Origin of the sequence: Mesorhizobium sp. M0664 (assembly GCF_040320565.1) — a bacterium.
GTDB lineage: Bacteria > Pseudomonadota > Alphaproteobacteria > Rhizobiales > Rhizobiaceae > Mesorhizobium.
Window position 1 is genome coordinate 1 of the sequence record NZ_JAMYPW010000006.1, and the last position, 111,076, is coordinate 111,076.

At 63.5% G+C, this 111,076-nt stretch carries 111 protein-coding genes, 1 tRNA gene, 1 pseudogene and 1 riboswitch (1 of these 114 cut by a window edge); of the genes and pseudogenes, 62 read left to right on the forward strand and 51 right to left on the reverse strand.

The features are described 5' to 3' along the window. Nucleotides 1–102 precede the first annotated feature (102 nt). From NKI39_RS09930 to NKI39_RS09950, 5 genes are all read right to left on the reverse strand, one after another. Nucleotides 103–375, reverse strand: a complete 273-nt coding sequence (locus NKI39_RS09930; protein WP_352451194.1) for a sulfurtransferase TusA family protein — start codon at nt 373–375, stop codon at nt 103–105. 5 nt (nt 376–380) lie between these two features. After that, nucleotides 381–1,706, reverse strand: coding sequence for a L,D-transpeptidase family protein (locus NKI39_RS09935; RefSeq protein WP_352831732.1), 1,326 nt, complete (start codon nt 1,704–1,706; stop codon nt 381–383). Between the two features lie 210 nt (nt 1,707–1,916). Then, nucleotides 1,917–2,867, reverse strand: a complete 951-nt coding sequence (locus NKI39_RS09940; RefSeq protein ID WP_352471457.1) for an acetyl-CoA carboxylase carboxyltransferase subunit alpha — start codon at nt 2,865–2,867, stop codon at nt 1,917–1,919. Between the two features lie 99 nt (nt 2,868–2,966). Further along, nucleotides 2,967–3,884: a site-specific tyrosine recombinase XerD gene (locus tag NKI39_RS09945; RefSeq protein WP_352831620.1), complete on the reverse strand. Its 918-nt coding sequence runs from the start codon at nt 3,882–3,884 to the stop codon at nt 2,967–2,969. After that, nucleotides 3,881–4,030 (reverse strand): hypothetical protein, encoded by a 150-nt coding sequence (locus tag NKI39_RS09950; RefSeq protein WP_023677884.1) that lies wholly within the window; start codon nt 4,028–4,030, stop codon nt 3,881–3,883. Before NKI39_RS09950 ends, NKI39_RS09945 begins: the two co-directional genes overlap by 4 nt. Before the next feature lie 158 nt (nt 4,031–4,188). Between NKI39_RS09950 and NKI39_RS09955 the strand changes: the two genes are divergently transcribed. From NKI39_RS09955 to NKI39_RS09970, 4 genes are read left to right on the forward strand one after another with little or no spacing between them, the layout of a single operon-like run. Next, entirely contained in the window at nt 4,189–4,791 is a 603-nt protein-coding gene (locus NKI39_RS09955; RefSeq protein ID WP_352831622.1) for a shikimate kinase, read from the forward strand. Beyond that, complete coding sequence (aroB, locus tag NKI39_RS09960; protein WP_352831624.1) at nt 4,788–5,930, forward strand: 3-dehydroquinate synthase; 1,143 nt, start codon at nt 4,788–4,790, stop codon at nt 5,928–5,930. Before NKI39_RS09955 ends, aroB begins: the two co-directional genes overlap by 4 nt. Beyond that, nucleotides 5,927–6,823 carry an HlyC/CorC family transporter gene (locus NKI39_RS09965; protein ID WP_352471453.1) on the forward strand — a complete coding sequence of 299 codons (897 nt, stop codon included), beginning with the start codon at nt 5,927–5,929 and terminating at the stop codon, nt 6,821–6,823. Before aroB ends, NKI39_RS09965 begins: the two co-directional genes overlap by 4 nt. Before the next feature lie 40 nt (nt 6,824–6,863). Continuing rightward, entirely contained in the window at nt 6,864–7,673 is an 810-nt protein-coding gene (locus tag NKI39_RS09970) for an alpha/beta hydrolase (RefSeq protein WP_352471492.1), read from the forward strand. Between the two features lie 2 nt (nt 7,674–7,675). Here the strand turns inward: NKI39_RS09970 and NKI39_RS09975 are convergent, their stop codons facing one another. After that, complete coding sequence (locus tag NKI39_RS09975) at nt 7,676–7,978, reverse strand: BolA family protein (RefSeq protein ID WP_352471452.1); 303 nt, start codon at nt 7,976–7,978, stop codon at nt 7,676–7,678. A gap of 133 nt (nt 7,979–8,111) precedes the next feature. Here NKI39_RS09975 and NKI39_RS09980 point away from each other — a divergent pair, with 133 nt between their 5' ends. The 6 genes from NKI39_RS09980 to NKI39_RS10005 all read left to right on the forward strand — a co-directional run bounded on the left by NKI39_RS09980 (nt 8,112) and on the right by NKI39_RS10005 (nt 13,807). Next, nucleotides 8,112–8,741 carry a J domain-containing protein gene (locus NKI39_RS09980; protein WP_036238769.1) on the forward strand — a complete coding sequence of 210 codons (630 nt, stop codon included), beginning with the start codon at nt 8,112–8,114 and terminating at the stop codon, nt 8,739–8,741. A gap of 123 nt (nt 8,742–8,864) precedes the next feature. Beyond that, complete coding sequence (gene cobS / locus NKI39_RS09985) at nt 8,865–9,851, forward strand: cobaltochelatase subunit CobS (protein WP_352451201.1); 987 nt, start codon at nt 8,865–8,867, stop codon at nt 9,849–9,851. Nucleotides 9,852–9,862: 11 nt separating this feature from the next. Then, a complete protein-coding gene (cobT, locus tag NKI39_RS09990) occupies nt 9,863–11,761 on the forward strand; it encodes a cobaltochelatase subunit CobT (protein ID WP_352816737.1) in 1,899 nt (632 codons plus the stop codon). Next, complete coding sequence (locus tag NKI39_RS09995) at nt 11,758–12,783, forward strand: esterase-like activity of phytase family protein (protein WP_352831627.1); 1,026 nt, start codon at nt 11,758–11,760, stop codon at nt 12,781–12,783. The genes cobT and NKI39_RS09995 overlap by 4 nt, the downstream gene beginning before the upstream one ends. A 176-nt stretch (nt 12,784–12,959) precedes the next feature. Beyond that, nucleotides 12,960–13,328, forward strand: coding sequence for an ArsR/SmtB family transcription factor (locus tag NKI39_RS10000; RefSeq protein ID WP_352831734.1), 369 nt, complete (start codon nt 12,960–12,962; stop codon nt 13,326–13,328). Further along, the gene (locus NKI39_RS10005; protein WP_352831629.1) at nt 13,325–13,807 is read left to right on the forward strand and encodes an SRPBCC family protein; all 483 of its coding nucleotides are present in this window, start codon (nt 13,325–13,327) and stop codon (nt 13,805–13,807) included. Before NKI39_RS10000 ends, NKI39_RS10005 begins: the two co-directional genes overlap by 4 nt. Before the next feature lie 60 nt (nt 13,808–13,867). Here the strand turns inward: NKI39_RS10005 and NKI39_RS10010 are convergent, their stop codons facing one another. The 3 genes from NKI39_RS10010 to rpmB all read right to left on the reverse strand — a co-directional run bounded on the left by NKI39_RS10010 (nt 13,868) and on the right by rpmB (nt 15,677). Then, a complete protein-coding gene (locus tag NKI39_RS10010) occupies nt 13,868–14,542 on the reverse strand; it encodes a spermidine synthase (RefSeq protein ID WP_352831631.1) in 675 nt (224 codons plus the stop codon). Between the two features lie 76 nt (nt 14,543–14,618). Next, on the reverse strand, nt 14,619–15,299 hold the full coding sequence (locus NKI39_RS10015) for a queuosine precursor transporter (protein WP_352505074.1): 681 nt from the start codon (nt 15,297–15,299) through the stop codon (nt 14,619–14,621). An 81-nt stretch (nt 15,300–15,380) separates the two neighbouring features. After that, on the reverse strand, nt 15,381–15,677 hold the full coding sequence (gene rpmB / locus NKI39_RS10020; RefSeq protein ID WP_352505075.1) for a 50S ribosomal protein L28: 297 nt from the start codon (nt 15,675–15,677) through the stop codon (nt 15,381–15,383). Between the two features lie 612 nt (nt 15,678–16,289). Between rpmB and NKI39_RS10025 the strand changes: the two genes are divergently transcribed. Genes NKI39_RS10025 through NKI39_RS10035 form a run of 3 tightly spaced genes read left to right on the forward strand, consistent with a single transcriptional unit; the run spans nt 16,290 to nt 18,679 of the window. After that, nucleotides 16,290–17,081, forward strand: a complete 792-nt coding sequence (locus tag NKI39_RS10025) for a DUF3108 domain-containing protein (protein WP_352831633.1) — start codon at nt 16,290–16,292, stop codon at nt 17,079–17,081. 42 nt (nt 17,082–17,123) lie between these two features. Next, nucleotides 17,124–18,011, forward strand: a complete 888-nt coding sequence (gene yddG, locus NKI39_RS10030) for an aromatic amino acid exporter YddG (protein WP_352831635.1) — start codon at nt 17,124–17,126, stop codon at nt 18,009–18,011. Further along, the gene (locus tag NKI39_RS10035; protein WP_352831637.1) at nt 18,011–18,679 is read left to right on the forward strand and encodes a lysoplasmalogenase family protein; all 669 of its coding nucleotides are present in this window, start codon (nt 18,011–18,013) and stop codon (nt 18,677–18,679) included. The genes yddG and NKI39_RS10035 overlap by 1 nt, the downstream gene beginning before the upstream one ends. On the opposite strand, the gene NKI39_RS10040 is transcribed toward NKI39_RS10035, so the two are convergent. After that, on the reverse strand, nt 18,676–19,113 hold the full coding sequence (locus tag NKI39_RS10040) for a cupin domain-containing protein (RefSeq protein WP_352831639.1): 438 nt from the start codon (nt 19,111–19,113) through the stop codon (nt 18,676–18,678). The two genes, NKI39_RS10035 and NKI39_RS10040, sit on opposite strands and share 4 nt — an antisense overlap. A 21-nt stretch (nt 19,114–19,134) precedes the next feature. Next, nucleotides 19,135–19,902, reverse strand: coding sequence for a hydroxyacylglutathione hydrolase (gene gloB, locus NKI39_RS10045; RefSeq protein ID WP_352831641.1), 768 nt, complete (start codon nt 19,900–19,902; stop codon nt 19,135–19,137). A gap of 98 nt (nt 19,903–20,000) precedes the next feature. On the opposite strand from gloB, the gene NKI39_RS10050 reads away from it, so the two are divergent. The 3 genes from NKI39_RS10050 (at nt 20,001) to NKI39_RS10060 (ending at nt 23,721) form a co-directional block, all read left to right on the forward strand. Further along, nucleotides 20,001–20,783 (forward strand): class I SAM-dependent methyltransferase, encoded by a 783-nt coding sequence (locus tag NKI39_RS10050; RefSeq protein WP_023677904.1) that lies wholly within the window; start codon nt 20,001–20,003, stop codon nt 20,781–20,783. Nucleotides 20,784–21,005: 222 nt separating this feature from the next. Next, nucleotides 21,006–22,838 (forward strand): ABC transporter ATP-binding protein/permease, encoded by a 1,833-nt coding sequence (locus NKI39_RS10055; protein WP_352768121.1) that lies wholly within the window; start codon nt 21,006–21,008, stop codon nt 22,836–22,838. Nucleotides 22,839–22,914: 76 nt separating this feature from the next. Beyond that, entirely contained in the window at nt 22,915–23,721 is an 807-nt protein-coding gene (locus tag NKI39_RS10060; RefSeq protein ID WP_352616064.1) for a DUF1194 domain-containing protein, read from the forward strand. A gap of 18 nt (nt 23,722–23,739) precedes the next feature. On the opposite strand, the gene NKI39_RS10065 is transcribed toward NKI39_RS10060, so the two are convergent. Both NKI39_RS10065 and NKI39_RS10070 read right to left on the reverse strand, forming a co-directional pair. Then, nucleotides 23,740–24,765, reverse strand: a complete 1,026-nt coding sequence (locus NKI39_RS10065) for an RNA polymerase subunit sigma-70 (RefSeq protein ID WP_352831644.1) — start codon at nt 24,763–24,765, stop codon at nt 23,740–23,742. Between the two features lie 42 nt (nt 24,766–24,807). Next, nucleotides 24,808–25,554 carry an SDR family NAD(P)-dependent oxidoreductase gene (locus NKI39_RS10070; protein WP_352683094.1) on the reverse strand — a complete coding sequence of 249 codons (747 nt, stop codon included), beginning with the start codon at nt 25,552–25,554 and terminating at the stop codon, nt 24,808–24,810. A 235-nt stretch (nt 25,555–25,789) separates the two neighbouring features. Here NKI39_RS10070 and NKI39_RS10075 point away from each other — a divergent pair, with 235 nt between their 5' ends. Next, nucleotides 25,790–26,110 (forward strand): DUF1330 domain-containing protein, encoded by a 321-nt coding sequence (locus NKI39_RS10075; RefSeq protein ID WP_352540204.1) that lies wholly within the window; start codon nt 25,790–25,792, stop codon nt 26,108–26,110. 85 nt (nt 26,111–26,195) lie between these two features. On the opposite strand, the gene NKI39_RS10080 is transcribed toward NKI39_RS10075, so the two are convergent. Continuing rightward, a complete protein-coding gene (locus NKI39_RS10080) occupies nt 26,196–26,402 on the reverse strand; it encodes a hypothetical protein (RefSeq protein WP_352483502.1) in 207 nt (68 codons plus the stop codon). Here NKI39_RS10080 and NKI39_RS10085 point away from each other — a divergent pair. Then, the gene (locus NKI39_RS10085; RefSeq protein WP_352616055.1) at nt 26,401–26,622 is read left to right on the forward strand and encodes a hypothetical protein; all 222 of its coding nucleotides are present in this window, start codon (nt 26,401–26,403) and stop codon (nt 26,620–26,622) included. The genes NKI39_RS10080 and NKI39_RS10085 overlap by 2 nt on opposite strands. A 51-nt stretch (nt 26,623–26,673) precedes the next feature. Here the strand turns inward: NKI39_RS10085 and metW are convergent, their stop codons facing one another. Together metW and metX are read right to left on the reverse strand one after the other, a co-directional pair. Further along, nucleotides 26,674–27,288, reverse strand: coding sequence for a methionine biosynthesis protein MetW (gene metW, locus NKI39_RS10090; protein WP_352471435.1), 615 nt, complete (start codon nt 27,286–27,288; stop codon nt 26,674–26,676). Nucleotides 27,289–27,403: 115 nt separating this feature from the next. Continuing rightward, complete coding sequence (gene metX, locus NKI39_RS10095; protein WP_292661143.1) at nt 27,404–28,573, reverse strand: homoserine O-acetyltransferase MetX; 1,170 nt, start codon at nt 28,571–28,573, stop codon at nt 27,404–27,406. A 75-nt stretch (nt 28,574–28,648) separates the two neighbouring features. Then, a riboswitch (SAM riboswitch) is annotated at nt 28,649–28,726 on the reverse strand. A 138-nt stretch (nt 28,727–28,864) separates the two neighbouring features. Here metX and hisC point away from each other — a divergent pair. Continuing rightward, the gene (gene hisC, locus NKI39_RS10100; RefSeq protein ID WP_352831646.1) at nt 28,865–29,974 is read left to right on the forward strand and encodes a histidinol-phosphate transaminase; all 1,110 of its coding nucleotides are present in this window, start codon (nt 28,865–28,867) and stop codon (nt 29,972–29,974) included. 6 nt (nt 29,975–29,980) lie between these two features. Continuing rightward, entirely contained in the window at nt 29,981–30,916 is a 936-nt protein-coding gene (locus NKI39_RS10105) for a prephenate/arogenate dehydrogenase family protein (RefSeq protein ID WP_352471433.1), read from the forward strand. Nucleotides 30,917–31,049: 133 nt separating this feature from the next. Here the strand turns inward: NKI39_RS10105 and NKI39_RS10110 are convergent, their stop codons facing one another. Continuing rightward, the gene (locus NKI39_RS10110; RefSeq protein ID WP_352452468.1) at nt 31,050–32,051 is read right to left on the reverse strand and encodes a DUF2125 domain-containing protein; all 1,002 of its coding nucleotides are present in this window, start codon (nt 32,049–32,051) and stop codon (nt 31,050–31,052) included. Nucleotides 32,052–32,165: 114 nt separating this feature from the next. Here NKI39_RS10110 and NKI39_RS10115 point away from each other — a divergent pair, with 114 nt between their 5' ends. Then, complete coding sequence (locus NKI39_RS10115; RefSeq protein WP_352616048.1) at nt 32,166–32,699, forward strand: gamma-glutamylcyclotransferase; 534 nt, start codon at nt 32,166–32,168, stop codon at nt 32,697–32,699. Between the two features lie 44 nt (nt 32,700–32,743). Here NKI39_RS10115 and NKI39_RS10120 read toward each other — a convergent pair whose 3' ends face one another. Beyond that, a complete protein-coding gene (locus NKI39_RS10120; RefSeq protein WP_352831648.1) occupies nt 32,744–33,724 on the reverse strand; it encodes a quinone oxidoreductase family protein in 981 nt (326 codons plus the stop codon). A 346-nt stretch (nt 33,725–34,070) separates the two neighbouring features. Here NKI39_RS10120 and NKI39_RS10125 point away from each other — a divergent pair, with 346 nt between their 5' ends. Together NKI39_RS10125 and NKI39_RS10130 are read left to right on the forward strand one after the other, a co-directional pair. Beyond that, nucleotides 34,071–35,018: an aldo/keto reductase gene (locus tag NKI39_RS10125; RefSeq protein ID WP_352831650.1), complete on the forward strand. Its 948-nt coding sequence runs from the start codon at nt 34,071–34,073 to the stop codon at nt 35,016–35,018. A gap of 78 nt (nt 35,019–35,096) precedes the next feature. Further along, entirely contained in the window at nt 35,097–35,717 is a 621-nt protein-coding gene (locus NKI39_RS10130; RefSeq protein ID WP_352831652.1) for a LysE family translocator, read from the forward strand. A 27-nt stretch (nt 35,718–35,744) separates the two neighbouring features. Here the strand turns inward: NKI39_RS10130 and NKI39_RS10135 are convergent, their stop codons facing one another. Both NKI39_RS10135 and NKI39_RS10140 read right to left on the reverse strand, forming a co-directional pair. Continuing rightward, nucleotides 35,745–36,545 (reverse strand): lysophospholipid acyltransferase family protein, encoded by an 801-nt coding sequence (locus tag NKI39_RS10135; RefSeq protein ID WP_352831654.1) that lies wholly within the window; start codon nt 36,543–36,545, stop codon nt 35,745–35,747. Between the two features lie 106 nt (nt 36,546–36,651). Then, nucleotides 36,652–37,560: a LysR family transcriptional regulator gene (locus NKI39_RS10140; protein WP_352831656.1), complete on the reverse strand. Its 909-nt coding sequence runs from the start codon at nt 37,558–37,560 to the stop codon at nt 36,652–36,654. A gap of 132 nt (nt 37,561–37,692) precedes the next feature. Between NKI39_RS10140 and NKI39_RS10145 the strand changes: the two genes are divergently transcribed. Continuing rightward, nucleotides 37,693–38,313 carry a pyridoxamine 5'-phosphate oxidase family protein gene (locus NKI39_RS10145; protein WP_352471424.1) on the forward strand — a complete coding sequence of 207 codons (621 nt, stop codon included), beginning with the start codon at nt 37,693–37,695 and terminating at the stop codon, nt 38,311–38,313. A 29-nt stretch (nt 38,314–38,342) separates the two neighbouring features. Here the strand turns inward: NKI39_RS10145 and NKI39_RS10150 are convergent, their stop codons facing one another. From NKI39_RS10150 to ftsE, 3 genes are all read right to left on the reverse strand, one after another. Beyond that, nucleotides 38,343–38,930: a YdcF family protein gene (locus tag NKI39_RS10150; RefSeq protein WP_502898558.1), complete on the reverse strand. Its 588-nt coding sequence runs from the start codon at nt 38,928–38,930 to the stop codon at nt 38,343–38,345. A gap of 262 nt (nt 38,931–39,192) precedes the next feature. Next, nucleotides 39,193–40,176: a cell division protein FtsX gene (locus NKI39_RS10155; protein WP_352820110.1), complete on the reverse strand. Its 984-nt coding sequence runs from the start codon at nt 40,174–40,176 to the stop codon at nt 39,193–39,195. Next, nucleotides 40,169–40,828 carry a cell division ATP-binding protein FtsE gene (gene ftsE, locus NKI39_RS10160; RefSeq protein ID WP_023677923.1) on the reverse strand — a complete coding sequence of 220 codons (660 nt, stop codon included), beginning with the start codon at nt 40,826–40,828 and terminating at the stop codon, nt 40,169–40,171. The genes NKI39_RS10155 and ftsE overlap by 8 nt, the downstream gene beginning before the upstream one ends. A gap of 236 nt (nt 40,829–41,064) precedes the next feature. On the opposite strand from ftsE, the gene NKI39_RS10165 reads away from it, so the two are divergent. The 3 genes from NKI39_RS10165 to NKI39_RS10175 all read left to right on the forward strand — a co-directional run bounded on the left by NKI39_RS10165 (nt 41,065) and on the right by NKI39_RS10175 (nt 42,643). Continuing rightward, nucleotides 41,065–41,355, forward strand: coding sequence for a hypothetical protein (locus NKI39_RS10165; RefSeq protein WP_352683073.1), 291 nt, complete (start codon nt 41,065–41,067; stop codon nt 41,353–41,355). 182 nt (nt 41,356–41,537) lie between these two features. Beyond that, a complete protein-coding gene (gene hpt / locus NKI39_RS10170) occupies nt 41,538–42,080 on the forward strand; it encodes a hypoxanthine phosphoribosyltransferase (protein ID WP_352616025.1) in 543 nt (180 codons plus the stop codon). Between the two features lie 191 nt (nt 42,081–42,271). Continuing rightward, nucleotides 42,272–42,643 (forward strand): response regulator, encoded by a 372-nt coding sequence (locus NKI39_RS10175; protein WP_352540192.1) that lies wholly within the window; start codon nt 42,272–42,274, stop codon nt 42,641–42,643. A gap of 18 nt (nt 42,644–42,661) precedes the next feature. Here the strand turns inward: NKI39_RS10175 and NKI39_RS10180 are convergent, their stop codons facing one another. After that, nucleotides 42,662–43,612, reverse strand: a complete 951-nt coding sequence (locus NKI39_RS10180) for a DMT family transporter (protein ID WP_352831660.1) — start codon at nt 43,610–43,612, stop codon at nt 42,662–42,664. A 223-nt stretch (nt 43,613–43,835) separates the two neighbouring features. Between NKI39_RS10180 and NKI39_RS10185 the strand changes: the two genes are divergently transcribed. Next, a complete protein-coding gene (locus tag NKI39_RS10185; protein WP_352831662.1) occupies nt 43,836–44,693 on the forward strand; it encodes a LysR substrate-binding domain-containing protein in 858 nt (285 codons plus the stop codon). 72 nt (nt 44,694–44,765) lie between these two features. Here the strand turns inward: NKI39_RS10185 and NKI39_RS10190 are convergent, their stop codons facing one another. Then, the gene (locus NKI39_RS10190) at nt 44,766–47,381 is read right to left on the reverse strand and encodes a TIGR02302 family protein (protein WP_352683070.1); all 2,616 of its coding nucleotides are present in this window, start codon (nt 47,379–47,381) and stop codon (nt 44,766–44,768) included. A gap of 212 nt (nt 47,382–47,593) precedes the next feature. Further along, nucleotides 47,594–48,535 (reverse strand): threonine/serine dehydratase, encoded by a 942-nt coding sequence (locus NKI39_RS10195; protein ID WP_352540190.1) that lies wholly within the window; start codon nt 48,533–48,535, stop codon nt 47,594–47,596. Between the two features lie 50 nt (nt 48,536–48,585). Between NKI39_RS10195 and NKI39_RS10200 the strand changes: the two genes are divergently transcribed. After that, complete coding sequence (locus tag NKI39_RS10200) at nt 48,586–48,888, forward strand: ArsR/SmtB family transcription factor (protein WP_352471409.1); 303 nt, start codon at nt 48,586–48,588, stop codon at nt 48,886–48,888. A gap of 10 nt (nt 48,889–48,898) precedes the next feature. Here NKI39_RS10200 and lysA read toward each other — a convergent pair whose 3' ends face one another. From lysA to argH, 3 genes are all read right to left on the reverse strand, one after another. After that, the gene (gene lysA / locus NKI39_RS10205) at nt 48,899–50,167 is read right to left on the reverse strand and encodes a diaminopimelate decarboxylase (protein ID WP_352831663.1); all 1,269 of its coding nucleotides are present in this window, start codon (nt 50,165–50,167) and stop codon (nt 48,899–48,901) included. A gap of 15 nt (nt 50,168–50,182) precedes the next feature. After that, nucleotides 50,183–50,389 carry a hypothetical protein gene (locus NKI39_RS10210; protein WP_352831665.1) on the reverse strand — a complete coding sequence of 69 codons (207 nt, stop codon included), beginning with the start codon at nt 50,387–50,389 and terminating at the stop codon, nt 50,183–50,185. Nucleotides 50,390–50,460: 71 nt separating this feature from the next. After that, nucleotides 50,461–51,861 (reverse strand): argininosuccinate lyase, encoded by a 1,401-nt coding sequence (gene argH, locus NKI39_RS10215; protein WP_352540187.1) that lies wholly within the window; start codon nt 51,859–51,861, stop codon nt 50,461–50,463. Nucleotides 51,862–51,896: 35 nt separating this feature from the next. On the opposite strand from argH, the gene tlpA reads away from it, so the two are divergent. Next, on the forward strand, nt 51,897–52,580 hold the full coding sequence (tlpA, locus tag NKI39_RS10220) for a thiol:disulfide interchange protein TlpA (RefSeq protein ID WP_023677933.1): 684 nt from the start codon (nt 51,897–51,899) through the stop codon (nt 52,578–52,580). A gap of 2 nt (nt 52,581–52,582) precedes the next feature. Here tlpA and NKI39_RS10225 read toward each other — a convergent pair. Next, nucleotides 52,583–55,014 (reverse strand): annotated as a pseudogene (locus NKI39_RS10225) (bifunctional diguanylate cyclase/phosphodiesterase). A 297-nt stretch (nt 55,015–55,311) separates the two neighbouring features. Here NKI39_RS10225 and ugpB point away from each other — a divergent pair. The 4 genes from ugpB to ugpC all read left to right on the forward strand — a co-directional run bounded on the left by ugpB (nt 55,312) and on the right by ugpC (nt 59,520). Next, complete coding sequence (ugpB, locus tag NKI39_RS10230; protein ID WP_352489428.1) at nt 55,312–56,622, forward strand: sn-glycerol-3-phosphate ABC transporter substrate-binding protein UgpB; 1,311 nt, start codon at nt 55,312–55,314, stop codon at nt 56,620–56,622. Nucleotides 56,623–56,703: 81 nt separating this feature from the next. Next, a complete protein-coding gene (gene ugpA, locus NKI39_RS10235) occupies nt 56,704–57,588 on the forward strand; it encodes a sn-glycerol-3-phosphate ABC transporter permease UgpA (protein WP_352678081.1) in 885 nt (294 codons plus the stop codon). 8 nt (nt 57,589–57,596) lie between these two features. Then, nucleotides 57,597–58,445 (forward strand): sn-glycerol-3-phosphate ABC transporter permease UgpE, encoded by an 849-nt coding sequence (gene ugpE / locus NKI39_RS10240; protein WP_352540185.1) that lies wholly within the window; start codon nt 57,597–57,599, stop codon nt 58,443–58,445. 7 nt (nt 58,446–58,452) lie between these two features. Then, nucleotides 58,453–59,520, forward strand: a complete 1,068-nt coding sequence (gene ugpC / locus NKI39_RS10245) for a sn-glycerol-3-phosphate ABC transporter ATP-binding protein UgpC (protein WP_352831667.1) — start codon at nt 58,453–58,455, stop codon at nt 59,518–59,520. A gap of 22 nt (nt 59,521–59,542) precedes the next feature. Here ugpC and NKI39_RS10250 read toward each other — a convergent pair whose 3' ends face one another. The 3 genes from NKI39_RS10250 to NKI39_RS10260 all read right to left on the reverse strand — a co-directional run bounded on the left by NKI39_RS10250 (nt 59,543) and on the right by NKI39_RS10260 (nt 63,382). Next, nucleotides 59,543–60,625, reverse strand: coding sequence for an ABC transporter ATP-binding protein (locus NKI39_RS10250; protein ID WP_352615997.1), 1,083 nt, complete (start codon nt 60,623–60,625; stop codon nt 59,543–59,545). Beyond that, nucleotides 60,622–62,205 (reverse strand): ABC transporter permease, encoded by a 1,584-nt coding sequence (locus NKI39_RS10255; protein ID WP_352831669.1) that lies wholly within the window; start codon nt 62,203–62,205, stop codon nt 60,622–60,624. Before NKI39_RS10255 ends, NKI39_RS10250 begins: the two co-directional genes overlap by 4 nt. 169 nt (nt 62,206–62,374) lie before the next feature. Continuing rightward, nucleotides 62,375–63,382: an iron ABC transporter substrate-binding protein gene (locus tag NKI39_RS10260; protein ID WP_352831736.1), complete on the reverse strand. Its 1,008-nt coding sequence runs from the start codon at nt 63,380–63,382 to the stop codon at nt 62,375–62,377. Nucleotides 63,383–63,584: 202 nt separating this feature from the next. Between NKI39_RS10260 and NKI39_RS10265 the strand changes: the two genes are divergently transcribed. Further along, on the forward strand, nt 63,585–64,127 hold the full coding sequence (locus NKI39_RS10265; protein ID WP_023677943.1) for a sigma-70 family RNA polymerase sigma factor: 543 nt from the start codon (nt 63,585–63,587) through the stop codon (nt 64,125–64,127). A 1-nt stretch (nt 64,128) separates the two neighbouring features. Further along, a complete protein-coding gene (locus NKI39_RS10270) occupies nt 64,129–64,767 on the forward strand; it encodes an NrsF family protein (RefSeq protein ID WP_352831671.1) in 639 nt (212 codons plus the stop codon). An 8-nt stretch (nt 64,768–64,775) separates the two neighbouring features. On the opposite strand, the gene NKI39_RS10275 is transcribed toward NKI39_RS10270, so the two are convergent. From NKI39_RS10275 to NKI39_RS10305, 7 genes are all read right to left on the reverse strand, one after another. Beyond that, nucleotides 64,776–65,654: a 3-hydroxybutyryl-CoA dehydrogenase gene (locus NKI39_RS10275; protein ID WP_023677945.1), complete on the reverse strand. Its 879-nt coding sequence runs from the start codon at nt 65,652–65,654 to the stop codon at nt 64,776–64,778. A 114-nt stretch (nt 65,655–65,768) separates the two neighbouring features. Next, a complete protein-coding gene (locus NKI39_RS10280) occupies nt 65,769–66,698 on the reverse strand; it encodes an electron transfer flavoprotein subunit alpha/FixB family protein (protein WP_352831673.1) in 930 nt (309 codons plus the stop codon). 154 nt (nt 66,699–66,852) lie between these two features. Continuing rightward, nucleotides 66,853–67,602, reverse strand: a complete 750-nt coding sequence (locus tag NKI39_RS10285; RefSeq protein WP_352831675.1) for an electron transfer flavoprotein subunit beta/FixA family protein — start codon at nt 67,600–67,602, stop codon at nt 66,853–66,855. A gap of 208 nt (nt 67,603–67,810) precedes the next feature. Then, on the reverse strand, nt 67,811–68,614 hold the full coding sequence (locus tag NKI39_RS10290) for a rhomboid family intramembrane serine protease (RefSeq protein ID WP_352831677.1): 804 nt from the start codon (nt 68,612–68,614) through the stop codon (nt 67,811–67,813). A 25-nt stretch (nt 68,615–68,639) separates the two neighbouring features. Next, nucleotides 68,640–69,221, reverse strand: a complete 582-nt coding sequence (locus NKI39_RS10295) for a cob(I)yrinic acid a,c-diamide adenosyltransferase (protein WP_352540181.1) — start codon at nt 69,219–69,221, stop codon at nt 68,640–68,642. A gap of 25 nt (nt 69,222–69,246) precedes the next feature. Beyond that, nucleotides 69,247–69,438 (reverse strand): twin transmembrane helix small protein, encoded by a 192-nt coding sequence (locus NKI39_RS10300; protein ID WP_023677950.1) that lies wholly within the window; start codon nt 69,436–69,438, stop codon nt 69,247–69,249. Between the two features lie 23 nt (nt 69,439–69,461). Beyond that, nucleotides 69,462–70,328: an SDR family oxidoreductase gene (locus tag NKI39_RS10305; protein WP_352831679.1), complete on the reverse strand. Its 867-nt coding sequence runs from the start codon at nt 70,326–70,328 to the stop codon at nt 69,462–69,464. Nucleotides 70,329–70,385: 57 nt separating this feature from the next. Here NKI39_RS10305 and NKI39_RS10310 point away from each other — a divergent pair, with 57 nt between their 5' ends. Next, nucleotides 70,386–71,240 (forward strand): YihY/virulence factor BrkB family protein, encoded by an 855-nt coding sequence (locus tag NKI39_RS10310; protein WP_292656768.1) that lies wholly within the window; start codon nt 70,386–70,388, stop codon nt 71,238–71,240. On the opposite strand, the gene NKI39_RS10315 is transcribed toward NKI39_RS10310, so the two are convergent. Both NKI39_RS10315 and gluQRS read right to left on the reverse strand, forming a co-directional pair. Further along, nucleotides 71,207–72,097, reverse strand: coding sequence for a DMT family transporter (locus tag NKI39_RS10315; RefSeq protein WP_352831681.1), 891 nt, complete (start codon nt 72,095–72,097; stop codon nt 71,207–71,209). The two genes, NKI39_RS10310 and NKI39_RS10315, sit on opposite strands and share 34 nt — an antisense overlap. A 127-nt stretch (nt 72,098–72,224) precedes the next feature. Continuing rightward, on the reverse strand, nt 72,225–73,100 hold the full coding sequence (gene gluQRS, locus NKI39_RS10320) for a tRNA glutamyl-Q(34) synthetase GluQRS (protein WP_352768048.1): 876 nt from the start codon (nt 73,098–73,100) through the stop codon (nt 72,225–72,227). Between the two features lie 122 nt (nt 73,101–73,222). Between gluQRS and NKI39_RS10325 the strand changes: the two genes are divergently transcribed. Continuing rightward, nucleotides 73,223–73,864, forward strand: coding sequence for a DNA-3-methyladenine glycosylase family protein (locus NKI39_RS10325; protein ID WP_352471385.1), 642 nt, complete (start codon nt 73,223–73,225; stop codon nt 73,862–73,864). A gap of 129 nt (nt 73,865–73,993) precedes the next feature. Further along, a complete protein-coding gene (locus NKI39_RS10330; protein ID WP_023677956.1) occupies nt 73,994–74,551 on the forward strand; it encodes an HNH endonuclease in 558 nt (185 codons plus the stop codon). A 151-nt stretch (nt 74,552–74,702) separates the two neighbouring features. Here NKI39_RS10330 and NKI39_RS10335 read toward each other — a convergent pair whose 3' ends face one another. Both NKI39_RS10335 and NKI39_RS10340 read right to left on the reverse strand, forming a co-directional pair. After that, on the reverse strand, nt 74,703–75,221 hold the full coding sequence (locus NKI39_RS10335) for a disulfide bond formation protein B (RefSeq protein ID WP_352471383.1): 519 nt from the start codon (nt 75,219–75,221) through the stop codon (nt 74,703–74,705). Nucleotides 75,222–75,250: 29 nt separating this feature from the next. Next, the gene (locus tag NKI39_RS10340; protein ID WP_352471381.1) at nt 75,251–75,838 is read right to left on the reverse strand and encodes a YqaA family protein; all 588 of its coding nucleotides are present in this window, start codon (nt 75,836–75,838) and stop codon (nt 75,251–75,253) included. Between the two features lie 456 nt (nt 75,839–76,294). On the opposite strand from NKI39_RS10340, the gene NKI39_RS10345 reads away from it, so the two are divergent. The 9 genes from NKI39_RS10345 (at nt 76,295) to NKI39_RS10385 (ending at nt 85,997) form a co-directional block, all read left to right on the forward strand. Further along, nucleotides 76,295–76,379 (forward strand) — tRNA-Leu (locus NKI39_RS10345). Nucleotides 76,380–77,022: 643 nt separating this feature from the next. Next, nucleotides 77,023–78,462, forward strand: a complete 1,440-nt coding sequence (locus NKI39_RS10350; RefSeq protein ID WP_352831683.1) for an NAD(P)-binding domain-containing protein — start codon at nt 77,023–77,025, stop codon at nt 78,460–78,462. A 24-nt stretch (nt 78,463–78,486) separates the two neighbouring features. After that, entirely contained in the window at nt 78,487–79,662 is a 1,176-nt protein-coding gene (locus NKI39_RS10355; RefSeq protein WP_352540175.1) for an acyl-CoA dehydrogenase family protein, read from the forward strand. A gap of 13 nt (nt 79,663–79,675) precedes the next feature. After that, entirely contained in the window at nt 79,676–81,031 is a 1,356-nt protein-coding gene (locus NKI39_RS10360) for an LLM class flavin-dependent oxidoreductase (protein ID WP_352471376.1), read from the forward strand. Between the two features lie 7 nt (nt 81,032–81,038). Next, complete coding sequence (locus NKI39_RS10365; protein WP_352616979.1) at nt 81,039–81,380, forward strand: DUF3088 domain-containing protein; 342 nt, start codon at nt 81,039–81,041, stop codon at nt 81,378–81,380. A gap of 4 nt (nt 81,381–81,384) precedes the next feature. Further along, nucleotides 81,385–82,566: an acyl-CoA dehydrogenase family protein gene (locus tag NKI39_RS10370; RefSeq protein ID WP_352616976.1), complete on the forward strand. Its 1,182-nt coding sequence runs from the start codon at nt 81,385–81,387 to the stop codon at nt 82,564–82,566. Next, a complete protein-coding gene (locus NKI39_RS10375) occupies nt 82,563–83,918 on the forward strand; it encodes an LLM class flavin-dependent oxidoreductase (RefSeq protein WP_352683050.1) in 1,356 nt (451 codons plus the stop codon). Before NKI39_RS10370 ends, NKI39_RS10375 begins: the two co-directional genes overlap by 4 nt. Before the next feature lie 73 nt (nt 83,919–83,991). After that, complete coding sequence (locus tag NKI39_RS10380; protein ID WP_352831685.1) at nt 83,992–85,068, forward strand: LLM class flavin-dependent oxidoreductase; 1,077 nt, start codon at nt 83,992–83,994, stop codon at nt 85,066–85,068. Nucleotides 85,069–85,136: 68 nt separating this feature from the next. Continuing rightward, nucleotides 85,137–85,997 (forward strand): NADPH-dependent oxidoreductase, encoded by an 861-nt coding sequence (locus NKI39_RS10385; protein WP_352831687.1) that lies wholly within the window; start codon nt 85,137–85,139, stop codon nt 85,995–85,997. A gap of 31 nt (nt 85,998–86,028) precedes the next feature. Here NKI39_RS10385 and gcvA read toward each other — a convergent pair whose 3' ends face one another. Further along, nucleotides 86,029–87,039 (reverse strand): transcriptional regulator GcvA, encoded by a 1,011-nt coding sequence (gcvA, locus tag NKI39_RS10390; protein ID WP_352471368.1) that lies wholly within the window; start codon nt 87,037–87,039, stop codon nt 86,029–86,031. A 342-nt stretch (nt 87,040–87,381) separates the two neighbouring features. On the opposite strand from gcvA, the gene NKI39_RS10395 reads away from it, so the two are divergent. Together NKI39_RS10395 and NKI39_RS10400 are read left to right on the forward strand one after the other, a co-directional pair. After that, nucleotides 87,382–88,977: an ABC transporter substrate-binding protein gene (locus NKI39_RS10395; RefSeq protein ID WP_352831688.1), complete on the forward strand. Its 1,596-nt coding sequence runs from the start codon at nt 87,382–87,384 to the stop codon at nt 88,975–88,977. Nucleotides 88,978–89,071: 94 nt separating this feature from the next. Then, entirely contained in the window at nt 89,072–90,667 is a 1,596-nt protein-coding gene (locus NKI39_RS10400) for an ABC transporter substrate-binding protein (protein ID WP_352820129.1), read from the forward strand. Nucleotides 90,668–90,747: 80 nt separating this feature from the next. On the opposite strand, the gene NKI39_RS10405 is transcribed toward NKI39_RS10400, so the two are convergent. Continuing rightward, nucleotides 90,748–92,187 (reverse strand): FAD/NAD(P)-binding protein, encoded by a 1,440-nt coding sequence (locus NKI39_RS10405; protein WP_352831690.1) that lies wholly within the window; start codon nt 92,185–92,187, stop codon nt 90,748–90,750. A 181-nt stretch (nt 92,188–92,368) separates the two neighbouring features. Between NKI39_RS10405 and NKI39_RS10410 the strand changes: the two genes are divergently transcribed. Together NKI39_RS10410 and NKI39_RS10415 are read left to right on the forward strand one after the other, a co-directional pair. Then, nucleotides 92,369–93,730, forward strand: coding sequence for an LLM class flavin-dependent oxidoreductase (locus tag NKI39_RS10410; RefSeq protein WP_352616995.1), 1,362 nt, complete (start codon nt 92,369–92,371; stop codon nt 93,728–93,730). Beyond that, nucleotides 93,727–94,818, forward strand: a complete 1,092-nt coding sequence (locus tag NKI39_RS10415) for a rhodanese-like domain-containing protein (RefSeq protein WP_352616960.1) — start codon at nt 93,727–93,729, stop codon at nt 94,816–94,818. The genes NKI39_RS10410 and NKI39_RS10415 overlap by 4 nt, the downstream gene beginning before the upstream one ends. 36 nt (nt 94,819–94,854) lie before the next feature. Here the strand turns inward: NKI39_RS10415 and NKI39_RS10420 are convergent, their stop codons facing one another. The 5 genes from NKI39_RS10420 to NKI39_RS10440 are packed head-to-tail and all read right to left on the reverse strand — an operon-like array spanning nt 94,855 to nt 101,260. Next, on the reverse strand, nt 94,855–96,117 hold the full coding sequence (locus tag NKI39_RS10420) for an FAD-dependent oxidoreductase (protein WP_352616956.1): 1,263 nt from the start codon (nt 96,115–96,117) through the stop codon (nt 94,855–94,857). A 5-nt stretch (nt 96,118–96,122) separates the two neighbouring features. Beyond that, nucleotides 96,123–97,340: an acyl-CoA dehydrogenase family protein gene (locus NKI39_RS10425; RefSeq protein ID WP_352820148.1), complete on the reverse strand. Its 1,218-nt coding sequence runs from the start codon at nt 97,338–97,340 to the stop codon at nt 96,123–96,125. Nucleotides 97,341–97,358: 18 nt separating this feature from the next. Then, a complete protein-coding gene (locus tag NKI39_RS10430; protein ID WP_352820131.1) occupies nt 97,359–98,396 on the reverse strand; it encodes an ABC transporter substrate-binding protein in 1,038 nt (345 codons plus the stop codon). Between the two features lie 9 nt (nt 98,397–98,405). Beyond that, nucleotides 98,406–99,590 (reverse strand): LLM class flavin-dependent oxidoreductase, encoded by a 1,185-nt coding sequence (locus NKI39_RS10435; protein WP_352471360.1) that lies wholly within the window; start codon nt 99,588–99,590, stop codon nt 98,406–98,408. 59 nt (nt 99,591–99,649) lie between these two features. After that, the gene (locus tag NKI39_RS10440) at nt 99,650–101,260 is read right to left on the reverse strand and encodes an ABC transporter substrate-binding protein (protein WP_352540160.1); all 1,611 of its coding nucleotides are present in this window, start codon (nt 101,258–101,260) and stop codon (nt 99,650–99,652) included. A 314-nt stretch (nt 101,261–101,574) separates the two neighbouring features. On the opposite strand from NKI39_RS10440, the gene NKI39_RS10445 reads away from it, so the two are divergent. From NKI39_RS10445 to ssuD, 10 genes are all read left to right on the forward strand, one after another. Further along, nucleotides 101,575–102,561 (forward strand): ABC transporter permease, encoded by a 987-nt coding sequence (locus tag NKI39_RS10445; RefSeq protein WP_352449708.1) that lies wholly within the window; start codon nt 101,575–101,577, stop codon nt 102,559–102,561. Further along, nucleotides 102,561–103,559, forward strand: a complete 999-nt coding sequence (locus tag NKI39_RS10450) for an ABC transporter permease (RefSeq protein WP_352471358.1) — start codon at nt 102,561–102,563, stop codon at nt 103,557–103,559. Before NKI39_RS10445 ends, NKI39_RS10450 begins: the two co-directional genes overlap by 1 nt. Before the next feature lie 2 nt (nt 103,560–103,561). After that, nucleotides 103,562–104,560 carry an ABC transporter ATP-binding protein gene (locus NKI39_RS10455; RefSeq protein WP_352471356.1) on the forward strand — a complete coding sequence of 333 codons (999 nt, stop codon included), beginning with the start codon at nt 103,562–103,564 and terminating at the stop codon, nt 104,558–104,560. Continuing rightward, complete coding sequence (locus NKI39_RS10460) at nt 104,538–105,485, forward strand: ABC transporter ATP-binding protein (protein WP_352471355.1); 948 nt, start codon at nt 104,538–104,540, stop codon at nt 105,483–105,485. Before NKI39_RS10455 ends, NKI39_RS10460 begins: the two co-directional genes overlap by 23 nt. Before the next feature lie 19 nt (nt 105,486–105,504). Next, the gene (locus NKI39_RS10465) at nt 105,505–106,560 is read left to right on the forward strand and encodes an aldo/keto reductase (protein ID WP_352471354.1); all 1,056 of its coding nucleotides are present in this window, start codon (nt 105,505–105,507) and stop codon (nt 106,558–106,560) included. A 73-nt stretch (nt 106,561–106,633) separates the two neighbouring features. Next, entirely contained in the window at nt 106,634–107,224 is a 591-nt protein-coding gene (gene msuE / locus NKI39_RS10470; protein WP_352471353.1) for an FMN reductase, read from the forward strand. A gap of 254 nt (nt 107,225–107,478) precedes the next feature. Beyond that, nucleotides 107,479–108,486: a taurine ABC transporter substrate-binding protein gene (gene tauA, locus NKI39_RS10475; RefSeq protein WP_352471352.1), complete on the forward strand. Its 1,008-nt coding sequence runs from the start codon at nt 107,479–107,481 to the stop codon at nt 108,484–108,486. A 69-nt stretch (nt 108,487–108,555) separates the two neighbouring features. Beyond that, nucleotides 108,556–109,350, forward strand: a complete 795-nt coding sequence (locus tag NKI39_RS10480; protein ID WP_352471351.1) for a taurine ABC transporter ATP-binding protein — start codon at nt 108,556–108,558, stop codon at nt 109,348–109,350. Next, on the forward strand, nt 109,347–110,195 hold the full coding sequence (locus NKI39_RS10485; RefSeq protein ID WP_352542466.1) for an ABC transporter permease subunit: 849 nt from the start codon (nt 109,347–109,349) through the stop codon (nt 110,193–110,195). The genes NKI39_RS10480 and NKI39_RS10485 overlap by 4 nt, the downstream gene beginning before the upstream one ends. Before the next feature lie 42 nt (nt 110,196–110,237). After that, nucleotides 110,238–111,076 carry the 5' portion of an FMNH2-dependent alkanesulfonate monooxygenase gene (gene ssuD / locus NKI39_RS10490; protein ID WP_352831693.1) on the forward strand. Its footprint extends 310 nt past the window's final position, so the window shows 839 of its 1,149 coding nt (coding positions 1–839); its start codon is at nt 110,238–110,240; its stop codon lies beyond the right edge, outside the window.

Consider the following 111,076-nt stretch of genomic DNA (forward strand, 5'->3'; position numbering starts at 1 on the left):
GGCATCCCGAACCTCCCGGCGCAAAGCGCGCCAAACTGTTCGCGATGTCCTCGCACACCTGTTCGCGATGTCTCCGGTCCAAACAGGGGGGAGATTACGCGTTCAGCCGCCGCGCTCGACCAGGAAGCGGTGGCCGCCTGCCGCCGCCGCCGTTTCGACCAGTCGATGGCCGCTCTCGGCGCAGAAGGCGGGAATGTCGATGACGGCGAGCGGGTCGGTGGTTTCGAGCCACAGCCGGCTGCCCGGCTGCATTGCGGCCAGGCGCTTTTTTGCCTTGAGCACGGGCAACGGGCAGTTCAGGCCTTTGAGGTCGTAGACGGCGGCGGGGCTGGTTGAGGGCCTGTCTTCTTGGCCCCCATCTTCTTGCTCAAGCATGAAGTTCAGCCGCCAAACATGCCGAGCAGCTTTTTCTTCAACCTTGTCGCCGTGCTTTCGGCGTCCGCAGCCTGCGTTTCGACTGCCGGGGCGGCGTCCGATGGCGCTACGGTGGCGGTGGCGACAGGCATCTCTGCGGCGGTCTTGGCAGCTTCCTTTTCGGCTAGCGCCTGGGCTTTTGCAGCTTCCTTCTCGGCCAAGGCCTGTGCCTTGGCTGCCGCTTTCGCTGCCTTCGCCGCTTCTATCGCGGCAAGCCGCTGTTCCTCGGCCTTCTGCTTGGCAGCCTTTTCGGCGTCGAGCGCTGCCATCTTGCGGCCCGCCGGCGAATCGATGCGGCCCATGCGCGCCGTTTCGGCCACCGTGCCGTCCGGGTTGAGCGAGGGCGGCTCGATCGGAACGCGTTCGCCGCGCGCACGCCGCTTCGACCAGTCGGAAACGATGCTGGCTTCCTTGATCCCGGCGATGGTCGGCTTGGGTGCCGGCACGCTGGCCTTGATGGCGCCGTTGAAGGCCGCCTCATAGGTGCTTTGATAGGCGTTGATGGCGCTCTTCAGCGAATCGGGCTGGGTGGTCACAGGGCAAGGGCCGGTCGGATTGAAGGTCGAGCCGTCGGCCGCAACCTGGTTGAACACGTAGCGCTTCTCGCAGACGTCGACTTTCGGCGGCACCTTGGTGACCTCGAAATTGTCGTAGCCAACCTTCAGCATCTTCCAGAATTCGTAGTTCGGGTCGTTGCGATAGCGCGCCATGTTGGCGGCGGTCATGCGGAACGGAAAAGCCTGGATCTGGAACTCGGTCTGGCCGCCCTGGAAGGCGTCGCGGCCGAAAGCGTAGATCTGCTCGATCTGCGCGTCGGTCATCGAATAGCAGCCCGACGACGAGCAGGCGCCGTGGACCATCAGGTTGGAACCGGTGCGGCCATTGGCGCGGTCATAGGCGTTCGGGTAGCCGATATTGAAGGACAGGTGGTAATTCGACCGCGGGTTCATCTGTGCCGGGCGGACCGTGTAAAAGCCTTCCGGTGCCTGGCGGTCGCCTTCGGTGAATTTCGGGCCGAGCTTGCCCGACCATTTGCAGATGTCGTAGCTGGCGACCAGGTCGTAGCGGCCGTTGGTCTTGGCCTTCCAGATTTCGAGCTTGCCTTCTTCCTTGAAGATGCGCGCCATCACCGAGGAGGTGCGGATCATGCCCTTGGCTTTCATCTCGGCCAGGATCTTGTCCGGCAGCGGCTTGTTGGCTTGCGGCGCAAAATCCTTCATCGAAGCGTCATTGCAGCCGGCGACGCCGATCGCAGCGATCAGAACTCCGGTGCGGGCAAGCTTGGCAAACATGGATATGGCTATCGTCTTCATCTCTGCGCCGCGGATGCCGCAGCTGCTAAACCGACCGCTGACGGACCTTAAGCCCGTTAACCTTGAAAATTCCTTACCGCAAGCATGCGGCGCGTCCCCTTACGTTAAGCTCACTGAGCCGAATGCAGCGGCATTTTTGTGGCGAAACTGGTTCACGCCGCCACATTTCAGGCTGCGTGTCTGCGTTGGTTACAGATTGCGGCCCATCGCCAGGTATTTCTCGCGGCGATGCTCGCGGAAGTCGGTGTTGGCGCCGGAGAATTCCTTCATCGTCCTGGCGATGAGGTCGCCGGTGGCGGCGATCACCGTTTCGGGGGCGCGATGGGCACCGCCGAGCGGCTCGGCGATGATGGCGTCGATGATCTTCAGCTCCAGCAGGTCCTGCGCCGTGATCTTCATGTTGGTCGCAGCATCCTTGGACCGCGTGGTATCGCGCCACAGAATCGAGGCGGCGCCTTCCGGCGAGATCACCGAATAGATGGCGTGTTCGAGCATGTAGACGCGGTTGGCGGTGGCGATCGCTATGGCGCCGCCCGAGCCGCCTTCGCCGATCACCACCGAGATCGACGGCACCTTCAGGCCAAGGCAGGCCGAGGTCGAGCGGGCGATGGCTTCTGCCTGGCCGCGCTCTTCGGCGTTGACGCCGGGATAGGCGCCGGCCGTGTCGACCAGCGTCAGCAGCGGGATCTGGAAGCGGTCCGCGAGTTCCATCAGCCGCACCGCCTTGCGGTAGCCCTCCGGCCGCACCGAGCCGAAATTATGCTTCAGCCGGCTTGCCGTATCGGAACCCTTCTCCTGGCCGATGATCGCCACCGGCTCGCCACGGAAGCGGGCGAAGCCGCCGACGATCGCCTGGTCTTCGCCGAAATTGCGGTCGCCGGCAAGCGGCGTGAAATCGGTAAGCAGGCCCTTGATGTAGTCGATGCAATGCGGCCTGTCCGGATGGCGCGCCACCTGCACCTTCTGCCATGGCGTCAGCGCCTTGTAGGCGTCGCGCAGCGCATCGCGCGAGCGCTTCTCGAGACGGGCGATCTCATCGCCGACATCGACCGCCTCGCCGTTCTCGGCAAGCTTCTTCAGCTCAAGGATCTTGCCTTCGAGATCCTGCACAGGCTTTTCGAAATCGAGGTAATTGTACATTCTTGGGCGAACCGGCAAGTCGGAAGGCAATGACTGACGCAAGCCCGAAAATGCAGGCTGGGCGCGGTGGAGCGTCGTTCTCACATAGCGATATGACGCCTAGTCGGCAAGCGGATGATGATCGTTGACCAGACGCACCAGCCGCTCCTCCAGCACATGCGTGTAGATCTGCGTCGTTGAAATATCGGCATGGCCGAGCAGCTGCTGCACGGCCCTGAGATCGGCGCCGTTCTGCAGCAGATGGCTGGCGAAAGCATGGCGCAGCACATGCGGCGATATCTTCGCCGTGGCAATGCCGGCCCGCGCGGCAAGCGCTTTCAGCTCGCGGGCAAAGACCTGTCTCGAGAGATAGCCGCTGTCGGCGGCGGCCGGAAACAGGAACGGGCTGTCGGCAAAAGCCGGCACCGTTGCCCGTGCGGCAAGCCAGGTCCGCATCGCCGCGCGCGCCTTGGCCGACAGCGGCACCATGCGCTCCTTGTTGCCCTTGCCGCGCACCATGAAGAAGCGGTCGTCGCGCTGTGCCACCGTCACGGGAAGGCCGACCAGCTCCGAAACGCGCAAGCCGGTGGCGTAGAGCACCTCGACCAGTGCGTGCAGGCGCAGCGCCGCCAGCCTGTCGCCGTCATGCATGGAGGGGTCCATCGCCTCCTGCGCGGCGCGGTCGAGCAGCCGGCCGGTATCGGCCTCGCTCATCGTCTTAGGCAGCGGCCGGCCCTTCTTCGGACTGTCCAGCGTGCCGGTCGGATCGTCACCGCGCAGGCCTTCGGCGTAGAGGAACTTGAAGAACTGCCGGATCGCCGACAATTTGCGCGCCTGCGAGGTGGCGGCAAAGCCGCGCGCGGCGATGTCGTCGAGATAGGCACGGATGTCGGCGCTGGTGGCAGCGGCAAGCCCACCGCCGATCCCGGCGGAAGCGTCTTCGAGGTCGCGGCGATAGGAGGAAAGCGTGTTTTCGGCCGCGCCGCGCTCGGCGCTCATCATCTCCAGGAAGGCTTCGATGCGGGCGGCGCTGTTCATTTTTTGGGATTGAGCTTTTCTGGAGGGATACGCACGCTCATTTCCGCCTTCCTCGGCTCGACGAACATGACCAAGGCGAACATCGCGCCATAGACAATGCCGGCCAGAATCGCGAGCGTCACGACAAAGCGAAACAGTGTTGGCATTAATTTTCGCCCGTCGTCTTATTCTGCATTTCCAACCCTGTGCCCTTATGAGACGCCAATCCGGCCAATTCAAGGGTGAAGCCCATAGTCCCGGTTGCGCCGCGCTTGACGCAAACAGGCTTTTGATGTCGATACGCCGCCAAAGAGGCCCTAGAAGCATGAACGCGCTACCAGCAAATCCTCCGGGCGAGAGCCATGCCGCGCTGCTCGGCCGGCTGGGCGGCCGTTCCATCGTCTTTGTCGGGCTGATGGGCGCCGGCAAGACGGCGATCGGCCGCAAGGTGGCGGCGATGCTGGCACTGCCCTTCATCGACAGCGACCAGGAGATCGAAACTGTTTCGCGCATGAGCGTCCCGGACCTGTTCGAGCGCTATGGCGAGGCGGAGTTCCGGGCACTGGAGCAGCGCGTCATCCTGCGTGTGCTGGAGCACGGGCCGCAGGTGCTGTCGACCGGCGGCGGCGCCTTCATGAACGCGCAGACGCGCGAGGCGATCGCCAGCCATGGCGTTTCGGTTTGGCTGAAAGCCGAGATCGACCTGTTGATAGAGCGCGTTTCCAAGAAACAGAACCGGCCGCTGCTGAAAAGCGCCGATCCGCGCGCCGTGCTGGAACGGCTGATGGCGGAACGCTACCCGGTTTATGCCGCGGCCGATGTCATCGTGCCGACCCGCGACGACCGCAAGGAGATCATTGCCGCCGAAGTGGTGGACGCGCTGCGCGGCCATCTCGGCGTTGCCGATATTGACGAGGTGCGGTCGTGAGCGCTGATGCAACGGTCACTGTCGAAGTCGGGCTTGGCGAGCGTGCCTACGACATTTTGATCGGCCCCGGCCTGCTGTCACGCGCCGGCGCCGAGATCTCGCGCCGTCTGCCGGGAACGCGGGCGGCGGTCGTCACCGACGAAAACGTCGCTAGCGCGCATCTCGCAGCGCTTGCGGCCGGCCTGGCAAGCGGTGGCATCCAACATGCCGTCATCACGCTGCCGCCAGGCGAAAAGACCAAGAGCTTTGCGCATCTCGAGGAGGTGGTCGACGGCGTGCTGGCCGCCAAGCTGGAGCGCGGCGATGTCGTCATCGCGCTCGGCGGCGGCGTCATCGGCGACCTGGCCGGCTTCGCCGCCGGCATCGCGCGGCGCGGCATGAACTTTGTGCAGGTTCCGACCTCGCTGCTGGCGCAGGTCGATTCCTCCGTCGGCGGCAAGACCGGCATCAACAGCAAGCGCGGCAAGAACCTGGTCGGGGTATTCCACCAGCCGAAGCTGGTGCTGGCCGACACCGAAGTGCTCGACACGCTGCCGATCCGCGAGTTTCGCGCCGGCTATGCCGAACTGGCCAAATACGGGCTGATCGACCGGCCCGAGTTTTTCGCCTGGCTGGAAGAAAACTGGCGTCAAGTGTTTGCCGGCGGGCCGGAGCGGGCTGCGGCCATCGCCGAGGCCTGTCGTGCCAAGGCCGACGTCGTTGCCCGCGACGAGTTCGAGACCGGCGACCGCGCGTTGCTCAATCTCGGCCACACCTTCGGTCATGCGCTGGAGGCGGCGATCGGCTATGACGGCGCAAGGCTCGTGCATGGCGAGGGCGTCGCCATCGGCATGGCGCTGGCGCACCGCTTTTCGTCAAGGCTCAATTTGGCGAGCCCCGACGACGCGGCGCGTGTCGAGGCGCATCTTCGCGCCGTCGGTCTGCCCTGGCGGATGGCCGACATTCCAGGCGAACTGCCCGACGCCGAGACGCTGTTCTCCTTCATCACCCAGGACAAGAAGGTGTCGCGCGGCGCGCTGACCTTCATCCTGACGCGCGGCGTCGGCCAGGCCTTCATCGCCAGGGATGTGCCGGCCTCGGAAGTGCTGGCGTTCCTCCGGGAGAACCATCCGGGTCGGCAGGAAAGCCGGCCGGGATGAGCCAGGCCGGCTGGATCGCGGCTGCCGTGCTCGCCGGCCTCGGCGTGCTGGGCTTCGTCTTGCGCCGGCGCCTGCTCGCCGCCTTCGGCTACGAGCTGCAACGCATGGAGCCGCAGCGCTCTGCGCGCGAGGAACTGCGCGGCGCCGTCGACGATTTCCGCCGCGACGGCCAGGTGGTGCGCGAGGACCGCGCCCGCATCGGCGGCCTGTTCGACCTCGAGGAGCTCGAAGTGTCGGACGTCATGGTCCACCGCACCAATATGCGCTCGGTCAACGCCGACGACCCGCCCGAAGCGGTGGTTCGCGAGATCCTGCAGAGCCCGCACACCCGCATGCCGTTGTGGAAGGGTTCGCTCGACAACATTGTCGGCGTGCTGCACGCGAAGGATCTGCTGCGCGCGCTGAACGAGGTCGGCAACGATTTTTCCAGGATCGACGTGATGAAGATCGCGTCGAAACCGTGGTTCGTGCCCGACACCACGACGCTTCAGGAGCAGCTCAATGCCTTCCTGCGCCGCAAGGCGCATTTCGCCATCGTCGTCGACGAATATGGCGAGGTCGAAGGGCTGGTGACGCTGGAGGACATCATCGAGGAGATCGTCGGCGAGATCGCCGACGAGCACGACATCGACATCCAGGGCGTCAAGCAGGAGGCCGACGGCTCCGTCGTCGTCGACGGCACGGTGCCGATCCGCGACCTTAATCGGGCGCTCGACTGGAACCTGCCGGACGAGGAAGCCACCACCATCGCCGGCCTTGTCATCCACGAGGCGCAGTCGATCCCGGACGAAAAGCAGGCCTTTACGTTTCACGGCAAGCGCTTCGTCGTCATGAAGCGCGACAAGAACCGTATCGCGCGGCTGAGGATCAAGCCGGCGATGCTTGGAGAATGACAGTGCGCACCTTGTGGCAGCCGTGGGCAGTCAGGCGTTGATGAAGATCGATCGGCGAAGCCTGCTTCTGGCGTCGATGGCGGCGCTGCTGCCGGGACAGGCTGCGGCGGCATTGCGGCTGCGTTCGCCGTCGCCCGAAACCTTCGACTATGGGCCGGCCAAGCTCGACATTTATTCCCGCGACGGCGCAAGCGGCCTGCCGGTCGTCTTTTTCGTCCATGGCGGCGCCTGGCGAGTCGGCAACCGCGGCAACGTCAATGCCAAGCCGCAATTCCTGCTCGACAATGGCTTCGGCTTCGTCTCGATCGACTACCGGATGCTGCCCAAGGCCGACGTCGCCACCCAGGCGGCAGATGTCGAACTGGCCTATCGTTACGTCCGCGCCAACATCGCCAGGCATGGCGGCGATCCGGACCGGATCGTCGCCATGGGCCATTCGGCCGGCTGCCATCTCGTCGCATTGACCGGGCTGCGCGGCGGCCTGCCCGGCGTCGCGGCGCTGGTTCTCGACGACACCAGGGCCTACGATCTGGAGGCGCTGGCCAGAAGCGGCGGCATGGCAGGGGTCTATGCCCGCGCCTTTCCCGATCCGGCGCAGTGGCGCGCGCTGTCGCCTGTCACCTACGTCGAAGGCCGCAAGCACCCGCCGACCTTCATCGCCCATTCGCGCGCGAAAGCCCGCGCGGCGGATGCGCAGGCCTTCGCCGGGCGTCTGCGCGCCACCGGAACCAGGGTCACGCTGTTCGACGGCAGCGCCTATTCGCACATGTCGATCAATCGCGACTTCGGCACCGAGGGCGATGCATTGACCGCCGCGGTGATGGCTTTCCTGAGGGCGAGCTTCGGCTGAAATTACCAGCGGGTCTTTTCGCCGGGCGCCGCCGGCTCGATCGCCAGGGCGTGCACGCCGGATTTCAATTCCTCGGCCAGCAATGTGTTGACGGCGCGGTGACGTTCGACGCGGCTCATGCCGGCAAAGGCTGGCGCGACGATGCGGACGCGAAAATGCGTCTCGCCGGTGCCGTCGAAGGTGGCGTGATGGCCGGAATCCACATGATGATGCCCGGCATGGAGATGGCTTTCGTTGATGACGGCCAGCCGTTCCGGCGAAAACGCCTTTTTCAGCTTGTCTTCCATCGTTGCCTGTATGGACATCGCCGCTTCCCTTCACCACATCTATGTCATCGCACAAAATTCGCAATTCGCCGGTTTTATGCCGCGATTCAGCGGTTAGGGCGATCATCGCGAAAATGTCAATTCTTGTTTCGCATCCGCGAACAGCCCATAAATGGGTGAGATGAAGCCGTACCCAAAATATTTCGAGAAGATTCGCATCCGCCCGGAGAAGGACGCGGAGCTGAAGTCGCGTTCGCCGATCTGCCAGTGGGATGGCTGCAAGGAGGCCGGTACCCACCGTGCCCCGGTCGGACGGATGAAGGAAGGCGAGTATTTCCAGTTCTGCTTCGATCACGTGCGCGAGTACAACAAGGGCTTCAATTATTTCTCGGGCGTTCCCGATACCGAGATCGCCCGCTTCCAGAAGGAAGCCATGACCGGCCACCGGCCGACCTGGAAAATGGGCGTCAACGGTGCCTCGACACGCTCCTCGCCCGACTTCGCACAGGCGCGCTCCGGCCGCGCCGGCTACTACAATCGCATGCGCGATCCGTTCGACCTGTTCAAAGGCCCGAAGGACCCGCGCGAAGCACGCGAGCGCAAGGCCAAGCCGCTTGAGGCCAAGGCACTGGAAACGCTTGGCCTTGATACAAAGGCAACTGGCAAGGATATCAAGGCGCGCTATAAGGAACTTGTGAAACGCCACCACCCGGATGCGAATGGCGGCGACAGAGGTTCGGAAGACCGGTTCCGCGATGTGCTCCAGGCGTATCGCGTGCTCAAGCAGGCAGGTTTGTGCTGAGCGACCATACGGTTCGTGTCGCTTTCCAACTTTCATAAGGTTGGAAAAGGCTCTAAGACCGCCCCCGAACAAAATCGATTGCCGGCGAAACGCGGCGTTTCGCTTGTGGAGATGTTGATAGAGATGAACAAGGTCGATCGCGACATCGCCAACCTGCCCGACACCACGGTGTCGGTGAAGGAGACATTCGGCTTCGACTCCAAGATGGTGGTGCCGGCCTATGCGGTGACGAGCGAGCATGTCCCCGACATCGATCCGGACTACCTGTTCGACAAGAACACGACCATGGCGATCCTCGCCGGCTTTGCCTACAATCGCCGCGTCATGGTGTCGGGCTATCACGGCACCGGCAAGTCGACGCATATCGAGCAGGTCGCCGCCCGCCTCAACTGGCCTTGCGTGCGCGTCAACCTCGACAGCCATGTCAGCCGTATCGATCTCGTCGGCAAGGACGCCATCGTCGTCAAGGACGGGCTGCAGATCACCGAATTCCGCGATGGCATCCTGCCCTGGGCCTATCAGCACAATGTCGCGCTGTGCTTCGACGAGTACGATGCCGGCCGCCCGGACGTGATGTTCGTCATCCAGCGCGTGCTGGAATCGTCGGGCCGGCTGACGCTGCTCGACCAGAGCCGGGTCATCCGCCCGCACCCGGCCTTCCGGCTGTTTTCGACCGCCAACACGGTTGGGCTGGGCGACACCACCGGCCTCTACCACGGCACCCAGCAGATCAACCAGGCGCAGATGGACCGCTGGTCGATCGTTACCACGCTGAACTATTTGCCGCACGACAATGAAGTGAACATCGTGCTGGCCAAGGCCAAGCATTATCGCGACGGCAAGGGCAAGGAGATCGTCAACAAGATGGTCCGTGTCGCCGACATGACGCGCTCGGCCTTCATCAACGGCGATCTGTCGACGGTGATGAGCCCGCGCACGGTTATCACCTGGGCCGAGAATGCCGAAATCTTCGGCAATATCGGCATGGCGTTCCGGCTGACCTTCCTCAACAAATGCGACGAGCTGGAACGCTCGCTGGTGGCCGAGTTCTACCAACGCGCCTTTGGCGAAGATCTGCCGGAATCGGCGGCGAATGTGGTGCTGGGCTAAGCAGAGTCTCGATGGCGGGTCCGGGCGACAATACGCGAAACAAATCCAAGACCGGCGCTGAGAACGACAGCTTCAAGCGCGCCGTCACCGTCTGCATGCGCGCCATCGCCGGCGACAAGGATCTCGAGGTCGGTTTCGCCAAGGATCGGCCGGCGCTGGCCGGCAGCCGCGCCCGGCTGCCGGAACTGCCGAAGAAAGCGTCGAAGGCGGACATCGCCATCACCCGCGGGCTCGGCGATTCCATGGCGCTGAAGCGCGCCTGCCACGATTCGCGCATCCACACCAGGCTGGCCCCGGAAGGCAAACAGGCCCGCGCCATCTATGACGCGGTCGAGCAGGCCCGGGTGGAGGCGATCGGCAGCCGCGCCATGCAGGGCGTCGCCGACAATATCGGCTCGATGCTCGAGGACAAATACGCCAGGGCCAACCTCGTCGACGTCAAGGACAAGGCCGACGCGCCGATCGAGGAAGCGCTGGCGCTGATGGTGCGCGAAAAGCTGACCGGCCGCACTGTGCCGAAGAGCGGCGAACGGCTGGTCGATCTCTGGCGCCCCTGGGTCGAGGAAAAGGCCAGTGCCGACCTCGACGGGCTGTCGGCAAAGCTCGATGACCAGCAGGCGTTCGCCCGCGTCGTGCGCGAGATGCTCGCCTCCATGGAAATGGCCGAGGAGCTCGGCGATGACCAGGAGACGGAAGACTCCGAGGACAACGACGAAAACCAGCCGCAAGGCGAGGAGCAGAGCGAGGAGGGCGGCGAAGACGATTCCGGCTCCGAGCAGTCGCAATCCGAGGATACCGAGGCATCGTCGGACGACGAGCAATCGGCCGAGACGGAAGCCTCCGACGCCACCGCCGAGGATCTCTCCGACGATGACGACGCCGATGCGGAGACGCCGGGCGAGGCGCGCCGCAACGACAATCCCTTCACCAATCTGCCGAAAGAGATCGACTACAAGGTCTTCACGACCGCCTTCGACGAGACCGTAGGTGCGGAGGAACTGTGCGAGGAGGAGGAGCTCGACCGGCTGCGCGCCTTCCTCGACAAGCAGCTCGCCAACCTTTCCGGCGTCGTCGGGCGGCTGGCCAACCGGCTGCAGCGCCGCCTGATGGCGCAGCAGAACCGCTCCTGGGATTTCGACCTCGAAGAAGGCTATCTCGATCCGGCACGGCTGGTGCGCGTCGTCATCGACCCGATGCAGCCGCTGTCCTTCAAACAGGAGCGTGATACCAAATTCCGCGACACGGTGGTGTCGCTGGTGCTCGACAATTCGGGTTCGATGCGCGGCCGGCCGATCACCGTCGCCGCGACCTGCGCCGACATCCTGGCGCGCACGCTGGAACGCTGCGGCGTCTCGGTCGAAATCCTCGGCTTCACCACCCGCGCCTGGAAGGGCGGGCAGGCGCGCGAGAAATGGCTGAAGGAAGGCAAACCGCCGAACCCCGGCCGGCTCAACGATCTGCGCCACATCATCTACAAATCCGCCGACCACCCGTGGCGGCGGGCGCGCCGCAATCTCGGCCTGATGATGCGCGAGGGCCTGCTCAAGGAAAACATCGACGGCGAGGCGCTGCTGTGGGCGCACAACCGGCTGATCGCGCGGCCGGAGCAGCGCAAGATCCTGATGATGATCTCCGACGGCGCGCCGGTCGACGATTCGACGCTGTCGGTCAACCCCGGCAATTATCTCGAGCGGCATCTGCGGGCCATCATCGAACTCATCGAGACGCGCTCGCCGGTCGAGCTTTTGGCCATCGGCATCGGCCACGACGTCACCCGCTACTATCGCCGCGCCGTCACCATCGTCGATGCCGAAGAACTGGCCGGCGCCATGACCGAGCAGCTGGCCTCGCTGTTCGCCGAGGAAACCGTGCGCGACACGCGGCGCGGCGGCATGCGGCGCGCCGGATGATTTTTTCCCGCGGCGGCTTTTGGCAGAAGCTTTTGGCCGCCAGTGCGTTGTTAGGCATCAGTTTGGCGCCAGCTGTCGCTGCCGGCCCGGCCTCGGTCGAGCCGGCCGAAATCACGGCACGGCCGATCAGCGAATTCCACATCGGCCGGCCGGACAAACAGTTCGGGCCGCTCGAATTCATCGGCGGGCTCGAAATGACCTCGTCGACGCGCGATTTCGGCGCGCTGTCGGCACTTCGGTTCCTCGAGCCCGGCAGCGATTTCATCGGCGTCGCCGACACCGGCTTCTGGTTCTTCGGCACCCTCGTCCACGATGCCGAGAAGCGGCCTTCCGGCATCCAGAATTTTCGCATGCAGCAGATGGTCGATGCGGCCGGCCAGCCGATCGACGAGAAATGGGCGGTCGATGCCGAAGGCCTCGCGGTCAAGGACGGTATTGCCACGGTCGGTTTCGAGGGCGATCACCGTATCGCAGAGTTCAAGATCGATCCGGACGGCATGAAGGTGCCGTTCAGGCAATTGGACTTCCTGATCCCAGCCTGGGAACTTCGCCGCAATCGCGGCTTTGAGACCGTCACCCGCGCCAGTCCCACCGGGCAGCACGCGGGCGGACTGGTCGTGGTGTCGGAAAAGAGCCTCGACAAGGCCGGCAACATCTTTGCCGCGATCATCGAAGGGCCGCACAAGGGCGTCTTCACCGTCAAGCGCAATGGCGATTTCGACATCACCGACGGCGCCTTCGTGCCGGACGGCGACCTGTTGCTTCTGGAGCGCAGTTTTTCGATGGCCGGCGGCGTCAAGATGCGGCTGCGGCGCATCTATGGCGAAGGCGTCGAGAAGGGCGCCGTCGCCGACGGGCCGGTGCTGCTCGAAGCCGACATGGGCTACCAGATCGACAACATGGAAGCGCTCGACGTCTGGACCCGCGACGATGGCGCGCTGATCGTGTCGCTGATGTCCGATGACAACCACTCGATCCTGCAGCGCAATCTTTACCTGGAATTTGTGCTGCACGAGGATTGACGCGCGACAGGCCTGCTGGCTGACAGCATCGCTGGCATTTCCGCGCCGTTTTGCAGCGCAGGCAATTTCCCCTGGCAATGACCCGCGTCGCGGGTTTTCCAGCCGGCTCTCACCATCTGAAAAAATACTTTAGTCGTGACTTGACAATTTGTGTCATCGGCGAAATACTCAAGTCCATGCTTAAGTGTTCCGAGATCGACAGCATCCTGCGGGCTCTTGCCGAGCCGACGCGCCGGGCAATCCTGGAAAGGCTGAGCCGCGGGCCGGCCACCGTCAGCCAGTTGGCGGAGCCGTTCGGCATGACCTTCGCTGCCGTGCTCCAGCATCTCCAGGCGCTGGAAGCGTGCGGGCTGATCCGCAGCGAGAAGGTCGGACGCGTGCGCACCTGCCGGATCGAGCCCGGCGGGCTGGCCCCGCTCGCCGACTGGATCGCCGCGCGCCGTACACCGGCCGAACGCCAGCTCGACCGTCTCGGCCAGATCCTGGCGGAGACTGACCAACCGGACGCAACACTCCACGACCAGGAAAAGGACGACAAGAAATGAACCAGATTGCCCCCGTGAACGACCAGTCCGTCATCCATTCAAGCTTCACGATCGAGCGGACCTACCCGCAATCGCCCGAGAGCGTCTTCCTCGCCTTTGCCGACAAGGCGACGGTGCGGCGCTGGCGCGTCGAAGGCGACGGCTTCACCATCGCCGAATTCACCTTCGATTTCCGTGTCGGCGGCAGCGAGGTTTCGCGGTTCAGCTACCAGGGCGGCCCGGAGATCAGGCTCGATGCGCAGTTCCAGGACATCGTCCCTGACCGGCGCATCGTATTTTCATACCGGATGGCGGTCGGGGCGCAGCCGCTGTCGGCGTCGCTCACCACGGTCGAGCTTGCCCCTTCCGGCGAGGGCACCCGCCTGACCTATACCGAACAGGGTGCGTTCTTCGATGGCGTCGATTCAGCGCAAGGGCGCGAGGAGGGCACACGCGGGCTGCTGCAGGCGCTCGCCGCCGAGCTTCAGAAGGCGAAGTAGAGGTTCGCGGGTGTACCGGGCGGCGTCCACCAAGGCCCGCCCGGATTGCGAGGTGGTGGCCTATTGCCCCTTGGTCGCGAGCCAGACGATGTGACGGGCGCCGCGCTTGCCGTGAGCCCGCACCTTGACCTCCTCGACCGTGAAGCCGGCCTGCTTGAGCCTTCGGGTGAAACCTGCGTCAGGGCCCTGCGACCAGACCGCCAGCACACCGCCGGGCTTGAGAGCTGCTCTCGCGCTGATCAGGCCGGCTGCGCCGTAGAGCGCATCGTTGGCCTTGTAGACGATGCCCTCGGGGCCGTTGTCGACATCGAGCAGGATCGCGTCCCAGGCCGAAGCTTGCGATCGGATGAGCTGACCGACATCGGCCTCGCGAATGCCGACACGCCGGTCGTCAAGGCAACCGTCGAAAACTTCGGCCATCAGGCCGCGCGCCCACGCCACGACCGCCGGCACCAATTCGGCAACGGTGACCTGCGCATCGTCGCCGAGCTCGGCCAGCGCCGCGCGCAAGGTAAAGCCCATGCCGAGGCCGCCGATCAGGATGTTTGGGGTCCGGCGGCCGGCAATCCTTTGGCAGGACAGTTTCGCCAGCGCCTCTTCGGAACCGCTGAGCCGGCTGTTCATCAGCTCGTTGGCGCCAAGCATGATCGAGAATTCGCCGCCGCGCCGCTTCAGGCGGAGTTCCCGTCCGCCGTCAGGCGTTTTTGCCGAATCAAGCTGGACCCAAGGGATCATGCTCGATAGCCTTTGAGCATGATCTTGTCCGAAAACCGGTTCCCACTTTTCGCTAACGCGGACCTTTGGTTCGGGATCATGCTGCCAGTGCCGGTTGGCTCCAGCGGGCGGCAAGCAGCCGGTAGGGGATCAGCGCCACCACCGCTATGACCAGCTTGACGCCGAGATCGCCGAGCGCCCAGGAAATCCAGCGCATCGTCTCGACCGGCAGCACGCCCATCAGCGGCGCGGTTTCCAGCGCAAAGCCGTCGTTGGGCCCGGCGAAGGCGAACGCCGCCGCGAAGGCGACGGTGAAAAACACCACCGTATCGAAAACGGAGCCGACCAGCGTGCCGACGATCGGCGCGCGCCACCAGCTCTGCCGGCGCAGCCGGTTGAATACGGTGACGTCGAGCAACTGCGCGGTGAGGAAGGCGGCGCCCGAGGCAGCGGCAATGCGCACCAGCCGGTCGGCGGCGGTCTCGAATTCGATCAGGCCGTGGCGAAACAGCAGCGGTGGGATGACGATCGAGCAGATCACCGCTGTCATGAAGCCGACAAAGACGATCCTGCGCGCCACCGCCGGCCCATAGCGGCGGTTGGCGAGATCGGTGACCAGGAAGGAGAACGGATAGGTGAAGGCGCCCCAGGTCAGGATGTCGGCCAGCGACAGCCCGCCGATTGAACCTTGCATCGGGAACTGCACGAGGATGTTCGAGGCCACGACGACGAGCGCCATGGCCGCCACGAAGGGCAGGTACCGCGAGAGGAAAATCATTTTTTTATCCTGGGTAATGGAACCAGCGGAACGCGATCCGGAGTTCGGACCCCGCCCTGGAAGGCGCTGCCGCCGAAAAACTCAGGCGGCCGGCTGCTCGGCGATCTTCTTGGCGATCTGCTTCTTCAATAGGCGGGCGCGCTGCGACAATTCCTTGGCATCGGCCTTGGCCAGGAAGGCGTCGAGGCCGCCGCGATGCTCGACCGAACGCAATGCGTTGGCCGAAATGCGCAGGCGCACGTTCTGGTTCAGCGCTTCCGAGATCAGCGTCACATTGACGAGATTGGGCAGGAAGCGACGCTTGGTCTTGTTGTTGGCGTGGCTCACATTGTTGCCGGACATGACTGCCTTGGCAGTGAGTTCGCAGGTGCGGGACATGGTTCTAACCTTCGGTTCTCGGTCCTGGCCAAACATTCGACCCGCGCCGGGTGGCGCGCGGTTTCGGTCAGGCGGCCTTATGGAAAAAGTTGGCGTTCCATAGTTGCATTTCGCCGAGGCGTCAAGCTTGGGGTTGGTTAGTGCCAAGGGAATCAATCAAAAGATGACCGATGCCGGCGCTGCCCCTCATCCGCCTGCCGGCACCTTCCCCCGTATAGTGACGGGGAGAAGGGGCTGGGCCGCAGGCTCGGCGCTTTCTGCAACTCCGCAAATTGGCGAAACCGTTTGCAAGGCGACCTTCTCCCCGTCCCTATACGGGGAGAAGTGCCCGGCAGGGCGATGAGGGGCTGCGCAAACCTGTCGCGATTTTCCAGGTGGCCACATTTTGTTCTTGCTTTGTGCCGGCAGCTATGCTACTAATTTCGGTATGGTGCTAATTGGCTCCAACGACCCGCCCGTCGAGGCGGGTTTTTTATTTTGGCCGTCGACCAGCCCCACCGTCCCTGCCGACGCCGCCTTCACATTAAGGCCGGAATTCAGCCTATAAGCGGTCGCACAGGGACATGCCAGATCGGAGCCGCCCGTCTCCGGTCGACAATCAAGGACCCGCCCATGCCTCGTTCTTTCCTCCATGCCCTGGTCGTGCTGTTGGCCGTCGCGCCGCCGACAACGGCTTCGGCCGCTGAGCCGCAATCCTTCACGGGCGAGTATTCGGTGTCGTTCCTCGGCCTCTCCGTGGCCAAGGCGAAATTCTCCAGCCATTACGAGGGCGACACCTATTCGATCGAGGGCAGCGTTTCCGCCGCCGGGCTCGCCACTTTGTTCGACGATACGCGGGGCACGATCTCGTCGAAGGGCAAGATTTCGGGCAAGCAGTTGCAGCCGCAAGCGTTCCACGCCGACTACACGTCCGGCAAGAAGGCATCGATGATCGACATCCAGTTTGCCAACGGCGTCGTCACCTCGACCAAGGTCGTGCCTGAACCGAAGAAGCGCAATCCCGAGAATTGGATACCGCTGGCCGGCAGCCATCTCGTATCGGTCCTCGATCCGATGGCCGCCACCGTCATCCATGCCGACAGCCTCGACCAGGTCTGCGGGCGCACGGTGAAGCTCTATGACGGCGAAATGCGTGCCGATCTGAAACTGACCTACGAGTCCAAAGGGTCGATCTCGGTGGCCGGCTACAAGGGCGATACGGTCACCTGCAGGCTGGGCTTCGAGCCGGTGGCCGGTTACCGCAAGAACCGCAAGGCGCTGAACTACCTGAAGAAACGCAGCCGCATCATGGTGACGTTTGCACCGGTCGGCCAAAGCGGCGTATATGCGCCGATCCGCGCCACGGTCAGCACGCAAATCGGCCCGTTGACGATCAGCGCGGAGCGGTTCGAAGCAAACGAATAGGCGTGACGGTGCGCCGCCAACGATGGGCAGGGGGCGACCGGTATGGCGCGCGCAACACTGATCGGCTTCTCCGCGGTCGCCATGTGGGCGCTGCTGGCGCTGCTTACGGATGCTTCGGGCGCCGTGCCGCCGTTCCTGCTTTCGGCAATCACCTTTACGATCGGCACTTGCGTCGGGCTGGTTGCCCGGCTGTTCATGCCGGCAGCTGATGGCGCCGCGAAGATACCGCGCCAGGTTTGGGCGATCGGCATTGCCGGCCTGTTCGGCTACCACTTCTTCTATTTCACCGCGCTGCGCAATGCGCCGGCCGTCGAGGCCAGCCTGATCGCCTATCTGTGGCCGCTGCTGATCGTGCTGGGGTCGGCGCTGATGCCGGGCGAGCGGCTGGCCTGGAACCACGTCGCCGGCGCGCTGCTCGGCCTTGCCGGCACGGTCCTGATCGTCACCAAGGGCGGCGGGCTTGCCTTCGATGCGCGTTATGCCTTCGGCTATGCAATGGCCGGCGTCTGCGCGGTGCTGTGGTCGTCCTATTCGCTGTTGTCGCGGCGCTTCCCGTCGGTGCCGACCAGCATCGTCACCTGGTTCTGCGCCGCCACCGCGGCACTTTCGCTGGTCTGCCATCTGTTGCTGGAAGAAACGGTGCTGCCCAACGGCGCCGGCCAGTGGCTGGCCGTGCTCGGCCTCGGTCTGATGCCGGTGGGGGCGGCGTTCTATGCCTGGGACATCGGCGTCAAGCGCGGCAACATCCAGGTGCTGGGGGCGGCGAGCTATGCCGCGCCGCTGCTGTCCACCCTGGTGCTGATCACCGCCGGCTTCGCCGAGCCGTCATGGCGCATCCTCGCCGCCTGCGTGCTGATCACCGGCGGCGCGGCACTGGCGGCGAAATCGCTGTTGCTGCGCAAGAGGGCCGCGAGCGAGGCAAACGCGTGATGCCGTTTTCCGGCGGCATCGATGCCAATGCCAATGCGACGCTGCTGTTTTCGCTGGCGGCGGCGGTGATTTACGCGTTCAGCCTCGGCATGCCGCCGCGCCTTTCGCGGTCGGCGGCAAGGACATTGGCGGTGGCGATGCTGGCGGTGCTGGTCGCGCAGCAGGGCGGCCCATGGCTGCTCGTCGCCGCGCTGGGCGCCAGTGCCATCGGCGACGCCTTCCTGTCGCGCGACGGCGAGAAGGCATTTCTTGGCGGCACGGCCAGTTTTCTTACCGCGCATGTGCTTTACGTCGTGCTGTTCCTGCGCGCCGGCAGCGGCCTCGGGCTGCTCTCGGCCGAACCGTGGCGAGGAATTATTGCCCTAGCGATGGCCGTGTTGGCGCTGGCGATGGTTTTCGCGCTCTGGCGCCGCATCGGCCCGGCCTTGCGTTTGCCGATTGGCATCCATGTCGCGGCGTTGCTTGGCATGGGCATTGCGGCGCTCACCCTGAACAGCGTCTGGGTCATTGGCGGCATCGTCCTGCTCATGCTGTCCGACGGGCTGCACGCCGCGGAAAAGTTCCTGCTGCCCGCCATCTCGCCGCATCGCATTTGGGTGCGCCATGGGGTCTGGGCGCTGTATTACGTCGGCCAGCTGGCGATCACGCTGGGTTTGCTGCTGGGCTAAGGTGCCTTAGGCGTTCCCGGCTGCCAGCCTGGTTCGGCCAGTTCGAAGGCGGAGAAATCGAAACCCGGCGCCACGGTGCAGCCGACCAGGGTCCATTCGCCGAGGCTGCGCGCCGACTGCCACCAGCCCGCCGGCACGACGATCTGCGGCCGCTCGCCTGCGGCAAGCGCGGTACCGAGGATCTCCTCGATGACGGGACCGCCTTCTCGGTGTATCGACAGCGCCAGCGGCGCACCGTCATAGAAATGCCAGACCTCGGCCGCGTCCTTGACCCGGTGCCAGGCCGACAATTGGTCCTTCTCGAGGAGGAAATAGATCGCCGTCGAATGGCCGCGCGTGCCTGCCGCGCCGTCGCGAAAGGTCTCGGCATACCAGCCGCCTTCCGGATGCGGCTTCAGGCCGAGCAGGGCGATGATTTCGGCGGAACTGGTCATGACCCTAGCTCCTGGCGCCGCTCAGAAATTGTCCTTGCGCTTGCGGATCTCGGCGAACACTTCGGCGTCGGAGGCGTTCTCGAGGCCGAGATGCCTGCGGATCGCCGGATCGTGCCAGCGCAGGAACGGATTGGTCGACAGTTCCTCGCCGATGGTCGTCGGCAGCGTCGGTTTGCCGTCGGCGCGCAACGCCTCGACTTTCGCGGCGCGCTCTTTCAGCGCCGAATTGGTCGGGTCGACGGTCAGCGCGAAACGGGCGTTGGCCAGCGTATACTCATGGCCGCAATAGACGACCGTGTCGGCCGGCAGCGCCGCGAGCTTCTTCAGGGATTCGTACATCACCGGCGGCTTGCATTCGAGCAGCCGCCCGCAGCCGAGCGCAAACAGCGTGTCGGCGGCGAATGCCACTTTCGACGCCGGCAGATGATAGGTGACATGGCCGGCGGTATGGCCGGGTGTGGCGATGACCTCGATCCGCTCGTCGCCGAGATGGACCACCGAGCCTTGCTCGACAGTTTCGTCGATGCCGGGAATCTTTGCCTTTTCGGCTTCCGGCCCGACAATGCGCAGCTTGAAACGCTCCTTCAGCGCCAGATTGGCCTCGACATGGTCTAGATGGTGGTGAGTGGTCAGGATCATCGTCGGGGTCCAGCCCGTGCGCTTGATCGCCGCCAGGATGGGCGCCTCCTCGGGCGCATCGATGAGCGCCGTCTGGCCGCTTTTCGGGTCGTGCACCAGCACGCCGAAATTGTCGCTGCGGCACATGAATTGTTCGATCTCGACCGGCATCGCATCTCTCCCTTTATTGCCGCAGACATAGGGCGCCTGCCAGCCGATGTCATCTGCCTTTGTTGAACTTGGACTGCTTCGAAGCTACCGTTCCGCGCATGCATTCAGACATTGTCGATCTCCGTTCGTTTTATTCGACCACGCTCGGCCGCCTGGCCGAACGCTCGATCACCATGGCGCTGTCCTCGATATGGGCCGTCGTGCCCAACGAGCGGCTGGTCGGCCTCGGCTACACCTTGCCGTGGCTGGAGCGCTTCGGCAGCGATGCCGAGCGCGTCTTTGCCTTCATGCCGGCAACGCAGGGCGCGGTGGTCTGGCCGGCGACCGGGCCGACGGCGACTGCCCTGGTCTTCGACGAGGAACTGCCGCTGGTCGATTCCTGCATCGACCGCATGCTGCTCGTCCATTCGCTCGAACATGTCGAGAACCCGCGCGAGACGCTGAACGAGATCTGGCGGGTGCTGTCGCCGGCCGGCCGTGTCGTCATCGTCGTGCCCAACCGGCGCGGCGTCTGGGCACGCTTCGAGCATACGCCTTTCGGCAATGGCCGGCCGTTCTCGCGCGGCCAGCTGACCGAATTGCTGCGCGAAGCGAATTTCACGCCGGCGGCGTGGTCCGATGCGCTGTTCTTCCCGCCGTCGCCGCGACGTTTCATGATGCAGTTCCATAATGTGCTGGAACGCGCCGGCCGGCGCTTCTGGCCGATCTTTTCTGGCGTTATCGTTGTCGAGGCGCAGAAGCGGCTCTATCAAGGCGTGCCGGTTGCCCAGCGCGCGTCCCGCCGCGTCTTCGTGCCGGTTCTCTCGCCGCATGGCGCGCCGACGCTTGGCCGGGCTGTCGCGGGCCGGACGTCCGACACCGCCAGGATGACGCGTTCGTGATCCGACGCAGGCTTTTTCTCACCAAAAGCGCGTCGCATTAGACCGGCCTCGTACGACGCGCTTTAGGTTGTTGTTTTATGCATGTCGTTATCGCAAAACCGCTGCACACTTTTGCGCGACATGCATTGTCTGTCGCGGACGGGTTGGCTGCCGGATTGAAGGCATACGCGGTCGATTCTATGACCGGGTTTCAGCATCGCTTTCGAATGCAAGGATCCACTCATGGCTGATCTTCCGGATGTCGAGGCCAGCGCCCAGAAGCTTGCCACGTCGATCGAAGCCAGCAGCCTGCGTGAGCAGCTGGCAACAATCAAATTGGCACTGACCAGCTCGCCAGTGCGAAAACAATTGCTTTGGGCAGCGATCGGCATCGTCGCCGTCATCGTGGCGAGCTCGATCGGGCAGGTTCTGCTCAATCGCTGGAACCAGCCTTTCTACGACGCGCTTGCGCGGCGCGACATGCCGGCTTTCCTGCATCAGCTTCTGGTCTTTGCCGGCATCGCCGGCGGGCTTGTGGTGCTCAATGTCGGCCAGACCTGGCTCGACCAGATGCTCCGCCTGAAGCTGCGCGAGGCGCTGACGCTCGACCTGATCGACGAATGGATGCGGCCGGCGCGTGCCTTCCGGCTGACCCATGCCGGCGCCATCGGCGTCAATCCCGACCAGCGCCTGCAGCAGGATGCCGGGCATCTCTCCGATCTTTCCACCGGTCTTGGCATCGGCCTGCTGCAGTCCTGCATCCTGCTTGCCTCGTTCGTTGGGGTCCTGTGGTCGCTGTCTTCCGGCTTCGTCTTCCACATAGGCGGCCATTCGCTGGCCATACCCGGCTATATGGTCTGGGCGGCGATCCTTTATGCGGGCACCGCCTCCTGGTTGAGCTGGCTGGTCGGGCGACCGTTGATCCGCTTCAACAACGATCGCTATACGCGTGAAGCGGAGCTGCGCTCCTCGGTGGTTCGCGTCAACGAGAATGTCGATGCCATCGCGCTGGCGCATGGCGAGGCCGATGCCAGGCGCCGGCTCGAATTCGATCTCGGCATGGTGCTGGGCGCCATGCGGCGCATCTACAGCGCCCAGATCAATCTTTCCTGGGTTACCGACACCTATGGCTGGATCACTGTCGTCGCGCCGATCCTGGTCGCCTCACCGGTCTATTTCGCCGGCGATATCAGCTTTGGCGGCTTGATGATGGCAGTCGGCGCTTTCAACCAGGTCCATTCGTCGCTGCGCTGGTTCATCAACAATATCGGCGGCATCGCCGATTGGCGCGCTACGCTGATGCGGGTCGCCGACTTCCGCATCGCGCTTGCCGACACCGACGCGCTGCACCATACGGAAAGGCGCATTTCGTTCGGCGAAAACCCGGACGGCAGCCTGACCTTCGAGAAACTCGAGGTCGCCTCGCCGGAGGGATGCACCAAGCTTGCCGAGCCGCATGTCGAAATCCGCGCCGGCGACCGGGTCATGATCACCGGAGATCCGGGCGCCGGCAAGACGCTGTTCTTCCGGGCCATTGCCGGTCTGTGGCCATGGGGCAGCGGACGGATCGGCATGCCGGCCGGAGAAGCGCCGATCTTTGTTCCGCGTACCCCCTATTTCCCGCTCGGCAAGCTGCGCGAGGTGCTCAACCATTCAGACGGCGCGGCGGAGGCGAGCGATGCCGAGATCTCGGAGGTGCTGGCCGATGTCGGGCTGCAACGCCTGTCGTCCTCGCTCGATCGCTCGGCGCGCTGGGAGCGTGAGCTCAGCGACGACGAGCAGCGTCTGCTGGCCTTTGCCAGGCTGGCCTTGCGACGGCCGAAATGGGTGATCATCGACGAGGCGCTGGACGCGTTCGACGGCCCAACGCTGAGGCAAGTGCTGTCGATGCTGGAGAAGCGCCTTCCCGACGCCGCGATCCTCAATATCGGCCGCGGCCAGCACAATGCCCGCTTTTTCCGGCGGGCGTTGACCATCGTCAAGGATGCCGGCCAACCGCCACTCAAGCCGGCCCGTATCAGGGCAGGTGCCATCGAACCGCCCCCGGCGATCGCCTCGACCGGCCGAAAGAAATAGAAGGCAAGCTTTATTTCGCCGCGATCGCGGCGAAAAACTGTCGCGATCGTTTCAGATGGGAACGTTCCGATCGGCCATGCTTGACGCACTCGCCCTGCTCGCCTGCCTTGCCTGCACCCCGGCGGCACCTGCGGCCGCGCCGGCCAATGCAATTGCCGTCGATGTCGAGCTGGTGCTGGCCGTCGACATCTCGCAGTCGATGGATGAAAGGGAGTTTGCCCTGCAGCGCGCCGGCTATGTCGCGGCGCTGCGCCACCCCGACTTCATCAACGCCGTGCGTGCCGGTACCTTCGGCCGCATCGCCATCGCCTATTTCGAATGGGCCGGCACCATCCGCGACGATGCGGTCATTGCCTGGCAGGTCGTCGACAGCAAGGAGAGCGCCAACGCTTTCGCCGACAAGATCGCGGCCCGCCCGTTCAGGAGCTTTCGCGGCACCTCGATTTCCGGTGCTGTGGCTTTCGGCGCCGAGCTTTTCGACGGCACGGCCTTCACCGGCAAACGCCGCGTCATCGACGTCTCGGGGGACGGCCCAAACAACACCGGCTTGCCGGTCACAACGGCACGCGATGCGGCGCTGGCGAAGGGCATCGTCATCAACGGGCTGCCGATCCTGGTCAGCCCGTCACCCACCTTCAGCCATCTCGACCGGTACTATGCCGAATGCGTCACCGGCGGGCCGGGCTCGTTCGTGCTGCCGATCTATGCTGCTTCCGAATTCGCCACCGCCACTCGCCGCAAACTGATCCTCGAGGTCAGCGGCATCGAGTATCCCAAGGTGGATCCGAGGACGATCCGCATCGACGCACCGATCGACTGCCTGCAAGGTGAGCGCGACCGAAGGTTTTTCTCGGACCCCTATTTCCCGGAACTCGACCGATAAGGCTGGCCCAGGGGTAAGCTAGGCTGGTGGCAGGCCGAAGGCCGGGAACAGAGATGGCCCGAGCGGCCCTATGAAGATCGTCAAGGAAGCGATCCCGCCCTCGGCTGCGTCGAACACATGCAGGGAATGGGCCCGCCATTCAGGGCCATCGTGGCTGCGGGAATAAACCCCGACCGCCGGCTGGGCATTGGCGCGGGTGGCCAGCGTGCGGAAGCCGCCAAACCTCGGCCAGACGGTCTCGAAGAAACCGCGGATCGCTTCGCGGCCTTGATACCATTCACGCCAAGGCGGCATGGTGTAGATGGCGTCCTCACGCAGCAGCTCGATCAAGCTGTCGAGATTGGCGGCCTGCCAGGCCTGCATGTAGCGTTCGAGCAGCAGGCCTTCTTCGGGGCTGGGCCGTGATCGGCTGGCCGGCCGTCCCTGAGGATAGCGCGTCGCCAGCGTTGCGCGGGCCCGTTGCAACGCGCTGTTGATCGAAGCCGTCGATCCGCCCAGCAAACGCGCCGTCTCGACAGCCGACCATCCGAGGACGTCGGCAAGCAGCAGCGCGGCGCGCTGCCTGGGCGGCAGATCCTGGATCGCCGCGACGAAGGCGAGCTGGACGGCCTCGCGGCTCTCGTAACGGGCTTCCGGACCTGGCTCGCTGCTGGCAACGTCTGGAAGCTCGGCGTCGGGGTAGGGCTCCAGCCAGGCGATGTCGGCTACGGGCCCGCCTATGGCCGCCCCGTGCGAGGGCTGCCGTCCGGGTTCCCGGAGAATGCGACGCGCCCTCGACCTCGCCTTGATGGCGTTGAGGCAACCGTTGGTCGCGATCATGTAGAGCCAACCGCGAACCGAACCTCGCCCGTCGAACTCCGATCTTGCGCGCCAGGCGCGAAGCAACGTGTCCTGGACGAGGTCGTCGGCCTCGTGCAGCGAACCCATCATGCGATAACAATGCAGCTTGAGCTCGCGGCGATGCGCGGCCGTGACCTTCTCGAAGGCCAGCCGATCGAGGATCGGCTGGCGTGATGGTTCCAGAGGTGGTTGAGCGTCTGTCATGTGGCTTGTGCGGTTACGAGCGAGCGTTGCATTACGCGCCCCTCAGGCGGCCGGGGCAAGCCCGCTACCGCTCACCATGAAGGAACTGCCTTGCGGCTGGCCGGTGGCGAGTGCGACCACCGCCCGTCCGACATCGGCCGGCGTTTGCATGTCGGTCATGGCGGCGATGAAGTCCGCCGGCTGGATGCCCATATAGGCCGCTATGCTGTCGACGCCGGCTTTGCCCACGCCGGTTTCCGGCATGATGCGCATCGGCGCGAGCGCCATGAAGCGCAGGCCGAGGCCAAGCCGGTCGGCCTCCTTCTGGCTATGACCGGCCAGGAACATCTGCATGCGTTTTGCGCCAGCATAGCCGCCGGCGTTCGGTGGTCCGCCGGTCAAGGCCGCGCCGCTGGAGATCAGAACGATCCGGGTCCCCGGCTTGAGCGGACGCCGCAGAGCGGCCCGGCAAAACAGGAACGACGCCTTGACGTCCGTGTCCCAATTTGCCGAGAACGCCTTCCAGTTCTGTTCATGCACCGGCGCAGAAGGCGCCAGCGCACCTGCGCAGATCACCAGTACGTCCGGCTCAAGCGCGGCGAAGACCTTATCCGGGGCGGAGTCCATCGTAGCATCGGCCGCGAGCGTCTTCACGCCCGAGACCTCCCAGGCAAATTGCGCCAGGGCCTGTTTTCCGCGGGCGACGGCCAGCACCGTCGCTTTCTCCTTGAGGGCGGCCTCCGCGATGGAGCGGCCGACACCACGGCTGCCTCCGACGACGACGACATTCTGATTTTGCAACGATCCCATGGATCACCTCTCTATTCCCGGCCGCCGGACCATCCAGGCGCGCTCATCGATAAGGACAGCGCAGGTGGGTGGAAATCATCGGTGCCAGGCGGAAATATCTTTCAGCTGACGGCAGCGGCGCGTCGGTTTTGTATTCAGTGTCATTACCTCGGGGGTAATCGACCTGTGCGCGACGTCTCGGCAAACTGCTCCCATCAAGCCGGTTGTCCGGCCTTCGACCACAAGGAGTTACGCCATGACCGCCTACGCCGTCGCCCATATGCGCCAGGTCACGCCGGGACCGCAGATCGTCGAGTACCTGCACAAGATCGATGCCACGCTGGAACCGTTTGGCGGCCGCTTCGTGGTGCACGGAGGCGAGGTGGAAGTCGTTGAAAACACCTGGCCGGGCTATCTCATAGTCATCGAGTTTCCCAACCGGCAGCAGGCACGTGCATGGTACGACTCGCCCGCCTATCAGGAGATATTGCCGCTGCGTACCGGCAATTCCCGGTCCGACGTGGTCTTCGTTGATGGCGTCCAGCACCCGCACAAGGCCACGGACGTGCTTGAATAGAGGGAATGATCGGGTACAACCGGCGTCTATGGTGCCGCCATCTATCTGGCGGCACCGAATTTGGATCGCGTCTGCATCGGCAGCTTCACCGCCCCTGCAGCACCTTGATCGCGTTGGACATGTCGCCATGCGACAATGCAGCCAGGTAATCCGAGTAGTTGATCCTGCCGTTCGCGAAGCCGTTCATCAATCGCGTGCAGAACGTGTGTTCCAATCCGGCATCCGGGACGTTCATGAGCGCGGCGAGGTTTGCCCTTTCAACCTTGCCGAACCGCATCTTGAATTTGGTCATGCACCGCTGGATCGCCTGCCGTTTCAGCGCCGGGCTGCCGCTCAACGCGACTTGTCCATTCTGGAAATCGGTCTTCGACGTCGTGCATCCGGAAATCAAAGTGGCCGACATCAAAGCTGTTGCTAATACTAACGTCTTCATTGCTTCCCCCAAACCAACCCGTTTGAGACCTGTTAAAGCAACAAAGAATGCCGGGCAACTTCATTGGATTGAAAATTGAAAATATGGTTTCTTGCGCAGGTCTGAGGTTCGTTGCTTCTGCCTGTCAAACCTATCGTTTCAGCAGGAATACCGCCTGCTGGCCGAAAAAGTTCCAGAACCACCAAGGCATGGAGAAGCCGATCCGCTGGCCGTTGGCGTCGAGCGCGGTTGCCTTTTCCACCGTCGCGCCAAGCTCGTCGCACAGATTGACGAAGTCGCGAATGGTGCAGAAATGGATGTTGGGCGTGTCGTACCAGGAATAGGGCAGGTCCTTGGTCACCGGCATGCGGCCGTTGAAGAGCAGCGAAAGGCGCACCCGCCAGTGGCCGAAATTCGGGAATGAGACGATGGCGCGGTTGCCGATCCGGAGCAGTTCGTCGAGCACCAGCTTCGGATTGCGGGTCGCCTGCAAGGTCTGCGACAGAACGACGAAGTCGAAACCCTTGTCGGGATAGAATTGGAGATCCTTGTCGGCATCGCCTTGAATAACCGACAGGCCGCGCGCCACGCATTCGTTGACGCCGCGCTGCGACAGTTCCAGCCCGCGGCCATCGACCTTCTTGGTCTCCTGCAGCAATTCGAGCAGCAGGCCGTCGCCGGAACCGACGTCCAGCACCCGCGACTGCGGCGGGATGAGATCGGCGACGACTTCGAGGTCGACGCGCTGGGCGCGGTTGACGCTCATGCCTTCGGCTCTTGCTCGGCACATGACCCTGATCCGAAAAGCCTGCAACTTTTCGGGGTCATGCGCTGATGCCTGGCACATGGTCCTGATCCGAACAATCCGCAACTTTTCGGGGTCATGCGCCGAGCCCTCTCGCCCGCGCGGCCGAGGCGATGAAGCCCTTGATGGCGGCGAACAGTTCGGGCTCATCGAGCAGGAAGGCGTCGTGGCCGCGGTCGGTCTCGATCTCGACGAACGATACCGAGGCGCCGGCCGCGTTCAGCGCGTGCACGACCGAGCGGCTCTCCTCGGTCGGGAACAGCCAATCGCTAGTGAACGAAACCAGGCAGAAGCGCGTCTTGGTGCCGGCGAAGGCATCGGCCAACCGGCCGCCATGGTCGGCGGCGAGATCGAAATAGTCCATCGCCCGGGTCATGTAGAGATAGGAGTTGGCATCGAAGCGATCGACGAACGTCATGCCCTGATGGCGCAGATAGCTCTCGATCTGGAAGTCGGCATCGAAACCGAAGGTCAGGGCTTCGCGGTCCTGCAGGTTGCGGCCGAACTTGCGGTGCAGCGCTGCTTCCGACAGATAGGTGATGTGGGCGGCCATGCGCGCCACCGCCAGCCCCTTTTCCGGCCGCTTGCCGTGCTCGAAATACTTGCCGCCATGCCAGTCCGGGTCGGCCATCACCGCCTGCCTGCCGACCTCGTGGAAAGCGATGTTCTGCGAGGAATGGCGGGCGCCGGTGGCGATCGGCAGCGCCGAGAAGACGCGCTCGGGATAGCTCGAGGCCCATTGCAGCACCTGCATGCCGCCCATCGAGCCGCCCAGCACGCTGAACAGCTGTTCGATGCCGAAATGCTCGACCAGCATCAACTGCGCCCGCACCATGTCGCGGATGGTGATGATCGGCAGGTCGAGCCCGTAGGGCTTGGCGGTGGCGGGATTGGTCGAGGCGGGGCCGGTGGAGCCGAGACAGCCGCCGATGACGTTTGACGAGATGACGAAGAAACGGTCGGTATCGATGATCTTGCCGGGACCGATCAGCACTTCCCACCAGCCCGGCTTGCCGGTCACCGGATTGGTGTTGGCGACGTGCTGGTCGCCGGTCAGCGCATGGCAGACGAGGATGGCGTTGGAGCGCGCGTCGTTGAGCGTGCCATAGGTCTGGTAGGCAATCTGGAACGGCGACAGCAGCGTGCCGGCGTCGAGCTTGAGCGGCTTGTCGGCGCCGAAACGCAACACCGGGCTCGACGGCTGGTCGGCCTCGTTGTTGGTTTTTCGCGCGCGCAAAGCGACCATCACATCTCCTTGCCCGGCCTTCAGTTGTCCACCGGTCTGGCAACAAAAAACCGGCCATGCCTTCGCAAAGCCGGTTACAAGATGCAAACGGCCCTTTAGCAAGTTGTTTAACGTGGCTGCAAGCCGACCGGCCAAATCACCACGGAACTGTAGCCGTTCTTCTATGACTCGCGCATGGCTTCGTCAACGGCAAGTTCTTGATCCCGAATTGCCGCCCCTCGACATTCCGGGCCACGGCTTGTATTTCCGCTGCGGCTTCCGGATGGAGGCACTCTCGACGGATTTCATGAAATGAGCCAGACACCGGATCAGACACGTCCAAAGCCCCGCGCCGGCATCATGGACATCGAAGCCTATGTGCCCGGCAAGAGCGCGGCGCCTGAAGGTGTCGCCAAGGTCCATAAATTGTCGGCGAACGAGAACCCGCTCGGCCCTTCGCCAAAGGCGATAGAGGCCGCGCGCGCGGTCGCCGACAAGCTCGCGGTCTATCCCGACGGCAGCGCCAGGCGCCTGAGGGAAGCGATCGCCGAGGTGCACGGGCTCAACCCGGCGAACATCGTCTGCTCCAACGGCTCCGACGAGATTCTGGGCCTGCTGGCGCAGACCTACCTCGCGCCCGGCGACGAAGCCATCATCACCGAACACGGCTTCATGGTCTACAAGATCTACATACAGTCGGCCGGTGCCGTCCCGGTGACGGTCAAGGAGACCGATGAACGCGCCGATATCGATGCGATCCTCGCCGCGGTGACGCCGGCTACCCGGATCATCTTCCTTGCCAATCCAAACAATCCAACCGGCACCTACGTGCCGTTCCAGGAGGTGCGCCGCCTGCATGCCGGCCTGCCGCGAAACGTGCTTCTGGTGCTGGATGCAGCTTACGCCGAATATGTCCGGCGCAACGATTATGAAGCCGGCGTCGAGTTGGTGGGCAGCGCGGAAAACGTGGTCATGACCCGCACTTTCTCCAAATTGGGCCTGGGCGGGGCGCGGATCGGCTGGATGTATGCGCCAATGCACGTCATCGACGCGATCAACCGCGTGCGCGGGCCTTTCAACGTCAATGCAACGGCAATCGAGGCCGGCATCGCGGCGATCCACGACCGCGCCCATATCGAACGCAGCGTCGCGCACAACGAGACCTGGCTGGCCTGGCTGAGCGAGCAACTAAGCGGGCTCGGGCTGCGGGTGACGCCGAGCGTCGGCAATTTCATCCTCATCCACTTTCCCGAGGACAAAAGGCATTCGGCGGCGGCCGCCGACGACTACCTCAGTGCGCGCGGCTACATATTGCGGCGCGTTTCCGGGTACGGTTTTCCCAACGCGCTGCGCATGAGCATCGGCACCGAAGAGGCCAATCGCGGCGTTGTCGCAGCACTCGCGACATTCCTGAAAAGCTAGAACACCATGACATCACCGATGTTCGAAAAAATCGCGCTGGTCGGCATCGGCCTGATCGGCTCGTCGCTGGCCCGCGTCATCCGCCGCGAGGGGCTCGCCGGCCAAATCGCGATTTCGACGCGCAGCGAAGCGACGCTGGCACGGGCGAGCCAACTCGGCCTTGGCGACACCTATACGACGGATGCGAAAGAGGCGGTTCGCGATGCTGATCTGGTTATCGTTTCGGTGCCGGTCGGTTCTTCCGGTACGGTCGCCGCGGAGATCGCGCCGGCGCTGAAGAAGGGCGCCATCCTCACCGATGTCGGCTCGACCAAGGCGTCGGTGATCGCGCAGATGCAGCCGCACGTGCCTGATGGCGTGCACTTCATCCCCGGCCATCCTTTGGCCGGCACCGAAAAATCGGGACCGGACGCCGGTTTTGCCGAACTGTTCGAGAACCGCTGGTGCATTTTCACGCCGCTGCCCGGCACCGATCCCGCAGCACTGGAAAAGCTCTCGGAATTCTGGCGCCGCTGCGGCTCCAACATCGACACGATGGACCCGCAGCATCACGACATGACGCTGGCCATCGTTTCGCACCTGCCGCACATCATCGCCTATAACATCGTCGGTACCGCCGACGATCTGGAGTCGGTGACCAAGTCCGAGGTCATCAAATACTCGGCTTCCGGCTTTCGCGACTTCACTCGTCTCGCGGCGTCCGACCCGACCATGTGGCGCGACGTCTGCCTGCACAACAAGGACGCCATTCTCGAAATGCTGGCGCGGTTTTCCGAGGATCTGTCCTCGCTGCAGCGGGCGATCCGCTGGGGCGACGGCGAAAAACTGTTCGACCTGTTCACCCGCACCCGCGCCGTCCGCCGCTCGATCATCGAGGCCGGCCAGGATATCGACGTACCGGATTTCGGCCGCCAGGCAGTCGAACACCCGCCGAAGGGATAAGCCGCGGCAGGCCGATCGCAGGCCGGCCCGGCTTAGAGCGGTTCATCGTTTCACAGAAACGCCGAACCGCTCTATCTCTTTGTTTTGCGCAATTCCGGACGGAAAACCGTTTCACACTTTTCCTGGAGTTGCTCTAGTCGAGCGGCTTGATCTTGCCGAGCGGGATGAAGCCGAGCGAGGCCTTGCCCCTGACGATCTTCAGCGGCATCGACGGCTGGTTGCCGAGCAGCGCCAGTCCGGCAAAGCCGGTTTGGATCTGTTTCTTCTGCTCGGGGATGGCGGTGGCGAGGATTGCCGCCACGGCCTTTGGATCATTGAGCCTGATCGTCAGGTCGGCATTTATGAGACCGTCGTCATCGACCGACAGCGGTCCCGAAACGGTGATGCGCGCAGTTCCGGACGACAGATCGAGCTTGTGGATTTCGGCCGCCTGGCCGCGCAGGCTCTTCGGATTTGCCTTGATCAGCGTGACGCCGTTCTTCAGCGTCAGGTCGCCGCTGCCGTCGAGCGGCGGCAAGACGCGCCCGTCGATGGCCGCCGCGTCGATTTCAAGATCGGTGAAATTGCCGGCATAGTCGATGTCCGGGCCGTTTGGGCGCAATTGTCCGGTGGCGGTTCCGGCGCTGAACAGCGAGACGGGATCGGTGTCGTCTGCCGGATCGGTCTGGCCGGACAGGCCTTCTGCCTGCAGCGAGAGGCGCCTCGGCAGCGGCCAGGACAGCTTCATGTCGGCCCGCAGATCATCCCAGTCGATCCAGAGCGGGGTCATGCCGGGAACAGAGGTCCTGAGCGGCCCCCTGAGCTCGGCGGCAGGCGACAGAAGCCGGGTGATCTGCGTGGCGGCGTTGATCTTGCCTGTCGATGCCGCGACGTTGCGGCTGTCGTCCTCGTAAGCCAGGCTGTCGCAGGAAACGGTGAAGCTGAAGGGATAGCCGCTGACCGCGAGATTGGCGCAGTCGGCCTTGATGCCTTTGTCGTCGAGATCGGCGACCGCCTTTTTGGTGGCGCTCTCGACCAGGTCCGCCAGGTAGAACCAGCCGGCGCTGTAGATGCCGAACAGCACGAGGATGAAAGCGGCAAGCCACAACAGGCGGCGACGTTGGCTGGGCGGCGGGCGCTCGTCACTTGACGTCATGCTGCGGCTTTCGTTAACGCGGGGTGGCACGGGCGGGCTGTCGCTTGCGGCACCAACAGGTAGACGGACTGAAACACCACCGGTGAGGTGGTCGTCACAATCAGGCTTGGCGATATGGGCGATTTTTGGGTTTTTGGCTACGGCTCACTGATCTGGCGACCGGGATTCGCACATGTCGAGACGCGGCGCGCCCGCCTGCATGGCTACCGCCGTTCGCTCTGCGTCTATTCTTTCGTGCATCGCGGCACGCGCGAACGGCCGGGCCTGGTGCTCGGCCTCGACCGCGGAGGCTCCTGCATCGGGCTGGCGTTCCGGGTTCCAGGCGAGCTGCGCAACGAGGTCATTACCTATCTGCGCGAACGCGAGCTGGTCACCAACGTCTATCTCGAACGTGTGCTCAGCGTTCGCCTCGACAAGGGTGAAACGGATGGGGGCAAGACGGTCGACGCCGTCGCCTATGTCGTGGACCGCAGCCATGAGCAATATGCCGGTGCGCTCGACCCGGCCGAGGCGGCGGCCGTCGTTCGCGGCGCCGTCGGCCAATCGGGGAGGAATGAGGATTACGTGCTCAGCACGCTGGAGCACCTCGAAGCACTGGGTATAAGCGACCACTGGCTGGAAGACGTGACGAGACGGATCGCGACGTAGCGCCTTTTGTCGTTACCATGATGTTTTCGGTGTCGTGACGCGGGCTACATCCTGAAAATCTGTTTTCCAAGATCGGCGCGATCCAGACTGTTTGCCACGGCAAGCTTGAACTCGGTCAGCGGGTGGAGACCGCCGACAGGAACGTGGAAGCCGGGCTGGCCGAAGGTGTCGATAATCTCGCATAGGACAGGCCGGTCGGCTTCGGCAGGCGGCGAAAAGAAGTAGCGATAGATATTCGCCCTGATTTCGACGCCGCTCAGCAACACGTCGAAATTGTGCAGTTCGAAGCGCTCGGCACTCATTCCGCCATTGATCACCATCTGCCCGCCGAGCGCCAGGGTGCGGATCAATTCGCCGCTGACAGGTCCGCCGACATTGTCGATAATCCCGTTCAATCCGGCGCCGCCGGTGATATCCATCACGGCTTCCCGGATACTTGTCTTCAACTCCGAAAGGTCAAGAGTGGCGGCGGCGCCAAGCGTCTTCGGATCGAAGCTTTGGTGCGAGCGCCGCACAAGAGCGATGACGTTGATGCCGCGTCGTTGGGCGAACTGCATCACCATTGTCGAAATTGACGAATAGCCGGCCGTGACAGCCAGCCATTGGCCAGGCCGCACACGGGAATCCACCAGCAGATCCCACGCGGTAATGGGGTTCACCATCTGCCCGGCGCGTTCGACAGGATAGCCGGCAGGCAACGGGATCAGCCATTCGGCGGGAATGGCGGCGTACTCGGCCCAGCTGCCATAATAGCTGAACGCGACAAGCATCCCCGGTTCCAACCCGACGTTCGCGCCAACGGCTTCGACGATGCCGGCGCCATGGTTTCCGGCGATCTGCCGGGGAAAATGCGGCTTCTTCGGTTCGGGATAGAGGTTCTGGATAAACAGGAAGTCGCCCGGATTGATCGAGGCCGAGACCATCCTGACCAGCACCTCGCCGTCGCTGATCCGTGGCATCGGCAGGTCATCCACATAGAGCACGTCGCGCGGCGAACCGATGGCGTCAAATACAATTGCTTTCATGCCGGTCTCCATAACAAACAATCCGAGGCCAACAGTCTGAGCCCCGGCCAGGCCGTGCCGAGACTTGCGTCGGCGCGGCGGAACCTATGGCCGGCCGGCAAAGGTCTGAATTGGCAGATTTGACAATCTATGTGCCAAACTTGCCAGATCGTTTCTTCAGAGGCTGCCGGTTTGGATGCCCGGGACCAGCGCCTTGGGGCCGGACACGGCGCGGCGGGTCGCGGTTTTGTGAAGCGCCGGCGGGCTGGAAAAGAGGCTATGCGTTTGACGTTGCCACGGTGCGACATAGGTTAGCTCGGTCGGCGGCTCCCACCCGCCCCAGCATGAATCACCATGGAGATCAGCCTTGCAGAAACGTCGTCTCGGTCGCACCGACCTATCCATCGCGCCATTGGTTCTGGGCGGCAATGTGTTCGGCTGGACCGCCGATGAGAAAACCTCGTTCGACCTGCTCGACCGCTTTGTCGACGCTGGCCTCAACGCCATCGACACGGCCGATTCCTATTCGCGCTGGATTGCCGGCCACGAGGGCGGCGAATCCGAAACCATCATCGGCAAATGGATGAAGAGCCGTGGCAACCGCGACAAGGTTGTCGTCATCACCAAGGTCGGTTCGGATATGGGACAGGGTAAGAGGGACCTGTCCGCCGCCTATATCGAACAGGCCATCGATGCTTCGCTGAAGAGGCTGCAGGTCGATAGCGTCGATCTCTATCTGTCGCACTGGCCCGACCCGGCGACCCCTTATGAGGAAACGCTCGGCGCTTACCAGAAACTGCTCGACAAGGGCAAAATCCGTTATGCTGGCGCTTCCAACCTCGACGCCGCCCAGCTGCGGGCCGCACTTGACGTAGCAAGCCTGCGCGGCCTGCCGCGCTACGAGGTGCTGCAGCCGGAATACAACCTTTACGACCGCTCGTCCTTCGATGGTCCGCTGCGCGACCTGTGCGCGGCCGAGGACATCGGCGTCATCACCTATTTCAGCCTCGCGAAGGGGTTTCTGAGCGGCAAGTACCGCAGCGAGGCCGACCTCGGCAAAAGCCCGCGCGGTGGCGGTGTGAAAGGCTATCTCAACACCCGCGGCATGCGCATTCTCTCAGCGCTCGATGCTGTTTCAGCCAGACACTCGGCCAAGCCAGCGGAAGTGGCGCTTGCCTGGGTCATGGCACAGCCCGGCGTCACCGCTCCGATTGCCAGCGCGACGACGCTCGACCAGCTCGACAGCCTGGTGCGTGCCGCGTCGTTGCAGCTCAGCCCGGACGATCTGGCCGAGCTCGACAAGGCCAGCGCATAGCCGCGCACGATCGTTCAAGACCGGCGCCGCTGCCTTGCCCTACCGTCCCTGCATCGTCGCAGGATGCAGGGACGCCGCATGACCGGACAGGGTCTTCTCGATCAGCAGCTATGGGAGCGATTGCTGGCGCTTGTGTTGGCGTCGGCCATCGTCATGGGCAGCCCGGGGCCGGCGACGATAAGCGTCACCGCGATCGGCGCCGCGTTCGGCCTGCGCGGTTCGCTGCGCTATGCCTCGGGAATCGTTGTCGGGACGGTTCTCGTGCTTTTGGTGGTGGCGACGGGCATCATGGCCGTTCTCACCGCGCTGCCGAAGCTCGCGGCGCTGTTGGCGGTCGCGTCAGCAGCCTACATCCTCTATCTGGCGTTCAAGATAGCGACGGCGCCGCCGCTGGCGGCACGCATTGGTGGGGCGGCACCTCCCACTTTCCTGGGCGGGTTCCTTCTGGCCGTTGCCAATCCGAAAGCCTATGTGGCGATTGCCGCCGTGTTCGCCGGCGCGTCTCCTGGCGCGGGCGGTCTTGCTATTTCAGCCAAGCTGGCGGTCCTCGCCTTGATGATTGCTGCCATTCATCTCTTGTGGCTTCTCGCCGGCGCGGCTTTTGCACATTTGCTGCGCAAACCGCTGGCGTCGCGGATCATCAATCTGGTGTTTGCCGTGACGCTGGTTGCAACAGCCGCCCTGGCTGCCTTGCCGTGAGCCTTTCTGGCATGCGCGGCGGGTGTCTCAGCCTTTCAATTCAGGTTTCGCATCGAGCTCACCAAGCCGTTTCATTGCCGTCGGCGGCATCGGCGGCGGGTTCGGCGTCTGTGCCGCCTCGACGAGAAGCTGGTCGCAGGCGGCTTCCGTCTCGCCGATCAGCCGTTGCATGAATTCGTCCTTGCCGAGGCCGGGCGGGATCGGTGGCAGGAAGCGCGCCTTGATCGTGCCGGGATAGCGCAGGAATTTGCGGCGCGGCCAATAGAGACCGGCAACGTGGGCGACCGGGACCACCGGAATGCCAAGTTGCGTGTAGAGTTCGACGATGCCGTATTTATAGACCGGCTCGTCGCCCGGCGCCCGGCGCGTGCCCTCGGGATAGATGATCAGCTGACGCGGATTGCGCGCCAATTCCTGTTTGGTCGCGGCGATCACCATTTTCAATGCCTTCGAGCGGCTGCCGCGGTCGACAGGAATCATCCGCATCTTCAAAATGTACCAGCCGAAGAACGGGATCCAGGTCAGCTCCCGTTTCAATATGTAAACGGGATCGTCGAGATAAGGCAGGAAAGCGATCGTGTCCCAGAAGGACTGGTGCTTCGGCGCCAGGATGAAAGAGCCGTCAGGCAGGTTTTCCTGGCCGGTGATCTCACTTCTGGTGCCGGCGATCTTGTCGTAGAGCCACATGCTGGTGCGCGACCAGAATTTCGGCACGAACCAGGCGCGATGGCGCGGCGACAGGAAATAATACGGGGTCCAGAGGATCATCTGGACGATCAAATTGAGGTAGAAGGCGAGATTGAACGCCAGCGAGCGGAAATACAGCATACAGCAAGTGCCCGGTGAGGAGGTGTGCGTTGGTTACACCAAGCGCCCGCAAAAAGGAAACGCTGCGAGGCGGGCGATCGGCCCGGCCTTGCGAGGGCCGTCTTCGTCACGTTTCCCATGCGGCCTGCAGCAGGCGCTGTCTCAGGCGCGGGGCGGCGAAGTCGAGGAATGCGCGCAGCTTCACCGGCAGTAGCCCCTGGCCGGCATGGACGAGGCTCACCGGCCATGGGTCTGGCTCAAACTCTTGCAGCACCGGGCGCAGCGTACCCGACCGGACTGCGGCGGCGATCTGGTAGGAAAGCAGCCTCGTCACGCCGACGCCGGCAATCGCCGCATCGATCGCTGCCTCAGCCGTGTTGACCCGTAACCTGGAGCGGATCGGCACGCTGAATTCGGTCTTGCCGGTGGCGAAGCTCCAGGCTGCGGCGGTGAGCCCTTCGAAGGTGATGGCACTGTGTGCTGCAAGCTCCTGCGGCGTTTTCGGTGTGCCGTGCTCGGCGAGATAAGCCGGGCTCGCGCAAACGACGCGGCGGATTGAACCCAGGCGGGTGGCGATCAGGCTCGAATCGGCAAGCTCGCCGATGCGGACGGCGAGGTCGAAGTGCTCTTCGACCAGCTGGGTTATCCGGTCGGCGAGTGTCAGCCGCACACTCACCTCAGGATAGGCGGAGAGGAAGCTGGTGACGACCGGCAGCACATGCAGGCGGCCGAATACGATCGGCGCAGTGACGATCAGTTCGCCGGTCGGGGCGCTGTATTCGCCGGCGGCTATTCGCTCGGCCTCGCCGACCTCATCGAGAATGCGACGACAGGCGGCGAGATAGGCGTGGCCTGCATCGGTCAGCGACAGCTGCCGCGCCGAGCGGTTCAACAGCCGTGTCTTCAGGTGCTTTTCCAGGTCCGAAACCTTGCGGCTGACCGTCGTCAGCGGAATGCCGAAGCGGCGCCCGGCAGCCGAGAGGCTGCCTGTCTCCGCCGCGGCAACGAAAAGCGACATGGACTGGAGGCGATCCATAGCTCTCCCGAAAATTTGCCCTTCCGGAAAACGGAAGGATGGATTGCAGATATGGCATCTGCATCTCGAAGATGGAAGGACGTATTTTCCTGACTAGCAATGCAGCGCAGCTCGGCGCTTGATGAGGCTTCCATGAACGCTCACACCAGCGATGTTGCTTTCACCCCGACGGTGAAGGCGATTCAGGCGCGCAAGGGCTCGCGCCAGGCCTATGCCCGTGTCGAGGAGCGTGGCGGCTGGCAGGCGGCAATTACGCCCGATCTCGCCGCCTTCATCGAGGCGCAGACCAGCGTCTTTCTGTCGACCGCCAATGCGGACGGGCAGCCTTACATCCAGCATCGCGGCGGGCCTGCCGGTTTCCTCACGGTGCTCGACGAACGGACGATCGGCTTTGCCGATTTTTCCGGCAACAGGCAGTTCATCACCCAGGGCAACCTCAGCGACAACCCACAGGCTTTCCTATTCCTGATCGATTATGCGCACCGGCAGCGCATCAAGATCTGGGGCAAAGCGCAAGTCGTCGAGGGCGATGCCGAGCTGACGGCAAAGCTGATGCCGCAAGACTATAAGGCGCGACCCGAGCAGGTCATTCTGTTTACGGTTTCGGCTTGGGATTCAAATTGCTCGCAGCACATCCCGCAGCGTTTCGAAGCGGCCGACGTGGCGGCGGCGCTCGGCGAACGCGACAAGCGCATCGAACGGCTCGAACAGGAGATCGCACGCTTGCGATCGGATGCAGCAGCCAGGGAATAAGAGCCAGGGAATAAAAGTGCCGGTGCCGTTCAGCTTCCGCCTGCGGCGTCGGCCAGCGCGACGCTCTCGGTTTGCTTCACCGGCATGATGCCGCGCGCCAGCGCCAGCAGGTATTTGTTGTATTCGGTGAACAGCACGCGCAGCGCTTCCGGCTTGGTCAGCCAGCCGCCATTCTCGAGGTTAGTGTTGACCACCGGATAGGGCTCGAGCCTTGCGCCGTGCAGCAGCCGGCCCATTTCCAGCAGGCTACGCGGCATATGATAATTATTGGTGACGAGAATGACGGTGCCGTAGGCATGGTCCTCGACCCATTTGGCACTTTCCTCGGCATTGCCGATCGTGTCGAGCGCGGCGCGGTCGATGTCGACGCAGCAGGAAAACAGCCTCTTGTCGCCGCCGGTCGCGGCCTGAAGCTGGCGGCGGCTGGCGGAGGGATGGACGCCGCTGATCAGCAGCCGCTCGCCCTTGCCTAAGGCAAGCAGGCCCATCGCAGCGTCGAGGCGCGATTGGCCGCCGGTCAGCACGATGATAGCGTCGGCCCTTGCCGGATTGGCGGGCGTAGTCAGGCGGCTGACGGTATTGGCGAACCAGCCGAAGCCGGCGACAAACAGCGCCATAAAGGCCAGCAGAAGGAGAGCCGAGATGCGCAAGGAGCGCCCTGCCAGCAGCCGCCCACGTTCGGCGAACTGATCCGGCTTGGCAAATTCATCAGGCTCGGCGAATACAGGCGGGCGCGCAACCAGCACTGGCATGCATCCAGCGGTATCGGTCGAGTCCCGAACGTCCATCATGAAATGGTTAATCCCGAAATACGGCCTTTGGTAGGAAAAAAATGCAATTTTCGTGACGATGCGTTTTCATCCGTGATCGATCTTTCCTTTAGCCGGCGTCCGGCTGGCGAATGTCGATGTCGCTGAGATAGGTAACCACGGTGAAATGGGAGGTTGCCGCCGTCAGCGCGCCGATCACCAGCACCATGACAGCGACCCCGAGATAACCCGCCGAGCCGATGGCGAAATTGCCGAACAGGGCGGTCGCCTGGTCGGCCTGCGGCGTTGCCATGTTGCGTGACGACCACCAGGAGAAGACGATGAAGACCAGGATCGCCGCGGCGCCGCCTGCCGCGGCGCCCTTCATGCCGGTGACCAGAAAATGCCGGCGGAATTCGCGCGCGATGAAGCGCGCCTCGGCGCCGACAAAATGCAGCACCTCGATGATGTGGCCATTGCCGGCCATGGCGCCGCGCGTTGCGAACACAACGGTCAGCACCGTCGCCGACAGCATCAGCGCCAGCACTGCAATACCGATCGTTACCGTGGTGCGGGCCATGGCAACCAGCCGGTCGACCCAGGTGCGATGATCGTCGAGCGAGGCACTCGGCAGCTTCGGCGTGATCGCCGCGCGCAGTGCGGCGAAATCGGGCGGACTATTCTCGTCGATGGTGATGATGATCAAGCGCGGCACCGGCAGCTCATCGATGTTCAGGCCCGAGCCTAGCCAAGGCTCGAGCAGTCGGGCCGTTGCTTCGCGATCGATGATCCTGGCGCTTTTCACGCCAGGGAATTCGCCGGCGATCTGCGAGGCCAGCGCAAGTGCGGCCTCCATGTCGAGGCCGTCGACCGGCTTGATCTGGATGGTCGCTTCGCGCGAGATCTGGTTCTCCCAGACGGAGGCGGTGTCACGCACCAGCGTGACTGCGCCAAACGTCAGACAGGACAGAAACGTCATGATGGCAATGACCAGCACCAGCGCCCGGCCGGCGATGTTCTGCGCCGGCACGATCGGCGCCATTTTGCGCTGGACGCGGGGCTTTGCCGCCGCGGCGTCCTGACCCTCGAAATGTTCGACGGAGAGCTCAGTCATAGATGTCCAGCCTTCCGCCGGCCAGGATCATTCGCCGTGCGTCGACCTGTTCCATCAGGCCGAGGTCGTGTGTGGCGATCACCACGGCGGTGCCCAGCCGGTTGAGTTCGATGAACAACCGCAGCAAGCGTCGCGCCAGCGGCGGGTCGACATTGCCGGTCGGCTCGTCGGCGAGCAGGATCTCGGGCTGCTCGATCAACGCCCGGGCAATGGCGGCGCGCTGCTTCTCGCCGCCAGACAGCACCGGTGGCAGCACATGCATGCGCTCGCCGAGGCCGACCCATTTCAGCAGCTCGGTGACGTCGGTGCGATAGGTCGCCTCCTCGCGGCCGCGCACGCGCAGCGGCAATGCCACGTTCTCGTAGGTGGTCATATGGTCGAGCAGGCGAAAATCCTGGAACACCACGCCGATGCGACGTCTCAGATGCGGCAATTCGGTGCGCGAGATGCGCGAGCGGTCCTTGCCGAAAATGGTGATCAGGCCGCGCGTCGGCTTCAGCGACATGAACAAAAGCCGCAGCAACGTCGTCTTGCCGGCGCCTGAAGGTCCGCTCAGGAACTGAAACGAGCGCTCCGGAATGTGCAAGGAGATGTCGCGGAGAATCTCCGGACCCATGCCATAGCGGAGGCCGACATTTTCGAAGCGGATCACTTTCGACGACCTGAAATTCTCGGCGGCAAGATGCCAGCCCTTTCTGTGGAAAGACCATCGGCCGGCATGGTTAACCGACGGTTAATTTGGGGGCTTTTCGAGCGAGTCACAGGGGTTCCGGTGGGGAAGCGTTAACCATTTCCGTTTACCCAAAAGAAACGAACAGCGAACAGGTGCGGTAGTGTTGGGCCATGATGGCTGAGGATCGAACCGCGCGCCCGGTTTCCGGCGAAATCATGACCGATCCGGCCGCCGAGCCGGAACGCATCATGCGCGACGTGACCGCCGAGGTCATCGATGCCGACTATGAGGTGCTGCCCCGCCATTTTACACGTCAAGACTTTGCGCCGCCGCCTGCGCGCATGATTTCCATGCCTTCGATCGAAGGCATGGACATGTTGCGCAAGCCCGAAACCGCCGTCGAACGGCCGTTGTGGGTGCATGGTGGGCCGATCTTCTGGATTGTCGGCGTCGGTGCCGTCTTTGCCGCCTTCTGGATTTCGGGCGGCCATGCGCTGGTTCGTTAGAGCGGCGCCAGAAAATCAACAGGTCACCAGATAAACGATTCGCGACGGTGGGACATCCGACCGTTCGCGGGTGCCCTGCGAAAGATTTGGCCTTGCCAGACGGCACGACATGCCTAGAAACGGGTTGAAGACCGTTTCGGTCGGCTTCGCCTACAAAGGCGATCATTCTGGAAGGGCAGCCAATGCCAGTTGTGCGCGGCAAGGAAATCGAAGTCCTGTTTTCGGCGTCCGCCATCGCGCGGCGGAACCTGGAACTTGCCAAGGAGATCGCCGGGCACGACTACCACGACCTTCTGGTAATCTCGGTGCTGAAGGGATCGTTCATCTTCGCCGCCGATCTTATCCGTGCCATGCACGATGTCGGCCTGTCGCCGGAGGTCGAGTTCATCTTCATCTCCAGCTATGGCGCCGGCACGACCAGCGGTGAGGTGAGGGTGCTGCGCGACATCGACAACGAGGTCGCCGGTCGCGATGTGCTTTTGATCGATGACATTCTGGAATCCGGCAAGACGCTGAGTTTCACCCGCGACCTCATGCTGTCGCGCGGCGCAAGGAGCTGTGCCATCGCCGTGCTGCTCGACAAGCGCATGCGCCGCCAGACCACGCTCAACGCCGACTATGTCGGCTTTGACTGCCCCGATTATTTCGTCGTCGGTTATGGCATGGACGTCGCCCACGCGTTTCGCGAATTGCCGTTCGTCGGCATCGTCAAGGGCGACGCCTGAGGCCTTTTGAAAATTCTACTCCGGCGGTCATCTGACGCGGTTTTCTGCGCTTCCGGTGCTCACGGACTCGAACGTCCGCTCCGGGTCTCGAAAACCACGTCATATGACTCGGCGGAGCGAATTTTGAAAAGGCCTCATGGCCTTCCTGGCTTTCAGGAAACATCAACTTTTCCTCGCCAAATATCCTGCCCATGGCAAATCTCCTGATCGTCGAGGACGATGAATCCGTCCGCACTCTCGCCGCTCGCGCGCTCGAGCGCGCCGGGCATAATGTCACTGTCGCCGCGGACGGCGCACACGGCCTTTCTCTGATCCGGGCGGCGCAAGGGAGCTATGACCTTGTGCTGTCCGACATCCGCATGCCGGAGATGGACGGCATCGAGATGGCCAAGGCGGCAGCGGCGCTGTTCCCGGCGATGAAGATCATGCTGATGACCGGCTATGCCGACCAGCGCGAGCGCGCCGACGAATTGGACGGCATTATTCTCGACGTCGTGCAAAAGCCGTTCACGCTGGCTGAAATCCGCGCCCGCGTCGAACAGGCGCTCGCCTGCTTCGCCTAAGTCCAAGGCCGACCGCCTTCAGGCAGGGTCGCAGGTCGCCGTATTGGCTGGCACGCCGCTCCGGTGCCGGCCGGCATTGAGCGCAAAAAGCCCGGCGCCGATGATGAGGGCTGCGCCGGCCGCCGTCGCTGGTCGCGGCACCTCGGCAAAGAACAGAAAACCCCATAGCGGCGACCAGATGATACCGGTGTATTCGAAGGTGGCGACGCTGTTGGCGGGCGCCAGCCGGTAGGCCTGCGACAACAGGATCATGCCGGCCGAGGCAACGAAGCCGCATGCCCCCATCTTGAGGAGGTCCGGCGTCGCCGGCCAGACCCATGGCCGGACGAGGAATTCGAGGCTCGGATGCACGGCGTGGTCAATGCCTGCCAGCCAAAACAATGCCGCCGCCAAGGCGGCGCCGACCAGATAGGCGCCGTTCTGATAGAACGCCATGACAGTCGAGGATTCGGTGTCGCCGATCTTGCGTGCCATCAGCTGCGAGAAACCGTAGAGCAGAGCCGAACCTAGCGACAGCAGCGCTGCCCAGTCGAACAAGCCGGCGCCCGGGCGCACCATCACCAGCACGCCGAGCATGCCGACCAGGACGGTGGCGAGCGCCTGCCAGGACACGCGTTCGCCGAGATAGGGGCCGGCCAGCGCCATGATGAACAGCGGCGCCATGAAATAGAGCGCCACCGCGTCAGCCAGCGGCAGGGCGGCGATTGCCAGATAGTAGGCCGTGTAGGAGGTGAACTGGATGAAGGCGCGTATCGTCAGCATGCCGAACCGCTTCGACAGGATCGCCTGCAATCCGACATCGGCGTGGACGAGGAAAACCAGGATCGGCAGGGCGACGATCGAGCGGATCGCCATCACCTCGGTGACCGGATAGTGGCTCGACACCGCCTTGACCAGCGGGTCCTGCAGCGAAAAGACCAGCACGCCGAGACAGAGGCTGAGGATGCCGAGCACAAGCCGATTCTGCATAGGCGCTCCTGTCTCCCGCGTGCGCGGCCGAAAGCAGGCCTGCATCCAGGTAAAAAGAACCCGCCACCGTTTCGGGCAGCGGGTACGAGTGAGGACTTTTGATTGGTCCGCAGCCGATTTCGCGGCCGCATATCCAATGGGTAAGGCGACTATCGTCCGCCGTTTGACATGTTGCAAACGAATTGGAATGATGCCAGCAATCAGATTTTCTTATGACGGGCACATGCGACCCAATCTCGACAGCGACCTGTTGCGCACCTTCGTGGCGGTCGCCGACACCGGCAATTTCACCAAAGCGGCGGAGCGGGCCGGCCGCACCCAGTCGGCGGTCTCGATGCAGATGAAGAGGCTCGAAGGCATGATCGGCGACAGCCTGTTCGAGCGCGGATCGCGCGGTGTAGTGTTGACGCAGCGCGGCGGCGAACTCATCGCCAACGCCAGGCGCATCGTTTCACTGCTCGACGAGACGGCGGCATCGATGGTCGCGGCGCCGCTTGGCGGGCCGGTGCGCATCGGAATCCCGGAGGAATATGGCCACGCGATCTTGTCGCGGGCACTCGGCGCCTTTGCCAAGCGCCATCCTCAGGTCGACATCACCGTCCGCTACGCGCATTCCGGTGCGCAGATCGCGGCGCTCGCCGCCGGCGAGCTCGATCTGGCGGTGGTGTTCGAATGGCAGGATCTGTCAGGCGGTGAGGTGCTGATGCATGACCCGACCGTATGGGTGACGTCGGAGCTGCATCACATGCATGAGGAGCGGCCGGTGCCGATCGCGCTCTACAACCGTGCCGGTTGGTGCAAGGATTTCGCCATAAAGTCGCTGGAACAGCGCGGTCTCGCCTATCGTGTCGCCTATACCAGCGATACCAATGGCGGCCTGCGGCTCGCCGTCACCTCCGGGTTGGCGATTGCGCCGATCTCGCGCAGCAACATCCCGGCCGGCTGCCGCGAGCTTACGGCCGCCGACGGGTTCGGCGACATCGATTCCTCGAACGTGGTGCTGCGGCGCAATCCGAACGCTTCCGGCGAGGCCATCGACGGCATGGAAGAGGCGATCCGCGAGGCGTTCACCAACCGTTAAAACGTGCCGCTCAGTCCGGCGGTGGCGGCCTCCACGGACCGCACGGCGATCTTCCGAATATTGGGGGCAGCCTTACTTCAGCTCCAGCAACCGCTCCAGATAGCTGCGCTCGATATCGGGGCTGAGTGCGTTGCCGAGCCGCTTGCGGATCGCTTCGAGGATCTGGCGGGCACGCTGCACATCGATCTCGTCAGGCACTCTCACCGAACTTCCGTCATCGGGACCCTCGCTGGTGCGGGGCCGCCCGAGCGGGTCACGGTCGGCATTCTGCTGGCGTCCGCCCTGGCCGTTGCCGCCTTGGTCGCCTTGCATCGCCTGCAGTTGCTTCATCATGTCCTTGGCGCCCCTGCGCAAGGCTTCCAATGCGCGGCCCTGGTGACCGACGGCCTGGTCGCCTTCGCCCTCGCCGAGCGCCTGTTCGGCATTGCCCATGGATTTGCCGGCCTCGCCAAACCCCTCATTGGGGTCGAGGCCCATGCCTTCGAGGCTCTTCCTCAATTGATCGAGCTCGCTCTGCAGCTTGCCCTGGCCTTCCTGCAATTGCTTCAGCGCGTCAGCAAATTCCTGCGGCGTCATCGGGTTCGGCCGGCCGAGCGGATCGCGGTCGTCACCTGGGCCGGGCTTGCCCTCTTCGCCCATCGGGCCTGGCTCACTGTTCTCGCCGAGCTGCTCGTCGCGGTTCTGCCCGCGCTGTTGCTGGCCGCGCTGCATCTGGTCCATGCGGAAAGTGTCGTTCATCATCTCCTGCTGGCGCCGCATGATTTCGCCCAGCTTGTCCATCTGCTGGCGCATCTCGCTGTCCTGCTGACCGCCCTGTTGCTGGCGGCCTGCCTGCAGATTGTTCATCATGTCCTGCAGCTCCGACAGCAATTGCTGCGCCTGGTCGCGATTGCCGGATTTCGCCAGGTTCTCGATCTGGTCCATCATGCGGTCGATGTCGCTCTGGCGCAGTTCCTGGCCGTTCTGCTGCATCTGTGGCGCATTCGGATTCTGCTGCGCCCGCGCCGCGAATTCCTGCAGGAACTGATTCATCGCCTCGCGCAGTTCCTTCATCGCCTTCTCGATCTCTTGGTCGCTGGCGCCGTTCTTGATCGCGTCCTGCAGCGCCTGCTGCGCCTGACGCAGCCGCTTCTCGGCCGCCGAAAGATTGCCTTCCTCGATACCGAGCGCGATCTCCCAGAGGTAAGCGACCTCGTCGCGCAACTGGTCGTCGCTGTCGGCCATCTTCAGCCGGGTGCGGGCGCTCATGATGGCGAGATAGTGCGTCATGTTGTCGAACGTGTCTTCGGGCCTGAGCGTGATCGCATCCATCAGGTCGAGCACGCGGTCCTTGGCATAGGCGTCGAGCGCCAGCATGCGGCGCTGCTCGACCACAGCCCGCGCCAACGGGTTGGAGAATGGCCGCTCCGGCATCACCAGCGTCTTGGTTTCGCTGGTCGCCGTGTGTCCGGCACCGTCGGTGACGACAAGCGACAGCTTGACGTTGCCACCGGCCCAGACATGGTCGGTCAGATCCTTCGTCGTCTTAGCGGCATTGGCCTTGCCGCCGCGGCGCGGCAACGTCAGCGGCATTTCCGGCGGGCCATAGAGCGGATGCGCGTTGGGCACTTGCGGATCGGCCAATGCGAAAACCGCCTTGGCGGAGGCCGCGCCATAGTCGTCGTCGATCTGGTAGTTGAGTTCGAAGGCGCCGTTGACGGCGCGCTTCGGCTCGCCGACAAAGCGGATCTGCGGCGGCTTGTCGGGAATTATGGCGAAGGCCCAGCGGCCGAGCTCGCCGTCGCTGGACTGCAGCGTCAGCGTGCCGTCGGCCGTTAACTTGCCGCTGAACTGGCGCACGGTGGAAGGCGGTGCCGGACTTGCCTCAGTCTTGGCGGCTTGCGGCCCGGTCGGATCGATGGCGCGGGTGTTGCCGCCGGTGTCGGCGTAGCTCAGCGTTTCCTCGCCCGAACCGCCGGTGACGCGCAGCGACACATCGCTGCCCTCCGGAACCGTGAAGGTCGGCGGCGCTTGAGTGGCGTTGTTGGCCAGGACCGGGGCGTTCAGGAATACCGGCGGCCTGCCGGTATAGGCCGGCGGCGTCACCCAGGCATCAATGCGCGGCGGCACGACGTCGCGGGCGGCACGGGCAACAAAACCGTCGCTCAGCCTGCCGCCCGATGGCCCAAAGGAGAAGGCAAAGGCAGTGACCAACAAAAGCGCGGCAACGGCGCGCAGCGCCCACGGGTCGCGTTCCGGCACGCGTGTGCGCGGCACGTCGCCGCCAAGCTCGCCCAGCCGGTCCGCCATGCGCCGCTGATGCTCGCGCCACAGGGCTTGCGAAAAAATGCTTTCCTTGCCGCTCGGGCGATCGGTCTGGACCTGCACCGGGCTGTGCAGCAATCGGTTGGCCGCCTCGATGCGGCGGTCGACCTCGGCACTGGATGGCGTGCGGAAGAAACGCAGTGGATAGAGTGCGGCAAGCGCTGCGACGCCGAATGCCGTGATAAGACCGATCCGCGCCAGATCGGGCAAAAATGGGAACAGGCCGAGCCACGAAATGCTGAGGAACAGGCTGGCGACGATGATCAGTGGCAGCAGCAATGGCCAGCCGCGTTCGACGATTATCGAGACCTGCGTCCCCAGCCGGCTCAAGGCAAGGCGCCTGGCCAGACTGCGATCGCTGGTGAAAATGGGTCGTTGTGTCATCGGCCCTTCCTGGCCGGGCGGGATAGCCCAGGCCTCACGAATCTATCGCATGGGCCCGAAAAGTCGATTTTCGGGAAGCACGATGCGAAGACCTAAAATCTTAGCGCGTACTCCGTGCGTCCAAGCGGATGCACATCGCCCTAAGGATACCAACAAACACGGCGAAGGCGAGGCGGTTCCCCAAAACGTGAACAATAATGCCCCGGATATTGTCAGAATTTCGCCGGATTGGCGTTTGCGCCGCAGACCAGTACGGCAACGCGCTCGCCTGCAGCCGGTGCGTAGCGGCCGGACAGGAGCGCCGCGAAGGCGGCCGCACCGCCCGGCTCGGAGATGATTCGCACGCGGTCCCACAGCGCCGCCTGGGCGGCGATAATGTCGTCGTCGCCGACCAGGATCGAGCGCTCGACGAATGCCTCGGCGATAGGAAACATCATTTCGCCGACACGCTTTGGCGCGAGCGAATCGGCGGCGATGCCCTCAGCCGGCGCGTCGACGGGTCGGCCCGCCTCGAAGGCGCGATGAAGCGTCGGCGCACCCTCCGGCTCGACCGCGATTATCCTGATGCGGCCGGAAAACCAGGCAGCGATGCCGCCGACCAGCCCGCCGCCGCCGACGGCGACCAGCAGGGTGTCGAGCTTCGGCAGGTCGGCCTCGATCTCGAGGCCGAGCGTGCCTTGCCCGACCAGCGTCTCCTCCTGGTTGAAGGCGTGGATCTGCAGCGCGCCGGATCTTTCGGCGAAGCTCTCGCTGGCGGCCAGCGCCTCGGCATAACGGGCGCCGCCGACGATCAACTCGGCGCCGTAGCCGCGGATGCGGTCCAGCTTGGCCTGCGGGCTCACTTCGGGAACAAAGATGGTCGCCTTGTGGCCGAGCCGCATGGCGGCATAGGCGACGGCGGCACCGTGGTTGCCGCCCGACGCGGCGACGACGCCGGCCGCAGGAACCGGCCGTTCGAGGAGATTGGTGAACGCACCACGTGCCTTGAACGAGCCGGAATGCTGCAAGCACTCAAGCTTCAGGTCGACAGGCAGGGGCGGGCGGCCGAAATCGGCCATGTCGACGCGCAGCACCGGCGTGTGGCGCACGAAGGGCCGGATGCGGGGTTCTATCGCCGCAATGCGCTCGCGTGTGATCGTGTGGCCGTGCAGCATGCTTTCACTCCCAGAGTTGACATTACTTAGTAACTTGGCAAAGTGCCTAAATGCAAGAGGTCGACGTTTTCAAAGCGATTGCCAACGAGCGCAGGCTCCAGATCCTCGATTGGCTCAAGGACCCGCGGGCGCATTTTCCGCCGCAGACGGACGGCGATCTGGTCGAGGACGGCGTCTGCGCGCTGCTGATGGCGGAGAGGCTGGGGATCACCCAGGCTACGCTCAGCGAGCATATGCGCGTGCTCACCCAGGCAGGGCTTTTGCGCAGCAAGCGCATCAAGCAGTGGATATTCTATCGCCGGAATGAGGACAGAATCGCCGAAATCAGGGCGCTCATTCAGCACCGGCTGTAGCTGCAGAGTTCTACTCCAACCAGTCCGGCACCGAGTCCAGTCCGATCAGCTCGTCATAGGTCTGGCGCGGACGCACAACGTGGAAGCGGTCGCCGTCGACCAGCACTTCCGGTACCAGCAGCCTGGTATTGTAGGTGCCGGCCTGAACGGCGCCATAGGCGCCGGCGGTGGAGACAGCGATCAGGTCGCCGGATTTCAGCCGGGGCAGGTCACGGTCGAGCCCGAGATAGTCGCCGGTCTCGCAAACCGGGCCGACGACGTCGACCTTCATGCGTGGTGCAGCGGCCGGCTGCTGCGCCACCGGCTTGATGTCGTGAAAAGCGTCGTAAAGCGTCGGCCGGATCAGGTCGTTCATCGCGGCGTCGACGACGAGGAAGTTCTTGGCGTCGCCCTCCTTCACGAAGATTACTTCCGACACCAGGATGCCGGCATTCCCGACGATCAGCCGGCCTGGCTCGAACATTACCTTCAGCCCAAGTTTGGCAACATGTTTCCTGACGATCCGGGCATAGGCATCGGGCAAAGGCGGCGGGTTGTTGTCGACGCGGTAGGGAATGCCAAGGCCGCCGCCGACATCGATGTGCTCGATGGCATGACCGTCGGAGCGCAAGGCGCCGACCAGCTCCACCAGCAGCGCAAAGGCGTCGTCGAAGGGCTGCAATTCGGTGATCTGGCTGCCGATATGGGTGTCTATGCCGGTGACCTTGATGCCCGTCAGCTCAGCCGCGCGCGCATAGACCTTCCGCGCATGCTGCCACGGAATGCCGAACTTGTTCTCGGCCTTCCCAGTCGAAATCTTCTTGTGCGTCCTGGCGTCGACATCCGGGTTGATGCGCAGCGAGATCGGCGCGATCTTGCCCAGCGCGGTGGCGCGGGCCGACAGCAGCTCCAGCTCCGGTTCGGATTCGACGTTGAAACAGAGAATGCCGGCCGAGAGCGCAGAATCCATTTCGTGCGCGGTCTTGCCGACGCCCGAAAACAGGATCTTGCTTGCCGGGATGCCGGCCGCCAAAGCGCGGCGCAATTCGCCCTCCGAGACCACGTCGGCGCCGGCGCCGAGCCTTGCCAGCACCCTAAGCACGGCCTGGTTGGAATTCGCCTTCATGGCATAGCAGACGAGAGCATCGAGCCCGGCAAAGGCCTCGGTGAAGACGCGAAAATGCCTGGTCAGCGTCGCCGTCGAATAACAGTAGAACGGCGTGCCGACGCTGGCGGCGATGTCTGATATCGCCACGTCCTCGGCATGCAGCGCGCCGTCGCGGTAGTCGAAATGGTTCACGAGATTGGTCCGAAATCAGAGCAGCGGGTCGAGGATGAATTTCTTGTCCTCGACAGGTTTTTCCGGCTCCGGCGGCAAGGGTTGCTTGACCTTCTCGGCGTCCTTGCGGGCCTGCACGGCTGCCGCGTACGGCGTGTCGAGCGCAGCCTTCCTGCCGCAGGCCGCAACGGTGGCCATTGCCGCCAGCAGCGTCAGCGTCACCAAAATCCTGCTTCCGGTCATCGTGCCATCCGTCCGAAACTGTTGCCCGCAGCCGCTTCTAGCCGAGTTTTGCGGCCATTGCACCCCGCGTCTTACGCCTTGGCGAGCCGCTTTTTCCAGTAGCGGATCTGCTTGCGCACCTCGGACGGCGCGGTGCCGCCGAAGCTCGTGCGGCTCTTTACAGAATTCTGCACGGCAAGAACCGAAAACACGTCGGCGCCGATACCGGGGTGAATGGACTGCAGATCCTCCAGCGAAAGCCTGTCGAGCCCGACCTTCTTCTCCTCGGCCAGCGCCACCGCCCGACCAGTGATATGGTGCGCCTCGCGGAACGGCAGGCCGAGCGTGCGCACCAGCCAGTCGGCGAGGTCGGTCGCAGTCGAATAGCCGGCGCCGGCCGCATTCTTCATCGCGGCAGTGTTCACCGTCATATCGCGCACCATGCCGGTCATCGCCGCCAGCATCAGGTCGAGCGTCTCGGCCGCGTCGAAGACGGATTCCTTGTCTTCCTGCATGTCCTTGCCATAGGTCAGCGGCATGCCCTTCATCACCGTCAGCAGGCCGACGAGATGGCCGGTGACGCGGCCGGTCTTGCCGCGCACCAGTTCGGCAGCGTCCGGGTTCTTCTTCTGCGGCATGATCGACGAACCCGTCGAGAAACTATCCGATAGCCTGACGAAGCCGAATTGCGGCGTCGACCAGATGATGATCTCTTCGGCCAGCCGCGACAGATGCGTCGCGCAGATCGCCGCCAAGCCCAGGAACTCGAGCGCGAAATCGCGGTCCGAAACACTGTCGAGCGAATTGCGCATCGGCTCGCGGAAGCCAAGCGCCTTCGCCGTCTGGTGCCGGTCGATGGGAAAGCTGGTGCCGGCGAGGGCGGCGGCGCCGAGCGGGCTTTCATCCATCCGCTCAATCGCATCGCGGACGCGCGACAGGTCGCGTGCAAACATCTCGACATAAGCCATGCAGTGGTGGCCGAAGGTCACCGGCTGCGCCGCCTGCATGTGGGTGAAGCCCGGCATCACCGTTGCCGCATGCTCCTCGGCCCGATCCAGGAACGCCGTGATCAGGCCCTTCAGCGCCTCGGTGACGCGAAAGCACTCGTCCTTGACCCACAGCCTGAGGTCGACCGCCACCTGGTCGTTGCGCGAGCGGGCGGTATGCAGGCGGCCAGCGGCGGGGCCGATCAGCTCGGCCAGACGGGCCTCGACATTCATGTGGATGTCTTCCAGCCTGGTCGAAAACTCAAATGTACCAGCCTCGATCTCTGCCAGGATCGTGTTCAGCCCGTGAGCGATTTTTTTTTGGTCGGCCGCCGAAATAATGCCCGTTTGCGCCAGCATCTGGCTATGGGCGATCGAGCCGCGAATATCTTGCGCATAGAGTTTGCGGTCGAACGAGATCGATGCGTTGATCGCTTCCATGATTGCGGCCGGACCCGAGGCAAAACGTCCGCCCCACATCTGGTTGCTGGCCTTCTTGTCGTTCATCGCTATAACCCGTGCTCCGGAGCAGTTTTTGAAAAATGGCAGACGGCAATAGATTTTTCCCGGCTTTGCGTCTCATCCTCGCCGCTTTGGTTGCGGGCGTGCTGGCCGGCGCGGTCGCGGTATATGTCAGGGAAAGCAGTTCTGGCAACAAGGCGCCCGCGCAAGTGGCCGCCGGCGGCGGCAAGGACGACGTCGCCTGCGCCGCCAAGACCGACCGTGCCAAGAAGATCGCCGCCGCTGCCACCGGCCAGGTTGCCGCGCTTTTGCCGGCGGATCCGCCGCAATCGCTGAAAAGCCTTGCCTTCAACGGCCCCGACGGCAAGCCGACGACGATCGCCGATCATGCCGGCAAGACGGTGCTGCTCAATCTGTGGGCGACATGGTGCGCACCTTGCCGCGCCGAAATGCCCGCGCTCGATGCGCTGCAGAAGGAGATGGGCAGCGATGCGTTTCAGGTTGTTGCCGTCAACGTCGATGCCGGCGACGATGCCAAACCGAAGAAGTTCCTGGAGGACACCGGCGTCAAGTCGCTCGGCTACTATCGCGATGCCACGATGGCGCTGTTCAACGACGTCAAGACGCGCGGCCTGGCGCTCGGTCTGCCGGTCACCATGCTGATCGATGGGCAAGGCTGCCTGATCGCCCATATGAATGGCCCGGCCGAATGGTCGGGGCCGGATGCCAAGCGTCTGGTCGAGGCGGCGCTTCAGCCGGGATAGGCTCAGACCGTGCGCAGGCGCGGCTTGAGCACGGCAATGCTTGCGCCGCGTCGGCTGGCGGTGCGGATTGCCGGAGCGGCCACGCCCGTCAGTTCCCCGAATGTCTCGATCGGAGCCGGTTTGCCGAGGTAGTAGCCTTGCCCGATCTCGCAAGCCTCGGCGTCTAGGAACTGCAATTCACCCGGCGTCTCGATGCCTTCTGCCAGAACCGGTAGGCCGAGACCGCGTCCAAGCCCCAGCACGGCGCGAACGATCGCCGCGAACTGGGCGTTCTTGTCGACCGATTTGATGAACGACCCGTCGATCTTGATCTTGTCGAAGGGAAAGGCGCTGAGGTTGGACAGCGAAGAATAGCCGGTGCCAAAATCGTCCATCGCCACATGCACGCCAAGCGCCTTGACCTGCCTCAAGGTTGCCAGCGCGCGCGGCATGTCCTTCACCAGGGCCGTTTCGGTGATCTCCAGTTCGAGCCTGCCGGGGGCCAGGCCGGATCTCGTCAATGCGTCGTGCACCTTGCGGCTGAAATTCGGATTGTGAAGTTGCACGGCGGAGACGTTGACGGCGACCATCAGCGGGTTTGTCCAGCGAACAGCATCGTTACAAGCCGTCGTCAGCACCCAGTCGCCGATCTGCGCGATAGCGCCACTGTCCTCGGCCACGGGGATGAAAACGGCCGGAGAAATGTCACCCCGCTCAGGGTGCTGCCAACGGACCAGGGCTTCGAAGCCGATCATCCTGCCGCCGCGGATCTCCTTCTGCGGCTGATAGACGAGGTGGAACTCCTTGCGGGCGATCGCCTGGCGCAATTCATGCTCCATCACGCGCTTGTCGCGGGCCGCGGTGCCCATGGCTATCTCGAAAAACCGATAAGTGTCCCTGCCTTCGGTTTTGGCGCGATGGAGTGCCGTGTCGGCATGGCTGATCAGGCCGGCCTGGTCTTCGGCATCCAGCGGAAAGAAGGCGATGCCGATGCTGGCCGAGACGAGGCCGGAGCCGACCGAAACCCTGTTTTCCTCCCGGATCGCCGCCAGCAAGTCCTCGGCTATCCGGCCTGCGGCCAGGGGGTCGGGGAGGTTCGGAGCTATGATGGCAAATTCATCGCCGCCGAGACGCGCGAGCATCTGTCCGTGGCGCGGGATGCCGGAAATGCAGTGCGCCAGCTTCTGCAGCATAGCATCGCCGGCCCCGTGGCCATAGAGGTCGTTGACTTGCTTGAACCGGTCGAGGTCAAGCAGCAGGAGCGCCAGATGTCCATCCTTGCCGCCACGATCCATTGAGGCGAATTCTGCTTCCAGCCGGGAAGAAAAGCTCCGCCGATTGGCAAGCCCGGTAAGCGGATCGAAATGCGCGAGGCGGAGGATCTCTTGTTCTGCCTTCTTGCGCTCACGGATGTCGCGAACGGCAAGCACCGTATGAGGCCTGCCGCAGTAGGTGATTTTCCTGGCGATCAGCTCGACAGGAATTCTCGCCCCGTCGCTGCCCCTTACCTTCGCTTCCTGCGCCTGTTCGCCGAAGCCGGACATATCGGCTGCGCTCTGTCCGTCGAAAAGCTCGCCGAATTGCATCGTGTTCAGGGTGGCTGTCGCTGTTCCGGTCAGCTTCGCCATACTGTCATTGGCGCTGACAATGCGGGTGCCATCGCAAACGATCAGACCTTCCACCGCCGCATTGGCGAGATCGTGCATGCGATCGGCCTCGAGCTTCTGGCGGCGAAAGCGCAGGTCGATCCACAGCGCGGCACCCGATAGCACAAGGATTATCAGGCTGGCGACCGCTGCGGCAAAGGCCTGGGAAATGGGCTCGATGGAATGTTCGGATATTTCAATCGAGGAATCCGGAATGATCGACACCGCAGCATCGCGATGAAATGCAAGCTGCAAATCGCCAGCGTCAAAAGCGCGGCGCCGCCGAAAGTCGCGAGCGCTGACGGACGGCGCAAGACGACAAGGAGCGCCAGTGCCGCGAGGGTCACGCCGGCCAGAAGCGATATCGCGACAAGGAGCAGGTTCCATGCGACCCGGCCTTCGACCTCGAAAGCTGCCATGCCGATGTAGTGCATCGTCGCGATGGCGCCGCCCAGAATGGCGCCACCGACGAGGAAATGGTCGATGCCGCGGCGCAAGGTGGCGACCCACATCCCAAGCGCGGTCATGATAATGGCGGCGGCAAGCGAAAAGGCGGACAATCCCGGATTGTATGCATTCGGTATTCCCGGCGTAAACGCGGTCATGGCGATGAAATGCGTCGCCCATATGCCGAACCCGGTCGAGGCCGCGGCGATCATCAGCCAGACAAGCCGGTTTCGCTCGGTCGATCGGCCGACATGCTTAAGGAGATTAACCGCCGAGAAGCAAGAAATTCCACAGATGAGTGCGGCAAGCGCAACCAGTCTCGGATCGTGCTGACTTACAATACAATTATAGACCGTCAGCATCCTGGTTCACTCGGTCTGCCAAAATTAACAGGGGAGGTGTGACTGATTAGCTCTTGGAGATTTTAACGAATGGTTAACCCGTGGGCCATGCGGCGGGTCTTTTCGGGGGAAAACCGACGCCGCTGCGCCCAAAAAGACGGTGATGTGATTTCTGGCGCCCGGTTTCAGTAGCGAGTGCACTTTAGGAAGGAATGATGTTCATTGATCCGCAATAAAACCGTTGTCCGATTGTCATCAGCGCCACATATTGGCTTTGCGGAAGTGCCCCTTTCGCCAATGACAAACGGGAGATGAAACATGAAGTTCTTCGGCTTTGCGGCCGGTATCGCCGCCACCGTGACCCTGCTTTCCACCACCTCCGCCTTCGCCGTCACGCAGATCAGCTGGTGGCACGCCATGACCGGCGCCAACGCCGAGGTCGTCGCCAAGATCTCCAAGGATTTCAACGCCAGCCAGAGCGACTATGAGCTCGTTCCGGTGTTCAAGGGCACCTATCCGGAGACGCTGAATGCCGGCATCGCTGCCTTTCGTGCCGGGCAAGCGCCCGATATCCTCCAGGTGTTCGACGTCGGCACCGGCGTGATGATGGCGGCCGAGGGTGCGATAAAGCCGGTGGCCGATGTGATGACCGGCGCCGGGATGACTTTCGACAAGAGCCAGTATCTGCCCGGCATCGTCGGCTATTATTCGAAGCCGGACGGCACCATGCTATCGTTCCCCTACAACTCTTCCTCGCCGATCCTCTATTACAACAAGGACATCTTCCAGAAGGCAGGCCTCGACGTGAACAATCCGCCCAAGACGTGGAACGAGGTGTGGGAAGCTGCCAAGAAGATCAAGACGAGCGGCGCCGCCCCTTGCGGCTATACCTCGACCTGGCTGACCTGGATCCACCTGGAGAATTTCGCGGCGTGGAATGACGTGCCTTGGGCCACCCAGCAGAATGGCCTGGCTGGAGGTGATGTCGAACTCAAGATCAATGCGCCGATTTTCGTCAACCACTTCCAGGCGCTCGCTGGCCTGGCCAAGGACGGCACGTTCAAATATGGCGGACGCACCTCCGAAGCCAAGCAGATATTCCTCGCCGGCGAATGCGGCATCTTCACCGAATCGTCGGGCGGCCTCGGCGATATCGTCAAGTCCGGCATGAACTATGGCATCGGCCAGCTTCCGTATGATACCGACGCCAAGGGCGCACCACAGAACACGACGCCGGGTGGTGCCAGCCTGTGGGTGTTCGGCAACAAGTCGGACGAGGAATACAAGGGTGTCGCCGCCTTCTTTGCCTATCTGTCCAAGACCGATGTGCAGGAATATCTGCACCAGAAGTCGGGATACCTGCCTGTGACGCTCGCCGCGTATGAGGCGACGAAGAAATCAGGCTTCTATGACAAAAACCCCGGCCGCGAGACACCCATCCTGCAGATGACGGGCAAGGCGCCGACCGACAACTCGAAGGGCGTGCGCCTGCCGAATCTGCCGCAGGTGCGCGATATCCAGAACGAGGAGCTGGAGAAGATGCTGGCCGGCCAGCAAACCGCCCAGCAGGCACTCGACAATGCGGTTGCGCGCGGCAACGTCGCGATCAAGGAAGCGCTGGAGAACTGACGGGATTATCTCGGTTAGTCGGTTGGAATATCGCCCACGCGGGCTCGCGTGGGCGACACCTGGATAGCGAGGGAAATCAGCCTGTCTCCACGCGTCGTATTTCCCAACAAGATCCTGCCCTACCTGCTGGTGGCGCCACAGCTCGCCATCACCCTGGTTTTCTTCTACTGGCCGGCCGGTCAGGCGCTTTACCAGTCGATGCTCAGGCAAGACCCGTTCGGGCTGAAGAGCAGGTTCGTCTGGTTTGCCAATTTCCGGAAGGTGCTGGCCGATCCGGCCTACCTCAACTCGATCAAGGTCACCGTAGTGTTCTCTCTTGCGACCGCGATCGTTGCCATGGTTGTGGCCCTGCTGCTCGCGGTCATGGCCGAGAAGGCCGTGCGCGGCAAAGGCCTCTACCGCACACTGTTGATATGGCCTTACGCCGTGGCGCCGGCGATTGCCGGCATGCTTTGGCTTTTCCTGTTCAATCCCTCGATCGGCTCGTTGGCCTATTTGCTGAGAAGCCTCGGCATCGTATGGGACCCGCTGCTCAACGGCACCCACGCCATGATCCTGCTGGTGTCGGCTGCTGCCTGGAAGCAGATCAGCTACAACTTCCTGTTCTTCGTCGCCGGCCTGCAGGCGGTGCCGAAAACGCTGATCGAAGCGGCGGCCATGGACGGCGCCGGCGAAACCAAGCGCTTCTGGACCATCGTCTTCCCGCTGCTTGCGCCGACAAGCTTTTTCCTGCTGGTCGTCAACACCGTCTATGCCCTGTTCGACACGTTCGGCATCGTTCATGCCGTCACCGGCGGCGGGCCGGGCAAGACGACCGAGACGCTGGTCTACAAGGTCTACAATGACGGCTTCGTCAATCTGATCCTGGGCGATTCGGCGGCGCAGTCGGTCATCCTGATGGCCATCGTCATTGCGCTCACAGCGATCCAGTTCCGCTATGTGGAACGCAAAGTCCATTACGGCTGAGGGCAGCGATGATCGGCCAGTCCCCGCTCCGCACCTTCATCGCCCATGCCGTGCTCATCCTCGGCATATTGATCGTGGCTTTTCCGATCTACTACACCTTCGTTGCCTCGACGCACACGCTGCAAACGATCCTCAGGCCGCCCCTGCCGCTCTTGCCCGGCGGCCAGCTATGGAACAATTACAGCGAGGCGCTGTTCGGCGGCATCGGTCGTATCGGCGGGGTCAGCGTCGGCAGGCTGCTCCTCAACACCATGATCATGGCGCTCGGCGTTGCGGTGGGAAAGATCTTCATCTCGATCCTGTCGGCCTACGCGATCGTGTTCTTTCGCTTTCCGCTGCGCATGACCTTCTTCTGGCTGATCTTCATCACCTTGATGCTTCCAGTCGAGGTGCGCATCCTGCCGACCTACAAGGTGATGGTCGATCTCGGCATGATCGACACCTATGCCGGCCTGATCGTCCCGCTGATCGCCTCAGCCACCGCAACGCTGCTGTTTCGCCAGTTCTTCATGACCATACCGGGCGAATTGGTGGAGGCGGCGCGTGTCGACGGTGCCGGGCCATGGCGCTTCTTTTTCGATATTCTGGTGCCGCTGTCGCGGACAAACATCGCCGCGCTGTTCGTGATCCTCTTCATCTATGGCTGGACGCAGTATCTTTGGCCGCTGCTCGTCACCAACAGCAACGACATGAATACCATCGTCATCGCGCTGAGAAAGATGGTTTCCTTCGCCGATGCCGACACCCAATGGCACCTGGTGATGGTCACGGCAATGCTGGCCATCGTGCCGCCGATCCTGGTGGTCGTGCTGATGCAACGCTGGTTCGTGCGCGGTCTGGTCGAATCCGAAAAGTGAGAAGCCGATGGCGACCGTGGATCTGAAGGATGTCAGGAAAATCTATCCCAGCGGCGTCGAGGCCGTGAAGGGCGTTTCCATCGCCATTCCCGACAAGGAGCTTTGCGTGCTGGTCGGCCCCTCCGGCTGCGGCAAGTCTACGCTGCTGAGGATGATCGCCGGGCTGGAGACGATTTCTGCCGGTACAGTCGCCATCGACGGCAAGGTGGTCAACGCCATTGGCCCGACCGAGCGCGACATCGCAATGGTGTTCCAGAACTACGCGCTCTACCCACATATGAAGGTCTATGACAACATGGCCTATGGCCTGCGCAACCGCGGCACGCCGAATGACGAGATCGACAGCAGGGTACGCTCGACTGCCAAGGTGCTGGAGCTTTCGGCGCTGCTCGACCGGCGCCCGCGCGAGCTTTCCGGCGGTCAGCGCCAACGCGTCGCCATGGGTCGCGCCATCGTGCGCAACCCGAAGGTCTTCCTGTTCGACGAACCGCTGTCCAACCTCGATGCGAAATTGCGCGGGCAGATGCGCATCGAGATCAAGAATCTGCAGCGCTCGCTTGGCGTCACCTCGGTTTATGTCACGCACGACCAGCTTGAGGCGATGACGCTGGCCGACATCCTCGTCGTCATGAACGCCGGCCTGGTCGAGCAGACCGGCGCGCCGCTTGATGTGTACGAGAAACCGGCCTCGACCTTCGTCGCTTCGTTCATAGGCGCACCGCCGATGAATCTGCTGGCGCTCACAGGGGCCTCCCCAAGCTCGGTATTGGCGGACGGTACTGTGATTGGCTTGGCGCCTCGACAGGGCAAGGCAGTGACACTAGGCTTTCGTCCGGAGGACGCCGACATCACCTTCGCGGCAGAGGCGCCGGCCGGCGCGCTCGCGCTGCCGGCAACAGTGGAAGCGGTCGAACCGGTCGGTGCCGAAAGCTTTCTCCATTGCGTGGCAGCCGGCAACCGCATCGTCGTGCGCGTCTCAGGCCGCGCCAGCGCCAAGCCAGGCGACCAATTGCGCGTCGTGGCCAGGTCCGAAAAGCTGCATTGGTTCGATCAGGCGGGCAAACGGGTCGATTGAAGTCGGCCTTGCGCAAAACCGTTCAGGCAAACACATGCGCCTTGCCCGACACGGTCAGCCGGACGATCTCGCCGATCGCCGGCGCGTCCATGCCCGGCTTGCGCAGGATCAACGGCGTATTGCCGATAGCGGCGGCGTCGGGCGGATCGGGGCTGTTCAACAGACGCACCGCGATGGTGCACATCGAGCCGGCGAACTCCGATTCTGTCACCTCGCCGAACAGCATGTCCGGCGTGCCGGACATGCCTTCACGCGATGTGCGCTTAAGCAACACCTGCTCCGGCCGCAGCATGATGCGGGCGACGTCGCGCCGCTCCGAGCTGTCGACAGCGATGCGGCCGAGCGGCGAGATGGCGAAGCCATCGGCGATCCTTGCCGGCAGGACGATGGCGTCGCCAAGGAACTCGGCGACCATCCTGTCCTTCGGCTTGAAATAGAGCTCGCGCGGCGTGCCGACCTGCGAGAATTTGCCGTCGCGCATCACCGCGACCTGGCTGGCGAATGACAGCGCCTCGGCCTGGTCGTGGGTGACCAGGATGGTGGTGATGCCGGCGGTTTCAAGGAGCTCGGCCACGGCCTTGCGCATCGAGGCGCGCAGGCCGGTGTCGAGCGCCGAGAACGGCTCGTCGAGCAGCATCAGCCGCGGCTTCATGGCCATGGCGCGGGCGAGCGCGACGCGCTGCTGCTGGCCACCGGAGAGTTCGTGCGGACGGCGCTTCAGGATACCTTTGTCCAGCCCGACGACATAGGCGAGCTCGGCGATGCGCTCACTGCGCTTTTCCTCGTGACGCCCCATGCCGAAGCCGATATTGGCGGCGATGCTCAGATGCGGGAATAGAGCGCCGTCCTGCGCCACCAGCCCGATGCCGCGGCGATGCGCCGGCACGGCCGTGTCGCCATCGGCCAGCACCTCGTCATCAAGCACGATGCGGCCCTGGTCCGGCGCCTCGAAGCCGGCGATCAGCCGCAGCAAGGTGGTCTTGCCGCAACCGGACGGCCCGACGATTGCCGTACGGCTGCCGCTGGCCACGCTGAGGTCGACGCCGGCAAGTGCTGCCACGGGCCCGTAGTGCTTGTGGATGCCGCTCAGCTCGAGAAAGCTCATCGCCCGGCCATCCGCTTCGACTGGACGTAGAGCAACCAGGTCAAAGGCAGCGACATCGCCACCATGATCAGGGCATAAGGCGCCGCCGACGCATAGTCGATCTCGCCGCTATAGGACCAGAACGCCATGGCCAGCGTGCGGGTGCCGTTGGGCGCCAGCATCTGGGTTGCGGTCAATTCGTTCATGATACCCAGCGCGACCAACGCCATGCCGGCTGCGGCGCCCGGCGCCGACAGGCGGATGGTCGTCGACCACAGCGCCTTGAGCGGCGACCGGCCGAGGCTGGAGGCGGCGCGTTCGAGCTCGACCGGCGCCTGTGCGATCGACGCCCTGAGGCTAATCAGGGCGCGCGGCAGGAACATCAGCGCATAGGCGACCAGGATGGTGAACAGGGTCTGGTAGAGCGGCATAGCGATACGCACGGCGATGGTGACCAGCGCCAGGGCGATGACAACGCCGGGCAACGCGCCGACGATATAGTTGCAGCCCTCCAGGACGCGTTGCAGCCGCCCCGGCGCGCGGATCGAAATCCACGCCATCGGCATTGCCGCGACGGTGGCAAGCAGCGCGCCGGCAATTGCTAGGAACAGCGTTTGGCCAAGCGCCAGGCCGATCTCGTCGAGCCGCCAGACATCGGCGCCGCCGGCCATGAGCCAGCGGCCGATAGTGGCGAACGGTACGCCGAGCGCCAGCAGCGTGGTAATGGCAGGCAGCAGCAGGCAAGGAATGGTGGCGCGCCCAAGGCCCGTGCGCTGCTGCTGGCGCGCAGCACCCGAACCGACGCGGGCATAGCGCTCCTCGCCGCGCACCAGCACCTCCAGCCCGAGCAGCACAAGGCAGCAGGTCACCAGCACGCCGGCCAGCATGTTGGCGGCGGGACCGTTGAAGGTCGACTGGAACTGGTCGACGATCGCGGTGGTGAAGGTGTCGAAGCGGATGAAGACATAGAGCCCGTATTCGGCCAGGAGATGCAGGCCGACCAGCAGGGAGCCGCCGCAAATGGCGAGCCGGAGCTGCGGCAGCACGACACGCCTGAACACACGCCACGGGCCGAGACCAAGGGCTGCCGCTGCATCCTCGAGAGCGGGATCAAGCCGTCGCAATGCCGCCGCCACCGGCAGATAAAGGAACGGGAAATAGGCGATGACGGACACAAGCACGCCGGCCCACAGGCCGTGCAGTCTGGGCACCATGGTGATCCAGGCGTAACTGTGGACGAAGGCGGGAATGGCGAGCGGCGCCACCGACAGCCAGGACCATAGGCGGGCACCCGGCAGATCGCTGCGCTCGGTCAGCCAGGCCAGCGTGACCGACAGCACGATCGAGATCGGCACCGCCAGAACCACCAGCAGGCTGGTGTTGACCAGAAGTTCGCCGACGCGCGGCCTGAACACCAGCGCCGCCACCGTTTCCCAGCCGGTCTGCACCGCCACCCAGACGATGAAGGCAAGCGGCAGCAGCGCGAAAAGCGAGACAAAGACGGCAGCCAACGCAATCCATGAGACCGACCAACGACGTGCCCGCACGGCCGTGGCGTCGGCCGGCAAGCCTGGGCGTGCGAGATCGATCGCGGATTGCATCAGATCAGACGTTGCGCCAGCTCCGCCCGGAGGCGGAAACGATCGGCGGCGGATAATCTCGCGGGTAGCTTGTGGTCATAGGCAAATGCCATCTTGAAAACAGAGCGCTCCTGTGGAAAGCGAATTCCCACAGGAGCGCAGTCGGTTGCCCTTTTAGGACGAACGCCGGCTAAAGCAAGCCGGCCGCCGTCATCAGGTCGGTCACCTTTTTCGAGTTCAGCGTCGTCGGGTCGACTTTCGGCGCCTGCAGATCGGCCAGCGGCACCAGCTTCGGGTTGGACTCGGCGCCCTTGCCGACTGCGTATTCGAACGAATCGCCTGTTTTCAGCACGTCCTGGCCACGATTGCCGGTGACCCATTTCAGGAAAGCCTGCGCTTCCTTCGGGTGCTTGCTCGAGGCCAGTACGCCGCCGCCGGAAATCGAGACGAAAGCACCGGGATCCTGATGCTTGAAATAGTGCAACTCGACGTTCTTGCTGTTCTCGCCGGTCTTGGCCTGATCGCCGTAGTAGTAATAGTGATAGATCACGCCGCCTTCGACCTCGCCGGCATTGACCGCCTTCATCACCGTGCTGTTGCCCTTATAGGCGGTAAAATTCTCCTTCATCGCCTTCAGCCATTCGGCCGTCGCCGCCTCACCCTTGAGCTGCAGAAGCGCGCTGACGATCGCCTGGAAATCGGCGCCGGAGGGCGAAGCGGCCCAGCGGCCCTTCCAGCTCGGATCGGCGAGATCGAGCAGCGATTTGGGCAGCTGGTCGGCGCTCAGCTTGGTCTTGTTGTAGGCAAAGACGGTGCTGCGCGCGGCAACGCCGACCCATTTGCCGCTCGCCGGCTGGTACTCCTGCGGAACCTGGGCCAGCGTCTCGGTGTCGACCGGTGCGAACAGGCCGGCCGCCTCGACCAATGCCATGGCCGGCGAATTCTCCGTCAGGAATACATCGGCGGGCGAAGCGGTGCCTTCCGCAACGATCTGATTGGAGAAATCGCTGTCGCCGCCATTGCGGACGGTAACCTTGATGCCGGTTTCCTTGGTGAATCCCTCCGCCCAGGCCTTGGTCAGGTTTTCGTGCTGGGCGTTGTAAACGACGATGCCCTCGTCCTCTGCTATTGCCGGGCCGGCGATCAGGCTGATTGCAAGTGCTGTCGCGCCGGCAAGGGCGGAAAGAGCATATTTCATGGCGTCGTCCTCGATTTCGATGGTCTTTGGCTTGGCACGCTGCACCTACCAATACCTGACTGGTGCAGTCAACATTGCTGACCTACTCAATCGCTCAAAAGGAGCAAACTTTCGTGATGCTCAGCTAATTTGCCTTGGACATTATTTCGCCGGCCCCGTAACAAATCAGCGCCGAGACGCGAATATCGGGGAGTGAACTCTTGTGAGCGGCAAGGACGAAGCCGAGCTTTCACGGCTGCTGCGGGCCGCGATCGCCGGAGACGAAAGGGCCTATGCCGACTTTCTGCACCGGATCGCCGCGCTCGTTCGTGGCTTTGCCCGGCGCAAGATCGTGCAGGGCGGGGTGGATCCCGAGGATGTCGTGCAGGAAACCTTGCTGGCCATTCATGTGAAACGACACACCTGGCGCCATGATGCGCCGGTGCTGCCTTGGGTCTATGCAATAGCCCGCTTCAAGCTGATCGATGCGTTCCGGCGGCGCGGTCGGCGGATCGAGATCGAGATCGACGAAATCGCCGAGACCTTTGCCGAGCCGGAATCGGAGACGGTGAGCGAGCGCGACGTCAACCGGGCGCTCGACAGCCTGCCGCCGGCACAGCGTTCCGTCGTCTCGGCCGTATCGGTCGAAGGCCGGTCAATCGGTGAGACCGCGGCCAAATTCGGCATCAGCGAGACGGCTGTGCGGGTGTCACTGCACCGCGGGCTTGCCGCCATTGCCAAACGGTTCAGGGCGGGGCGGGAATAACATGAGGACCGAAGATTTCATCAAGGCGCTTGACGCCGATGCCCGCAGCAAGGCGCTGCCGCTAGGCACCGCCTGGTGGCTTGCCGCCGGCGCGGCCATCGTGATCGCGGCCGCGGTTTTCTGGCTGACGATCGGCCCGCGCCCCGACATTGCGATCGCCATGCACACGATGCGGTTCCTGTCCAAATTCGTCTTCACGATTGCTCTTGCCGCCAGCGCCTTTGTCCTGGTGCGTGGGCTGTCGACGCCCGGTGCATCGACCGGCCGGGCGGTGAGCTGGATGGTCGCCGCGCCGCTGCTGGTGATTGTGGCTGTGATTCTCGAACTCTTCGCCGTGCCTGCGTCCGACTGGGGCACGCGCCTGGTCGGCACGAACATGGTCATCTGCCTGACCTTCATTCCGTTGATCGGGATCGGCCCGCTTGCCGTCTTTCTCGCGGTGCTGCGCCATGGCGCGCCGACAAGGCCGGTGCTTGCCGGTGCGGCCGCGGGCCTGCTTGCCGGCGGGCTGGCGGCGACCTTCTATGCGGCTCATTGCTTTGACGATTCGCCGCTTTTCGTCGGCACCTGGTATACGATCGCGGTCGCCATCCTTGCCGTGCTCGGGGCGCTCGGCGGACGATTTTTTGTGCGCTGGTAGCGAGGCGATCAGCGTGTCGGAACGGGATGCTCGCCGCGATAGTCGTAGAAGCCGCGCCCGGTCTTGCGGCCGAGCCAGCCGGCCTCGACATATTTGACCAGCAGCGGGCAGGGGCGGTATTTCGAATCCGACAGCCCGTCATGCAGCACCTGCATGATCGACAGGCAGGTATCGAGCCCGATGAAATCGGCAAGCTGCAGCGGCCCCATCGGATGGTTGGCGCCGAGCTTCATGGCGGTATCGATGGCGTCGACCGAGCCGACACCTTCATAGAGCGTGTAGATCGCCTCGTTGATCATCGGCAGCAGGATGCGGTTGACGATGAAGGCCGGGAAATCCTCCGAGACGGTGATCGTCTTGTCGAGCTGCTTCACATAGGTTTTTGCCGCCTCGAAGGTCTGGTCCTCGGTGGCGATGCCGCGCACCAGTTCGACCAGCTTCATCACCGGAACCGGATTCATGAAATGTATGCCGATGAAGCGTTCCGGCCGGTCGGTCTGCGAAGCCAGCCGTGTGATCGAGATCGATGACGTGTTCGTCGCCAGGATGGCCTCGGGGTTGAGCTGCGGGCAGAGCTGGGCATAGATCTTGCGCTTGACCGTCTCGTCCTCGGTCGCTGCTTCGATCACCAGATCGGCGCCCGCAAGGTCGGCCATGGCCGGTGCCGCCGAAATGCGCGCCATCGCCTCATTGCGCAGCTTTTCCTCGAGTTTGCCGGAGCCGACCTGACGGGCCATGTTGCCGCTGATCGTAGCGATGCCCTTTTCGATGCGGTCGGGCGAAATATCGTAAACCAGCACCTTATAGCCCGCCAGCGCCGACACATGGGCGATGCCGCCACCCATCTGGCCCGCGCCGATGATGCCGATCGTCTCGATCTTGCTCATTACCCGATCCCGTCGAGGCCTTTGCGGCCCGTTTTTTGTGCAGTGCAAACTAAAAGGGCGGGGCGACTTCGTCTACCCCACCCCTCAGAATTTAATACGCTTTGGCAGAAGGCGTCAAAGCGCCTTTTGCAGTTCCGGCAGAATGACGAAGAGATCGCCGACGAGACCGTAGTCGGCGACCTGGAAGATCGGCGCTTCCTCGTCCTTGTTGATGGCAACGATCACCTTCGAATCCTTCATGCCGGCAAGGTGCTGGATGGCACCGGAGATGCCGACGGCAATATAAAGGTCGGGCGCTACCACCTTGCCGGTCTGGCCGACCTGCCAGTCGTTCGGCGCATAGCCGGCATCGACGGCGGCGCGAGATGCGCCAACCGCCGCACCGAGCTTGTCGGCGACCGGCAGGATGACCTCCTGGAACTTCTCGGAGGAGCCCAGCGCACGGCCGCCCGAGATGATGATCTTGGCCGAGGTCAGCTCTGGACGGTCGGTCTCGGAGAGCTTGTTCTCGACAAAGCTCGACAGGCCGGGATTGGCCGCCGCCTGGACCGTCTCGACCGACGCGGAACCGCCCTCGGGCGCTGCCTGGAAGGAAGCGGTACGCACCGTGATGACCTTCTTGGCGTCACTGGACTGCACCGTCTGGATGGCGTTGCCGGCATAGATCGGGCGCTTGAAGGTGTCGGGCGACACGACTTCGATGATTTCAGATATCTGGGCGACATCGAGCAGCGCCGCCACGCGGGGCGCGACGTTCTTGCCCGACGAGGTCGCCGGCGCGATGATCGTCTCGTATGGCTCAGCAAGCGAAACGACGAGTGCCGCCAGCGGTTCGGCGAGACGCTCGGTCAGTTCGTCGGCGTCGGCGAGCAGTACCTTGGTGACGCCCTTGAGCTTGGCGGCGGCGTCCGCTGCCGGCTTGGCGCCTTTGCCGGCAACCAGCACATGCACGTCCGAACCGATCTGGAGCGCCGCCGAAAGCGCCTTGGCGGTCTGGTCGGAAAGCGCAGCGTTGTCGTGTTCGGCAATCAGAAGAATAGCCATGATGTTTTCCTGACTTTCGTCTTCGAGGCTCCTGAAATCCGGTCAGGCCGAGTCGAAAACGGTTGGTTTCGAGAACCGGAGCGGAGCGTACTTCAGTACGTGAGCACCGGAAGCGGAGAACCGGCCGTTTGCAGGCCGGCCTCATCGGATTTCCTTAGAGCACGCCGGCTTCGTTCTTCAGCTTGTCTACCAGTTCGGCGACGCTCTCGACCTTGACGCCCGCCTTGCGGCCGCCCGGCTCCTCGGTCTTGATCACTTTAAGCCGCGGCTTGACGTCGGCGCCGTAATCGGCAGGGCTCTTCTCGTCGAGCGGCTTCTTCTTGGCCTTCATGATATTGGGCAGAGAAGCGTAGCGTGGCTGGTTCAGCCGCAAATCGGCCGTGACGATCGCCGGCATCTTCAGTTCCAGCGTCTGCAGGCCGCCATCGACCTCGCGCGTCACCGTGGCCTTGTCACCGTCGAGCACGATCTTGGAGGCGAAGGTGCCCTGCGCCCAGCCGAGAAGTGCGGCCAGCATCTGGCCGGTCTGGTTGGAATCGTCGTCGATCGCCTGCTTGCCGAGAATGACAAGGCCGGGCTGTTCTGCCTCGACGACGCCCTTCAGCACCTTGGCGACGCCCAGCGGCTCAGTCTGCTCGTCGGTCTTGACCAGGATGGCGCGGTCAGCGCCCATGGCGAGCGCCGTGCGCAAGGTCTCCTGTGCCTGCTGCGGCCCGATCGACACGACGATGATCTCTTCGGCCTTGCCAGCTTCCTTCAGCCGGATCGCCTCTTCGACCGCGATCTCGTCGAACGGGTTCATCGCCATCTTGACGTTGGCGAGTTCCACCGCCGAACCGTCCGCCTTCACCCGGACCTTGACGTTCGCATCCACAACCCGCTTCACGGGCACAAGGATCTTCATTTGCCTGCCACCTCTTTCACGATAGTCTTTTCACGCTCGTCGGGCGCGCTATAGCAGCGTGCACCTCTTCATAGTTGTCGAAAGCCGACATTCCGGACGGAATTCTGGTCTTCGCCACGCCAGTAGGGTGGCGCTTCCGTAGTTGCGGCGACCCCGCGCGTCAATATCCGAGGCGCACTCGGATCCTCGGCGAAGCACTCAAATCGGTTCAGTCCGGACCGGAAACGCTTCCCCGGCCCCAGCGCGGCGCCGGCTGCGCAGGTTGTGGGTCGCTTGGCGCCGGCTCCCCGGCTACGGGCGCCGGACCGGCGACCACGGCCGGCTCCTCGTCTGCGCCGGCGAGTAGCGGTACGCCGCGGCTGCGCAAGACAAGCACCAGCACGGCTCCAGCGATGATGCCGCCGATATGGCAGGCCCAGGAAACCTGATCCTCGCCCCCCTGGGAGAACATGAAGATCTGGAACAGGATCCACAGGATCAGCGGGATGAAGGCCGGGATGCGCAACGGGATGCGCGCGAAGACCAGCACCCATACCTTCACCCGCGGATAAAGGATCAGATAGGCGGCGACCACACCGGCGATGGCGCCCGACGCGCCAATCAGCGGCACCCGCGAATCCCAGGCAACCAGACCCTGGAAGAAAGCGCCGGCAATGGCGCAAAGCAGATAGAAGACGAGGTAGCGGATGTGGCCGAGTGCATCCTCGACATTGTCGCCGAACACCCACAGGAACAGCATGTTGCCGCCGAGGTGGAAGATATCTGCGTGCAGGAAGGAATAGGTCAGGTAGCTCAGGCTCTCCGGAATGACGACGAATTGCGGAGCGAGCTCGACGCTGTCATGCACGACCGACGGGATGAAGCCGAGGCCCAGCACCGCGGCGTTGGAGAAGTCCTCACCGCCAAGCGTAGTGATAAGGTAGATCAACACATTGAGCGCGATCAGGCCGATGGTCACATATTGCAGCTTGATGTGCCGCAGCCTGTTGGTGTCGTAAAGCGGGATAAACATCAGGCCTCTCCCGGTTCCGGCAGATTCAGCGGTTCTTGCCGGGAACCCATAGCACGTCGGCATTTCCGTTGTCATTGACCGCGCGTGCGGCGACGAACAGAAAGTCCGAGACACGGTTGATGTATCTTATCCCCTCGCGGTTGACCTGCTCGTCTGGATCTTGCGACAGCGCAACCATGACGCGCTCGGCGCGGCGGGCCACCGTGCGGGCGAGGTGAAGGGCAGCCGCTGCCGGCGTACCGCCGTTGAGCACGAAGGATTTGAGCGGCTCAAGGTCCTTGTTGAGGAGATCGATATCCTGTTCGATGCGGTCGGTCTGCGAGGCGATGATGCGCAACGGCTCGTAGTCGAGCGGCTTGCCATTATCGGGGACTGCCAGATCGGCGCCGAGGTCGAAAAGGTCGTTCTGGATGCGGCCGAGCATCGCATCGATCGCCGGATTTACTGCCGCGGTATGAATGCGGGCCATGCCGATGCAGGCATTGGCCTCGTCGACCGTGCCGTAGGCGTCGATGCGAAGGTCGGATTTCAGCCGCCGCTCGCCGGAGCCGAGACCGGTGGTGCCATCGTCGCCAGTGCGGGTGTAGATCTTGTTGAGTTTGACCACGGGGTACCTCCCGGCTGGTGCTGGGTCACTTACGGGTGAAATACACCGCCAGCATGATCAGCACCAAGGCCACGAACTGCAAGAGCACGCGCGTCTGCATCAGCTTGTTGGAGGTCATGCTGGAGCCGCCGCGCATCATGTTGATGAGGCCGCGGATCAGCACGATCACCACTGCGACCATGACAAGAACGGCGAGGATGTTGAAGACGGTTGCCATGGTGTGTTCCAGTTGAATTGCGTTCAGGCGCGTTTGGCGAGCAGACGGTAGAGTGCAGAAGCCGGCAGGATGCGTTTAAGGATCACACCGATCCTGGCCGGCACTGTTACCACATAATGCGGGCGCGGGCGCCGCGACAGAAGCGCATGGCGCAAGGCGGCATAAACCACCTCCGCCCCGGGCTTCAGCCGCGATGTGCTGCCGCCGGCCCGCAGCCGTTTGAGTTGCGCCGCATAGGCAAGGCGATGAACGGAATTCTCGTGATCGATATTTGCCAGGAACCACGCAAGGCTGTTGCTGGCGATCTTCGATTTCACCGGCCCCGGCTCGATCAGCGAAACATGGATGCCGCTACCCCGGAGTTCTTGATAGAGGGACAGCATCAGCCCTTCGATAGCGTGCTTCGATGCCGAGTAGGCGCCGCGAAAAGGCACCGGCGCGAGGCCGAGGATCGATGAGCAATGAACGAGACGACCATGGCCCTGACGGCGCATCACCGGTACGACGCGGCGAGTGAGATCATGCCAGCCAAAGACATTGGCTTCGAACTGCTGCCGTAAAGCCTCGACCGGCAGGTCCTCGACGGCGCCGGGTTGTCCGTAGGCGCCATTGTTGAAGAGCGCACCGAGCCGGCCGCCGGTCCGTTCCAGCACCGACGCCACCAGCGCCTCGATCGATCCGGGCTCGGTGTAGTCCAGATAAAAGGCCTCGATGCCGTCGGCCTCGAGCGCGGCGATATCTTCGGGCTTTCGGGCCGTTGCGAACACCCGCCAGCCTTCCCTCTTAAGAGCATGGGCGCAATAGGCGCCTATACCGGAAGAGGCACCTGTGACAATGATGGTGCGCAACTCTTCTCCGGGAGGAATGGTGGTTTGACCTAGGGTTGTCATTTACCGCAAACCCTTCCCATATTCGCGGCGTCGGGACAATCGAAGGGAACGCGGTTCTTGTTGCGGAAGATCGTAGCCCTCAAACGCGTCCTCTACGACGCGCTCGGCCATTTCAACACCGACGACGGCTGGGCAATGGCCAGCCATCTGGCGATCACCGCGCTGATGGCGCTTTTTCCTTTCCTGATCTTCGCCACGACGCTGGCGAGTTTTTTCGGCGCGCAGGCTTTCGCCGACACCGCCGTGCACCTTGTGTTCGACACATGGCCCGAGCAGATCGCCAAACCGATCGCGCGCGAGGTACTCAACGTGCTTACCGTCCGGCGCAGTGACCTGTTGACCTACGGTATCGTGCTTGCCGGATATTTCGCCTCGAACGGCATCGAGGCGCTGCGCACCTCGCTCAACCGGGCCTATCGTGTCTCGGAAACGCGCGGCATCATCTACCGGCGGGTGCAGAGCATCATCTTCGTGCTGATCGCGACGGCCGGGTTTTTGGCCATCAGCGTGCTGCTGGTCTTCGCGCCGTTGCTGGCACGGCTGGCCGAGTCGCATTTCGAATGGATAAAGCCCTACATGGGCACGATCACGCTGTGGCGTTACGTCATCGCCTCGGTCGTCATCATCGGCGGCCTGTTCGCCGTGCATTTCTGGTTGCCAGCCGGCAAGCGCCGCTTCGTTTCGATCGTGCCTGGCATCATCTTCACGCTGGTCGGCTGGCTCATCGGGTCGACCATCTTCGCCGCCTATCTCGATCATTTCTCGTCCTATGTGACGACCTATGCCGGCCTCGCCTCGATCATGATCGCCGTCGTCTTCCTCTACATCGTATCAGCGATCTTCATCCTCGGTGGCGAGCTCAACGCCGCGATCAGCCGCTATTTAGAGGCGCGTGCCCGCGTCGGCGGCTGAGCCGTCGCCAGCCCGACGCCGAGCGTCGCGATCGCCATGCCGGCGATCTGGAGCGGGCTCAAGTGCTCACCGAACAATGCCCAGGCGATGACCGCGGTGACGGCCGGCACGAGGTAAAACAGCGAGGCGACCTTCGACATTTCGCCGTCGCGGATCATCACCATCAACAGGAAGATGGCGCCGATCGACAGCACCAGCACGAGCCAGGCCATGGCGAAGATCAGTTCGCCATTGACGATGACCGTTCGCGTCTCGAAGGCTAGCGAGGCCAAGGCCATTACAGATGCGCCGCCGACATATTGCCAGAACGTGGCAGCCACCAGATCGCCGCCGGAAGCAAAGCGCTTCTGCCAGATCGTGCCGGCGCTCATGCCGAGCACCGAGACAAGTGAGGCGCCCAGTGTTTCGGCCGTCACCCCGCCGCCGAGCGCGCCGAGCTTCGGCCAGAGCACGATCACCACACCGATCAGCCCGAGGCCGAGACCGGCCCAGTGGCGCGGCAGGATGGCCTCGCCGAGAAGCCTGCCGGCGAGCACTGCCGTGATCAGCGGCTGCAGGCCGACGATCAGGGCTGAAAGCCCGGCGGGCATGCCCCGGTGGATGGCCCAGAACACGCCGCCGAGATAGACCCCATGCATCAGGATGCCGGCGCCGGTCGCGTGCAGCGCCTCGTCGCGGGTGGCACGGCTCGAACCAAGCGCGGCCATCAAAGCGACAAGCAGGATTGCGGCCAGGACAAAGCGCGCGGCCAGGAAGGTAAAGGGCTCCGCCCACGGCGTGGCATAGCGCGCGCCGATGAAGCCGGTCGCCCACAGGACGACGAAAGAGGCGGGGATGAACCGCTTGAGGCTGTGCATTTTTCCGGAGGCCACGCGTCGGTGAGGACTGATTGTCGCGCTTGCTCTAATGCCGTTCCGAGCGGAAGGCAAAACCAAACCGTTGATCCATAGGCTCATTTCCATTCAAGGAATGCCTTTGGCGCCGCTAGAGACCGACCAGCCGCCTCACATCGTCCGGCGATGCGCCCGTCTTACGCTGGGCGGCAAGGCCGGTATCGCCAAGACTCTTCGACAGTTTTCGTCCGTCCGGGCCGAGGATCAGGCGATGGTGAAAATAGGCCGGCTGCGGCAGGCCAAGCAGTTGCTGAAGCAGCCGCTGCACGCTGGTCGCGGAATAGAGATCCTGGCCGCGCACGACATGGCTGACGCCCTGCAGCGCGTCGTCCATGGTGACGGCGAGGTGATAGCTGGTCGGGATTTCGCGGCGCGCCACGACCACGTCGCCCCAATCCTGCGGATGGGCTTCGACACGACGCGTCGCGGAGAGCGTCTCGTTCGTGTATTCGGCCCATGACAGGTCCTTGCCGGCGCGCGCTATTGCCGCATCGACGTCCAGCCGCCAGGCAAATGGCACATTTTCGGCCTGGCGCCGCTTGCGTTCGCTCGCCGTCAACGCCTTGTCGGCGGCAGGATAGAGCGGCACGCCGTCCGGGTCGCGCGGCCAGTCGCGGCCACGCTTCTCGCTGTCGGCGATAAAGGCGCGGATCTCACTTCTGCTCATGAAGGCCGGGTAGACAAGTTCTTCCTCGATCAGCCGCTCGAGCATCGCCCGATATTCGGCAAAATGCTCGGACTGGCGGCGCACCGGTTCCTCCCAGCCAAGCCTCAGCCATTTCAGGTCGCGAAAAATGCCTGCCTCGAATTCCGGCGTGCAGCGTGTCGTGTCGATATCCTCGATGCGCAGCAGCAGGCGTCCGCCCGTCGCCTTTGCCAATTTCTGATTGAGCAGCGCCGAATAGGCATGGCCGAGATGCAGTTCGCCGTTCGGGCTCGGCGCGAAGCGGAATGTCAGCAGTGTCATTGTCCGGCGGCAATCGGGTTGTGTGGCGCTTTCGCCAATTGCTACTTTGCGCCGGTGGCGTCGTGCGTCCAGAGGGACACGTGACGAAGCGTGCGGCACTTTTGATTTTGGAACAAGCAGACATGCAACGCATCGCCAGTCTCGACGACATTGCGCAAGGGCTGGATAGGCTATGCTTACTCGACCCACGCCTGGAAAGAGTGCGCGGCATGGCCGGCGAGGTGCCGCTCAGGCTATCGGAGCCGGGGTTCAGGAGCCTTGCTTCCATCGTCGTTTCGCAACAAGTGTCCCGCGCGAGCGCCGACGCCATCTTCGGCCGGCTGACGAGACTGCTCGATCCGCTGACGCCGCAGGCGATACTTGCCGCCGACGAGGTGATCTTTCGCGAGGCCGGGCTGTCGCGACCCAAACAGCGCGGCCTGCTTGCCGTCGCCCGGGCGGTGGCCGACGGGCTCGACCTCGATCACCTCTGTCGGCTCGATGCAAGCGAGGCGATCGCGGCCATGACCAGGGTGCCGGGGATCGGCCCGTGGACGGCTGAAGTCTACCTTTTGTTTGCCGCCGGACACCCGGACATCTTTCCGGCGCGCGACGTTGCATTGCAGAGCGCGGTCGGCCATGCACTAGGCATCGACCCGCGTCCGCCGGAGAAAATGCTGATCCGGCTTGCCGAATCATGGAGCCCGTGGCGCGGTGTCGCATCGCGGCTTTTCTGGGCTTATTATCGCGAATTGAAGGGCAGGGATGCCGCGCCTCCGGCCTGAATCCGCAAAAAAGCATTGAAATCATGCGTTTTTGAGACCCGGCATGATCGACAATCCGCTTCACATCCCTGTCATGTCGGGCTTACAGTATCCGCGCCGACCGGTTCTAGGGTGAAGGAGGTCAACGACGTGACGGTTGCCGTATCTCCGGATGGGCTTCCAGCGCTGGTGCTGAACGCGGATTACCGTCCGCTCAGCTATTACCCCCTGTCGCTCTGGTCCTGGCAGGATGCCATCAAGGCGGTGTTCCTCGAGAGGGTGAACATCGTCGCCGAATACGAACACGCCGTCTCTTCACCGACCTTTTCGATGAAGCTGCCGAGCGTCGTCAGCCTGAAGGCTTATGTGAAGCCGTCGAGGCATCCGGCGTTTACCCGTTTCAACGTCTTCCTGCGTGACCGTTTCCAATGCCAATATTGCGGCACGCCGGACGATCTGACGTTCGACCATGTCATTCCTCGCCATCGCGGCGGCGCCACGACCTGGGAGAATGTCGTCGCTGCCTGCTCGCCCTGCAATCTGAGGAAGGGCGGCATGATGCCGGCCCACGCCAAGATGTGGCCGCTGCAGAAGCCCTACCAGCCGACGGTGCATGATTTGCATAATAACGGCCGGCTGTTCCCGCCCAACCATCTACACGAAAGCTGGATGGATTATCTGTACTGGGATGTCGAACTCGAGCCGTGAGATCATCCGATAATTCGGGAGGCTGGCCGTCTGAAGCGATTTTCTGCGCTTCCGATGCTCACGGACCAATGTCCGCTCCGCTTCGGTTCTCGGCAATCACTCCACCCGACTCAGCCTGCCGAATTCTTGGATGATCTCGTGTCGCGCTAAATCAGTCGCGGGCGAAGGCGCTGCGGAAGGCTACGACTGCCAGGACAAAGCTGGCGATGGCGTTCCAGCCGGCCAGCGACAGGCCGAGGATGCGGAGCGCCGCCTTGTCGCAGGAGGGCGGGACGAATTTGTCGAGCGCATCGAGCACGCCCTTGCCGCCGGTGTCCACCGGCCCGGCGGCTGCGGTGCAATCGGTCGGGCCTGGCCACCACGCCCATTCGACGCCGGAGTGATAAACGCCGAGATAGCCGCCGTAGAGCATCAGCAGGCCGCCAATGGCCAGCAGGCCACGGCTTACCCAGGCTGGCGCCTGAAGAGCCGACGCAAGCACCGCCAGCAGCATCAAGGGCACGCCGACGTAGTAAGGCGTGCGCTGCTCGAGGCAGAGCTTGCAGGGGATGTAGCCGCCGAGATACTGGAAGGCCAGCGCCGAGCCGACCGTGGCGGCCATGGCGACAGCGAGGAACAGGGCGGTGCGCAGCCGCTGGCGTCCGGTATCGGTATTCACGGTCGCTGTCATCGGGCTCAGTCCATTCGGTTCGATGCCGTTCAGACGGCGTATTTGACGACGATATAGAGCAAAATCAGGGCGGCGGCGGCGGCGCCTGCAATCTGGCCAAGGCGCTTTTCGATGAAGTGGCGGATCGGCTCGCCATAGCGGCGCAAGAGCCACGCGAGAAACAGGAAGCGAGCACCGCGCGCCACGATTGCCAGCACGATGAACAGCAGCAAAGGAACACCGATGACGCCCGACAGGATCGTCACAACCTTGATCGGCGGCAGATGGGCGAGGCCGGAGGTGACCAGCATCAGGATGATGAAGCCAACACCCGATGAGACGCGCATCGCCTCGAACTCGTCATATTTGCCATAAAATTCGAGGATCGGCCGCGCCATCGCATCATAGGCATAATGGCCGATGAACCAGCCGGCGATGCCGCCCAGCACCGAGGCGACGGTGGCGACCAGCGCGTAACGATAGGCGCGATCCGGCCGCGACAGCGCCATCGGCAGATAGAGGACGTCGGCCGGCACCAGGAACACCGAGCTCTCGACGAAGGCGATGAAGGCCAGCCACCATTCGGCGGATTTGCTCGCCGCCAGCGACAAGGTCCAGTCGTAAAGTCCGCGAAGCATCGGCACTCCTAATGCACGCCCAAACCAGAAGCGGTCTTGGGATCACGACATGTACAAACAAGACTTGGAAGCGCCCAGCATCAACCTCGTCGGACGAGGTGCGCTTCAATGACATGCGCCGCCTGTCTAGAAAGATTTTCCGCGCTGCACAATGGCAGCTGCTTCACGAAATCGAAAGGCTGAGGCTTGAGCGAGCCCAGATGTCGGGATTTGGCCAGTTGACGAACAGGCCTCCAACCGTATAGTCCGCGCCCATCCAGGCCGCCCGGCCTGAGCCCCTATGGCGGAATTGGTAGACGCGCTCGACTCAAAATCAGGATGCGTCTACCGTCAGCCCGCAGGGTAATAGGATTGGAGGTCAATGGGTTAGGAGTTAAGAGCCGCTTAATTCTCGAACTGCCACCCTCTGCGTAGGTGCAGCATGAGAGCGTTGAGAGGTAAATGAGTTAGCGCCTTGCGGGTGTGGTGAAACTGGTAGACGCGCTGGATTCAAAATCCAGTTCCGAAAGGAGTGTCGGTTCGAGCCCGACCACCCGCACCAACTATCGGCCAACAAACTTTGAGAACGGCAGTCATTTCACCTGTCGCGCCAGAGTTCGAATCGTGTCGGCCGCCCACCTCCACCAGGATACTCCGCAATGTCCGGTGATGGATGGGACAGATCAACACATAAAATCAATATGTTATGAGAGATCGTGTGCAAAAACTGCACACGAAAGGTCCGCTACTCTTCTGGTTTTCGTTCCTGCGATGGAGTAGCCGACGGGCCTCTTGGGACGCCTGTTGAGTAGCTGCGCTGTCCTATCCTGCGAGGACCGTTGCTGGTGTATCCGCGATCTGCCGTCTTTCAGATGGCGGACGTCACCCATGTCGGTCGACCAAGATCAAGCTTGATCCCGCTGACCACGCGACGCCGCTGATGTGCTCGACACCAATGCCCGACTGCGTCGGCGCATTACGCGTGAGCCGTAAGAAATAAAATGACCAGTGCGCTTGAGCCCGCTGCAATATCAAAAAGATGCCCCGGCTTCAGGGAGGCCACACGCGCCGCCCATTCGTCGGCTGTGAAAGCGCGTCGTTGCAATGCAAGTGAAAAAAACTACCGGCCAATCAAAGCGAACATTTCTGGACTGTTTGCCGACCGAGGCGGAGTTTGATGAGGCTCAACTTCAGCCGGGACCGAAATGGCCTTACCGACCGATCCAGATCACCACGCCCGGGAGACGCTCCGGCTGATCGGCCCCGATCCGCAGAACTGGGTGCCGGACCGGGAAGGCATCGACCACAATGTCTTCATCGTTGGCGGTGGGCAGACGGGGGCGACCTTTGCCTTCGCGTTGAGGCGTGCCGGCATCGGCAAGGTTACTGTCGTCGACGCGGCATCGGATGAAAGCAAGGCCGGCATCTGGTTCACTCATGCACGGATGAACCGGCTGCGAACGCCAAAGGGCTTGCCGGGGCCGGAACTCGGCTTGCCGGGCTTGAGCTTTCAGTCCTGGTACGAAGCCCGCCACGGTGCGGAAGCCTATGCCGGATTCGACCGCATCGCACGGACGGATTGGGCGAACTACCTGAAATGGTATCGCGCGTTCCTCGGTATCGGCATCCGTTACGGCACGCGTCTCATTCGCATCGAGCCGGCCGGCGGGCTTTTTCGCCTCCACCTCGAAGCCGACGGCACGCCATCGGTCGAAACGGCGCGCAAGATCATTCTGGCCAATGGCTTTGGCGGCAGCGGCGGTCCAGTGATACCGGCGGTACTTGCCGCCTTGCCGCGGGGCCTTGTCGCACACAGTTCGGCGGCAATCGATTTTGCCTCGCTCAAGGGCAAGGCAATGGCTGTCGTCGGGTCGGCGGCTTCGGCATTCGATGCGGCCGGAGCTGCCCTTGAGGCCGGCGCGAAATCGGTGCGTCTCTTTGCCCGCCGCAACAGCATTGCCAGTGTGCCGATCAACCGCGTGCGCGGCTATCCCGGCGCCTATGACAATTATCCTCGGCTGCCCGATGCGGTGCGCTGGCGCCAGGCATTGCGCTTCCGCGAGGCCGGTTCAACGCCGCCGCTCGATGCGGTGGAGCGGGCGGTGCGGCACCAGAATTTTCATCTCCATCTCGGTGCCCCCTGGACAAATGCGGATGTCGAAGACGGCAAGGTCGTCACCGATATCGCAGGCGAGACGTTTGCGTTCGACTTCGTCGTCGCCGGCACCGGCTATTTCGCCGACCCGACGCGCAAGCCTGAGTTCGCCGATTTCGCCGCCACCATCCGGCTATGGCGCGACCAGTACGCGCCGCCGGAAGCAGAGCTGGATGAATTTTTCGGCGCCCATCCTTATCTCGGCCTCGGCCATGAATTTCTCGAGAAGGCGCCGGGGGAGGCGCCATTCCTGAGGAATATCCATGTCTTCAATCCCGGCGGCTTTGTCAGTTTCGGCCTGCCGATCGGCGATGTGCCGTCGATCAGGCGCGATGTGCCGGCCGTTGTCGCGCGCATCAGCCGCGATCTCTTCCTCGCCGATCTCGACAGCCATGAGAGCCGCATAACCGGGAGCCATCCGGCCGAGTTCGGCGAAGACGCCTATGCCGCTTCCGTCTCGCGGCCGGCGCAGACCATCGCGGTGGAATAGACGCATTTCCATGGACAAACGCCGATGACCTTCAGCCCTGACCTTTCCGACCCGTTCGTCGCCACGGCGGTCGAACTGCGCGAAATCTTCGATCGGGATGCCGTGGCGCGCGACAAGGCCGGCGGCCGGCCCGTCGAACAGATCCGCCTGCTGAAGGAAAGTGGTTTGCCGTCGGCGCAGATTCCCAAGCGCTATGGCGGCAAGGGCGCACCCTGGCTGTCGGTGCTTCGCGTCGTGCGCGAATTCGCCCGCACCGACGGCTCGCTCGCCCATCTCTACGGATACCATCATCTGCCGCTCAATGGCGTGCTGTTCCGTGGCACGCAGGCGCAGAGGGACCGGCTGCTGACACGCTCGGCAAGGGAGAACTGGGTCTGGGGCAATTCCGGCAACGCCATGTCGAAGACGTCGACGGCCAGGCGCAACGGCACGGGCTGGATCCTGAGCGGCTTTCGGCCGTTCTCCTCCGGTTCCCACATCGCAGACTACATCCAGGTTGCCTGGGAGGACGGCCAGGATAGACTAGCGGCAGCGATCCCGGCTGACCGTGAGGGCATCGTCATCGAGGATGACTGGGATGGTGTCGGCCAGCGGCAGACCGGCAGCGGCAAGGTGACGTTCAAGGACGTGCATGTCGGCGACGACGAACTGATTGGCTCGCCCGCGGTGCCGCTGACGCCGTTCCAGACGCTGACGTCACTGTTCCAGCAGGCGGTCCTGCTCAACCTGTTCGTCGGCAGCGCGCAAGGAGCGCTGAGCGAAGGCCGGGACTATACGGTCTCGCAATCGCGCCCCTGGGTCTATTCCGGCTATGAGAAACATACCGACGATCCGTTCGTGCAACGCAAATATGGCGACCTCTATATCCGCACGCTCGCCGCGGCCGAACTGGCCGATATAGCAGCATGCAGCCTCGATGCCGCTTATGGCCAGGGCGAGGCGTTGACCCTGGAGCAGCGCGGGCAGACGGCGATCGATCTCGCCACCGCCAATGTCTACGCCGGACAAGTCGGCCTCGACGCGTCGAGCGAGGTTTTCGAGGTGATGGGCGCCCGCTCAGCCACCAAGGCCAACGGCTACGACAGGTTCTGGCGCAACGTGCGCACGCACACGCTGCACAATCCGGCCGAATACAAGAAGCGCACGATCGGCACCTGGTTGCTGACCGGGGAATTCCCGGCCGGCGGACTGTACCGCTGAGGAGGCGAAAAAAATGGCCAGGCGCAAGGACAAGCTCAAGCTGGGAGCGTTTCTGCTCTTCACCGGTCACCATGTGGCGGCCTGGCGCCATCCAGCGGCAGGCGAGGGGACCAGCCTCGGCGACTACGTCGAACTTGCCCGGCTGGCGGAAGCGGCCAAATTCGACGCGATCTTCTTTGCCGATGGCGTCGCGGCGCGGCTGAGCAACCTCGAGGCCGCCAGCCGCAAGGCGCATAGCGGCGTCTATCCGTTCGAGCCGATCACGCTGCTGTCGGCACTGTCGGCTGTGACCAGGAACATCGGCCTCATCGCCACGGCGTCGACCAGTTTTTCCGATCCCTACAATCTGGCCCGCCAGTTCGCGTCGCTCGACCATCTGAGCGGCGGGCGCGCAGGCTGGAATCTGGTCACCTCTTCCGATCCGGAGGCAGCGTTCAATTTCGGTCACGAGACGCATATCCAGCATGGCGAGCGCTACGACCGCGCCGAGGAATTCGCCGATGTCGTGCTCGGCCTGTGGGACAGCTGGGAGGATGACGCCTTCCCGCGCGACAGAGCAAGCGGGCGCTATTTCGACAAGGACAAACTGCATGTGCTGAACCACAAGGGCCAGCACTTCAAGGTGCGTGGTCCCCTGAACACGCCGCGAACGCCGCAAGGTCGTCCGGTCGTGGTCCAGGCCGGCGCGTCGGGTCCGGGCAAAGAGCTGGCGGCTCGTACCGCGGAAGCGATTTTCGCCGCGCAGATCACGCTCGACGAAGCCACCGCCTTCTATGCCGACGTCAAGGGCAGGCTCGGCAAATATGGCCGCTCGGAGGATGACCTGAAAGTCCTGCCAGGCATTTTCCCGGTCGTCGGCCGCACTGAAGCCGAGGCGCGGGGGAAGTTCGAACAGCTGCAGGATCTCATCCAGCCGGAAGTCGGCCTCGGTCTGGTCTCGGCGCTGGCCGGCGGCTTCGACCTCAGCGCCTATCCGCTCGACGGGCCGGTGCCGGATTTGCCGGAGACCAATGCCGGCAAGAGCCGGCAAGCGCTGGTGATCGATCTGGCGTGGCGCGAGAACCTGACGATCCGGCAGCTTTATCTGCGCATCGCCGGCGCCCGCGGCCACTGGCAGGTGGTCGGCACGCCGCAACAGATCGCCGACACCATGGAAGAGCGGTTCGAGAATTACGGCGCCGACGGCTTCAACATCATGGCGCCGATCATGCCCGGCGGCCTGAAGGATTTCATCGAGCTGGTGGTGCCGGAACTGCGCCGCCGTGGCCTGTTCCGCGACGAGTATGAGGGCAGCACCTTGCGCGACAATCTCGGCCTGAAGCGACCGGCAAACCGTTTTTCGCGGCATGCCGCGGCAGCTGCGGAATAGGCCGGCAATGGCGCGCGACACGCTCTTTCTCATCCAGCCGGGTTTCGCCGACCCAAATCAGCCGGGCCAGACGTTCGTCTGCCCCTATTGCAACCAGGTTGAGGGATTGCTCGCAGCCTTTCCCGATCTCGCCGCCAGACTCGACGTTGAGCGCGTGCCGTTTTCGAGGCCGAGAGGCAAGGTGATCGACGCGCTCGGCGAACGGCACCAGTCGCTGCCGGTGCTGATCATCGGCAGCGATCCGCCCGCCGACTTGCCGACGGCCAAGGGCAAGGTCTTCGCCGATGACACCAGGCGCATTCTTGCACTGCTTGCCGAGCGCCACGGCTTCCCGCAGCTGCATGAGTGAGACGATGACCTTCGATCCCGATACGTCCAATCCATGGATCGCCAAGGCGGTCGAGCTGCGCGACATCTTTGCCCGCGATGCGGTCGAGCGCGACCAGCTTGGCGGCAGGCCTACCGAACAGATACGTCTTCTCAAGCAAAGCGGCCTACTCACCATCGTGATCCCCAAGGAATTCGGTGGCGCCGGGGAACCCTATTCGACGGCGCTGAAGATCGGGCGCGAGTTCGCCAAGGTCGACGGCTCGATCGGCCATATCTACGGCTACCATTTCAGCGCACTGATCGCCGCCAGGCTCAATTCGGACGAACCGCGCTCAGCCGATCTGCTGCGGCGTTCGGCTGCCGGCGACTGGTTCTGGGGCAACACCGGCAACAGTTTTTCCAAAACGCTGTTCGGCCGCAAAGATGGCGAGTGGACGATCGTAAACGGCTTCAAACCCTTCGCCTCCGGCTCGCATGTCGCCGACTATCTTTCGACCTCGTGGGAAGACGAGGTCAGCGGCGAGAGGAAATTCGCGGCGATCCCCGCAAATCGCGAAGGCATCACCGTTCTCGACGACTGGGACGGCATCGGCCAGACGCAGACCGGCAGCGGCAAGGTCGCCTACAAGGACGTCAGGATCCACGACAGCGAGTTGGTGCGCGGTTGGGTCGACGCGTCGTTGCCAATCCGCACCATCGGCCCGCTGCAGCAGCAGAGCGTGTTGCTCAATGTCTTTGTCGGCACGGCCCAGGGCGCGCTGCTGGCGGCGCGAGATTATACGCTCAACAGTTCGCGGCCGTGGATGTATTCCGGCGTCGAGCGCCATATCGACGATCCATGGATCAAGCGGCAGTATGGCGAGCTCTGGGTCAAGACGCGGGCGGCGACGGCGCTGGCCGATCGCGCGGCGGCGGCGATCGATCATGCGATCGCGCGCGGCAAGGCGCTGACCGAGCAAGAACGCGGTGAGGCGGCGGTTGCCGTCGCCGCGGCCAATGTGCTGGCAGGCGATGTTGCGCTCGAAGTCACGACCGAGATATTCGAGGTGATGGGTGCCCGCTCCGCAGTGCGCAAATACGGCTTCGACCGCTTCTGGCGCAACGCACGCATTCACACCTTGCACAACCCTGCCGAATACAAGACCCGCACTGTCGGCACCTGGTATCTGACCGGCGCTTATCCCGAGCCCGGCGTCTTTCGATGAGCGGCCGGCAGCTCCATCTCAACGTCAACATCCTGCATGCCGGCTTCTCGCCGGCGGCATGGCGGATGGACGGCGTCGACCCCTATGCCGCCTTCACCGTTGACCACTATGTGCAGGTGGCGAAGATCGCAGAGCGCGCAAAGCTCGACGCCGTATTCCTTGCCGACCAGGCAGCGATATCGGACCGCATTGACTATCGTCCGATCACGTCGCTGGAGCCGACCATCGTGCTGGCGACGGTAGCCGCCGCAACCGAGCGCATCGGCCTGATCGCCACCGCTTCAACCAGCTTCAACGAGCCCTACAATATCGCCAGGCGCTTCGCGACGCTCGACCATGTCAGCGGCGGACGCATCGGCTGGAACATCGTCACCACGGCCGATCCCGCCTCGGCCCGCAATTTCGGCCTCAACGGTGCCATCGATCATGGCCGGCGCTACGAGCGGGCGGCGGAATTCGCTGACATCGTCAAGGCATTGTGGGACAGCTGGGAGGACGATGCCTTCATCGGTGATGTCGCCAGCGGGCGCTTCGTCGATGCCACCAAGGTTCACGCCATCGACCACAAGGGCGCACATTTCTCGGTGCACGGGCCGCACAATGTGCCGCGTTCGCCGCAAGGGCATCCGGTGGTCGTCCAGGCCGGCGGGTCCGATGACGGCAAGGACCTCGCCGCCCGCCACGCCGAAGCTGTGTTTTCCGCATCGCAGTCTTTCGAGGAAGCGCTCGGCTATGCGCGGGAACTTAAGGCGCGTGCCGTCGCCTATGGCCGCACCGGCGGCGTGCCGCTCAACCTCGCCGGCCTAGCCACCATCATCGGCAGCACCGAGGCCGAAGCGGAGCGGCGGCAAGGAGAGCTCTGGGACCGCATCCCGCTCGACTACAGCCTTGGCCGGCTGTCCGGCGTGCTCGGCATCGATCGCGAGCGGCTGAAGCTCGACGAGAAGCTGCCAGAAGGGATTCAACTGCCCCCCAATGGCGGCCACACCTTCTTCAAGGCCACGCTCGCGCTCGCGCGCAGCAACGATTTCACCGTTCGCCAGCTGATCCGGGCGCTGAACGGCAGCACCGGCCACCGCACCATCGTCGGCACGCCCGAGCAGATCGCCGACGATATCGAAAGATGGTTTGTCGCCGGCGCCGCCGACGGCTTCAACCTGATGCCGGACGTGCTGCCGACCGGACTGGAGGTCTTTGTCGATACGGTGGTGCCGATCCTGCGCCGGCGCGGCCTGTTCCGCACCGACTATGAGGGGCGCACGCTGCGCGACCATCTCGGGCTTGCCAGACCCGAAAGCCGCTTTGCACCGCAGCCGCACAAGGCGCCAGCGCTGCATGAGGCCACCCATTGAATGGTCATCAAAATACAACGGAGGGGAAGGTCCTGCCATTGACCTCATGCCCGGCCAAAATACAGGCCCGACAATGAGCGCTGATACCGAGTTTCTTTGGTACATCCCGAACCAAGTCGATCCCGGTCACCGCGGCGACTCGGCCGTCGAGGACCACAACAGCCTGGAGACGCTGACCAGCCACGCGAAGGCGCTTGAGGAATACGGCTGGAAGGGCGCGCTGATCGGTACCGGCTGGGGTCGGCCCGACACTTTTACTGTCGCGGCCTCGCTCGCCGCGCGGACCACCTCCTTCGAGCCGCTCATCGCGATCCGCCCGGGGTACTGGCGGCCGGCGCACTTCGCATCCGCCGTAGCCACGCTCGACCAGCTGACCGCCGGTCGCGTGCGTATCAACATAGTGTCAGGCAAGGACAACCTTGCTGCTTATGGCGACAGCGAAGGTGACCAGATACATCGCTATGCCCGTACCAGAGAGTTCATGCGCCTGGTTCGCAGACTTTGGACTGAAGAGAACGTGACCTTTGCGGGCGAGCACTTCCAGGTCACTGGCTCTACCGTGATGCCCCGCATCCATGTCCGTGGCGATCGTCGCCATCCCAAGCTCTACTTCGGCGGCGCGTCGGAGGCGGCGGAGCGGGTGTCGGCCAGCGACGCGGATGTCCAGCTCTTCTGGGGTGAGCCGCTCGACGGTGTCCGGGAGCGGATCGAGCGGCTCAAAGCCTTGAGCAGGGAACTCGACCGAGACCTCCCGCCTCTGGAGTTCGGGTTGCGGGTCACCACGCTGGTCCGCGACACCGCTGGGCAGGCCTGGGCGGACGCCGAGGCGAAGGTCGACGAGATGGCCAAGGGCCAGGGAGCCGGCTGGAACGATCACGGTCGGGCGGTAGCGGTGGGCCAGCAGCGTCTGCTCGATCTTCACGCGCGCGGCGAGGTGCTGGACGACAATCTCTATACTGCGCCGGGCAAATATGGCGGCGGCGGCGCTGGCACCACCTGGCTGGTCGGCTCGGCCGCCGACGTCGCCCGCTCGCTCGGCAGATACCGGGATCTGGGCATCACGCATTTCGTGCTCTCGGACACGCCGTATCTTTCCGAGATCAAGCGGCAAGGCGATCAGTTGCTTCCGCTTTTGCGCAACGGGGCCTAAGCCGCGCTTCTTGAATGACCTGGGGTCGTCAGAACACCGGATAAGCCAGATTGCCAGTAGGGAAGACGATGTCACAGCCGGCCGCCTTCAGCATCCGCCCTTCCGACGCTGACCTGCGTGGTGAAGCGGCGCTACGGCGGCGTTATCGAGCGCCGCAAAGCGCGCATACCGGAACCTGGAACGAAGCCCTCGAGGCGATCCTTTCGCATCGCTCGGTCCGCAATTATCTCGCCAAGCCTCTTCCCGAAGGGACGCTGGAACTGATCGTCGCCGCCGCCCAGTCGGCGCCGACTTCTTCCAATCTCCAGGCGTGGAGCGTCATCGCAGTCGAGGATCCGGCGCGCAAGGCGCGGCTTGCCGAACTGGCGGCGATCAATCGCCATATCGAGCAGGCGCCGCTGCTGCTGGTCTGGCTGGCCGACCTGTCGCGGCTGCGCGCCATTGCCGAGGCAAACGGCCGGGTGGGCGAGGGGCTCGATTATCAGGAGAGTTTTCTGCTGGCCGTGATCGACGCCGCACTTGCCGCACAGAACGCCGTGGTGGCGACCGACGCGCTCGGGCTCGGCTCCTGCTACATCGGCGCGATGCGCAATCATCCGCAGGAGGTGGCGCGCGAACTCGGCCTCCCGCCGGAAACCGTGGCGGTGTTCGGCCTGACCGTCGGCTATCCCGATCTCCTGGCTGCGACTGACATCAAGCCCAGACTGCCGCAGGCTGCGGTGCTGTACCGCGAGCGCTATCGATCAGAGCCCGATCCGGACGATCTTGCAGCCTACAACCAGAGGCTTCGTTCATTCCAGCAGGAGCAGGCGATGCCTGTGGTCGACTGGACAGAGTTGGTTTCGAACCGTATCGGTAGCAAAGTAGCGCTGAAAGGCCGTGATCGCCTGGGCGAAGTGCTGAAGGCCCTGGGCTTCAAGCTCAAATAGGCGCGCGCCTGCTCGCGAGACCGCGGCGAGGCTATTCGGCCGCGATAATTGCGATGCGCGCCGGAAGCGCCGCCGGCGGTGGGACGTCGAGAGCGCCGAGCTGGCGCGCCTCGGCCTTCAGCCAGCCATGAAAGCGCTCGACCGTCTCCAGCTTCGCCTTGTGCGGCGTCGTCGCAAAATAATAGGAAAACTCGACCGGCTGCGGTGAGCCGAATGGACTGACCAGACGCCCCGCGGCGAGGTCAGGCTCGGCCAGCCGGAATTTGCCGAGACCGATGCCCTTGCCGGCAGCAGCTGCGTCGAGCACCAGTGACGATTGGCTAAGCCGTATACCGCCCTCGACAAAGCGGCCGGACAGGCCGTTGGATCTCAGCCAGCCCTTCCAGTCAGGGCAGCTTGGATCGCGTTCCGGACCGTCCTCATGCAGGATCGGTGCGTCACGCAGCCCCTCCGGCCCGCGATAGAGACCGTGCATGCGAGCAAATTCCGGGCTGCAGACGGGCAGCACCGCTTCCGAAAACAGCCGTTCCGTCAGCAGGCCGCTATAGGCGCCCGACCCGTAGCGGATGACGCAGTCGACGTCTTCGCTGGCAAAGTCGGCAAGCCTGGTTGATGCGTCGACCAGCACTTCTAGGCCGGGTACCGCGTCGCGCAGTGCGTCGAGGCGCGGGATCAGCCATTTGCTGGCGAAGGAGGGCGCAACCGACACTTTGATCGGCGCATCCTCCTCGTCGCCGGAAATCCGCGCGACCGACTCGACAACGACGTCGAAAGCCTCGGTGAGGCCGGGCATCAGCGCCTGGCCGGCCGACGTCAGCAGAAGCTCGCCACGGTTGCGATGGAACAGCGGTTGACCGAGGTGATCCTCGAGCAGGCGGATCTGCTGGCCGATGGCGGCAGGCGTCACATGGAGTTCTTCGGCCGCCCGCGTAAAGCTCAGGTGGCGGGCGGTTGCGACAAAAGCTCGAAGCGACGTCAGCGGCGGAAGCCTCGCCAGCGTCGGCCGCAGCTTCCTTGATTTTGCGCGAATGAGATCGACCATGGAGCGCATTCAACACGTTCAGGCCGGGCGCGACGAGGGCGGGCTTTGCGCCAAAGTGCCCGGTGGAAAATTTCGTTTGCCGCAGCGTCGCGGCAGCGGGAACGGAAATCTAAAAAATCGTAATGTCTACAATTCTTGTAGAAATAAGATCGGAGCGCTGATTTGGGCGTCGAGCAGCTTTGCCAGATCCTGGAATGAAACGGTCGTGCGAAGCAGTGCTTTCGGCAGACGATAGAAAATCATTCTTCCGGTTTTGCGGCGTGGCAGGGATCATCGCGTCGAGGCGCCGGAGTGTGTTCGGCCGCCGGATGCCATCGTAGCCGTTTTCCGGAGCTCAAGGCCATGTCTGTCAATCGTCGTCATTTCAACCAGCTGCTGTTGCTTGGCGGTGCGAGCTTCGCATTGCCCGGGGTTTCCTTCGCTGCCGAAGGAACGCCGGTCCAGGGTGGCACGCTCAACTGGGCCTACTATCCCGACCCCACCTCGCTGATTGCCATCAACACCTCGTCGGGCACCGGCCAGGCGATCGGTCCCAAGGTGAATGAAGGTCTGCTTGATTTCGCCTATGACCTCAGCCCGAAACCGCTGCTGGCGACGGAGTGGTCGATCAGCGATGACGGCCTGCGCTACACCTTCAAGCTGCGCGAGAGCGTCAAATGGCATGACGGCAAGGACTTCACGTCGGAAGACGTTGCCTTCACCATCTTCCGGCTGAAGGAGGCGCATCCGCGCGGCCGCATCACCTACCAAAACGTGACCGCGGTCGAGACGCCCGATCCGCACACCGCCATCATCGTGCTTTCAAAGCCGGCGCCCTATCTGATCACGGCACTGAGCAGCTCGGAATCACCGATTGTGCCGAAGCACGTCTACGAAACGTTCAAGCCGGCGGAACAGCCGAAGCTCGAACAGACGATCGGCACCGGTCCCTTCATTCTCAAGGAATGGGTGCCCGGCAGCCATCTGATCTTCGACCGCAATCCGGATTATTGGGACGCGCCTCGGCCCTACCTCGACCGCATCGTCCTGCACGTCATCCTCGACCCGGCCGCGCGTTCGGCGGCTCTTGAAACCGGCGAGATCGATATCGGCGCCAATCCCGTGCCGCTGGCCGACATCGAACGGCTGAAGGCAAACCCCGCTCTGGTCGTCGACACCAACACCTACGCCTATTCCGGCCCACAGCAGCAATTGTTCTTCAATTACGAGAACGAAATCCTGACCAAGCGCGATGTGCGCCTTGCCATCGCCCACGCAATCGACCTGCAGAAGCTGGTCGACATCGCGCTCTACGGCTATGCGCAGGTATCGCCGAGCCCGATCAGCACGGCGCTGCCCAAATGGTATGACCCCAGCATCAAGGCGCGCGAGCCCGATACCAAACTGGCGGAGAAGCTGCTCGACGACGCCGGCTATCCGCGTGGCGCCGATGGGACGCGCTTCAAGCTCCGGCTTGCCTACAACGCGTTCCTGCCGGCGTCCTATGCCGATTTCATCAAGCAGTCGTTGGCGACGGTCGGCATCGATGCCGAGATCCTCAAGCTTGACCTGTCGACGTTCCTGAAGACCGTCTACACCGACCGCGCCTGGGACCTGGTCGTCGAGTCGCTGTCGAACACCTTCGATCCGACGCTCGGTGTCCAGCGCGCCTACTGGTCGAAGAACTTCAAGATCGGCCTCGTCTTCTCCAACGCCAGCCACTATGCAAACCCCGAGGTCGACCAGATCCTCGAAGCGGCGGCGATCGAGCCCGACGAGACCAAGCGGCGCGAGCTCTGGTACAAATTCCAGCACATCATCCATGACGACGTGGTGTCGGTCGATCTGGTCGCCGCCGGCGCCCAGATTGTTGCCAACAAGAAGGTCAGGGATTTCGCGCCAGGCGCTCAGGGGATCAACAACAGCTTCGCGCAGATATGGCTCGCGCCAAACGCCTAAGCGTTCTGCAAGCCCTCTGGTTGGGATCGGCACGTGAAACTCCGGTCCCGACTTTCTCCATGAAGACAAATCGCGCCAATTCGGAGTACCGACCATGACCATCAACCGACGCCTGTTCAATCAGTTCCTGCTGCTGGCCGGCGCGAGTGCTGCACTTCCCGCCGGGGCATTCGCAGAAGACGCAAAGCCGGTGGCCGGCGGCACGCTCAATTTCGTCTACTATCCCGAGCCGAACCAGATCGTTTCCATCAACACCAGCGCTGGCGGACCGGCCACCATCGGTCCGAAGATTTTCGACGGCCTGCTCGCCTACGACTACGATCTCAATCCGCGACCGCAACTGGCCACCGAATGGTCGATCAGCGACGACGGGCTCGAATACGTCTTCAAGCTGCGCCAGGGAGTGAAGTTCAGCGATGGCCATGATTTGACCTCCGAGGACGTGGCCTTTTCTATCTCCCGGCTGCGCGAAGCGCATCCGCGCGGTCGCATCACCTTCCAGAACGTCACCGACATCGACACGTCGGACCCGCATATCGTGAAGATCAAATTGTCGAAGCCGTCCGCCGCCCTGATTTCGGGGCTGGCCGCGACGGAATCGCCTGTCGTGCCCAAACACATTTACGAGAAGCTGAAGCCGGCCGACGATCCGTCCTTCGAGCAGATCATCGGCAGCGGGCCGTTCGTGCTGAAGGAATGGGTAAAGGGCAGCCACATCCTCGTCGAAAAGAATCCGACCTATTGGGATGCGCCTAAACCCTATCTCGACCGGATCATTTTCCGCTTCATCACCGATCCGGGCGCGCGCGCCGCGGCGCTCGAAACGGGCGAGGTCGACATCGGACCGAACCCGGTGGCCTTCGCCGATCTGGAGCGTTTCAAGGCGCTGCCGCAATTCGTCGTCGACAGCACGGTCTTCGCCTATAGCGGCCCGCTGCACCAACTGATCATCAACCTCGAAAACCCGATCCTGAAGGAGAAAAAAGTCCGCCAGGCAATCGCACATGCGATCGATCTCGATGCGGTCAACGCCATCGTGTTCTACGGCTATGGCCAAGTGTCGCCGACACCGATCAGCGTCGTCAACAAGAAGTATTTCGATCCCGACGTGAAGGCCGCGACCGTCGATACGGCGCTGTCGGAAAAACTGTTAGACGAGGCCGGTTTCAAGCGAGGAGCGGACGGCATCCGCTTCAAGCTAAGGCTCACCAACAATCCCTACAATCCGTGGGGCTATGCCGACTTCCTCAAGCAGGCGCTGGCCAAGATCGGTATCGACGCCGAGATCCAGAAGTTCGACTTCGGCACCTATGTCAAAACCATCTACACCGACCGCACTTGGGACCTGTCGACCGAATCTTGCGGCAACATCTTCGACCCGAGCGCCGGGGCGCAGCGGCTCTACTGGTCAAAGAACATCAAGAAAGGGCTGCCGTTCTCCAACGGCGCGCATTATGAGAACCCGGAGGTTGACCGGTTGCTGGAAGCCGCATCGGTCGAGCTAGACGAGGCCAAGCGCAAGCAGCTCTTCTTCAAGTTCCAGGAGATCATCGCCGACGAGTTGCCGATCATCAATCTGATCGCGCCACCGACCATCATCATCGCCCGCAAAACCGTCAAGAACTACGCGCCTGGCGCCGAAGGCCTGTCAGCGAATTTCGCCGACGCCTATCTCGACCCGAACGCCTAAATCTGCCGGGCAATCATGAGAGAAGGGCCGCATAGAGCTGCGGCCGTTTTCGTTTCTTCCATTTCGCAAAGCTGGTAACTTCAGGCCAAAGCACGCAGCCTTGGGCTGGCGCCGACCAGAAGGCCGGCAAGGGCTATGGCCTGCGCCAGTTGTTCGCCGATCGAGCTCGATTCCCAGGCGACGCCGCGCAGCGGATGGCCGATGGCGAACAGATTGCCATGGGTCTCGCCATCACGGGAAATCACCTGGCAGTCATGCGTCGCGTCGATGCCGAAGCCGGTCGCATGCGGCCTGACGATGCCGTTCTCGAGCAGGTTCTGGACGAATGGATCGGCGATCCGCCGCCAATCATGCTCCTGATGGCCGCGGCAGTTGACGACGCCGTCGAAGCGCAGCCGTTCGACCGCGCCGGTATCACGCCAGCGGATTTCAGCGACGATGCCATTTGCCTGCGGATGGAGTGCCAGCACCCGTCCCGCTCGACCCGTCCAACGGCCTTGGCTTCGCGCCAGTGCCACGCGCTCAAAGCTCGGTGGCGCCGCGCGGTGCGCGGTGACATCCCAGAAGGCGCGCAGATGGCGTGCGAACTTCAAGCGCTCCTTGTCGGTGGCGCCTTGCCACAAGGCCAGGATCCACGGCCGGATCGTCAGCGGCAGCCCTTGCCAGTCCAGGCCGGTGGGTTCGATTGCCCGGCGTTCGGCCTTGACCAGTGCGAGAAGCGCCCTGGTGGTTTTCGGCAGCGGCCGCCCGGCGAGGAAATCGCGCCACGCTTCCACGTTGCGCCGAGGTTCGACGATCTGTCCGCGCCGCGACACGACGCGATAACCGCCCTTGAAGCCGCGCGCTTCCATGCTGGCGACGACGTCGACCATGCTGAGGCTGGAGCCGATCAGCAGCAGTTCCTTGCTGCCAGCGAGCCGATCGAGCGCCGCCGAATCCCAGGGATTGGCGATATAACGGGGATCGCCGACGACGGCTGCTTCCGTGGTGGACGGCTGGCTCTGGAACACCCCGGTTGCCAGTACCGCCTCATCCGCCAGCAATTGCTGGCTATCGCTGGTGCCGACGCATACCCCGGACGGACCCGTCAGCATGTCGACGGCGGATGCCTTGATGTGGCGCAGCGAAGAACGCGGATCTGCTTCTCTGATCGCTCTCGTCAGTTCCGACAGGACATAGCTGCCGAACAGCCAGCGCGGCGGGCTTGAGTCCGGGACATCCTCGGGCGGTGTCCAGCCGTGCTCCGGCCCATTCGCCATAAGCCAGCGAACGAGGTGATCGGGATCGTCCGGATGCAGCGAGAAGATGCGCGCCGCGCCGTTGACGAGGTGTTGTGGATCGACGGTGCTATAGGCGACGCCGCGACCAAGCTCGGCCCGGCGCTCGATGATGGTGATTGCCAGCGGCTCAGTTGAACGGTCGAGCAGCTTGATCGCGGTAACCGCGCCGGCAAAGCCGCCGCCAACGATGATGATTGAACGAGGGATCGAGCGTAGCGGGGAGGAAGGGGTATGAAGCATCAAGAACCTTTGCGACGCCGGTGGTCGTGGCTCCAGCCCATCGCCCCGGCAACGATCATCGTGCTTTCCCGTAACCCGATGTCAAAAAACAATAATTGCCAGCTGGCGAAAGGCATTCTTTCACTCAGCGGGTTTGGCAGGCGCTAGATAGGAACGCCCTTTGCGACCAGCCCGAGAACCGCTGATGACTGAAAATCGAAAGATAAGGCTTGGAGCCTTTGTTCGCGGACCGGGCCATCATGTCGCTGCCTGGCGCCATCCCGATGTGCCTGCCAATCCGGGCCTGAGCTTCCAGCACTATGCGGACGCCGCGCGCACTGCCGAGCGTGGCCTGTTCGACATGGTGTTTCTGGCCGACAGCCTCAGCGCGCGCAATGGCGAGCAGCCGATCGAGACCTTCGAGCGCACCGGCCATGTCGTGCATTTCGAGCCGCTGACGCTTTTGTCGGCGCTCTCGACCATCACGCAAGGGATCGGGCTCGTTGCGACCGCCTCGACCACCTATTGGGAGCCGTTCCACTTGGCGCGGCTGTTCGCTTCGATCGATCATCTCAGCGGCGGCAGGACAGGCTGGAATGTCGTCACCTCAGCCGATGCGCCGGCGGCGGCGAATTTCAGCCTCGACCAGCATCCCGTTCATGCCGACCGTTACGCCCGCGCCGAGGAATTCGTCGCTGTCGCGCAGAAGCTTTGGGACAGCTGGGACGACGATGCCTTCGTCGCCGACAAGGCTTCGGGGATCGCCATCGACCGGCGCGGCATCCACGCCCCGGACCATGTCGGCCGGCATTTCCGCGTCAAAGGGCCGCTCAACGTCGCCCGCCCGCCGCAGGGCCATCCCGTCATCGTTCAGGCCGGCTCTTCCGATGCCGGCCAGCAGCTGGCGGCGCAGACGGCGGAGGTGGTTTTCACCGCCCATCCGACCATCGAATCGGCCCGAGGTTTTTACAGCGAGCTGAAAGGCCGGTTGGGCTCCTTTGGTCGCTCTGCCGATTCTTTGAAGATCATGCCCGGTGTCTTCCCGGTCGTCGCGCCGACGCGCACGGAGGCCGAGGACAAGTTCGATGCGATCCAGCGCCTGGTCGATCCTGTGGTTGGTGTGGCGCTGGTTTCAGGATTGCTCGGCGGTGTCGATCTTTCCGGCCATTCACTCGACGGACCGTTGCCGGAACTGGGCAGTTCCGATGCCGTGAAGAGCCGCCTGAAAGTCGTTTCCGAATTGGCCGCGAGCCGGAACCTGACCATCCGCCAATTGTATCTCGCCGTTGCCGGCGCGCGCGGCCATTTCCAGATCGTCGGCACGCCAAAGGATGTGGCCGACATGATGGAGGAGTGGTTCGCCGGTGGCGCGGCGGACGGCTTCAACGTCATGCCGCCGATCCTGCCGACGGGCCTCACCGATTTTGTCGACCTCGTCATTCCGGAGCTGCAGCGGCGGCGTCTGTTCCGGACTGCTTACGAAGGCGGGACGTTGCGCGAGAACCTCGGCCTTGCGCGTCCGATCCGTGGCGCCGCTGAACAGCAAGAGAGGAAAGCATCATGAGCGACAGGACGATCGATTCGAAAATGTTTCGCCAATGGCTGGCGGATGGCGAAGAACTGGCGGTACTAGACATTCGCGACAGCGCGACTGTCGGATACGCATCGCCGCTGTTCGCCACCAACCTGCCCGCGGCTCAGGTCGAGGCCGAGATCGACCGCTTCATCCCGCGCAAATCGGTGCGCACCGTGCTGGCGGACGACGGCAGCGGCGTTGCCGAGCAACTTGTCGAACGACTGGTGGGGTATGGCCGTACTCAGCTGTTTTCGCTGAACGGTGGAATTCCGGAATGGACGCAAAGCGGCGTTGAAGACCTGCCGACCTTCGATACGCCGGGCGTCGATTTTTCGCTGGCGATCCGCGACGAGAAGGGAACCCCGGTCGTCAGCGTTGAAGAGCTCGCGGTGCTCAGAGGCCGAGGCGCCGACGTGGTGGTACTCGACAGCCGCACGGTGGCGGAGTTCGAAAAGGACCATGTGCCGGGCGCCATCAGCGTGCCGGGCGCCGAGCTGGTGCTACGCTTCGCCGACCTGGTGCGTTCACCGGAGACGAAGGTTGTCGTCTCCTGCGCCGGCCTGCCGCGCGCCATCATCGGGGCGCAGACACTGATCGATGCCGGCGTGCCCAACCGGGTCGCCTATCTGCACGACGGCACCAGGGCATGGCGCGAGGCCGGTCTTGCACTCGAAACCGGCAAGACCGCAATCTATGGTCCGGCAAGCGAGGATGCCAAGCGTTTCGCCGGGGAGCACATCGCAAAGCTTGCCGAAGGCGACAGCTTTCCCCGCATCAATGCGGCCACGGCCGCAAACTGGGCGAAGGACGAAACGCGGACGACCTACCTGCTTGACGTGCGCACGCCCGACGAGTTCGCCGAAGCGCATATTCCGGGGTCGATCGCGTCTGAGGGCGGGCAGTTGCTCGGTGTCGCCTATCGCACCATCGCCGTGCGCGGCGCCCGCGTCGTGCTGATCGACGATCTGCTCGGTGTCCGCGCGGCGACGACGGCGCATTGGCTGCAGCGGCGCGGCTTCGAGATCGCGATCCTCTTGTACGACTTCCAGTCGACCAGCCTGGTGGAAGCGGCGTAGGGCAGGAGCACTGTCAGGCGATTTTTTCGGGGGCCACTATTCGGCGGCTTCCGATTGGCGGCGACGGCCCGCCAGCACGTTCTTCTGCATCGCCGTCAGCGAAGACCGCACGGCTTTGGCGCCGTGCTCCAGCATCTTGGCCTCATACTCCGACAGCGCCTGGAGAAGCGGCTTGTCGCCGCGTTTGGCGGCCACCAGCTCTGGCACCAGCAGCCCGGCGTCGTAGATCGCGGTGTTGCCGCCAAGCGCGCGAAAATAGGTCATGGCGTGGATGGCATCGCCAAGCAGCGTCACCGGTTTCGTCGGCCAGGGATCGACAGGTTCGGAGCTGTGGACATGAAGCAGCGCCACCGTCGATGGGTCGGTGTAGCGGATGAGGTTGAGGATTTCCGGGTGCCAGTGGGCGATCTTCGAGATCAGCAGGTCAATCAGTTCTGAACCGGAGAGCTTTGCCAGCGCGTCGTCTGTGGCAAGTTCGTCCTTTTCATAGGCGGTGTTCCACCAGACATAGCTGGTGGTGTTGTTGAAATGGAAGCCGGAAAAATCCTTGTGGGTGGCGTCGTCCAGCCCGATCAGTCCATGCTTTCGGAATGCGTCGACATTGACCCTGTGGCTGGTGACCATAAGCCCATGACCTTCGGTTGGCCTGACGCCGGCATTGTAGTCGAGTAGCAGCGGCGAGATCTGGTGAAGGGCTGCGGCATGCAGCGTCATCTTGCCGGCCAGACGCCTGACGCCGGTGTCGAAGCTTCGCGCATGCGGCACCAGTTGCTGGCGCACCCGCGAGCGGGCGCCGTCGGCACCGACCAGCACGTCGGCATGGATTGCCGAGCCGTCCTCGAAATGCGCGACGACCGAACCATCCGGCTGCTCGTCGTAGCGAGAGAAGACCTTGCCATAGCGCATGATGCCGTCGAGGCCGGACAACAGCACCTGGCGCAGCGTGATACGGCTTACCGATTTTTCGATATGCGTGTCGTCGGCCTCGCCCGGCGCGTTGCCGCCGCCCCAGGCATCCTCGCCCAGGATGTTGAAATTCTCGTCGAGCAGGATGTTGCGATCCGGCGCCTGGCCGAGCGTGGCGACAAAAGCGTCGTAGAGTTCCGGCGGCAAATTGGCGATCAGGGAATCGATGCCGCGCTGGCGGATGCGCAGACGAAAACCCTGGACATAGTCGGTGCGGGCGCGGTCCTTCTCGAAGACCGCGACACTGATGCCGTTCTTCTTCAGGCCTTGCGCCAGTGTCAGGCCGCCGGGGCCTCCGCCGATGATGGCGACTTCGACATGTTCTGTTGTCATGGCGCTCAACCGACCGCCGCGAGCTTGGGCTTGCCCGCGGCAATAGCCGGCGTCTCGGCCAACTGCCGGGCGATATGGCGGCTGAGCGTCGCCTTGGCGGCGATCGTGCGGATCATGTGGTTCTGCGGTGCGTGGGAACGGGCGGTCAGCGCATCACGGTGGTGGCGCTCAAGCTGGAAATCTCTGTTAAGGCCTGGATTGCCGGCAAGCTCCAGCGCCAGCGAGGTGACGGCAACGGCATTGTCGATGACGACATGCCTGACCGTCATGCCGTCGGTGCCCACAGGCCGGCCGGCGTCGACATCTTCGGCGAGTGAACGCAGCAGCCGCGCGCTGCTCGCAAGCCGAACCTCTATGTCGCCCAGCCCTGACTGGATGTGCGGCACGGTCGACAGCGGCGCACCAAGACTTGCCGGCGCGTGCGTGCTGACAAAGGAGACCAGCCGGTCACGGGCAGCACGGGCGGCACCGTGGTAGACAGCGCCGATCAGCGAAAAGAAGAACGCCGTCGCGCTTTCCTCGCGCCTCAGCGGCTCGGATGCCGGCTGCGCCTCGGTGATGTCTTCGGCAGGAACCGCAACATTATCCAGAATGATGTCGTCGCTGGCCGTCGCCCGCATGCCGGCGGCGTTCCATGTCTTTTCGACGCGAAATCCAGGCGCGTCGGTCGGCACCAGGAATGAAGCCAGACGCGGCTGCGGCTCGTCGGTCAGCGCCAGCAAGTTCACCCATTTCAGAATAGGAATGCCGGTGACGTAGTTCTTGTGGCCGGATATCCGCCAGACGTTGCCGTCCCGCCGGGCAATGGTTTCGGGCGGCTTGCCATGAGCTGGCGAGCCGATCCGGGGCTCGGCCTGGGCGGCGTTGATCAGGGCAGGGCCAAGGCGCCCGGCCTCGACAATCCGCTGAACCAGATGGCGCGGCCATTTTCCGGATTTCCGCATCGCATACTGGCTGTTGTAGTGCATGGCCAGCACCAGCGCTGTCGACGGCTCGCCACGACCGATCTCGGCGATCACCGCCTGTGCTTCCGTCAGCCCGCCACCGAAGCCGCCATGTTCGCGCGCCGTGACCAGGCCAAGCAGCCCCGCCTGGTGAAGCCGGTCGAAATTGGCGAATGGGAATTCCCCGGTCGCGTCGTGATGCGCGGCGGTCAGCGCGAAGTCGTCGGCGAGGCCGGCCACTTTCTCGAGGAGTTGCGGAAACTCGGCAATTGTCGACATCATGACGTTGGCTTTCTCTCAGGCGGCGGCCCGAATGTTCACCAGATCGAGCGGCCGGCGATCGACCCAGTGCTCGACGTCGAAATCGCCGGCGAGGAAGCCCCAGTCGCGCAGGAAATCCTTGTAGTGGGAAACCGCTGCGACGAGCTCAGGCTGCAGTCCGAGGCCGAGATGCTTATGGACATCCGGGCCATTGGCGGCCAGCACCTGTTCCTCGGTGGCCCCGGCTTCGCGGGCAACAAAGCGCTGCGTCTCTTCCGGATGCGCCTCGGCCCAGGCACTGGCGCGCAGGATGGTCTCGATCAGTCGCGCGACCAGATCGGGGCGTTGTTCCGCCAGCAGTTCATCGACGGTCAGCACGCGCGGCGAACCGGAATTGATGCGGATGTTCGGGTCGGGGTGGAAGCCGAATTCCACGACCTGGATGGCGCCGATCAGATTGGCGACATTGATGCCGGCCGTGCCCTTGACATAGATGGCGTCGACCTCGCCGCGGATCAGGGCTGCGGCTTCCTCGCCATAGGGCTGCTTGCGCTTGAGGCCGAACAGCGACGGTCCTTCCTGGCCGTCGAGCACGCTGTCGGCCAGCGCTATGTCGACGATCTCGACGTCGCCATAGCCAAGGCCCTCGAGCGAGAGCGCCGAGACCAGTCCCTTCAACGCCGTCGCTCGCATGAAGTCGACGATTCCCTCGGGGCGCCGGGCGATGCCGAAGCGACGGCCTTTCAGGTCCTGGATTGTCCTGATGCCGGAACCGGGCAGGGCGATGATTGCCTGGAATTCGTCGGTCCAGGTGATGCCGACGAGACGCGTCTTGCGCCCTTCGGACCGCGCGCGGATCGGCGGCACGTTGCCGCCGTGGCGGAACGACCAGTCGAGCGTATGGTTGAAATGGCTCTGGCGGATGTCGCGATTGGGCGAATCGATGATCGACTTCAATTCGATCCCCTCCTTGCGAAAGGTCTCGTCGAGAAGCCCGAGCTGTGCGGCGAGCCCGACAGGCGTCGGCACCGGGCAGCGTGTGTACCAGATTTCGGAGATCGCAGTCGCGGTCATGATGGCTCCTTAGGTGTTGCGCAGGCCGGCCTGCTTCATCAGCGGCAGGATGTTCTCGCCGAAGAATTCGAGGTCAGGCTTGAAATCGAAGAAGGACAGCTGCAGGCCGTCAATGCCGGCGTCCTTCAACTTGACGAACTGGTCGACGATCTGTTCGGGCGTGCCGATGAGATAGATGTTGCCGCCGACCTTGGCGTAGGGATCGTCGCGGCCCTCGCGTCCTTTCCAGGCCTGGGCATCGCTGTTGAAGGTCTGGAAGCCTTTCGGCGTGCGGCTGTCGGCATGAGCGACGATCTCATCGGCGACCGCCCAGGCCTCCTTCTCGGTCGGCCTGCTGATGACCAGCGGGTTGAGCAGCGTGCGCACGGTGCGGCCGACGCCGAGGGCTGCGTCCTTCACCTTCTTCGTATGCGCCGGCAGCGCTTCCAGCGCGCTGGCGATGTCGGAGCCGGCCGGGCTGGTGACGAAGACGATGTCGGAATAGCGGCCGGCAAAGGAAATGCCGGCGTCGGAGCCGGTGGCATTGACCAGGATCGGCCGGCCGTAATTCGGCTTGGGCGTGACGAAGCCGCCATTGAGCTTCCAGCTCGATTCTCCGGAGAATGAGAAATTCTCGTCGTCCTGCCACAGTCGCTGCAGCACTTCGACGAACTCGGCGGCGAGTTCATAGCGGCGGTCGTGCTCGATGCGGTTCCAGCCGAACATTTCATGTTCGACGGCGCGATGGCCGGTGACGACGTTGATGCCCCAGCGGCCGCCGGAGATGTGGTCGAGCGTGGCGCCGAATTTCGCCAGATGCAGCGGATGCCAGGGACCGTAGAGAACATGCATGGTCGAGATCAGCATGATCTTCTTGGTGATCGCGGCCATGGCCGCGACGGAGACGAAACTGTCCAGCGCCTGGCCGTTGAAGACACCGCCATAACCGCCCTTGGGCAGCCACTGGCTGAGCGCGAAGACGAGGTCGAAGCCAAGCTCCTCGGCCTTCAACGTCAGGTCGCGATTGTAGTCGAAGCGCCAGTCGGTCGAGCGCGGCAAGGTCGAGTTGGTCCAGCCACCGGCCTGGATCGGCAAGAATAGCCCGAGCAGCACCGGCTGCTGAAGCGCTTTCGACAGCGGGCTGTCCGGATAGTCGGTCGGCGCCTTGAAGAAGGGCGTGCCGACGATGGAACCAGGCTTGTGGGCGAGCGTCATGGCGAACTTTCTCGGGTGGAGGAAGGGAACCCGTGCGAAGGACCGCGCACGGGTCAGGCTCAGGCGACGATATGGGCGGTTGCGAGGGAGCCGGCATTGCCCTCGGCGCCCACCGTGTGACCGGCTATGCGCCTGTTGTAGAGGGTGATTTCCGGTTGGCTGACGATGCCGATATCGGGCAGGTCCTCGACAAGGATCTGCTGGATCGCGGCCCATTGCTCGAAGCGCTTTTCGTGGTCGACCTCGACGGCGGCCGCTTCAAGAAGTTCGTCGACCTTGGCATTGCTGTATTTCGAACCGTTGGAGAACGGCACGCCGGGTTTGAAATTTTTCGACCAGTAGAGGCGCTGTACGCCTACCGTCGGGTCGAACAGATTGCTCATGCCGTTGAAGGTGAAGTCGAAGTCGCGGTCGGTGTAGATGCGCTTGGTGTAGGTGGCGAAATCCTGGCTGCGCACGGTGACCTCGATCCCGACCGCGGCCAATGCCTGCTTGATGTAATCGGCGCCGCGCTTGTAGGTTTCGCCGCTCGGGACATAGTCGTGGACAAGCTTGAGCCGGGTACCGTTGGCGTCGCGCGGCAAGCCTGCTTCATCGAGCAGTTTATCGGCGGCGGCCGTGTCGACCGGATAGGTCTTCAGGTCGGCGACGAACCACTTCTTCAGATTGGGGTTGATCGGGCCTGGAATGGTTTCGCCATAGCCATAGTTGATCGTCTCGCGGATGACGTTGCGGTCGATGACATGGGCGAAGGCACGGCGGACGCGAACATCCTGGAAATAGGCTTTCTCCAGGTTGAATTCGACCCGGCTGATGCCATTGGAATATTGGTAGCCCTGCTTCTCGAAGCCGATATGCGGCAGCGTCTCAAAACGCTGCAAATCGCTGTACGGAATCGGCGTTGCCGGCGCCAGATCGATCTCGCCGGTCTCCAGCGCCAGCGCGCGCGCCGAAGCGTCCGGGATGAAGCGCACGATCAACCGGTCGAGATAGGGGCGCGGTGCGTCCCAGTAGTCAGGATTGCGTTCGTAAACGATGTGGCTGCCGCGCACCCATTCTTTGAAGACGAACGGGCCGGTGCCGACCGGAGCGACGTTGACCGGATTTTCGGCTGCCTTTGTGCCGTCATAGAGGTGCTTCGGCACGATTGGCGTTTCGGCCGCAGCCAGGGCCGTGATCAAGTAAGGCGCCGGCCTCGACAGAACCAGCGCTACGGTCAGCGGATCCGGCGTCTGGATGTCTACAAGGTTGAGGAAGGTGTTGCGGCCGCGCGGATGAACCTCTCTGATCGTGGTGATCGAATAGGCGACGTCGGCGGCGGTGAACGGCTGGCCATCATGCCACTTCACGCCTTCGCGCAGCTTGAAGGTGTATTGCAGCCCATCGCCACTGACTGACCATTGTCTGGCCAGGGATGGGCGCGGCGTGAGATCGAAATCATAGGTCAGCAGGCCCTCGGTGGTCTTTGCCGAGACGTAGACCGAATTGAATGCCGTGTGGGCGATGGTCGTCAGCACAGGCGGCTCAGCCGAGAGCACCAGCGTCGCCGTTCCACCCTGTTTCGGCTCGGCGGCGTAGGCGCTGCGCGATGCAGGCAACAGGGTCGCTCCGAGCGCGGCCGCCGAGATGCCGAGGAACCTGCGGCGGTTCGGACTGAGGAAATGAGACATAGCGTCCTGGTCCTTTTTTGCTGCCGGACCCGATCGGCCGATCGTCGGCCGCCAGGCTAAAAATCCGTCGTTCCAAGAGCGGGCCCGTTTGCGAAAAGATTTGGCCGACCTGCTCCCGCGCTTAAGATTTCATACTTCAAACAGCTAAGTTTGTAGTATGAAATAAAATTCTATTCTGCAATGAAGCCATTTGCAGGATAAAATTTCTTAAATCAGGTTTGACAATGTCTATAAATCTTGTCAACTAAAAAGCGCGGAACTTTCCGGGAAACAGCAAACCCGCATCGTCAGCCACAGCCGGGATAGCGAAAACGATGTCGACCCTGACGCGCATTGGCAGAACCTTCCGGCGCACCGCCATCCAGGCGGTGCCGACCGTTCTGGGCATCGTCATCCTGAACTTCTTCCTGCTGCAGCTCGCGCCCGGCGATGCCGCCGATGTCATGGCCGGCGAGGCTGGCTCGGCCACTGTCGAAACGATGGCGGCGCTTCGCCAGCGCTTCGGGCTCGACAATCCGCTTCTCGTCCAGCTGTTCAACTATCTCTACAATCTGGCGCATTTCAGCCTCGGCTTTTCGCCGCGCTACGGCATGCCGGTCGCCGACCTGATCGGCCAGCGGCTGCCCGGCACGCTAGTGCTGATGGCGGTGGCTCTGGCCGTCGCCATTGTGCTCGGCCTCGCCCTTGGATCGGTGATGGCGGTGTTTGCCGGGCGCCTGCCGGATCGTGTGCTCTCCGTTATTTCGCTGCTGTTCTATTCAATCCCGGGTTTCTGGATCGGCTTGATGCTGATCGTGCTGTTTTCGGTCAAGCTCGGCTGGCTGCCGAGCGGCGGCTCGGGAACCATCGGCAGCAACCTGACCGGCCTTGCCGGGCTCTGGGACAGGGCGCGCTACATGATCCTGCCGGCACTGTCGCTGGCGCTGTTCTACGTGGCGATCTATGCGCGGCTGACACGAGCGGCGATGCTGGAGGTCCAGTCGCAGGACTACGTGCGCACCGCCGCAGCCAAGGGCCTGCCGCCGGCCATCATCACCATTCGCCATGTCCTGCGCAACGCGCTGATCCCCATTACCACCATGGCCGGCATGCATGTCGGCGGCATGCTCGGCGGCGCCGTGGTTGTCGAGACTGTCTATTCCTGGCCCGGCCTCGGGCGTCTCGCCTTCGAAGCGGTCATGGGCCGCGATTTCACCGTGCTGCTCGGCATCCTTCTGTTGTCGTCGCTGCTGGTGATCATCGCCAACGCGACCGTCGATCTTCTGCACGCCTGGCTCGATCCCCGCATCGGAGTACGCTGATGGCTTCCACCGATTTCGCCGCGGGCGATGCCCGTTCCCGCCGTCTCCATGCCGATGCCCGCGGGCCCGCGGCACCGCCTGAACCCGAGGCAAAGAGTTGGAGCAATCTCCACGCGCCCGACGCACGCTCCGCTTCGGCAGCGTCGGTGCCGATAGCCGCTGGCGGGCGTGCGCTGAAGGTTTTCCTGCGCAATCCCAACGCCATGTTCGGCGTTGTGTTCCTGTCACTGGTCGTGCTGGCCGCACTGCTGGCACCAGTCCTCTATCCGGCCGATCCGCTATCGATGGTGGCGCGGCCCTTCCTGTGGCCGGGCCAGAACCCAGCCTTCCCACTGGGCACGGACTCCATGGGCCGCGATGTGCTTTCGGGCATTCTGCATGGCGCACGGATTTCGCTGTTCGTCGGCCTGGTGGCGACCGCGCTCGGCCTCAGCTTCGGCATCCTGGTCGGCGCCGCCGCCGGCTACTTCGGCGGCTGGATCGACGACCTGCTGGTGCGCCTGATCGAGATCTTTCAGACCATACCGAGCTTCGTGCTGCTGGTCGTCATGGTGGCGATCGCGCAGCCGACCGCGCCTGTCGTGACAGTGGCGATCGCCGTCATCACCTGGCCGACGGTGGCGCGGTTGACCCGCGCCGAGTTCCGGGCCATCCGCGAGAAGGATTTCGTCATGGCCGCCCGCAGCCTCGGCTACGGCCATGTCCGCATTATCTTCCGCGAGATCCTGCCCAATGCGCTGCCGCCGTTGATCGTGACCTCGTCGGTGATGGTGGCGACCGCGATCCTGATGGAATCGGCGCTGTCCTTCATGGGCCTCGGCGATCCCAACGTCGTCAGCTGGGGCTCGATGATCGGAGCGGGCAGGGAATTGATCCGCACCGCTTGGTATCTGACAGCGCTTCCGGGATTGGCGATCGTCTTTACCGTGCTGGCGCTGAACCTGATCGGTGACGGCCTCAACGACGCGCTCAACCCGCGCTTCTCACAGGAGCGATAGAGATGGCGGCTCCTTTGCTCAGGATCGACAATCTGACGGTTCGCTTCCCGACCGCCGAGCCGGTCAGCCGGCTGAGCTTCGAGGTCGGTGAGGGCGAGACGCTGGCGATCGTTGGTGAATCAGGCTCCGGCAAGTCGCTGACCGCGCTCGCCCTGATGCAGCTTCTGCCGCGCTCGGCGAAAATACCCAATGGCAGGATCGAATTCGCCGGCAAGGATCTGCTTGGTCTCGACCAGAAGGCTATGCGGAGCCTGCGCGGACGCGAGATCGCCATGATCTTCCAGGAGCCGATGACGTCGCTCAATCCGGTGCTGACCATCGGCCGGCAGATCACCGAGGTGCTGACGCTGCACGAAGGCATACGCGGCAAGGCAGCGCGGAACCGTGCCATCGAGCTTCTCAATCTGGTTCGCATTCCCGATCCGCAGCGGCGCATCGATGACTATCCGCACCAGCTTTCCGGCGGCATGCGCCAGCGCATCATGATTGCCATCGCCGTCGCCTGCCGGCCGCGCCTGCTGATTGCCGACGAACCGACGACGGCGCTCGACGTGACCATCCAGGCGCAGGTGCTCGACCTGCTCGATACGCTGCGCCGCGAACTGTCGATGGCTGTCATGCTCATCACCCACGATCTTGGTGTCGTGGCACAATGGGCCGACAAGGTCGTCGTCATGTATGCCGGCCGCAAGGTTGAACAGGCGCTGCCGGACGCACTGTTCAGAACACCCCTTCACCCCTATACGCGCGGCCTGCTGGCGGCGTCGCCGCGGCTGAAGACCAATCTCCACTACCGCGACGCCAGGCTGACGGAGATTCCCGGCAGTATCGTCTCGGCCGCCGGCGAAAAGGGCTGCCCGTTCCGCCCGCGCTGCGCGGTGGCGCGCGACAGCTGCGCCCATTTCGTACCCGACCTCGTCGAGGTGAGCGAGGATCGTCTAGTCGCCTGCCCCTACAGCTTCATTCCGGAGGTTGCGCATGGCGCTGCTCTCGGTCTCTGACCTTTCCACCCATTTCCACGCCCAGGGCGGCACGCTGCGCGCCGTCGATGGCGTATCCCTCGAAGTCGGACGCGGCGAGACGGTTGGTCTCGTCGGCGAAAGCGGTTGCGGAAAATCGACGCTAGGCAAGACCATCATGCGGCTGGTCGACCCGACTAGCGGCAGGATCGAGTTCAACGGCACCGACATCACCGTTCTCGACACGCGCCGGCTGAAGGCGGCGCGCCGTAATATCCAGATGATCTTCCAGGATCCGTTCGCATCGCTCAATCCGCGCCACACGATCGGCGACATCCTGACAGCACCACTGAAGGTCCATGGCATCGGCAACACGGCCGAGCGGCGCACCATCGTCGAGGACATCATCGAGCGTGTCGGTCTGCCGAGGGATTCGCTTGGCCGCTACCCGCATGAATTTTCCGGCGGGCAACGCCAGCGCATCGGCATCGCCCGGGCGCTGATCCTCAATCCGGAACTGGTTGTGTGCGACGAGCCGGTGTCGGCGCTCGACCTTTCGATCCAGGCGCAGATTCTGAACCTGCTGGTCGACATGAAACGTCAGCTCGGCCTGTCCTATCTCTTCATTTCGCACGATCTATCAGTCGTTCGCTATTTCGCCGACCGGGTGCTGGTGATGTATCTCGGACGCATTGTCGAAAGCGCCGACAATGCGGCGCTGTGGACCTCGCCAAAGCATCCCTACACGCGCGCGCTGATGGATGCCGTGCCGGACCCGGCGCGCCGACGTCAGGCCGCGCCGATCCATGGCGATCTGCCAAGCCCGCAGAACATCCCCAGCGGCTGCCGTTTCCATACCCGCTGCCCGCTGGCGACCGATCTGTGCCGTTCGCAGGAACCGGCGTTCCGAGCGATCGCGCCGGGACACCATGTCGCCTGCCACTACGCCGAACCAACCATCAACTGAAATTCAACGGAGCAGAAAAATGTCCGACTACCGCTATCTTGGCCGCAGCGCCCTGAAGGTTTCGCCGCTCAGCCTGGGCACGATGATGTTCGGCGGGCCGACCGAGGAGACGGTCGCGCATCGCATCATCGACAAGGCGCGCGAGCAAGGCATCAACTTCATCGACACCGCCGACGTCTACCACAACGGCAAGTCCGAGGAAGTCGTCGGTCGCGGTATCAAGGTGACGCGCGATCATTGGGTCGTGGCGACCAAGTTCGTCAACTCGCATGACAAGGGGCCTAATCTCGGCGGCCATTCGCGCAAATGGGTGATCCAGACGGTCGAGAACAGCCTGCGGCGCCTGGGAACAGACTATATCGACCTGTTCTACTTCCACCGCGCCGTCTTCGATGCGCCGCTGGAAGAGCCGGTGCGGGCGATCGCCGACCTGATCCGCCAGGGCAAGCTGCGCTATTTCGGCGTCTCCAACTTTCGTGGCTGGCGCATCGCCGAAGTCGCGCATCTGGCCGATGAACTCGGCATCGACCGGCCGGTAGCCAGCCAGCCGCTCTATAACATCGTCAACCGCACCGCCGAGGCCGAACAGCTGCCGGCGGCCGCCTACTACGGTCTTGGCGTCGTCTCCTACAGCCCGCTGGCGCGCGGCGTGCTGACCGGCAAATACGAGCCGAACCAGGCGCCTGCCGCCGACACGCGGGCCGGCCGTGGCGACAAGCGCATCGCCGAGACCGAGTGGCGCCCGGAATCGATCGAGATCGCCAGGCAGATCGCGGCGCACGCAAAGTCACGCGGCGTCTCGGCCGCCGATTTCGCGCTGGCCTGGGTGTTGAACAACCGGCTGATCACGGCGGCGATCGCCGGCCCGCGTACCGAGGAACAGTGGGACAGCTATGCGAAGGCATTGGACTTCAGGCTGAGCGCCGAGGACGAGGCCTTTGTCGACCGCCTCGTCACTGCCGGTCATGCCTCAACGCATGGGTTCAATGATCCGAGCCATCCGGTCGAAGGCCGCGTGCCGCGTTCGGAGCCGGCCGCGCCGATCCCGCTGACACGGCCTCTGCGCGCCGCCTGACGGTCGCCGACGAAATGGCGGGGCCGGCGGCCCCGCCCGCGTTTCCAATTGCTTTGGACAGATGAGAGAGCCCATGAATTTCCACGTCGAACGGCTGCGCCAGAACATCGTCGTGCTTTCGGGCAACACCCACAGGCCGTCGAAGTCGCGGACGCTGGCGCATCATCTCGGCGAGGCGCTGCGCGAAAGATTGTCTGTCACAGTAAATTTCCTCGATCTTGTCGATGCCGGCCGTGGTCTGGGTGCTGCGTTTACGCGAAGGGAATTGACGCCGGAGGCGCTGAATGTGGTAAACGCGGTCGAACAGGCCGACGCGCTGATCGTCACGACGCCGGTCTACAACGGCTCCTATGCTGGCCTGTTCAAGCATCTGTTCGACCTCATCGATCCACTGGCGCTCGTCGACCGGCCGGTCCTGATCGGCGCGACGGGTGGTGGCCAGCGCCACGCGCTGGTAGTCGAACATCAGCTTCGCCCGCTGTTTGGCTTTTACTCCGCCCTGACGGTGCCGAGCGCCGTCTATGGCAGTGACAGCGACTTTGCCGACGGCAAGCTCGTAGATTCGCTGGTTCTGGCGCGGGCCGGGCAGGCCGTGGATCAATTCGTTGCCCTGCTTTCAGCGCGCCAGCCGAAGAGCCAACCGGTCCGGGCGGCTTCGGGCTGACGGATAAAGTGCCAAGGCAAGTGCCTGATAGGCGATATATGGCCAAGGCGCGGCCCGTAAGCACTCCGCATTTTGCGCCTGAATAATCCCGCGGGCGACAGGGTGCCGTCTAAATCCGAATTCTTTTTTAAGCGCGAGCTGATTTTAAGAATTCCATTGCTATCTAAGTCTATAATATCAGTGGACTTTAATCCAACGCTCTTTGAATAGGGCGGTCGAGGGGTTTGCCCTCTGTTCAAAAGGATTAAGGCTCCATGCGAAAACTTATTTCCGCCGCCCTTGTCGGGCTTGCCATAGCGGCCACATCCGCTGCAGCGCATGCCGACGACAAGAAAGTCGTCATCGCCTACCAGACCGGTGCCAATCCCTACAACCTCGGTATTGCCAACGGCGATCTTGCCAAGAAAACCGGCTGGAACATCGAATACCGCCGCTTCAATTCCGGTGCTGACATCTTTGCTGCCATCGCATCCGGCGACGTCCAGATCGGCGATGTCGGATCAAGCCCGTTCGCCGCAGCCGTCAGCAGGGGCATCGACGTGAAGGCCTTCTACATCTCCTCGGTCTCCCGTGACGGAGAAGCCCTGGTGGTGCGGCCCGATATCAAGTCGCCGGCCGACCTGCGGGGCAAGAAGCTCGCGGCCGCGCCAGTATCGACGGACCATTACCAGCTTCTCGCCGTCCTCAAGCAGGAAGGCATTTCGGAGAAAGAAACCCAGGTCATCGCCATTCCGCAGCCCGAAATCGTCGCTGCCTGGAAGCGCGGCGACATTGACGGGGCCTTCGTCTGGGATCCGGCACTCTCTGAACTCAAAAAGGACGGCAAGGTTCTGCTCACAGCCGGCCAGGTCGCCGACCGTGGCGCGCCGACCTTCAGCGCGCTGGTCGTGACCGGCGAGTTCGCCAAGGCCAATCCCGACTTCCTCGGCCAGTATGTCCGGCTGATCGACGGCTACAACACCGCCTACCTGAGCAACCCGGCCGCATGGGGACCGGACTCAGAGAGCGCCAAGCTGATCGCCAAATTGCAGGGCGGCACGGCGGCCGAGAATTCGGAGCAGTTGAAGACGACTGTGGTTCCGCCGCTCGACGAGCAGGTGTCCGACAAATGGCTGGGCGGTGGCGACAAGAGCGCCGTTGCGAAAATCCTCAAGGACACCGCAGGCTTCCTGAAGGACCAGCACAAGATCACCGCCATCAAGGACAGCTACGCCGCGTTCGCCGATCCGGAATACGCAGACGCTGCCAAGGCCTCGAACTAGAAATCACCTGACGAAATTCAGGTTCTGGCTGGCGGAATTCTCGCCAGCCAGACTGCTTGGAGGCCCACCATGCTTCGGATCCGCGATGCCAGCGTGACCTTTCCGGCCTCGGATGGCCAGGACGTACACGCGCTTGATCACGTCTCGCTCGATATCGCTCCAGATTCCATCGTTGTCGCGGTTGGTGCTTCCGGATGCGGCAAGTCGACATTGCTCAACGCGATCGCCGGCTTCCTGCCGCTCACCGAAGGCACGATCACACTGGACGGAAAAGAAATTGTCGCGCCCGGCGGCGATCGTGGCGTCGTCTTCCAGAAAGATACCTTGCTGCCCTGGGCCAATGTGCTGGACAATGTCGCTCTCGGCCTGAAATACCGAGGCGTGCGGCGCGGCGAACGCCATGAGCGATCGAGGCGTCTGCTGGAACTGGTCGGGCTCGCCGATTTCGCCGAAAAGCCGCCCTATGAACTGTCCGGCGGCATGCGCCAGCGAGTCGGCATCGCGCGGGCGCTGGCCACCGATCCGAAGATCCTGCTGATGGACGAGCCGTTCGGCGCCCTCGACAGCCTGACGCGCGAGACGATGCAGCAGCTTCTGGCCTCGGTCTGGGCCAAGACCGGCAAGCAGATCCTGTTCATTACCCATTCGATCGAGGAAGCCCTCACGCTCGGCACCACCATCGTTGTGATGTCGCCTCGACCAGGCCGCATCGTTGCCCGGTTCGACGCCGACTTCGTTCGCGACTTCGCTGAGAGCGGCGACATCGGGCCGATCCAGTCCCACCCGCGTTTCATCGAACTGCGGCAGGAAATCCGCTCGCTCATCCACCAGCCGGAAGGCGCCCGCACAGGAACCTTGCAATGACGCTCGCCGCCAATTCCGGAACCTCTTTTTCGTCTTCGATAGCTCAGCGCGCGCCGTCTCCCAAGACGCGCCGGTCCGCTTCGACAAGCACGCTCGGCATCAGCCTGGTCACCCTGGCGTCGCTCATCGCCTTGTGGTTTTTGGCCACGCGCTTCGGCTGGGCGTCGCCGCTGTTCCTGCCGTCGCCCGCCGAGGTACTGACCCAGTTCAGCGCCGTCTGGGCCGATGGCTATGCCAACGGTACGCTCCTCGAGCACACACTCGCCAGCCTCGGCCGCATCGCCGCGGCGCTCGGTGTCGGCATTTTCCTGGGCATTCCGCTCGGCCTGCTGATGGGACTCAATCGCTGGGTCAAGGGCATTTTCAGCGTTCCGATCGATCTCTACTGGGGTCTGCCGCCTCTGGCCTACCTGCCGCTGCTGATCATCTGGCTGGGCATCGGCGAAACGTCCAAGATCGTGCTCCTGTCGCTGTCGACCTTCGCCCCGATCTGTTTTGCCGCACAGGCCGGCGTCCGGTCGGTGCCGGCCGAACGCATCAATGCCGCGCTGTCGCTCGGTGCGAGCCGGCTGCAACTTTTCACCAGCATCATCCTGCCGTCCGCGTTGCCGGAAATCATGACCGGCCTGAAGATTGCCATCGGCGCCGGATTGTCCACGCTGGTAGCGGCCGAGCTGATCGCGGCCCAGTCGGGCCTCGGCTACATGATCATGTCGGCGGCCAATTTCCTCGCCACCGACGTCGTCTTCGTCGGCCTCATCGTCATCGCCATCCTTGCCTTCGCCTTTACCAGCGGCATGCGCTGGCTGGAGCATCGCCTCATCCCCTGGAAGGGCAAGATCTGACGCTTGCCTAGACATTCCGCAATCGCTGAAGGAAACAATCCGATGTCCAGCAACACCCGTCCGCTCGACCTCTACTGGTATCTGCCGACCCATGGCGATGGACCGTATCTCGGCACGGACGAGCGGCACCGCCCGGCAACCTTCGGCTATCTCAGGGAGATCGCCCAGGCTGCGGACCGGCTTGGCTTCAAGGGCGTGCTCCTGCCGACAGGAACGCGTTGCGAAGACGCCTGGATCGTGGCGGCCGGGCTGATCCCGCTCACCGAACGGCTGAGGTTCCTCGTGGCACTTCGGCCGGGCAGCGGAACACCGGCGCTGTTTGCGCGTCATGCGGCCACTCTGGACCGCATTTCCGGTGGTCGTGTCCTGCTCAATGTCGTCACTGGAGCCGACCCGGCCGATCTCGCCGGCGACGGCAACAAGCTCAGTCATGACGAGCGCTATGCACAGACCGACGAGTTCCTGACGATCTGGCGGCGGATCCTTTCGGGTGAGCCGGCGGATTTCGACGGCAAATATCTTTCCGCCCACGGCATCGACATTTCCTTCCCGCCGGTTCAGCGGCCGCATCCGCCACTCTGGTTCGGAGGCTCTTCGGATGCCGGCATCGCGATCGCCGCCAAGCACGTGGACACCTATCTGAGCTGGGGTGAACCGGTGGACCAGCTTGCCGAAAAGATCGGCCGCGTCAGACAGGCAGCAGCGGCGCAAGGCCGAACGATCCGCTTCGGCCTTCGCATTCACCTGATCGTACGCGAAACGGAGGATGAGGCGTGGGCGGCGGCCGACCGGCTGATCAGCCACGTCACCGACGACCTGATCGCCGAAGCCCAGAAGGGATTTGTCCATATTTCGGAATCCGTCGGCCAAAAGCGCATGTC

Coding starts and splice junctions, on each gene's coding strand:
- NKI39_RS09930 (WP_352451194.1), bottom strand. CDS start 375: ATGCTTGAGCAAGAAGATGGGGGCCAAGAAGACAGGCCCTCAACCAGC.
- NKI39_RS09935 (WP_352831732.1), bottom strand. CDS start 1,706: ATGTTTGCCAAGCTTGCCCGCACCGGAGTTCTGATCGCTGCGATCGGC.
- NKI39_RS09940 (WP_352471457.1), bottom strand. CDS start 2,867: ATGTACAATTACCTCGATTTCGAAAAGCCTGTGCAGGATCTCGAAGGC.
- NKI39_RS09945 (WP_352831620.1), bottom strand. CDS start 3,884: ATGAACAGCGCCGCCCGCATCGAAGCCTTCCTGGAGATGATGAGCGCC.
- NKI39_RS09950 (WP_023677884.1), bottom strand. CDS start 4,030: ATGCCAACACTGTTTCGCTTTGTCGTGACGCTCGCGATTCTGGCCGGC.
- NKI39_RS09955 (WP_352831622.1), top strand. CDS start 4,189: ATGAACGCGCTACCAGCAAATCCTCCGGGCGAGAGCCATGCCGCGCTG.
- NKI39_RS09965 (WP_352471453.1), top strand. CDS start 5,927: ATGAGCCAGGCCGGCTGGATCGCGGCTGCCGTGCTCGCCGGCCTCGGC.
- NKI39_RS09970 (WP_352471492.1), top strand. CDS start 6,864: ATGAAGATCGATCGGCGAAGCCTGCTTCTGGCGTCGATGGCGGCGCTG.
- NKI39_RS09975 (WP_352471452.1), bottom strand. CDS start 7,978: ATGTCCATACAGGCAACGATGGAAGACAAGCTGAAAAAGGCGTTTTCG.
- NKI39_RS09980 (WP_036238769.1), top strand. CDS start 8,112: ATGGGTGAGATGAAGCCGTACCCAAAATATTTCGAGAAGATTCGCATC.
- cobS (WP_352451201.1), top strand. CDS start 8,865: ATGAACAAGGTCGATCGCGACATCGCCAACCTGCCCGACACCACGGTG.
- cobT (WP_352816737.1), top strand. CDS start 9,863: ATGGCGGGTCCGGGCGACAATACGCGAAACAAATCCAAGACCGGCGCT.
- NKI39_RS09995 (WP_352831627.1), top strand. CDS start 11,758: ATGATTTTTTCCCGCGGCGGCTTTTGGCAGAAGCTTTTGGCCGCCAGT.
- NKI39_RS10000 (WP_352831734.1), top strand. CDS start 12,960: ATGCTTAAGTGTTCCGAGATCGACAGCATCCTGCGGGCTCTTGCCGAG.
- NKI39_RS10005 (WP_352831629.1), top strand. CDS start 13,325: ATGAACCAGATTGCCCCCGTGAACGACCAGTCCGTCATCCATTCAAGC.
- NKI39_RS10010 (WP_352831631.1), bottom strand. CDS start 14,542: ATGATCCCTTGGGTCCAGCTTGATTCGGCAAAAACGCCTGACGGCGGA.
- NKI39_RS10015 (WP_352505074.1), bottom strand. CDS start 15,299: ATGATTTTCCTCTCGCGGTACCTGCCCTTCGTGGCGGCCATGGCGCTC.
- rpmB (WP_352505075.1), bottom strand. CDS start 15,677: ATGTCCCGCACCTGCGAACTCACTGCCAAGGCAGTCATGTCCGGCAAC.
- NKI39_RS10025 (WP_352831633.1), top strand. CDS start 16,290: ATGCCTCGTTCTTTCCTCCATGCCCTGGTCGTGCTGTTGGCCGTCGCG.
- yddG (WP_352831635.1), top strand. CDS start 17,124: ATGGCGCGCGCAACACTGATCGGCTTCTCCGCGGTCGCCATGTGGGCG.
- NKI39_RS10035 (WP_352831637.1), top strand. CDS start 18,011: ATGCCGTTTTCCGGCGGCATCGATGCCAATGCCAATGCGACGCTGCTG.
- NKI39_RS10040 (WP_352831639.1), bottom strand. CDS start 19,113: ATGACCAGTTCCGCCGAAATCATCGCCCTGCTCGGCCTGAAGCCGCAT.
- gloB (WP_352831641.1), bottom strand. CDS start 19,902: ATGCCGGTCGAGATCGAACAATTCATGTGCCGCAGCGACAATTTCGGC.
- NKI39_RS10050 (WP_023677904.1), top strand. CDS start 20,001: ATGCATTCAGACATTGTCGATCTCCGTTCGTTTTATTCGACCACGCTC.
- NKI39_RS10055 (WP_352768121.1), top strand. CDS start 21,006: ATGGCTGATCTTCCGGATGTCGAGGCCAGCGCCCAGAAGCTTGCCACG.
- NKI39_RS10060 (WP_352616064.1), top strand. CDS start 22,915: ATGCTTGACGCACTCGCCCTGCTCGCCTGCCTTGCCTGCACCCCGGCG.
- NKI39_RS10065 (WP_352831644.1), bottom strand. CDS start 24,765: ATGACAGACGCTCAACCACCTCTGGAACCATCACGCCAGCCGATCCTC.
- NKI39_RS10070 (WP_352683094.1), bottom strand. CDS start 25,554: ATGGGATCGTTGCAAAATCAGAATGTCGTCGTCGTCGGAGGCAGCCGT.
- NKI39_RS10075 (WP_352540204.1), top strand. CDS start 25,790: ATGACCGCCTACGCCGTCGCCCATATGCGCCAGGTCACGCCGGGACCG.
- NKI39_RS10085 (WP_352616055.1), top strand. CDS start 26,401: ATGCACCGCTGGATCGCCTGCCGTTTCAGCGCCGGGCTGCCGCTCAAC.
- NKI39_RS10080 (WP_352483502.1), bottom strand. CDS start 26,402: ATGACCAAATTCAAGATGCGGTTCGGCAAGGTTGAAAGGGCAAACCTC.
- metW (WP_352471435.1), bottom strand. CDS start 27,288: ATGAGCGTCAACCGCGCCCAGCGCGTCGACCTCGAAGTCGTCGCCGAT.
- metX (WP_292661143.1), bottom strand. CDS start 28,573: ATGGTCGCTTTGCGCGCGCGAAAAACCAACAACGAGGCCGACCAGCCG.
- hisC (WP_352831646.1), top strand. CDS start 28,865: ATGAGCCAGACACCGGATCAGACACGTCCAAAGCCCCGCGCCGGCATC.
- NKI39_RS10105 (WP_352471433.1), top strand. CDS start 29,981: ATGACATCACCGATGTTCGAAAAAATCGCGCTGGTCGGCATCGGCCTG.
- NKI39_RS10110 (WP_352452468.1), bottom strand. CDS start 32,051: ATGACGTCAAGTGACGAGCGCCCGCCGCCCAGCCAACGTCGCCGCCTG.
- NKI39_RS10115 (WP_352616048.1), top strand. CDS start 32,166: ATGGGCGATTTTTGGGTTTTTGGCTACGGCTCACTGATCTGGCGACCG.
- NKI39_RS10120 (WP_352831648.1), bottom strand. CDS start 33,724: ATGAAAGCAATTGTATTTGACGCCATCGGTTCGCCGCGCGACGTGCTC.
- NKI39_RS10130 (WP_352831652.1), top strand. CDS start 35,097: ATGACCGGACAGGGTCTTCTCGATCAGCAGCTATGGGAGCGATTGCTG.
- NKI39_RS10135 (WP_352831654.1), bottom strand. CDS start 36,545: ATGCTGTATTTCCGCTCGCTGGCGTTCAATCTCGCCTTCTACCTCAAT.
- NKI39_RS10140 (WP_352831656.1), bottom strand. CDS start 37,560: ATGGATCGCCTCCAGTCCATGTCGCTTTTCGTTGCCGCGGCGGAGACA.
- NKI39_RS10145 (WP_352471424.1), top strand. CDS start 37,693: ATGAACGCTCACACCAGCGATGTTGCTTTCACCCCGACGGTGAAGGCG.
- NKI39_RS10150 (WP_502898558.1), bottom strand. CDS start 38,930: ATGGCGCTGTTTGTCGCCGGCTTCGGCTGGTTCGCCAATACCGTCAGC.
- NKI39_RS10155 (WP_352820110.1), bottom strand. CDS start 40,176: ATGACTGAGCTCTCCGTCGAACATTTCGAGGGTCAGGACGCCGCGGCG.
- NKI39_RS10165 (WP_352683073.1), top strand. CDS start 41,065: ATGACCGATCCGGCCGCCGAGCCGGAACGCATCATGCGCGACGTGACC.
- hpt (WP_352616025.1), top strand. CDS start 41,538: ATGCCAGTTGTGCGCGGCAAGGAAATCGAAGTCCTGTTTTCGGCGTCC.
- NKI39_RS10175 (WP_352540192.1), top strand. CDS start 42,272: ATGGCAAATCTCCTGATCGTCGAGGACGATGAATCCGTCCGCACTCTC.
- NKI39_RS10180 (WP_352831660.1), bottom strand. CDS start 43,612: ATGCAGAATCGGCTTGTGCTCGGCATCCTCAGCCTCTGTCTCGGCGTG.
- NKI39_RS10185 (WP_352831662.1), top strand. CDS start 43,836: ATGCGACCCAATCTCGACAGCGACCTGTTGCGCACCTTCGTGGCGGTC.
- NKI39_RS10190 (WP_352683070.1), bottom strand. CDS start 47,381: ATGACACAACGACCCATTTTCACCAGCGATCGCAGTCTGGCCAGGCGC.
- NKI39_RS10195 (WP_352540190.1), bottom strand. CDS start 48,535: ATGCTGCACGGCCACACGATCACACGCGAGCGCATTGCGGCGATAGAA.
- NKI39_RS10200 (WP_352471409.1), top strand. CDS start 48,586: ATGCAAGAGGTCGACGTTTTCAAAGCGATTGCCAACGAGCGCAGGCTC.
- NKI39_RS10210 (WP_352831665.1), bottom strand. CDS start 50,389: ATGACCGGAAGCAGGATTTTGGTGACGCTGACGCTGCTGGCGGCAATG.
- argH (WP_352540187.1), bottom strand. CDS start 51,861: ATGAACGACAAGAAGGCCAGCAACCAGATGTGGGGCGGACGTTTTGCC.
- tlpA (WP_023677933.1), top strand. CDS start 51,897: ATGGCAGACGGCAATAGATTTTTCCCGGCTTTGCGTCTCATCCTCGCC.
- ugpB (WP_352489428.1), top strand. CDS start 55,312: ATGAAGTTCTTCGGCTTTGCGGCCGGTATCGCCGCCACCGTGACCCTG.
- ugpE (WP_352540185.1), top strand. CDS start 57,597: ATGATCGGCCAGTCCCCGCTCCGCACCTTCATCGCCCATGCCGTGCTC.
- ugpC (WP_352831667.1), top strand. CDS start 58,453: ATGGCGACCGTGGATCTGAAGGATGTCAGGAAAATCTATCCCAGCGGC.
- NKI39_RS10250 (WP_352615997.1), bottom strand. CDS start 60,625: ATGAGCTTTCTCGAGCTGAGCGGCATCCACAAGCACTACGGGCCCGTG.
- NKI39_RS10255 (WP_352831669.1), bottom strand. CDS start 62,205: ATGCAATCCGCGATCGATCTCGCACGCCCAGGCTTGCCGGCCGACGCC.
- NKI39_RS10260 (WP_352831736.1), bottom strand. CDS start 63,382: ATGAAATATGCTCTTTCCGCCCTTGCCGGCGCGACAGCACTTGCAATC.
- NKI39_RS10270 (WP_352831671.1), top strand. CDS start 64,129: ATGAGGACCGAAGATTTCATCAAGGCGCTTGACGCCGATGCCCGCAGC.
- NKI39_RS10275 (WP_023677945.1), bottom strand. CDS start 65,654: ATGAGCAAGATCGAGACGATCGGCATCATCGGCGCGGGCCAGATGGGT.
- NKI39_RS10280 (WP_352831673.1), bottom strand. CDS start 66,698: ATGGCTATTCTTCTGATTGCCGAACACGACAACGCTGCGCTTTCCGAC.
- NKI39_RS10285 (WP_352831675.1), bottom strand. CDS start 67,602: ATGAAGATCCTTGTGCCCGTGAAGCGGGTTGTGGATGCGAACGTCAAG.
- NKI39_RS10290 (WP_352831677.1), bottom strand. CDS start 68,614: ATGTTTATCCCGCTTTACGACACCAACAGGCTGCGGCACATCAAGCTG.
- NKI39_RS10300 (WP_023677950.1), bottom strand. CDS start 69,438: ATGGCAACCGTCTTCAACATCCTCGCCGTTCTTGTCATGGTCGCAGTG.
- NKI39_RS10305 (WP_352831679.1), bottom strand. CDS start 70,328: ATGACAACCCTAGGTCAAACCACCATTCCTCCCGGAGAAGAGTTGCGC.
- NKI39_RS10315 (WP_352831681.1), bottom strand. CDS start 72,097: ATGCACAGCCTCAAGCGGTTCATCCCCGCCTCTTTCGTCGTCCTGTGG.
- gluQRS (WP_352768048.1), bottom strand. CDS start 73,100: ATGACACTGCTGACATTCCGCTTCGCGCCGAGCCCGAACGGCGAACTG.
- NKI39_RS10325 (WP_352471385.1), top strand. CDS start 73,223: ATGCAACGCATCGCCAGTCTCGACGACATTGCGCAAGGGCTGGATAGG.
- NKI39_RS10335 (WP_352471383.1), bottom strand. CDS start 75,221: ATGACAGCGACCGTGAATACCGATACCGGACGCCAGCGGCTGCGCACC.
- NKI39_RS10340 (WP_352471381.1), bottom strand. CDS start 75,838: ATGCTTCGCGGACTTTACGACTGGACCTTGTCGCTGGCGGCGAGCAAA.
- NKI39_RS10350 (WP_352831683.1), top strand. CDS start 77,023: ATGGCCTTACCGACCGATCCAGATCACCACGCCCGGGAGACGCTCCGG.
- NKI39_RS10355 (WP_352540175.1), top strand. CDS start 78,487: ATGACCTTCAGCCCTGACCTTTCCGACCCGTTCGTCGCCACGGCGGTC.
- NKI39_RS10360 (WP_352471376.1), top strand. CDS start 79,676: ATGGCCAGGCGCAAGGACAAGCTCAAGCTGGGAGCGTTTCTGCTCTTC.
- NKI39_RS10365 (WP_352616979.1), top strand. CDS start 81,039: ATGGCGCGCGACACGCTCTTTCTCATCCAGCCGGGTTTCGCCGACCCA.
- NKI39_RS10370 (WP_352616976.1), top strand. CDS start 81,385: ATGACCTTCGATCCCGATACGTCCAATCCATGGATCGCCAAGGCGGTC.
- NKI39_RS10375 (WP_352683050.1), top strand. CDS start 82,563: ATGAGCGGCCGGCAGCTCCATCTCAACGTCAACATCCTGCATGCCGGC.
- NKI39_RS10380 (WP_352831685.1), top strand. CDS start 83,992: ATGAGCGCTGATACCGAGTTTCTTTGGTACATCCCGAACCAAGTCGAT.
- NKI39_RS10385 (WP_352831687.1), top strand. CDS start 85,137: ATGTCACAGCCGGCCGCCTTCAGCATCCGCCCTTCCGACGCTGACCTG.
- gcvA (WP_352471368.1), bottom strand. CDS start 87,039: ATGGTCGATCTCATTCGCGCAAAATCAAGGAAGCTGCGGCCGACGCTG.
- NKI39_RS10395 (WP_352831688.1), top strand. CDS start 87,382: ATGTCTGTCAATCGTCGTCATTTCAACCAGCTGCTGTTGCTTGGCGGT.
- NKI39_RS10400 (WP_352820129.1), top strand. CDS start 89,072: ATGACCATCAACCGACGCCTGTTCAATCAGTTCCTGCTGCTGGCCGGC.
- NKI39_RS10405 (WP_352831690.1), bottom strand. CDS start 92,187: ATGCTTCATACCCCTTCCTCCCCGCTACGCTCGATCCCTCGTTCAATC.
- NKI39_RS10415 (WP_352616960.1), top strand. CDS start 93,727: ATGAGCGACAGGACGATCGATTCGAAAATGTTTCGCCAATGGCTGGCG.
- NKI39_RS10420 (WP_352616956.1), bottom strand. CDS start 96,117: ATGACAACAGAACATGTCGAAGTCGCCATCATCGGCGGAGGCCCCGGC.
- NKI39_RS10425 (WP_352820148.1), bottom strand. CDS start 97,340: ATGTCGACAATTGCCGAGTTTCCGCAACTCCTCGAGAAAGTGGCCGGC.
- NKI39_RS10430 (WP_352820131.1), bottom strand. CDS start 98,396: ATGACCGCGACTGCGATCTCCGAAATCTGGTACACACGCTGCCCGGTG.
- NKI39_RS10435 (WP_352471360.1), bottom strand. CDS start 99,590: ATGACGCTCGCCCACAAGCCTGGTTCCATCGTCGGCACGCCCTTCTTC.
- NKI39_RS10440 (WP_352540160.1), bottom strand. CDS start 101,260: ATGTCTCATTTCCTCAGTCCGAACCGCCGCAGGTTCCTCGGCATCTCG.
- NKI39_RS10445 (WP_352449708.1), top strand. CDS start 101,575: ATGTCGACCCTGACGCGCATTGGCAGAACCTTCCGGCGCACCGCCATC.
- NKI39_RS10450 (WP_352471358.1), top strand. CDS start 102,561: ATGGCTTCCACCGATTTCGCCGCGGGCGATGCCCGTTCCCGCCGTCTC.
- NKI39_RS10455 (WP_352471356.1), top strand. CDS start 103,562: ATGGCGGCTCCTTTGCTCAGGATCGACAATCTGACGGTTCGCTTCCCG.
- NKI39_RS10460 (WP_352471355.1), top strand. CDS start 104,538: ATGGCGCTGCTCTCGGTCTCTGACCTTTCCACCCATTTCCACGCCCAG.
- NKI39_RS10465 (WP_352471354.1), top strand. CDS start 105,505: ATGTCCGACTACCGCTATCTTGGCCGCAGCGCCCTGAAGGTTTCGCCG.
- msuE (WP_352471353.1), top strand. CDS start 106,634: ATGAATTTCCACGTCGAACGGCTGCGCCAGAACATCGTCGTGCTTTCG.
- tauA (WP_352471352.1), top strand. CDS start 107,479: ATGCGAAAACTTATTTCCGCCGCCCTTGTCGGGCTTGCCATAGCGGCC.
- NKI39_RS10480 (WP_352471351.1), top strand. CDS start 108,556: ATGCTTCGGATCCGCGATGCCAGCGTGACCTTTCCGGCCTCGGATGGC.
- NKI39_RS10485 (WP_352542466.1), top strand. CDS start 109,347: ATGACGCTCGCCGCCAATTCCGGAACCTCTTTTTCGTCTTCGATAGCT.